This window comes from Actinomadura sp. NBRC 104412, assembly GCF_030269515.1.
Classification (GTDB): Bacteria; Actinomycetota; Actinomycetes; order Streptosporangiales; family Streptosporangiaceae; genus Spirillospora.
In genome coordinates, this window is the sequence record NZ_BSTM01000020.1 from 1 (window position 1) to 113,744 (window position 113,744).

Annotated in this window: 100 protein-coding genes, 1 tRNA gene and 4 pseudogenes (1 of these 105 running past the window's edge); 47 read left to right on the top strand and 58 right to left on the bottom strand. The window is 70.8% G+C overall.

What is annotated here, in order from left to right; translation table 11 throughout:
- Positions 1 to 145: 145 nt before the first annotated feature.
- On the top strand, positions 146 to 439 hold the full coding sequence (locus QSK21_RS23260) for a hypothetical protein (RefSeq protein ID WP_285698887.1): 294 nt from the start codon (positions 146 to 148) through the stop codon (positions 437 to 439).
- 856 nt (positions 440 to 1,295) lie between these two features.
- Here QSK21_RS23260 and QSK21_RS23265 read toward each other — a convergent pair.
- Together QSK21_RS23265 and QSK21_RS23270 are read right to left on the bottom strand one after the other, a co-directional pair.
- A complete protein-coding gene (locus QSK21_RS23265) occupies positions 1,296 to 1,574 on the bottom strand; it encodes a hypothetical protein (RefSeq protein WP_285698889.1) in 279 nt (92 codons plus the stop codon).
- Positions 1,575 to 1,835: 261 nt separating this feature from the next.
- A complete protein-coding gene (locus QSK21_RS23270; RefSeq protein ID WP_285698890.1) occupies positions 1,836 to 3,689 on the bottom strand; it encodes a MinD/ParA family ATP-binding protein in 1,854 nt (617 codons plus the stop codon).
- Between the two features lie 209 nt (positions 3,690 to 3,898).
- Between QSK21_RS23270 and QSK21_RS23275 the strand changes: the two genes are divergently transcribed.
- The gene (locus QSK21_RS23275) at positions 3,899 to 4,855 is read left to right on the top strand and encodes an NAD(P)H-quinone oxidoreductase (protein ID WP_285698891.1); all 957 of its coding nucleotides are present in this window, start codon (positions 3,899 to 3,901) and stop codon (positions 4,853 to 4,855) included.
- A 19-nt stretch (positions 4,856 to 4,874) separates the two neighbouring features.
- Positions 4,875 to 5,450: a bacterial proteasome activator family protein gene (locus QSK21_RS23280; RefSeq protein ID WP_285698893.1), complete on the top strand. Its 576-nt coding sequence runs from the start codon at positions 4,875 to 4,877 to the stop codon at positions 5,448 to 5,450.
- 18 nt (positions 5,451 to 5,468) lie between these two features.
- Here the strand turns inward: QSK21_RS23280 and QSK21_RS23285 are convergent, their stop codons facing one another.
- The 6 genes from QSK21_RS23285 to QSK21_RS23310 all read right to left on the bottom strand — a co-directional run bounded on the left by QSK21_RS23285 (position 5,469) and on the right by QSK21_RS23310 (position 11,433).
- Positions 5,469 to 6,296: an HAD family hydrolase gene (locus tag QSK21_RS23285; protein WP_285698894.1), complete on the bottom strand. Its 828-nt coding sequence runs from the start codon at positions 6,294 to 6,296 to the stop codon at positions 5,469 to 5,471.
- 135 nt (positions 6,297 to 6,431) lie between these two features.
- Entirely contained in the window at positions 6,432 to 7,691 is a 1,260-nt protein-coding gene (serS, locus tag QSK21_RS23290; protein WP_285698895.1) for a serine--tRNA ligase, read from the bottom strand.
- A gap of 64 nt (positions 7,692 to 7,755) precedes the next feature.
- Positions 7,756 to 8,559, bottom strand: a complete 804-nt coding sequence (locus QSK21_RS23295; protein WP_285698896.1) for a class I SAM-dependent methyltransferase — start codon at positions 8,557 to 8,559, stop codon at positions 7,756 to 7,758.
- Positions 8,556 to 9,518 (bottom strand): prephenate dehydratase, encoded by a 963-nt coding sequence (pheA, locus tag QSK21_RS23300; RefSeq protein WP_285698897.1) that lies wholly within the window; start codon positions 9,516 to 9,518, stop codon positions 8,556 to 8,558. Before pheA ends, QSK21_RS23295 begins: the two co-directional genes overlap by 4 nt.
- Before the next feature lie 125 nt (positions 9,519 to 9,643).
- Entirely contained in the window at positions 9,644 to 10,096 is a 453-nt protein-coding gene (locus QSK21_RS23305; protein WP_285699048.1) for a DUF4446 family protein, read from the bottom strand.
- Positions 10,096 to 11,433, bottom strand: a complete 1,338-nt coding sequence (locus tag QSK21_RS23310) for a glycosyltransferase 87 family protein (RefSeq protein WP_285698898.1) — start codon at positions 11,431 to 11,433, stop codon at positions 10,096 to 10,098. Before QSK21_RS23310 ends, QSK21_RS23305 begins: the two co-directional genes overlap by 1 nt.
- Before the next feature lie 109 nt (positions 11,434 to 11,542).
- Between QSK21_RS23310 and QSK21_RS23315 the strand changes: the two genes are divergently transcribed.
- On the top strand, positions 11,543 to 13,795 hold the full coding sequence (locus QSK21_RS23315) for a hypothetical protein (RefSeq protein WP_285698899.1): 2,253 nt from the start codon (positions 11,543 to 11,545) through the stop codon (positions 13,793 to 13,795).
- A 565-nt stretch (positions 13,796 to 14,360) separates the two neighbouring features.
- Here the strand turns inward: QSK21_RS23315 and mptB are convergent.
- The 3 genes and pseudogenes from mptB to QSK21_RS23330 form a co-directional block, all read right to left on the bottom strand.
- Positions 14,361 to 15,101 (bottom strand): annotated as a pseudogene (mptB, locus tag QSK21_RS23320) (polyprenol phosphomannose-dependent alpha 1,6 mannosyltransferase MptB); the annotation flags it as partial.
- Positions 15,102 to 15,301: 200 nt separating this feature from the next.
- A complete protein-coding gene (locus QSK21_RS23325) occupies positions 15,302 to 16,033 on the bottom strand; it encodes a glycosyltransferase family 2 protein (RefSeq protein WP_285698900.1) in 732 nt (243 codons plus the stop codon).
- Between the two features lie 73 nt (positions 16,034 to 16,106).
- On the bottom strand, positions 16,107 to 16,442 hold the full coding sequence (locus QSK21_RS23330) for an STAS domain-containing protein (RefSeq protein ID WP_285698901.1): 336 nt from the start codon (positions 16,440 to 16,442) through the stop codon (positions 16,107 to 16,109).
- Positions 16,443 to 16,740: 298 nt separating this feature from the next.
- Between QSK21_RS23330 and QSK21_RS23335 the strand changes: the two genes are divergently transcribed.
- Both QSK21_RS23335 and QSK21_RS23340 read left to right on the top strand, forming a co-directional pair.
- The gene (locus QSK21_RS23335; protein ID WP_285698902.1) at positions 16,741 to 17,124 is read left to right on the top strand and encodes a hypothetical protein; all 384 of its coding nucleotides are present in this window, start codon (positions 16,741 to 16,743) and stop codon (positions 17,122 to 17,124) included.
- Between the two features lie 99 nt (positions 17,125 to 17,223).
- A complete protein-coding gene (locus QSK21_RS23340; protein ID WP_285698903.1) occupies positions 17,224 to 17,661 on the top strand; it encodes a hypothetical protein in 438 nt (145 codons plus the stop codon).
- On the opposite strand, the gene QSK21_RS23345 is transcribed toward QSK21_RS23340, so the two are convergent.
- Both QSK21_RS23345 and QSK21_RS23350 read right to left on the bottom strand, forming a co-directional pair.
- Complete coding sequence (locus tag QSK21_RS23345) at positions 17,627 to 18,766, bottom strand: sensor histidine kinase (protein WP_285698904.1); 1,140 nt, start codon at positions 18,764 to 18,766, stop codon at positions 17,627 to 17,629. The two genes, QSK21_RS23340 and QSK21_RS23345, sit on opposite strands and share 35 nt — an antisense overlap.
- Positions 18,766 to 19,488, bottom strand: a complete 723-nt coding sequence (locus QSK21_RS23350; RefSeq protein WP_285698905.1) for a response regulator — start codon at positions 19,486 to 19,488, stop codon at positions 18,766 to 18,768. Before QSK21_RS23350 ends, QSK21_RS23345 begins: the two co-directional genes overlap by 1 nt.
- 174 nt (positions 19,489 to 19,662) lie before the next feature.
- Here QSK21_RS23350 and QSK21_RS23355 point away from each other — a divergent pair, with 174 nt between their 5' ends.
- The 3 genes from QSK21_RS23355 to QSK21_RS23365 all read left to right on the top strand — a co-directional run bounded on the left by QSK21_RS23355 (position 19,663) and on the right by QSK21_RS23365 (position 22,209).
- The gene (locus QSK21_RS23355; RefSeq protein WP_285698906.1) at positions 19,663 to 20,271 is read left to right on the top strand and encodes a hypothetical protein; all 609 of its coding nucleotides are present in this window, start codon (positions 19,663 to 19,665) and stop codon (positions 20,269 to 20,271) included.
- Positions 20,272 to 20,376: 105 nt separating this feature from the next.
- Complete coding sequence (locus QSK21_RS23360) at positions 20,377 to 20,556, top strand: hypothetical protein (RefSeq protein ID WP_285698907.1); 180 nt, start codon at positions 20,377 to 20,379, stop codon at positions 20,554 to 20,556.
- Between the two features lie 87 nt (positions 20,557 to 20,643).
- Positions 20,644 to 22,209 carry a long-chain-fatty-acid--CoA ligase gene (locus tag QSK21_RS23365; protein ID WP_285698909.1) on the top strand — a complete coding sequence of 522 codons (1,566 nt, stop codon included), beginning with the start codon at positions 20,644 to 20,646 and terminating at the stop codon, positions 22,207 to 22,209.
- A gap of 63 nt (positions 22,210 to 22,272) precedes the next feature.
- On the opposite strand, the gene QSK21_RS23370 is transcribed toward QSK21_RS23365, so the two are convergent.
- From QSK21_RS23370 to QSK21_RS23385, 4 genes and pseudogenes are all read right to left on the bottom strand, one after another.
- Entirely contained in the window at positions 22,273 to 23,184 is a 912-nt protein-coding gene (locus QSK21_RS23370; protein WP_285698911.1) for an endonuclease/exonuclease/phosphatase family protein, read from the bottom strand.
- Between the two features lie 164 nt (positions 23,185 to 23,348).
- Positions 23,349 to 24,281, bottom strand: a pseudogene (locus tag QSK21_RS23375) (elongation factor Tu); the annotation flags it as partial.
- Positions 24,282 to 24,627: 346 nt separating this feature from the next.
- Positions 24,628 to 24,777 (bottom strand): hypothetical protein, encoded by a 150-nt coding sequence (locus QSK21_RS23380; protein ID WP_285698913.1) that lies wholly within the window; start codon positions 24,775 to 24,777, stop codon positions 24,628 to 24,630.
- 47 nt (positions 24,778 to 24,824) lie between these two features.
- The gene (locus QSK21_RS23385) at positions 24,825 to 25,037 is read right to left on the bottom strand and encodes a hypothetical protein (protein ID WP_285698915.1); all 213 of its coding nucleotides are present in this window, start codon (positions 25,035 to 25,037) and stop codon (positions 24,825 to 24,827) included.
- Between the two features lie 90 nt (positions 25,038 to 25,127).
- Here QSK21_RS23385 and QSK21_RS23390 point away from each other — a divergent pair, with 90 nt between their 5' ends.
- On the top strand, positions 25,128 to 25,370 hold the full coding sequence (locus QSK21_RS23390) for a winged helix-turn-helix domain-containing protein (protein ID WP_285698917.1): 243 nt from the start codon (positions 25,128 to 25,130) through the stop codon (positions 25,368 to 25,370).
- A gap of 91 nt (positions 25,371 to 25,461) precedes the next feature.
- Here the strand turns inward: QSK21_RS23390 and QSK21_RS23395 are convergent, their stop codons facing one another.
- The 3 genes and pseudogenes from QSK21_RS23395 to QSK21_RS23405 all read right to left on the bottom strand — a co-directional run bounded on the left by QSK21_RS23395 (position 25,462) and on the right by QSK21_RS23405 (position 26,649).
- On the bottom strand, positions 25,462 to 26,064 hold the full coding sequence (locus tag QSK21_RS23395) for a recombinase family protein (RefSeq protein WP_285699049.1): 603 nt from the start codon (positions 26,062 to 26,064) through the stop codon (positions 25,462 to 25,464).
- Positions 26,065 to 26,143: 79 nt separating this feature from the next.
- A pseudogene (locus tag QSK21_RS23400) lies at positions 26,144 to 26,407 on the bottom strand (GTP-binding protein); the annotation flags it as partial.
- Positions 26,408 to 26,523: 116 nt separating this feature from the next.
- Positions 26,524 to 26,649, bottom strand: coding sequence for a hypothetical protein (locus tag QSK21_RS23405; RefSeq protein WP_285698919.1), 126 nt, complete (start codon positions 26,647 to 26,649; stop codon positions 26,524 to 26,526).
- A gap of 95 nt (positions 26,650 to 26,744) precedes the next feature.
- On the opposite strand from QSK21_RS23405, the gene QSK21_RS23410 reads away from it, so the two are divergent.
- Entirely contained in the window at positions 26,745 to 27,551 is an 807-nt protein-coding gene (locus QSK21_RS23410; RefSeq protein WP_285698921.1) for a hypothetical protein, read from the top strand.
- Here the strand turns inward: QSK21_RS23410 and QSK21_RS23415 are convergent.
- Entirely contained in the window at positions 27,529 to 28,758 is a 1,230-nt protein-coding gene (locus QSK21_RS23415; protein WP_285698922.1) for an MFS transporter, read from the bottom strand. The genes QSK21_RS23410 and QSK21_RS23415 overlap by 23 nt on opposite strands.
- 65 nt (positions 28,759 to 28,823) lie before the next feature.
- On the opposite strand from QSK21_RS23415, the gene QSK21_RS23420 reads away from it, so the two are divergent.
- Positions 28,824 to 30,023: an arginine deiminase gene (locus QSK21_RS23420; protein WP_285698924.1), complete on the top strand. Its 1,200-nt coding sequence runs from the start codon at positions 28,824 to 28,826 to the stop codon at positions 30,021 to 30,023.
- Positions 30,024 to 30,750: 727 nt separating this feature from the next.
- Here QSK21_RS23420 and QSK21_RS23425 read toward each other — a convergent pair.
- The 4 genes from QSK21_RS23425 to QSK21_RS23440 form a co-directional block, all read right to left on the bottom strand.
- The gene (locus QSK21_RS23425) at positions 30,751 to 31,302 is read right to left on the bottom strand and encodes an ATP-binding protein (protein WP_285698925.1); all 552 of its coding nucleotides are present in this window, start codon (positions 31,300 to 31,302) and stop codon (positions 30,751 to 30,753) included.
- A gap of 310 nt (positions 31,303 to 31,612) precedes the next feature.
- Complete coding sequence (locus QSK21_RS23430; protein WP_285698927.1) at positions 31,613 to 33,499, bottom strand: sensor histidine kinase; 1,887 nt, start codon at positions 33,497 to 33,499, stop codon at positions 31,613 to 31,615.
- A gap of 154 nt (positions 33,500 to 33,653) precedes the next feature.
- The gene (locus QSK21_RS23435; RefSeq protein WP_285698928.1) at positions 33,654 to 35,033 is read right to left on the bottom strand and encodes a purine-cytosine permease family protein; all 1,380 of its coding nucleotides are present in this window, start codon (positions 35,031 to 35,033) and stop codon (positions 33,654 to 33,656) included.
- A gap of 191 nt (positions 35,034 to 35,224) precedes the next feature.
- Positions 35,225 to 35,560: a rhodanese-like domain-containing protein gene (locus tag QSK21_RS23440; RefSeq protein WP_285698930.1), complete on the bottom strand. Its 336-nt coding sequence runs from the start codon at positions 35,558 to 35,560 to the stop codon at positions 35,225 to 35,227.
- A gap of 46 nt (positions 35,561 to 35,606) precedes the next feature.
- Here QSK21_RS23440 and QSK21_RS23445 point away from each other — a divergent pair, with 46 nt between their 5' ends.
- Entirely contained in the window at positions 35,607 to 36,077 is a 471-nt protein-coding gene (locus QSK21_RS23445) for an SSI family serine proteinase inhibitor (protein WP_285698931.1), read from the top strand.
- 1,026 nt (positions 36,078 to 37,103) lie between these two features.
- Here the strand turns inward: QSK21_RS23445 and QSK21_RS23455 are convergent.
- Entirely contained in the window at positions 37,104 to 37,967 is an 864-nt protein-coding gene (locus QSK21_RS23455) for an Fpg/Nei family DNA glycosylase (RefSeq protein WP_285698933.1), read from the bottom strand.
- A 319-nt stretch (positions 37,968 to 38,286) separates the two neighbouring features.
- Between QSK21_RS23455 and QSK21_RS23460 the strand changes: the two genes are divergently transcribed.
- The 3 genes from QSK21_RS23460 to QSK21_RS23470 are packed head-to-tail and all read left to right on the top strand — an operon-like array spanning position 38,287 to position 41,758.
- Positions 38,287 to 38,493: a heavy-metal-associated domain-containing protein gene (locus QSK21_RS23460; protein WP_285698935.1), complete on the top strand. Its 207-nt coding sequence runs from the start codon at positions 38,287 to 38,289 to the stop codon at positions 38,491 to 38,493.
- Between the two features lies 1 nt (position 38,494).
- A complete protein-coding gene (locus QSK21_RS23465; protein ID WP_285698936.1) occupies positions 38,495 to 39,457 on the top strand; it encodes a DUF8832 domain-containing protein in 963 nt (320 codons plus the stop codon).
- Positions 39,458 to 39,487: 30 nt separating this feature from the next.
- Positions 39,488 to 41,758, top strand: a complete 2,271-nt coding sequence (locus QSK21_RS23470) for a heavy metal translocating P-type ATPase (RefSeq protein WP_285698937.1) — start codon at positions 39,488 to 39,490, stop codon at positions 41,756 to 41,758.
- A 424-nt stretch (positions 41,759 to 42,182) separates the two neighbouring features.
- On the opposite strand, the gene QSK21_RS23475 is transcribed toward QSK21_RS23470, so the two are convergent.
- Entirely contained in the window at positions 42,183 to 42,791 is a 609-nt protein-coding gene (locus tag QSK21_RS23475; RefSeq protein WP_285698938.1) for a TenA family protein, read from the bottom strand.
- A 264-nt stretch (positions 42,792 to 43,055) separates the two neighbouring features.
- Positions 43,056 to 43,514 (bottom strand): carboxymuconolactone decarboxylase family protein, encoded by a 459-nt coding sequence (locus QSK21_RS23480; RefSeq protein ID WP_285698939.1) that lies wholly within the window; start codon positions 43,512 to 43,514, stop codon positions 43,056 to 43,058.
- 169 nt (positions 43,515 to 43,683) lie between these two features.
- On the opposite strand from QSK21_RS23480, the gene QSK21_RS23485 reads away from it, so the two are divergent.
- Positions 43,684 to 44,664, top strand: coding sequence for an NUDIX domain-containing protein (locus QSK21_RS23485; protein ID WP_285698940.1), 981 nt, complete (start codon positions 43,684 to 43,686; stop codon positions 44,662 to 44,664).
- A 43-nt stretch (positions 44,665 to 44,707) separates the two neighbouring features.
- Here QSK21_RS23485 and QSK21_RS23490 read toward each other — a convergent pair whose 3' ends face one another.
- The gene (locus tag QSK21_RS23490; RefSeq protein WP_285698941.1) at positions 44,708 to 45,067 is read right to left on the bottom strand and encodes an antibiotic biosynthesis monooxygenase; all 360 of its coding nucleotides are present in this window, start codon (positions 45,065 to 45,067) and stop codon (positions 44,708 to 44,710) included.
- Positions 45,068 to 45,348: 281 nt separating this feature from the next.
- On the opposite strand from QSK21_RS23490, the gene QSK21_RS23495 reads away from it, so the two are divergent.
- The 3 genes from QSK21_RS23495 to QSK21_RS23505 all read left to right on the top strand — a co-directional run bounded on the left by QSK21_RS23495 (position 45,349) and on the right by QSK21_RS23505 (position 47,979).
- Positions 45,349 to 45,786 carry a hypothetical protein gene (locus QSK21_RS23495; protein ID WP_285698942.1) on the top strand — a complete coding sequence of 146 codons (438 nt, stop codon included), beginning with the start codon at positions 45,349 to 45,351 and terminating at the stop codon, positions 45,784 to 45,786.
- A 67-nt stretch (positions 45,787 to 45,853) separates the two neighbouring features.
- A complete protein-coding gene (locus QSK21_RS23500; RefSeq protein WP_285698944.1) occupies positions 45,854 to 46,426 on the top strand; it encodes an NADPH-dependent FMN reductase in 573 nt (190 codons plus the stop codon).
- A complete protein-coding gene (locus tag QSK21_RS23505; RefSeq protein WP_285698946.1) occupies positions 46,423 to 47,979 on the top strand; it encodes a DHA2 family efflux MFS transporter permease subunit in 1,557 nt (518 codons plus the stop codon). Before QSK21_RS23500 ends, QSK21_RS23505 begins: the two co-directional genes overlap by 4 nt.
- Here QSK21_RS23505 and QSK21_RS23510 read toward each other — a convergent pair.
- The gene (locus QSK21_RS23510; protein ID WP_352231313.1) at positions 47,895 to 48,317 is read right to left on the bottom strand and encodes a winged helix-turn-helix transcriptional regulator; all 423 of its coding nucleotides are present in this window, start codon (positions 48,315 to 48,317) and stop codon (positions 47,895 to 47,897) included. The two genes, QSK21_RS23505 and QSK21_RS23510, sit on opposite strands and share 85 nt — an antisense overlap.
- A 121-nt stretch (positions 48,318 to 48,438) precedes the next feature.
- On the opposite strand from QSK21_RS23510, the gene QSK21_RS23515 reads away from it, so the two are divergent.
- From QSK21_RS23515 to QSK21_RS23535, 5 genes are all read left to right on the top strand, one after another.
- The gene (locus QSK21_RS23515; protein WP_285698948.1) at positions 48,439 to 49,848 is read left to right on the top strand and encodes an MFS transporter; all 1,410 of its coding nucleotides are present in this window, start codon (positions 48,439 to 48,441) and stop codon (positions 49,846 to 49,848) included.
- Between the two features lie 95 nt (positions 49,849 to 49,943).
- Complete coding sequence (locus QSK21_RS23520; protein ID WP_285698950.1) at positions 49,944 to 50,885, top strand: ABC transporter ATP-binding protein; 942 nt, start codon at positions 49,944 to 49,946, stop codon at positions 50,883 to 50,885.
- Between the two features lies 1 nt (position 50,886).
- Positions 50,887 to 51,627: an ABC transporter permease gene (locus QSK21_RS23525; protein ID WP_285698951.1), complete on the top strand. Its 741-nt coding sequence runs from the start codon at positions 50,887 to 50,889 to the stop codon at positions 51,625 to 51,627.
- Between the two features lie 14 nt (positions 51,628 to 51,641).
- Positions 51,642 to 52,820 carry a sensor histidine kinase gene (locus QSK21_RS23530; protein ID WP_285698953.1) on the top strand — a complete coding sequence of 393 codons (1,179 nt, stop codon included), beginning with the start codon at positions 51,642 to 51,644 and terminating at the stop codon, positions 52,818 to 52,820.
- Complete coding sequence (locus QSK21_RS23535; protein WP_285698955.1) at positions 52,813 to 53,439, top strand: response regulator; 627 nt, start codon at positions 52,813 to 52,815, stop codon at positions 53,437 to 53,439. Before QSK21_RS23530 ends, QSK21_RS23535 begins: the two co-directional genes overlap by 8 nt.
- 12 nt (positions 53,440 to 53,451) lie before the next feature.
- Here QSK21_RS23535 and QSK21_RS36180 read toward each other — a convergent pair whose 3' ends face one another.
- The gene (locus tag QSK21_RS36180) at positions 53,452 to 53,859 is read right to left on the bottom strand and encodes a sensor histidine kinase (protein ID WP_352231314.1); all 408 of its coding nucleotides are present in this window, start codon (positions 53,857 to 53,859) and stop codon (positions 53,452 to 53,454) included.
- Positions 53,853 to 54,356 (bottom strand): annotated as a pseudogene (locus QSK21_RS36185) (D-alanyl-D-alanine carboxypeptidase family protein); the annotation flags it as partial. The pseudogene QSK21_RS36185 and the gene QSK21_RS36180, both read right to left, overlap by 7 nt.
- Before the next feature lie 146 nt (positions 54,357 to 54,502).
- Here QSK21_RS36185 and QSK21_RS23545 point away from each other — a divergent pair.
- Positions 54,503 to 55,216, top strand: a complete 714-nt coding sequence (locus QSK21_RS23545; protein ID WP_285698957.1) for a class I SAM-dependent methyltransferase — start codon at positions 54,503 to 54,505, stop codon at positions 55,214 to 55,216.
- Positions 55,217 to 55,274: 58 nt separating this feature from the next.
- Here the strand turns inward: QSK21_RS23545 and QSK21_RS23550 are convergent, their stop codons facing one another.
- The 7 genes from QSK21_RS23550 to QSK21_RS23580 form a co-directional block, all read right to left on the bottom strand.
- Positions 55,275 to 57,371, bottom strand: coding sequence for a DEAD/DEAH box helicase (locus QSK21_RS23550; protein ID WP_285698958.1), 2,097 nt, complete (start codon positions 57,369 to 57,371; stop codon positions 55,275 to 55,277).
- On the bottom strand, positions 57,371 to 58,684 hold the full coding sequence (gene brxD / locus QSK21_RS23555) for a BREX system ATP-binding protein BrxD (RefSeq protein ID WP_285698959.1): 1,314 nt from the start codon (positions 58,682 to 58,684) through the stop codon (positions 57,371 to 57,373). Before brxD ends, QSK21_RS23550 begins: the two co-directional genes overlap by 1 nt.
- Positions 58,685 to 58,708: 24 nt before the next feature.
- Complete coding sequence (gene pglZ / locus QSK21_RS23560) at positions 58,709 to 61,669, bottom strand: BREX-2 system phosphatase PglZ (protein WP_285698960.1); 2,961 nt, start codon at positions 61,667 to 61,669, stop codon at positions 58,709 to 58,711.
- Entirely contained in the window at positions 61,669 to 65,565 is a 3,897-nt protein-coding gene (gene pglY, locus QSK21_RS23565) for a BREX-2 system ATPase PglY (protein ID WP_285698961.1), read from the bottom strand. The genes pglZ and pglY overlap by 1 nt, the downstream gene beginning before the upstream one ends.
- 29 nt (positions 65,566 to 65,594) lie before the next feature.
- Positions 65,595 to 69,185 (bottom strand): BREX-2 system adenine-specific DNA-methyltransferase PglX, encoded by a 3,591-nt coding sequence (gene pglX, locus QSK21_RS23570; RefSeq protein WP_285698962.1) that lies wholly within the window; start codon positions 69,183 to 69,185, stop codon positions 65,595 to 65,597.
- A 92-nt stretch (positions 69,186 to 69,277) separates the two neighbouring features.
- Positions 69,278 to 69,478, bottom strand: coding sequence for a hypothetical protein (locus QSK21_RS23575; RefSeq protein WP_285698964.1), 201 nt, complete (start codon positions 69,476 to 69,478; stop codon positions 69,278 to 69,280).
- A gap of 346 nt (positions 69,479 to 69,824) precedes the next feature.
- On the bottom strand, positions 69,825 to 70,061 hold the full coding sequence (locus QSK21_RS23580) for a hypothetical protein (protein ID WP_285698966.1): 237 nt from the start codon (positions 70,059 to 70,061) through the stop codon (positions 69,825 to 69,827).
- A gap of 97 nt (positions 70,062 to 70,158) precedes the next feature.
- Here QSK21_RS23580 and QSK21_RS23585 point away from each other — a divergent pair, with 97 nt between their 5' ends.
- Both QSK21_RS23585 and QSK21_RS23590 read left to right on the top strand, forming a co-directional pair.
- Positions 70,159 to 70,965 carry a helix-turn-helix domain-containing protein gene (locus QSK21_RS23585; RefSeq protein WP_285698967.1) on the top strand — a complete coding sequence of 269 codons (807 nt, stop codon included), beginning with the start codon at positions 70,159 to 70,161 and terminating at the stop codon, positions 70,963 to 70,965.
- The gene (locus QSK21_RS23590; RefSeq protein WP_285698968.1) at positions 70,965 to 71,162 is read left to right on the top strand and encodes a DUF397 domain-containing protein; all 198 of its coding nucleotides are present in this window, start codon (positions 70,965 to 70,967) and stop codon (positions 71,160 to 71,162) included. Before QSK21_RS23585 ends, QSK21_RS23590 begins: the two co-directional genes overlap by 1 nt.
- Positions 71,163 to 71,267: 105 nt before the next feature.
- On the opposite strand, the gene pglW is transcribed toward QSK21_RS23590, so the two are convergent.
- Positions 71,268 to 75,851 (bottom strand): BREX system serine/threonine kinase PglW, encoded by a 4,584-nt coding sequence (pglW, locus tag QSK21_RS23595; RefSeq protein WP_285698969.1) that lies wholly within the window; start codon positions 75,849 to 75,851, stop codon positions 71,268 to 71,270.
- A gap of 1,859 nt (positions 75,852 to 77,710) precedes the next feature.
- Between pglW and QSK21_RS23600 the strand changes: the two genes are divergently transcribed.
- On the top strand, positions 77,711 to 78,064 hold the full coding sequence (locus tag QSK21_RS23600; protein WP_285698970.1) for a hypothetical protein: 354 nt from the start codon (positions 77,711 to 77,713) through the stop codon (positions 78,062 to 78,064).
- A gap of 344 nt (positions 78,065 to 78,408) precedes the next feature.
- Here QSK21_RS23600 and QSK21_RS23605 read toward each other — a convergent pair.
- Positions 78,409 to 78,491: transfer RNA gene (locus tag QSK21_RS23605), tRNA-Leu, on the bottom strand.
- A gap of 128 nt (positions 78,492 to 78,619) precedes the next feature.
- Here QSK21_RS23605 and QSK21_RS23610 point away from each other — a divergent pair.
- The 7 genes from QSK21_RS23610 to pknB are packed head-to-tail and all read left to right on the top strand — an operon-like array spanning position 78,620 to position 88,037.
- Positions 78,620 to 79,372: an FHA domain-containing protein gene (locus QSK21_RS23610; protein WP_285698971.1), complete on the top strand. Its 753-nt coding sequence runs from the start codon at positions 78,620 to 78,622 to the stop codon at positions 79,370 to 79,372.
- A gap of 11 nt (positions 79,373 to 79,383) precedes the next feature.
- Positions 79,384 to 79,860, top strand: a complete 477-nt coding sequence (locus tag QSK21_RS23615) for an FHA domain-containing protein FhaB/FipA (protein WP_285698972.1) — start codon at positions 79,384 to 79,386, stop codon at positions 79,858 to 79,860.
- Positions 79,857 to 81,449 carry a Stp1/IreP family PP2C-type Ser/Thr phosphatase gene (locus tag QSK21_RS23620; RefSeq protein WP_285698973.1) on the top strand — a complete coding sequence of 531 codons (1,593 nt, stop codon included), beginning with the start codon at positions 79,857 to 79,859 and terminating at the stop codon, positions 81,447 to 81,449. Before QSK21_RS23615 ends, QSK21_RS23620 begins: the two co-directional genes overlap by 4 nt.
- Positions 81,450 to 83,033 carry an FtsW/RodA/SpoVE family cell cycle protein gene (locus tag QSK21_RS23625; protein ID WP_395105181.1) on the top strand — a complete coding sequence of 528 codons (1,584 nt, stop codon included), beginning with the start codon at positions 81,450 to 81,452 and terminating at the stop codon, positions 83,031 to 83,033.
- Between the two features lie 57 nt (positions 83,034 to 83,090).
- The gene (locus QSK21_RS23630; protein WP_285698974.1) at positions 83,091 to 84,569 is read left to right on the top strand and encodes a peptidoglycan D,D-transpeptidase FtsI family protein; all 1,479 of its coding nucleotides are present in this window, start codon (positions 83,091 to 83,093) and stop codon (positions 84,567 to 84,569) included.
- Positions 84,566 to 86,206 (top strand): protein kinase domain-containing protein, encoded by a 1,641-nt coding sequence (locus QSK21_RS23635; RefSeq protein ID WP_285698976.1) that lies wholly within the window; start codon positions 84,566 to 84,568, stop codon positions 86,204 to 86,206. Before QSK21_RS23630 ends, QSK21_RS23635 begins: the two co-directional genes overlap by 4 nt.
- 22 nt (positions 86,207 to 86,228) lie before the next feature.
- On the top strand, positions 86,229 to 88,037 hold the full coding sequence (gene pknB, locus QSK21_RS23640; RefSeq protein WP_285698979.1) for a Stk1 family PASTA domain-containing Ser/Thr kinase: 1,809 nt from the start codon (positions 86,229 to 86,231) through the stop codon (positions 88,035 to 88,037).
- Between the two features lie 129 nt (positions 88,038 to 88,166).
- Here pknB and QSK21_RS23645 read toward each other — a convergent pair whose 3' ends face one another.
- A complete protein-coding gene (locus tag QSK21_RS23645) occupies positions 88,167 to 88,382 on the bottom strand; it encodes a hypothetical protein (RefSeq protein WP_285698980.1) in 216 nt (71 codons plus the stop codon).
- 78 nt (positions 88,383 to 88,460) lie between these two features.
- Positions 88,461 to 89,099, bottom strand: a complete 639-nt coding sequence (locus QSK21_RS23650) for a class E sortase (protein ID WP_285698982.1) — start codon at positions 89,097 to 89,099, stop codon at positions 88,461 to 88,463.
- A gap of 215 nt (positions 89,100 to 89,314) precedes the next feature.
- Between QSK21_RS23650 and QSK21_RS23655 the strand changes: the two genes are divergently transcribed.
- Positions 89,315 to 89,572: a cell division protein CrgA gene (locus QSK21_RS23655; RefSeq protein ID WP_285698984.1), complete on the top strand. Its 258-nt coding sequence runs from the start codon at positions 89,315 to 89,317 to the stop codon at positions 89,570 to 89,572.
- Between the two features lie 216 nt (positions 89,573 to 89,788).
- Here QSK21_RS23655 and QSK21_RS23660 read toward each other — a convergent pair whose 3' ends face one another.
- A complete protein-coding gene (locus QSK21_RS23660) occupies positions 89,789 to 90,688 on the bottom strand; it encodes a rhomboid family intramembrane serine protease (protein ID WP_285698985.1) in 900 nt (299 codons plus the stop codon).
- Positions 90,689 to 90,745: 57 nt separating this feature from the next.
- Positions 90,746 to 91,276: a peptidylprolyl isomerase gene (locus tag QSK21_RS23665; protein WP_285698986.1), complete on the bottom strand. Its 531-nt coding sequence runs from the start codon at positions 91,274 to 91,276 to the stop codon at positions 90,746 to 90,748.
- A 208-nt stretch (positions 91,277 to 91,484) separates the two neighbouring features.
- Between QSK21_RS23665 and QSK21_RS23670 the strand changes: the two genes are divergently transcribed.
- Both QSK21_RS23670 and QSK21_RS23675 read left to right on the top strand, forming a co-directional pair.
- Positions 91,485 to 91,862, top strand: a complete 378-nt coding sequence (locus tag QSK21_RS23670; protein WP_285698987.1) for a hypothetical protein — start codon at positions 91,485 to 91,487, stop codon at positions 91,860 to 91,862.
- Positions 91,863 to 91,948: 86 nt separating this feature from the next.
- Positions 91,949 to 92,737, top strand: a complete 789-nt coding sequence (locus QSK21_RS23675; protein WP_285698988.1) for an acyltransferase — start codon at positions 91,949 to 91,951, stop codon at positions 92,735 to 92,737.
- Between the two features lie 70 nt (positions 92,738 to 92,807).
- Here the strand turns inward: QSK21_RS23675 and QSK21_RS23680 are convergent, their stop codons facing one another.
- Together QSK21_RS23680 and QSK21_RS23685 are read right to left on the bottom strand one after the other, a co-directional pair.
- The gene (locus tag QSK21_RS23680; RefSeq protein ID WP_502871592.1) at positions 92,808 to 94,292 is read right to left on the bottom strand and encodes a DEAD/DEAH box helicase; all 1,485 of its coding nucleotides are present in this window, start codon (positions 94,290 to 94,292) and stop codon (positions 92,808 to 92,810) included.
- Positions 94,293 to 94,648: 356 nt separating this feature from the next.
- Positions 94,649 to 95,110, bottom strand: a complete 462-nt coding sequence (locus QSK21_RS23685) for a rhodanese-like domain-containing protein (RefSeq protein ID WP_285698990.1) — start codon at positions 95,108 to 95,110, stop codon at positions 94,649 to 94,651.
- Between the two features lie 72 nt (positions 95,111 to 95,182).
- Here QSK21_RS23685 and QSK21_RS23690 point away from each other — a divergent pair, with 72 nt between their 5' ends.
- Both QSK21_RS23690 and QSK21_RS23695 read left to right on the top strand, forming a co-directional pair.
- Complete coding sequence (locus QSK21_RS23690) at positions 95,183 to 96,172, top strand: helix-turn-helix domain-containing protein (RefSeq protein WP_285698991.1); 990 nt, start codon at positions 95,183 to 95,185, stop codon at positions 96,170 to 96,172.
- Positions 96,173 to 96,280: 108 nt separating this feature from the next.
- Positions 96,281 to 96,940 (top strand): hypothetical protein, encoded by a 660-nt coding sequence (locus QSK21_RS23695; protein WP_285698992.1) that lies wholly within the window; start codon positions 96,281 to 96,283, stop codon positions 96,938 to 96,940.
- 16 nt (positions 96,941 to 96,956) lie between these two features.
- Here the strand turns inward: QSK21_RS23695 and QSK21_RS23700 are convergent, their stop codons facing one another.
- The 5 genes from QSK21_RS23700 to QSK21_RS23720 form a co-directional block, all read right to left on the bottom strand.
- Positions 96,957 to 98,330: an APC family permease gene (locus tag QSK21_RS23700; RefSeq protein ID WP_285698994.1), complete on the bottom strand. Its 1,374-nt coding sequence runs from the start codon at positions 98,328 to 98,330 to the stop codon at positions 96,957 to 96,959.
- Between the two features lie 76 nt (positions 98,331 to 98,406).
- Positions 98,407 to 99,270, bottom strand: coding sequence for a polysaccharide deacetylase family protein (locus tag QSK21_RS23705; RefSeq protein WP_285698995.1), 864 nt, complete (start codon positions 99,268 to 99,270; stop codon positions 98,407 to 98,409).
- Positions 99,267 to 100,241, bottom strand: a complete 975-nt coding sequence (gene speB, locus QSK21_RS23710; protein WP_285698996.1) for an agmatinase — start codon at positions 100,239 to 100,241, stop codon at positions 99,267 to 99,269. Before speB ends, QSK21_RS23705 begins: the two co-directional genes overlap by 4 nt.
- A gap of 42 nt (positions 100,242 to 100,283) precedes the next feature.
- Positions 100,284 to 101,033: an SDR family NAD(P)-dependent oxidoreductase gene (locus QSK21_RS23715; protein ID WP_285698997.1), complete on the bottom strand. Its 750-nt coding sequence runs from the start codon at positions 101,031 to 101,033 to the stop codon at positions 100,284 to 100,286.
- A complete protein-coding gene (locus tag QSK21_RS23720; protein WP_285698998.1) occupies positions 101,033 to 101,728 on the bottom strand; it encodes an SDR family NAD(P)-dependent oxidoreductase in 696 nt (231 codons plus the stop codon). Before QSK21_RS23720 ends, QSK21_RS23715 begins: the two co-directional genes overlap by 1 nt.
- 173 nt (positions 101,729 to 101,901) lie before the next feature.
- Between QSK21_RS23720 and QSK21_RS23725 the strand changes: the two genes are divergently transcribed.
- The 4 genes from QSK21_RS23725 to QSK21_RS23740 all read left to right on the top strand — a co-directional run bounded on the left by QSK21_RS23725 (position 101,902) and on the right by QSK21_RS23740 (position 106,425).
- Positions 101,902 to 102,984 (top strand): PucR family transcriptional regulator, encoded by a 1,083-nt coding sequence (locus QSK21_RS23725; RefSeq protein ID WP_285698999.1) that lies wholly within the window; start codon positions 101,902 to 101,904, stop codon positions 102,982 to 102,984.
- Positions 102,985 to 103,298: 314 nt separating this feature from the next.
- Positions 103,299 to 104,324, top strand: coding sequence for a sigma-70 family RNA polymerase sigma factor (locus tag QSK21_RS23730; protein ID WP_285699000.1), 1,026 nt, complete (start codon positions 103,299 to 103,301; stop codon positions 104,322 to 104,324).
- Positions 104,321 to 104,917 (top strand): TIGR03086 family metal-binding protein, encoded by a 597-nt coding sequence (locus tag QSK21_RS23735; protein WP_285699002.1) that lies wholly within the window; start codon positions 104,321 to 104,323, stop codon positions 104,915 to 104,917. The genes QSK21_RS23730 and QSK21_RS23735 overlap by 4 nt, the downstream gene beginning before the upstream one ends.
- A 68-nt stretch (positions 104,918 to 104,985) precedes the next feature.
- A complete protein-coding gene (locus tag QSK21_RS23740) occupies positions 104,986 to 106,425 on the top strand; it encodes an MFS transporter (RefSeq protein ID WP_285699004.1) in 1,440 nt (479 codons plus the stop codon).
- Between the two features lie 197 nt (positions 106,426 to 106,622).
- Here the strand turns inward: QSK21_RS23740 and QSK21_RS23745 are convergent, their stop codons facing one another.
- The 6 genes from QSK21_RS23745 to QSK21_RS23770 all read right to left on the bottom strand — a co-directional run bounded on the left by QSK21_RS23745 (position 106,623) and on the right by QSK21_RS23770 (position 112,784).
- Positions 106,623 to 107,306, bottom strand: coding sequence for a maleylpyruvate isomerase family mycothiol-dependent enzyme (locus QSK21_RS23745; protein ID WP_285699006.1), 684 nt, complete (start codon positions 107,304 to 107,306; stop codon positions 106,623 to 106,625).
- 95 nt (positions 107,307 to 107,401) lie between these two features.
- Positions 107,402 to 108,784 carry a sensor histidine kinase gene (locus tag QSK21_RS23750; protein WP_285699008.1) on the bottom strand — a complete coding sequence of 461 codons (1,383 nt, stop codon included), beginning with the start codon at positions 108,782 to 108,784 and terminating at the stop codon, positions 107,402 to 107,404.
- On the bottom strand, positions 108,781 to 109,479 hold the full coding sequence (locus QSK21_RS23755) for a response regulator transcription factor (protein ID WP_285699009.1): 699 nt from the start codon (positions 109,477 to 109,479) through the stop codon (positions 108,781 to 108,783). Before QSK21_RS23755 ends, QSK21_RS23750 begins: the two co-directional genes overlap by 4 nt.
- Positions 109,480 to 109,532: 53 nt before the next feature.
- Positions 109,533 to 110,030, bottom strand: coding sequence for a hypothetical protein (locus tag QSK21_RS23760; protein WP_285699011.1), 498 nt, complete (start codon positions 110,028 to 110,030; stop codon positions 109,533 to 109,535).
- Between the two features lie 70 nt (positions 110,031 to 110,100).
- Positions 110,101 to 112,089, bottom strand: coding sequence for a DNA helicase RecQ (gene recQ, locus QSK21_RS23765; protein WP_285699012.1), 1,989 nt, complete (start codon positions 112,087 to 112,089; stop codon positions 110,101 to 110,103).
- 38 nt (positions 112,090 to 112,127) lie between these two features.
- Positions 112,128 to 112,784: an HAD family hydrolase gene (locus QSK21_RS23770; RefSeq protein WP_285699014.1), complete on the bottom strand. Its 657-nt coding sequence runs from the start codon at positions 112,782 to 112,784 to the stop codon at positions 112,128 to 112,130.
- A 200-nt stretch (positions 112,785 to 112,984) separates the two neighbouring features.
- On the opposite strand from QSK21_RS23770, the gene QSK21_RS23775 reads away from it, so the two are divergent.
- Together QSK21_RS23775 and QSK21_RS23780 are read left to right on the top strand one after the other, a co-directional pair.
- Entirely contained in the window at positions 112,985 to 113,470 is a 486-nt protein-coding gene (locus QSK21_RS23775; RefSeq protein ID WP_285699015.1) for a hypothetical protein, read from the top strand.
- 116 nt (positions 113,471 to 113,586) lie between these two features.
- Positions 113,587 to 113,744: the 5' portion of a phage holin family protein gene (locus QSK21_RS23780; protein ID WP_285699016.1), read on the top strand. The gene runs 214 nt beyond the window's last position; 158 of the gene's 372 nt are visible here — the first part of the coding sequence; its start codon is at positions 113,587 to 113,589; its stop codon lies off the right edge, out of view.

Below are 113,744 nucleotides of genomic sequence, written 5' to 3' on the forward strand. Positions count from 1 at the left end.
ACAATCCATACAGGCGGCATTCCAGTATCGGGATGCACAGCCCCGTCACGTTCGAAGGGCTCAACCTGCCCTCAGACACCACCGAGTGACCTCACCGCAGGTGTCCGTGCTACGGGGGGAACCTCAGGCCATCCGCCTGGCGCAAGTGGATGACGAACAGGCCGCGCTGGAGCCGGCGCGCGAGGCCGTGGACATCTACCGCCGACTGTCCGAGGCCGAACCCGCCGCCTACCTGCCCGACCTCGCGTTGTCGCTCTTGACTACTGCTGGCATCCAGAACGCCTTTGGCGTGGAACTCACCGAAGCAGCCACGGTCGTAGAGGAAGTCATCATGATCTACCGGGCGTTGGCTGAGCAGATCCCTGAAGCGTTCAACGGGTACCTTGCTGCAGCAGAACAGGTCAAGATCGAAATACTCGAGCAACTCAGTGCCCCATGATCGCCGATAGTTCGGGACGAAGAGGCATTCTGGTCGAGCGCGGAGCAAGGGCCTCGCGGCCCCCAACCCCGTGCGGGCCGGAGGGCACGCCCGCGTGAAGCTGTCTGTCACACCGTCTCGCCGTTCGCGCGGGCGCACCCTCCGGAGCGGTGCGGATGCTAACGCCAGTGCGAAGCACCCGAATGCCGCAGCTCACGGTGAGGCCAGTGCCCAAGCTTGGCCAGCTTGGAGAAGGCGTATGAGGAGTTGGCAGGGCCCATCGGCGGCGTAGGACGCGCCAGCGCCCGGTCAGTACGGCCATGGTGCGTTCGCCGATGCCGCGTTGCAGCAGGTTGTAGGCCTGGTTGTCGAAGCTGAAGCACTCCCGGGGAACGGTGTGCGGCGGCTTGATCGGAAGGCGGATCCTGGCGTCGGCTCCGTCGTATCCGGCATCGGCCAACGCCATCAGGTCCTGGCCGGTGGCGGAGCGCAGTTGCGGTAGGACGTGGCGCCGGGCGGCGGTGATGTCGGCGACCGATCTCGGCTCAGCGCGGCACCAGGATCGCCTGCCGGCGGCAGCTCAGCGCCCGGGTACTGCGGCAGGTTCGGCGGCGCCGCCGTTCCTGATCCAGCAGCCGGACGAGGCGGTGAACGGATGTTCGGAGACGTCGAGGATGGCACGATAGACGATCACGTGGAGCCATTCGGTGGGACGGGGAAGATTCGACACCTCGCCTTCTACCGGAGGCTCCACGTCTGTTTCAGGCGAAGATTCCTATCTCCCCGCCCATCCCGTTCACGACAGCCGACGACACTCTTTCCAGTTCAAGTCGCTGAGATCACCTCACTGATCACTCAGAGCCTTGTGTGCGTCGCGTTATGTGACGTCGAATATGACGTCCCCGACGTCTTCGATGCTGATGACCGTGATCGTGATGGCGCCGACGCGTGTGGTGGATTGGTCGGGGAGTATGACCGTGGGGGATCCGTCTACCTGGATGAACAGACCGTCGCTGTGGTACTTGATCACCGTGAGCCGGTGGTTCTTCACTTCGATGGTCTCACCGGGTTTGGAGACGACCACACGGCAGGTTCCATCCCGGCACACCGAGTAGCTCGATCGTAAGCTATCGCACCCGCCGAGCAGCAGCGTCATGGCCATGGTGAGGATGGCCAGGATGGGAACGGAACGGGACACGGGAGCCCCTCCCCGTAGGGCCGGCACTTATGACGGAGACGTGCGACGGCACTCATCAGTTGACCGCGCAGCACGAAGGAGTTGTGGGGCGGTCGTTTGAGGGTTGGGATTTTTCTGGCTGGAGGGGCGGGGCGGGCTTCATCAGCGGTTGATGGGCGGCCCGCTTGGGCGGGAGAAGGACGGGCTGCCATCGGACGCGGAGGGAGCGGGTTCGTCCGGTCAGGTGGGGCGGGAGTAGCCCAGGCCGTCGCCGATGACCGCGGCGAGGTTGAGGTACGCCTCGCGGGTGGACGTGGCCAGTGCCTCCAGTTCGATCTCGGCGCCTTCTTCGAGGTGGTCGTCGTACGGGATGCGGACGACGGCACGGCAGCGGCTCTCGAAGTGGGCTTGGAGTTTGTCGAGGTCGACCTGGCTGCGCGTGCGGTGCCGGACCATCGACAGCACGACGACGCCGTTGCGGACGAGGTGGCCGTGGTTGTGGGCCTCCAGCCAGTCGAGGGTGGCGCTGGCGGAGCGGGCGCCGTCCACCGAGGGCGAGCTGACCAGGACGAGCTGGTCGGCCAGCGCCAGGACGCCGGCCATCGCGGAATGCAGCAGGCCGGTGCCGCAGTCGGTGATGCAGATCGAGTAGTACTGCTCCAGGATCACGGCGACCGCGGAGTAGTCCTCGGCGCTGAACGCCTCGCTGACGGCGGGGTCGCGGTCGGAGGCGAGCACTTCCAGGCGGGCGCTGTTCTGGGACGTGAAGGCCCGCAGGTCCGCGTACCGGTGGATCTTGTCGCGGTTGTTGAGCAGGTCTCGTACGGTGGCGGCGGTCTCCAGCTTCACCTTGTCGGAGAGGGTGCCGCGGTCGGGGTTGGCGTCCACGGCGATGACCCGGTCGCCGCGCAGGGAGGCCAGCATGGAGCCGAGGCCGGTCGTGGTGGTGGTCTTGCCGACGCCTCCCTTCAGCGACATGACCGCGACCCGGTGGTGCCCGTTGACCACCGGCTGGCGGACGCGGGCGATCAGGTCCTTGCGGCGCAGCTCGGCCTGTGACTCGCCGGGGTGGACGCTGCCGCCCGTGGCCTTGTAGACGGCGCGGCGCCAGCCGGAGGAGGGAGCGATGCGGCGTTCGCCGAGGAGGTTCTCGGAGCTGAGGCTTTCGGAGGACTCCGGCGGCGGGGGCTGCTGCTGCGGGTAGCCCTGCGGAGGCGCGCCCTGCGCGGGCATTCCCTGGTAGGGGCCTTGCTGGTACGCGGCAGGGCCCGCGTAGCCAGGGGGTGGTGGCCCGTAGCCAGGGTGAGGCTGGGGGTTGTACTGGGGTGCCCCACCGGCGTACGGGTACTGCGGGGCGCCGCCTTCAGGTGGGCCGAACTGCCCGGGCGGGTACGGCGGCAGTTGTTCCAGCGGCGGCGCGGGCTGGCCGTTGGCGGGCTGCTGCGCCTCCCCCTGGTTCGGCGCGGGTCCGGCTTCCTGCTGTGGGTAGCCGGTGGCGTACGGAGGCGGCAGCATGCCGCCCTCGGAAGGCTGCTGGAGGGGGATGGGCCCGGTGTCGTGGGGCGCCTGCGGAGCCGGGGGGTCGGCGTCGAACGACGGCAGCGGGGTGTAGGGCGGCGGGGTGTTGACGTTGTTGTAGGCCGGGGGGAAGCCCGGGGGTGGTGGCAGCGGCCCCTGGGCGGCCGGGTCGTCCACGGGCGGAGGGGTCTGCTCTGCCTGAGGAGTCGGCGGGACCGGTGGTGGAGGAGGCGGGGGTGGGGCCGCGAAGCTGCCCGGTGGGGGGCCGAAGCTTTGCGGTGGCGGGCCGAACCCCTCGCCGGACGGGGGGTTCTGGAAGGGTGGGGGCGCCAGCCAGGGGTTGTCCGCAGGCTCGGGACGGCTCTCGGGCTCGGCCTGAGCGGGCTCCTTTTCGGCGTCGGGCCGGCCGACGATGGTGGCGTCCTCGTCCGGTCCCGGGCGGTCGTCCGAGGACGGGGCGGGTTCGGCGGCGGGCGCGGGCGGGGCAGCGGAGGGCTTGGTGGCCTCGCTGTTCATCGCGTCCAGTGACGCCAGGCGCTCCTCCAGGGAACGTCCGTCGTGATCGTTCCTCGCCACCGTCTCTCCCCTCGTGCCACGCCTTCAAGGATCGGTACAAGGCGGGTACGTATTGGCCCATCGGCAGGATACCGGTGCGTCGAATCGGCGCGTCCATCACGAAGATCCGGAACGCCGTCCGGAATATCCCTATGGTCGCCGGTGGTCCCTTCTCTTCCAAGCCCGTTCCAAGGCGGTGGCGGCGCGGGCCGCCCGGTAGCGTGATGAGTATGCGTGCGATCGTCATTCGTGAACCGGGCGACCCCGACGTCCTGGAGTGGAAGGAGGTGGCCGATCCGGAGCCGGCGCCGGGCGAGGTCGTGATCGAGGTCGTGGCGAGCGCGGTCAACCGGGCGGACGTCATGCAGCGGAGGGGCTTGTATCCCCCGCCGCCGGGTGCTCCCCCGTACCCGGGCCTTGAGGTGTCCGGACGTGTCGTGGCGCTCGGCGACGGCGTGACGGGGTGGAGCGCCGGTGACGAGGTGTGCGCGCTGCTGGGCGGGGGCGGCTACGCCGAGCGGGTCGCGGTGCCCGCGGGCCAGGTGCTCCCCGTGCCGCGCGGGGTGAGCCTCGCCGAGGCGGCCGGGCTTCCCGAGGTCGTTTGCACGGTGTGGTCGAACGTCTTCATGTTGGCGCGGCTCGAAGAGGGGGAGACCTTCCTCGTACACGGCGGCGGCAGTGGCATCGGCACCGCGGCCATCCAGTTGGCCAAGGCGCGGGGGGCGCGGGTGGTGTGCACGGTCGGCAGCGCGGAGAAGGCGGAGCGCTGCCGCGCGCTCGGAGCGGACGTGGCGATCAACTACCGCGAAGAGGACTTCACCGAGAGCGGACCGTACGACGTCATCCTTGACAACATGGGCGCCAAGTATCTGGAGCGCAACGTCCGTTCCCTGGCGGCCGGCGGGCGCCTGGTGGTGATCGGCTTGCAGGGCGGGACGCGTGCCGAGCTCGACCTGGGGCTGCTGCTGGGCAAGAGGGCGGCGGTGCACGCCACGTCGCTGCGCGCGCGTCCGCTGGAAGAGAAGGCGGCGATCGTGGCGTCGGTGCGCGAGAACGTGTGGCCGCTGGTCGAGTCGGGCGCCGTGCGCCCCGTCGTCGACCGGACGATCCCCATGGCCGAGGCCGCCAAGGCGCACCGGGTGCTTGAGGACAGCGTCCATATCGGGAAGATTCTGCTGAGCGTGTAGGACAGGAGACCGGGAGATCATGAACCAGCCTTCGCGAAACGATCCGACCAATCCGGAGGCCAAGCCGGAGTCGGAGCAGGAGCCGCAGGTCCTGGTGGTCGGTCCGAACGGGATCGCGGTGGAGGCGAGCGGGGAGAGCGCCACCGGGGAGAAGTCGGTCACCGAGATGGTGGAGCAGCCGGCCAAGGTGATGCGGATCGGCGGCATGATCCGCCAGCTTCTGGACGAGGTGAAGGCCGCCCCGCTGGACGAGGCGAGCCGGGCCCGGTTGAAGGAGATCCACCAGTCGTCCATCAAGGAACTGGAGGACGGTCTGGCGCCGGAGCTGGTCGAGGAGCTGGAGCGGCTGTCGCTGCCGTTCGTCGAGGGCCAGGTGCCGAGCGAGGCGGAGCTGCGGGTCGCCCAGGCCCAGCTCGTCGGATGGCTTGAGGGGTTGTTCCACGGCATCCAGACCACGCTGTTCGCCCAGCAGATGGCGGCGCGTGCCCAGCTTGAGCAGATGCGGCGTGCGCTTCCGGCCGGGATGGTCCCGCCCGGCGGTCAGGGCGGCGAGGACGAGGGCCCGGGGCGCCGCTCCTCCGGCCCCTACCTGTAGGCGCCCCAGGAAGGGCCCCTAGGAGGGGGCCTCGTCCTGGGCCGCGGGGTAGAGGCGTTCGAGGACTTGGGCGACGCCGTCCTCGTCGTTGCCGGCCGTCGTGTGGGTGACGGTGGCGAGCACGTCCGGGTGCGCGTTCGCCACCGCGTACGACGTGCCGGCCCACGTCAGCATCGGCAGGTCGTTGGGCATGTCCCCGAAGGCGACGACCTCCTCGGGGGAGATGCCGTGCTCGGCGCAGAACTCGGCCAGCGCGCTGGCCTTGGTGATGCCGGGCGCGCTCATCTCCAGCGGACCGGACGAGTGAGTGACCGTGACCAGGTCGCCCACCGCCTTGATCGCCCGTTCGGCCAGCGAGTCGGTGTCGGTGCCGGGGTGGAAGGCCAGCAGCTTGGTGCCGCCCCGGCTGACCAACGTCTCGCCGTCGACCGGGCGCCCGCCGAGGGCGTCGGCGTCCCAGGTGCCGAGGTTGTAGCTGGCCTCGAAGACGAACCCGGTCGGGTACTCCACGGCGAACCGCAGGTCGGGAACGGCCTCGCGCAGCCGCTCCACGACCTGCGCGATCACCTCCGGCTCGATCATGTGCGAGCGGAGCACGCGCTCGGTGTGCAGGTCGTACAGCACCGCGCCGTTCGCGCAGATGGCGACGCCCCGGTGACCGACCGCCGCGGCGACCTCCGCCATCCAGCGGGGCGGCCGCCCGGTGACCATGACGAGCGTGGCCCCGGCGCGTTCCACCCGGCCGAGTGCCGCCACCGTACGGGCGGACACCGTGCCGTCGGAGCGCACGATCGTCCCGTCCAGATCGGTGGCGATCAGCCGAGGCCGACCGGCGGAGTCCGACATGTCACCTTCCTGTTCCGCCGCATCAGGGCTTTCCCGGCCGCGCGAGCGGCAGGGGGAGGGGGCGGCTGGAACACACCATAAGCGATCTGCCAGGACGGACCACCCGCACCCCCGAGCCGGAGGCCGCGAGGGCGATCAGCGCTTGACCGGTTCGAGGACCTCCAGGCCCAGGTGCTTCTGGAGGGCCTTGGGGACCCGGACCGAGCCGTCCGCCTGCTGGTGGTTCTCCAGGATGGCGACGATCCAGCGGGTGGTGGCCAGGGTGCCGTTGAGGGTGGCGACCGGCTGGTTCCTGCCGTTGTCGTCGCGGTAGCGGACGGCGAGCCTGCGCGACTGGAACTCGGTGCAGTTCGAGGTGGAGGTGACCTCGCGGTAGGTGTTCTGCGTGGGCACCCACGCCTCGCAGTCGTACTTGCGGGCCGCGCTGGCGCCCAGGTCGCCCGCCGCCACGTCGATGATCCGGTACGGCAGCTCGACCTTGGCCAGCATCTCCTTCTCCCACTCCAGCAGCCGCAGGTGCTCGGCGTGGGAGTCGGCGGGGTCGCAGTAGGAGAACATCTCGACCTTGTCGAACTGGTGCACCCGGATGATGCCGCGGGTGTCCTTGCCGTACGAGCCGGCCTCCCGCCGGAAGCAGGACGACCAGGCGACGTACCGGCGCGGCAGGTCGGGAAGGATCTCGTTCATGTGGTACGCGGCCAGCGGCACCTCGGACGTCCCCACCAGGTAGAGGTCGTCGGCGGGCAGGTTGTAGACCTCGGCGGCGTGCGCGCCGAGGAACCCGGTGCCCTCCATGGCGTCCGGCTTCACCAGGACCGGCGGGTACATCGGCGTGAACCCGGCCTCGATCGCCTGCTCCATGGCCAGGTTGAGCAGGGCGAGCTGGAGCCGCGCCCCGATGCCGGTGAGGTAGAAGAACCGGGCGCCGGACACCTTTGCGCCGCGCTCCATGTCGATCGCGCCGAGGGCCTCACCCAGCTCCAGGTGGTCCTTGGGCTCGAAGTCGAAGGCGGGCGGCTCGCCGACGTGCTCCAGGACGACGTAGTCCTGCTCGCCGCCGGGCGGGGTGTCGTCCTCGATGAGGTTGGGGACGGTCCTGAGCAGCGCGTCGAGCTCGGCGCCCAGCCGGTCGGCCTCGGCCTCGGCGTCCTTGACCTGCTGGGCCAGCTCCTTCGCGCGGGCCAGCAGCGCCTGCCGCTCCTCGCCCGACGCCCTGGACACCGACTTGCCGAAACTCTTCTGCTCCGACCGCAGCCGCTCGAACGACGACAGCGCGGAACGGCGCCGCTCGTCCAGGTCCAGCAGGGTGCCGACGACGGACTCGTCCTCGCCGCGGGCGCGCTGGGACGCGCGCAGCCGCTCGGGATCCTCTCGAAGAGCTCGCAGGTCAATCACAGACCCGAGGCTACCGCTGCCGGACCCGCCCCGCGTCCGAGTATCGCGCGCCGCCCGCCCGGGCTCAGCGGGTCGCGTGGGTCAGCAGGGCGTGGGCCGGGAGGGAGACCCGGCCGCCGTCCACCGCGTACCCCGCCATGATCCGGTCGTAGGCGGCCTTGATGCGGGCGACCGTGGCCTCGTCCTGCCGGGACACGATCACGCCGTTGCTGCCGACCTTGGCCAGCGCGCCGGTCCGCCACCACTCCTCGGGGTCGGTGACGTGCCGCCAGGACACGGGTTCGGTGACGGCGTCGGGAAAGCCGGACTCGCGGACCAGCCGCTCGAACGCGTCGCGGCGGCCGTACTCCATGAAGGGGCTCACCGGGATGTCGTCCGGCCACGGGACGCCGACCTGGTCGACCGCGTCCCGGACGACGGACAGGGCGCCGCTGCCGGGCATCTCCCAGCAGGTCAGCGCCAGCCGCCCGCCGGGACGCAGCACCCGCCGCAGCTCCGCCAGCGCGCGGGCGGGCTCCCCCACATGGTTGATCACGAAGTTGCCCACGACCGCGTCGAAGCCCTCGTCCGCGAACGGGAGGACGGGCAGCACGGCGACCCGCACGTCCAGCCCGGGGACGTTGCGCGCCGCCGTCTCGGCCATCCCGGGGTCGGCGTCCACCGCGGTCACCTCGGCGCCACGGCGCACCGCCTCGCCCGCCACCACGCCGGGACCCGTGCCCACGTCCAGCACCTTGGTCCCGCCGCCCACCTTCGCCGCGTCGAGCAGGGGCTTGACGGTGTACGCGGTCAACTGCATGAACCCGCGCTCATACGCGGGGGCGCGTCCCGCCCACAGCTCGCGCTCGTATTCGTCGAAGGACGTCACGGAACGGAGCGTACGCGCGCCTCCGGCGGTGCGTCAGGGGTGCGGCCGGTGCGGACGGACTCCAGCCAGGCGGCGGCCTCGGTGAAGTCGTTGTCGTGGGTGCCTCGCCGGACCTCGGGGCGCACCCGGTCCGCCCGCGCGTACGAGCCCAGGAAGCGGACGTCGGCGCAGACCCGGCGCAGGCCCATCAGCGCCTCGCCGACCCTGGCGTCGGCGACATGGCCCTCGAAGTCCATCCAGAACAGGTACGAGCCGAGGCCCGCGCCCGTGGGGCGGGACTGGATCAGCGTCAGGTTGATGCCGCGGATCGCGAACTCGTTCAGGATCTCCAGCAGCGCGCCAGGGTGGTCCTCGCCGATGAACGCGACGACGGTCGTCCGGTCCATGCCGGTCGGCTCCGGGGGCGGGCAGGGGCGGCGGAGGGTGACGAAACGGGTGACCGCGTCGGCCACGTCGTGGATGTCCTCGGCCAGGACCGACAGGCCGTAGCGGGCGGCGGCGAAGGAGCCGGCCAGGGCGGCGTCGTAGTGCCCGTCGGCCACGTGCTGGGCCGCCTCGGCGTTGGAGGTCGCCGCGCGCCACTCGGCGTCCGGGACGTGCTCGGCCAGCCAGCGGCGGCACTGCGGCTGCGCGTGCGGATGGGACGCGACGGTCTTGATGTCCGCGAAGTCGGTTCCGGGGCGGACCAGCAGCGCGAACGAGACCGGCAGATGCACCTCGCCGACGATCTGGAGCGGCTCTCCCAGGGCCAGCTCGTCCAGCGTGGTCGGAACGGACCCCTCCACGGAGTTCTCCAGCGCCACGACGGCCGCGTCGACGTCACCGCGCCGCAGCGCGTCCAGCGCCGCAGGGACGGTGGCGAACGGGATCCGCTCCGCGCCGTGCGAGTCCGGGACCGAGTTCAGCGCGGCCTCCGTGAACGTGCCCTGCGGCCCGAGATACGCGTATCGCTGAGACATGTACGTCTACTCCTCCGTCCGCGCGCCAGGCACGCAGGCGGGTGTGAGGCAGGAATGGAGATGAGAGGTTCGAGTTTACGGGGCGTGCGCACGTTGAACGGACCCGGCACCCCCCGAGCCCGAGCCTAGGGGGCCGCGGGGGCGGTGCGGTCGCCGAAGTCGGGGAGGGGGTCGTCCATGGTGACCACGGGTCCCTTGCCGAGCCTCGCGGCGCGCAGGGCCTGGTTCTCCTCCGGGGAGAGGGAGTCGACGGCGTACCCCCGCCGCACGGCCTTGGCGTAGGTGCGGGTCTCGGTACGGCCGTTGATCGAACTGACCACGACCCCGTCGCCGTGGGCGTTCAGCACGGCGAGCGAGAAGGACCGGTGGCCCGACATCTCCTTGAGCGCGTCGTAGTGCACGATGGCGAGGTCGCGCAGCGCCTGGGTGTCGGCCGTCCCACCGGCCAGTTGCAGTTGGCGGCGGAGCGTCTCCGAGCACTCCGCGACGACCTGGTTCACCCGATTGTGCGCGACCACCGCGATGGACAGACCGGCCACCCCGGCGACGAACCCGGCGACGGCCACCGCGACAAACATCACACGCTGAGGGTATCGACACCGGCGGAGCGCCGCGAAGCATCCGCCCGATCGGCGGCCTTGCTGACCAGCCGGTCGACCAGCCAGCCGCCGAGGAGGGCGACCATGCCGACGGCGGCGAGCCCGAACGCGTCCTGGACGATCTTGCCGGGGATCTTGGTGACCAGACCCTGCTGGAGGCTGATCAGCTTGGCCCCCCACCACGGGAGCGGGAACAGGAACGCCACCCACACGCCGAGCGCGATCCGCCTCCTCGCGGCGTCCGTTCCGTCGCCCATCAAGGCGCCGAGGACCGGGACCATCCACACCAGGTGGTGGATCCAGCCGACGGGAGAGAGCAGCACCGACAGCAGGCCCACGATCGCGATGGCGGTCAGGCGGAGCGTGTAGGCGTCGCCCAGGCGATCGTCCGGCCGGGCCGTGGCGGGGCGGGACCGGACCAGCTCGTCGCCGAGCAGGGTGGCGCGCCGGGCCAGCCGGAACCCTGCATAGGCCATGATCGCCGCGAGGACCAGCCACAGCAGCGTGCCGGCCGGGTCGGGGAGGTACAGCCGCGAGACCATCCCGTTGATCGCCTGGTTGGTCGTCCCGTTCACCGCGCCGGTGCGGTCGCCGCCCTCCAGCAGCGCGCCGAACCAGAAGTCCACCGAGTCGTACGGCAGCATCGCGAACCCGGCCAGCGTGGCCGCGCCCGCGGTCAGGACGGCGTTGCCGAGCGCGTCCCGGCGCCCGGTGATCAGGAAGTGGACCAGGAACACCCCGGGCACCAGCTTGATCGCGACGGCCAGCCCGACCAGCATCCCGCGCGGCCAGTAGGTGCGCTCGGGGACGCAGTCGGCCAGGCACATGGCCATCAGGAACACCCCGACCTGCCCGAACCTGGCCTGGTCGAACACGGGCATCAGCCAGGCCGCGGCCCCGATCAGCGTGGCCGTCATGACCGGCGCCCACCGCCCGGCCCGCCGGATCAGCGGACGGAACGCGTACCAGACCGCCACGGCCAGCGAGACGTACAGCAACGCCATCCACAGCCACTGCGCCGCCCTCCACGAAATCACCGTGAACGGCACCGCGAGCAGCGACGCGAAGGGCGGGTAGGTGAAGGGGAGCAGCTGGGGCGGCTGGGTGAGCACCTCGTACAGGGGGGCGCCGCGCAGGATGGCCCGGCCACCGTCCCGGTACACCTCCAGGTCGACCATCCGCTGGTCCGGCGGGTTGGTCAGCCACCACACCAGGATCGGCGTCAGCGTCGCCGCCAGGATGGCGACCGCCGCCACCCAGGCCACCGGCTCAACCCTCCGGCCGGGCGAAGCGGCGCCTTCCTTGCCTGCACGCATGACCCCATCCTGGCGCAAAGGGACGCCCCCTACGGCCGTCCGGCCCACCCGTGGACGCTGATCGGGAACGCTGGGCGAGGCGCTGTGGGCTCCTTGTAGCCTGGACGCCATGGTGAGGGGGCTCGCGGTGGGTATGCTCTTCGCCACACTGGTCTCGCTGATGACGAGGTTGTACGTGGCGGCGCCGCCGCCTCCCACCACCGGATCCGTGGCCCCCGCGGCGGCGGCCCCCACCGCGCGCGTGGTGATCATCGGGGTGCCCGGCCTGATGTGGCGGGACGTGGACGAGCGCACCACCCCCGCGCTGTGGCGGCTGGCGGGGCAGGGCGCGGCCGGGGCCCTCAGCGTCCGGACCACCAAGGTCAACACCTGTCCCACCGACGGCTGGCTGACCGTGTCGGCGGGCCAGCGCGCCCGGCTCCCCCACGGCGACTGCGTGCTTCCCGCGTCCCCCGTCCTGCCCGGCTCGGCTCCCGGGGCGGGGCCGGGCGACGCGCCGCCGCCCGCTGAGGGCGCGACCGCCCCCGGCTGGACGGAGATCAGGAACGACAACGCGCGCGGCCAGTACCACGCCCAGACCGGGCTGCTCGGCGACGCCGTCCGCGCCGCCGGAGGCTGCACCCTGGCGGTCGGGCCCGGCGCGGTGTTCGGGCTGGCCGACCGCTGGGGACGGGTCGACCGCTACGTCCCGTCCATCGACAAGGTGACACCGCGGGACTGGACGCGCTGCCCGGTGGCGGCCGTGGACGTGGACGACGTCTTCCGCGTCTTCGTGAACGCCGGGGTGGACGCCCGGGGCGAGCAGGTGCCGGTGACACCGACGGACCGCCGGGCCGCCGTGAGCGCGGCCGACCGCCGCGTCGCCCAGGTCGTGAACGCGGTGCCGGACGGGACGACGGTGCTGGTGGCGGGGCTGTCCGACATCGGCGTGACCCCTCACCTGCGGCTCGCGGCGGCGCGGACCGTGGGCGGCGATGGCCTGGGGCCGGGTCTCCTGACCTCCGCCGCGACCCGGCAGCCCGGGATGGTCACGCTGACCGATGTGACCGCGACCGCGTTCAAGGCCATCGGCGTTCGGCAGCCGGAGCACGCGATCGGGTCGCCGTGGCGGGCGCGGCCGACCCGGATGGACACCCTCGAACGGGTCGAGTCGCTGGAGGACGCCGACGTCGCCGCGCAGGCGATCCGCGGGATCCAGGGCGTGTTCTTCTGGGTGCTCGGCGGGGCGCAACTGCTCCTGTACGGGCTGGCGGCGCTCGCGCTGCGCAGGCGCCGGTGGAACACCCCGCGCAGCCGCGCCAGGATCCTGGCGGGCACGCGGATCGTCGCGCTGGTCGGCGGGGCGGCGCCGGTCGCCTCGATCCTGGCCGGGCTGCTGCCCTGGTGGCGGTCCGCGCATCCGGTGCCCACCCTGGTCTGCGCGGTCGTCGGCTTCGCCGGGCTGGTCGCGGGCGTGGCGGTGGCCGGTCCGTGGCGGCGCTCGGTGACCACGCCCGGACTGGTGATCACCGGGGTGACGGCGCTGGTGCTCGCGGTGGACGTGATGACCGGCTCGGGACTCCAGCTCAACGCGCTGATGGGCTACTCGGCGCTGGTCGCGGGCCGCTTCTACGGGTTCGGCAACCAGGCGTTCTCGCTGTTCGCGGTCGCCGCCATCCTGACCGCGGCGTGGCTCGCCGAGTACCCGCTGCGCGCCGGGCGCAAGAGGGCCGCGGTCGGCATCGTCGCGGCGATCGGCGTCGTGGCGGTGGCGGTGGACGGCCTGCCCGCCTGGGGCAGCGACTTCGGCGGCGTCCTGGCGATGGTCCCCGCGTTCGCCGTGCTCGGGCTGATGGTGGCGGGCAAGCGGGTCTCGGTGGTGCGGCTGGCGCTGTTCTGCGTGGCCGGGGTCGTGCTGGTGCTGCTGATCTCGTACGTGAACGCGCGCAGCGCCAACCCCACGCACCTGGGGCGCTTCTGGCTGGACCTGGAGAGCGGCGACGCCTGGGACACCGTCACCCGCAAGTTCCAGGCCATGCTGCGCAGCCTCGGGTACTGGCCGTTCATCATCCCGCTGGCCGGCGCGGTCGGGTTCCTGTTCTTCGCGCTGATCCGCCCGATCAAGGCGCGCACGCCGCTGCTGGAACGGGCGTACGAGCGCAGCGCCACCATGCGACCCGCGCTGCTGTCCGCGCTGACCATGGGGGTCGCGGGGACGCTGGTGAACGACTCGGGCGTGGTGATCCTGTCGGTGGCGCTCAGCCTGGCGACCCCGCTGATGCTCGCCGCGAGCGTGCGGGCGCTGGAGCGCGACCGTCCGCCCGACCCGGACGGCACGCCTTCACCAGCGCGATCAGAATCGCCGTCGTCAGCACCGGGATGATCCACGGCCGCAGCACGGTGACCAGCCATTCCAGGGTGTCCGGAAGGCCGATCAGCTTGGGGTCGCGGGCGGGCAGGTAGGCCAGGCTGAGCGCGCCGGTGTGGGCCAGCAGCAGCCGGTCGAACCGCGACCACGGCAGCAGCGCCAGCGCCGCCCACGCGAACCCGTCGTACCAGGGCAGCACGTACGGCGCGGAGAACAGCCAGGCCAGCACGAGCGCCGCCGCGATCCGGCGGCTCTCCTCGCGCTCGTCCCCGGCGGTGTCGCGGGCGGTGTCCCTGGGCAGGGCGCGGGCCAGCAGCCACAGCAGGACGAGCAGCAGCACCAGCGCGCCGATCTTGATGACGGTGCGGTGGCCGCCGCGCCCGGTCAGCATGTCGAACAGATGCCAGGGCGTGGCCAGCGACACCGAGTTCGACGCCCTGCCGAGCTGGTCGAAGGCGTGCGGGCCCGCCAGCGCGAACAGCGTGGCCGCGGCCAGCCCCGCCCCGGTGAGGAGCGCGGCCGGGCGCCACAGCGCGAAACCGCCCCTGGACGTGCGCAGGCGGCGCAGGAGCGCCCAGGCCGGGCCGCCGCCGACCAGCGCCGCAGGAAGCTTGATCGCCATCGCCGCCCCGGCCAGCGCGCCCGACGCCAGCGCCCTGGGCGCGCTGCTCCCGCCGCGTCCCGTGAAGATCGCCAGCGCGGCGACCATCGGGGCGATGGCGAGGGTGTCGTTGTGCGCGCCCGCCACCAGGTGGAAGAGCAGGAGCGGGTTGCAGGTCCACATCAGCGCCGTGCGCAGCCGCCGCTCGGGCGTGCGGGACGTCCGGTACAGGACGGCCGCGGTCAGCGCGAACGCCAGCGTGTTGATCAGCGACATCACGAAGACCGTGAGCCGCACCGACTCGCCGCCGATCCGGGACGCCAGCGCCTCCTGCGCCGTGGCCAGCGGCCCGTACACCGAGGGGGCCCGCCGCCACTCCTCCACCGCGCCGACCACCGGGTCGCCGGACAGGTCGGCGGCGCTGGTCGCGTACGGGTCGTGGCCCAGCACCGCCATCCGCCCGTACGCGGCGTAGTTGAGATGGTCGCTGGAGCCGATCGGGGGCAGGAACGCGAACGCGGCGGCGGCCAGGAGCCCGGCGGCCACCAGCGGCGTCGCGCGGCACCGCCAGCCCCGTCCCACCGCGGTGAAGCACAGCGCGAGCCCGCCGGTGCCCGTGAGGATCCCGACGACGACCAGGCCGATGACCAGGTAGGGGGAGGCGCCGGCGTCGAGCGCGTACGGGGGCTGCCCCGGCTCGCCGCGCAGCGCGGGCGACATGGCCGACGTGCCCAGGAGAGCGGTCAGCAGGAAGCAGCCGAGACTGACCCCGATCGACCAGAGCCCGGCGGTGCCCGCCCTCCCCGCGTCGAGCCCGGCCCACCATCGTCCCGCTCCGGTACGGCGAAGGCCGCAGCGTGGGGAAGGGTGAGGCTCCGCGTTCTCCGGGATGACGCGCTCCTGGTCTGGGCGGGCCGTCGTCACGGCCGGCGGGTCCGGAAGCGGGACAGCCCCGCGGCCAAGGCGGGCTCGCGTACGGCCAGCGCCCGCGCCACGTCCCGGAACTGCTTGGCGCGGTGCACCTGCGCGCGCCAGTCGGTGCCGGTGGCCCGGTGCGCCAGCGGCACCTCCACCTCCGTCACCCGGAAGCCCTTCAGCAGCAGGTCGATGGTGAGCGCGGTCTCCACGCCGAACCCCGGGGCGAGGGGGAGCGCCGCCTCGAACGCGGCGCGGGTCAGGCAGCGCTGCCCGTTCAGCGGCTGGGTGGCCTCCCAGCCGGTCGCCCTCCGGATGCCCTCCCGGGACAGCCGGACGACGAAGCCGTGCCCGCCGAGCTTGACCGTACTGGCGAACGTGGCGATGGTCATGTCCGCGGCGCCCGCGCGGACCGGTTCGATCAGCGGCGCCGCCTCGCGCGCGGTCTCGCCCAGGTCGGCGTCGAGGAACAGCAGGTGGAACGGGGTGTCACGGCCGGCGTCGAGCAGCCGCACCGCCTCCGCCCCGCTCTCCATCGCGGCCCCCTTGCCGCGGTTGCGGGTGTGGCGGACGACCCTGGCCCCGGCCTCGGCGGCCACCCGCCGGGTGCCGTCGGCGGACCCGTCGTCCACCACCACGACCAGCCCGGCCCCGGGCAGCGCCAGCGCCGCCCTGACGGTCGCCGCGATGCGGTCGGCCTCGTCCTTGGCCGGGATGATCACCGCTACATCCTGCATAGGGGCGATCGTAGTGGCCCGCCGGGACCCGTCCAGGCGAAACGAGCGGGCGGGGCCGACGCCGGGCGCGTCGTCAGCCGGCGTCCAGCGCGGGCGCCACGTCCACCACGGTGAAGACCGTGTCGAGGCCGGTGACCTGCAAGACGCGCCGCACGGCGGGTCGCGGCGCGGCCAGCTCCAGTGTGCCGTTCCGCTCCTTGATCCGCTTCATCGCGGCCAGCAGGACGTTCACGCCGGTCGAGTCGCAGAATTCGATCCCGCTCATGTCGACGACGATGCGGTCGGCCTGGTCGCGCAGGAGCGTCGCCAGCGCCGACTGCAACTTCGGCGCGGTGTACAGGTCCAGCTCACCGGTCGCCGTGACGACGGCGTGACCTCCCTGAGACGCGGTCGAGACATTGAGCTCCACGTCGGCACACTATCGGTCGAACGGCGCGGGGGCCAGAGAGCGGCCGGAGTCCCGTGTGGCGCGGACGCCATCCGCCGGGCGAGTCGTTGTGCGATACCCGGTACGTCCGATTTCCGGCGCGTCCGCGGCGGTGCCACGTCCCGGGCCGCGGGTGGCCGATCTGCGCGAACGCCCCTCGTGCCGGCCCCGACTGAGGGAGGCTGAGCAGGGAGATGAGCAGGGAGTTGAGCAGGGCAGACGGCGGTGCGACCCGGTCAGGGTCCGGCCCGGTTGGTCATGCATGGGGGGATGGCCGGACATGGAAACCGATCCGACTACCGATCCTTACGCCGAGTCGCCTGAGGCGCGGCTGCGGGAACGGCTGGAGGAGATCCGGGCACGCTCGGTGAAGTCCACCTCGTGGCGGGAGACCACGCAGTACCTGTCGCGGCTGGTGAACCGTGCCGGGTACGTCCCGGTCCACACCCGGCTGTCGCGTGAGGACCTGGCGTTCCTGGCGGGCGCCAGGGACGAGGTGGCCGCGCTCGCCGACCTCGGGATCCGGCTGCTCGACCTGCACCGTCCCCAGGAGTCGGGCGGCCTCAGCAGCGACCCCGCCTACCGGATCCGCCGCTGCCGCACCTGCATGGGCCGCTGGCCCTGCCCCACCCTGCGCGTCATCAGCGAGACCCTGACCCGCTGACCCGCTGACCGGCGCCGGCGGACAGGCCACTCTCAAGAGCGAGGCCACTCCCTCGAAGGAGCGATGCGTCGCGACCTCGATCTTGCTTGGGTCGGTGCCATGAGAACAACGGGTACCGAGAGGGCCGTCCGCGCCACGCTCGTGATCCTCGGGGTCGTCACCGCGACCCCCGCGATGGTGCTCGTCCGGCCCGAGACGCTCAGCACCTACGCGGGACTGGACGTCCCGTCGGATCCCATGGTCCTGGCGCTGCTCCAGCACCGCGGCATCCTCCAGGCCGCTCTGGGAGCCGCCCTGGTCTGGGCCGCCTTCCACCCGTCCCTGCGGATCCCGGCCGCCGTCACCGCCATCGCGACCAAGTCGACGTTCCTGTTCCTCATGGCCACACTTCCAGGACCGTCGCGCCTGGGCGACGTCACCGGCGTCCCGATCGACATCGCGGCGATCGCCATCCTGCTCATCATCGCCACCCGCACCTACCGGCAGAGCCACAGCCCCACCCCTACGGCGACGGCCGGCCCGCCGGGGTCAAGGTGAGGGGGAGGCGGACGGTGAAGCGGCAGCCTTGATCGGCGTTGGTCACGCCTATCTGACCGGCGTGGGCCTCGACGATGCCGCGGGCGATCGCCAGGCCGAGACCGGCGCCGCCGCCGGGGGTGCGGGCGGTCTCGCCACGGAAGGCGACGTCGAAGACGCGGGGCAGGTCCTCCTCGGGGATGCCCCCGCAGGCGTCGGCGACCGTCACCCGGGCCTCGCCGCCGCGGACCTCGCCGGTGATCTCGACGGTTCCGTCGCTCGGCGTGTGCCGGATCGCGTTCACCACCAGGTTGCGCAGGGCGCGGCCCAGCTCCGCGGAGTCGACCTGTACGGGGAGGCCGTCGCTGACATCACCGTGGAGCCGGACGCCCTTGGCGCGGGCCAGGGCCTCCGTGCCGGCGACCGCGTCGGCGACCAGGTCGCCCAGGCCGACGCGCCGCCGTGACAGCCGCAGCGCCCCCGCGTGGATGCGGGACAGCTCGAAGAGGTCGTCCACCATCTCGGCGAGCCGGTCCACCTCGGCGCGGATACGGCCGTGGTAGCGGCGGACGGTCCCGGCGTCGGCCACCACCTCGTCCTCCAGGGCCTCGGCCATGGCGCGCAGCCCCGCCAGCGGTGTACGGAGATCGTGGCTGACCCAGGCGACCAGCTCCCGGCGGCTGGCCTCCAGCGCCTGCTCGCGCCGGTGCGCCTCCGCCAGGCGCTCGTACGCGGCCTCCAGCTCCCGTGACAGCTCGGCCAGCTCGGCGGGCAGCCGGGTGGGCGGGACGCGGAAACGGTCCGCGCGCACGGCGTCCACGAGGGTGCGGTTCGCCGCCACCAGCCGGCGGCCCAGCAGCACCGACACCGCCATGGCCACCAGTCCCGAGGCGGTGACGACCGCCTGCACCACCGCGCGGTCGTGGTCGTTCAGCACCATCATCGCGGAGATCACCGCGATTCCGGACGTGGTGGCCAGCACGGTGGCGGCGCCCACGATCGCGAGCTGGACCGCGACGGAACGCCCGCGCAGCGCGTGGAGCAGCCCAAGCCCGCCCGCCGCGACGACCAGCGCGGCCAGCGCCGCGTAGAAGGCCACGTAGAGCAGGTCCTGGAAGGGCAGCATCACGCCTCCTCACCGCCGTCCGCCGGCTCGTACCGGTAGCCGACGCCCCACACGGTGACCAGGCGGCGCGGCGCGGCCGGGTCCCGCTCGATCTTCTCGCGGAGGCGCCGCACATGGACGGTGACCGTCGAGGAGTCGCCGAACGACCAGCCCCACACGCGGTCCAGCAGCTCGTCGCGGGTGAACGCCTGGCGCGGGTGGCGCAGCAGGAAGACCAGCAGGTCGAACTCCCGCGCGGTCAGCGCCAGCGGCTCGCCGCCGACCGTCGCCTCGTGCGCCTGGACGTCCACCAGCAGGTCCCCGTCCCGCAGTGGACGGGCGGGCGGCGCGGGCACCAGGGAGCCGCGGGCCCGGCGCAGGACCGAGCGGACGCGCAACGCGAGCTCCCGCGGGCTGAACGGCTTGGTCACGTAGTCGTCCGCGCCGGTCTCCAGCCCGACCAGCCGGTCGGTCTCCGCGCCCAGGGCGGTCAGCATCACGACCGGGACGGCCGAGGACTCGCGGAGCCTGCGGCACACCTCCAGCCCGTCCATTCCGGGCAGCATGAGGTCCAGGACGACGAGGTCGGGCGGGTGCGCCCGGGCGCTGCGCAGCGCCTCCAGGCCGTCGGCGACGCACCGCACCTCGTGGCCGTCCCGCACCAGGTACCGGGCGACGACCTCGGCCACCGTGGGATCGTCATCGACCACCAGGACGCGTCCGGTAGGAGGGGCTGGGTTCACCTTCCTCAAGCTACGCGCGGCGCACCGTATCCCGGACGTTACGTCACCTTCTCGTAAGACCTGCCCTCATTAGACCTGACGGGTTTCTGTGCCCGGCGCCCCGGGATGCCCTTTAATAGCCGGATGACACAGCCGCGCTCCTCTTCGACCGGAATGGCGGCCATCGCCTCAGTCATGGTCGGTGCCATCGCGGCGACCATCGTCGACGCCGTGCTCACCATCGGGAGCTCCTACCTGTTCCAGTGGGTGGGGTACGGCCTCGTCGTGGCCCGCGTGATCGCGGTGGTGATGGCGGTGATCATCGGTGCGGTCACCGGCGGCGCCACGCTGTTCGCCCGCCCTTCCGGGCCGCTGATCCCGGTGCTCGCGGCGGTGCTGGCCGTCCCCGCGTCCTTCGTCGGCGACCTCATCGGCATCGTCGTGGAAGGGACGCTGCACGGCGGACTGCCCATCAGCCGCCGGGTCGAGTTCTACATCGAGAGCTACACGCACGTCAGCGTCTTCGGCCTGTTCACCCTGCTGCTCTACGCCGCCGTGGCGTTCGGCACGTCCGCCATCCGGCATCTTCGGCGGGTGGGCGGTCCCCAGAACGCCGGGGCGCCCTGGGGGAGTCCGTACGGAGGGCAATACCCGGGCCAGTATCCGCCCCAGCCCCAGCAGCCGATCCAGCCTCCGCCGCCCGGATACCAGCAACCCGGCCAACAGCAACCCGGCCAACAGCAACCCGGATACCCGCAGCCACCCTACGGGCAGTCGCCTCCGCCGCCCCCGCCTCCCTCATGACGTCCCGTCCTCCGGTCCCTCAGGGTGCGGGTTCAGGGGATCTCAGGGTTCAGAGTCCTCCCGTGGGGTGATGACGGCCGTCCCGCCGGCCCGTACCGTGGAGCCATGGGTAAGACAATCCTGACGATCGCCGGGGTGGTGCTCGCCATCTGGCTGCTCTTCACCGTGATCGGCGCCATCCTGTCCATGCTGAAGTTCTTCTTCTTCATCGGCTTCGTCGCGGTCATCGTGTACATGGCGGTGATGCTGGTGTCCAAGGCCCCCAAGAGTTCCAAGCACAGGTAGAACGGCGCGGTCGCCCCTCTTGCCACGGCCTGCTCGTGAACAGATGATTCCTCCACGAACAGGCGGTCACCGGAGAAAGGGGCCACCGTGCCGAGCCTGACCGAGGTGCTGCGCGACCGAGCGCAGCGGCATCCGGATCGCATCGCGTTCCACAGCGGGGACGTGTCCATCACCTATCGAGACTTCGACCGGCGGGTCGACCGGGCCGCGGCGGCGCTGGCCGCGGCCGGTGTCGGCCACGGGGACCGGGTCGCGGTGCTGGACAAGAATTCGCTCGAATACGCCGAGCAGTTGTTCGGCGCCGCACGGATCGGGGCGGTGCAGGTCCCGATCAATTACCGGCTGGCCCCCGACGAGGTCGCCTATATCGTCAACAACGCGAAGGCGAAGGTCTTCATCGTCGGGCCCGAATTCGTCCCGGTGCTGGACGCGATCGCCGGCAAGCTCGAACACGTGGAGCGGCAGGTCGTCATCGGCGGCGAGCCCGGCCACGCCTACCTCGACTACGAGACCTGGATGGCCGAGCACGAGCCCGGCGAGCCGGTCGACGCCGTCGACACCGGCGACGTGTTCGTCCAGTTGTACTCCTCGGGCACCACCGGGCTGCCCAAGGGCGTGATGCTCACCCACGACAACTTCATGGCGGTACTGCCGCTCACCCACGACGTGTGGGAGATCGGCGACGACGACGTCATGATGGTCGCGATGCCGATGTACCACGTGGCCGGCAACGCGCTGACCATCTGTGTGATCTTCGACGGCATCACCGGGGTCATCGCGCGCGAGCCCGACCCGGTGGCGATCGCCCGCGCGATCGACAGGCACAAGGTCACGCACATCTTCCTCGTGCCGGTGCTGTTGCAGTTCATGCAACTGATGCCGGAGGTCTCCGAGGCCGACCTGTCCAGCCTCAAGCTGCTCCTGTACGGGGCGTCCCCGATCAGCGAAGACGTGCTGCGCGGCGCGATGAGGATGCTGCCCACCACCAAGTTCATGCAGGTGTACGGGCTGACCGAGACCACCGGGGCGATCACCTACCTGCCCCCGGAGGACCACGACCCGGACGGCCCCAACCCCGGCAGGCTGCGCAGCGCGGGCGTGCCCAACCCGTCCTGCGAGCTGAAGATCGTGGACCCGGCCACGCTGAAGGAGGTGCCGACCGGGCAGGTCGGCGAGATCCTGTGCCGGACCCCGCAGAACATGAAGGGCTACTGGGGGATGGCGGAGGCCACCGCGGCGGCGCTGCTCCCGGACGGCTTCTTCCGCACGGGCGACGTCGGCTACCTGGACGAGGACGGCTACCTCTACATCCACGACCGGGTCAAGGACATGATCATTTCGGGCGGGGAGAACATCTACCCGGCCGAGGTGGAGAACGTTTTGATGAGCCATCCGCAGGTCGCCGACTGCGCGGTGATCGGCGTGCCGGACAAGAAGTGGGGCGAGACCCCCAAGGGCATCGTGGTCATGACCGAGGGCGCCGACGTCTCCGACGCCGAGCTGATCGACTTCTGCCGGGAGCGCCTGGCCCACTTCAAGTGCCCCACGTCGATCGAGCGGCGGGACGCGATCCCCCGCAACCCCACCGGCAAGATCCTCAAGCGCGAGCTGCGCGCCCCGTACTGGAAGGACCAGGACCGCGCCGTCCACTGACGGGCGCACCCCCGCCGGGCCGCGTCCCGCTCACCACGCGGGACGGCCCGGTGGTGACGGGGATCAGCGGAACCGGATGGCCGCCGCCAGCGGGTGATGGTCGGACGTGCGCACCGGAGCCGGGGACACCCCGCACGAGACCCCGGCCGACTTGCTGATGAACAGGTAGTCGGTCTTGGCGACGGGCGTGCCGCGCTGGTCCAGCAGGGTCATCGCGCCGGTACGGGACTCGCCCGGACCCTGGTCGCACTCGGCGAGGCTCCGGTACAGCGGGTCGAGGACGGGCGACTCGGGACGCTCGGCGAGATCACCTCCGACGATCACGCGCCGGCCGGCGGCACGCTCGGTGATCGCGGCGATCTGCTTGGCGCGCCACCGGCCGCGCGGGTCGTCGTCCCACCCTCCGGAGCTGACCTGGACGCTGCACAGCCGCGCCCGCCACGCGCCGACCGTGCCGCACACCATGGACCGGCCGTGCGCATCCGGCGACGGCAACCGCACCCGCTCGACGTCCGACAACGCAGAGTCGGTGCCGATGGCGACACCGAGCGTCCCCCGGCCGTTGCCGCATTCCCGGTCGCCTCCCCCTCTGGCACGTTCCGGGGCGAAGGCCCAGCTCCACGACCGCAGACCCGTGACGGCCCGCAGCGCGTCCAGGTGACCGGAGCAGACCTCCTGGAGGAGCACCGCGTTCAGCCTGACCTGGCGTCCGCCGACCTCGCTCGCCGCCACCCGCTGCGCGACCTGCGCGGCGGCCCCGGCGGGGTCCGCCGGCGACGGGCAGCCGAGGTCGCCGCACACGTTCCAGGTCATGGCGTTGATCGCCGTGAACGGGGCGTTCTCGCCGGCGTCGGCCAGGGTGGGAGCCGCCGCGGACGGGCCTTCCTCGATGGCGGCACGGGCACCGGCGGTGACGACGACCGCGGCGGCTCCGGCGACCGCGAACAGGGGGATCAGGGCGCGGGGGGCTCGCACTCATGCTCCATGATGATCAGCGGGGGTCTTCCCCCGGAATCTCACCACAACAAGATCCATTCGCGCTGCCGAAACCGGGAACCGCCGGATATCTCCGTGCATGGGAAGGGCCCGGCGGATCTCACCGCCGGGCCCTCACCCGGTGCCGTGGTGTCGTCCCGGCCCTAGTCGAGAAGGTCGGTGACGGTGCCGGCGCCGATGGTGCGGCCACCCTCGCGGATGGCGAAGCCGAGGCCCACGTCCATCGCCACCGGCTTGCCGAGCTCCACGGCCATCTCGACCGAGTCGCCCGGCAGCGCCATGGCGGACGCGCCGCCCAGGTCCACCGCCCCGGACACGTCCGTCGTCCGGAAGTGGAACTGCGGCCGGTAGCCGTGGAAGAACGGCTTGCTGCGGCCGCCCTCGTCCGCCGTCAGCACCCGGACCCGCGCCCGGAACCGCAGGTGCGGCCGGATCGTGCCGGGCGCGCTGACCACCTGGCCACGCTGGACCTGGTCCCGCTTGACGCCGCGCAGCAGCATCGCGGTGTTGTCCCCGGCCTCCGCGTGGTCCATGGTCTGCCCGAAGGTCTCCAGCCCGGTCGCGACCGAGCCGAAGGTGTCCCCGAACCCGACGACCTCGACGGCGTCGCCGACCCGGATCGAACCCCGCTCCACCACCCCGGTCACGACGGTGCCGCGGCCGGTGATGGTGAACACGCCCTCCACCGGCATCAGGAACGGGCGGTCCAGGATGCGCGGCGGGATCGGCACGTACCCGTCGATGGCGTCCAGCAGGTCGCCGATGCGGGCCACCCAGTACGGGTCGCCCTCCAGCGCCTTCAGCCCGGACACCCGGACCACCGGGATCTCCTCGCCGGGGAACCCGTACTCCGACAGCAGCTCGCGGACCTCCAGCTCGACCAGGTCGAGCAGCTCGGGGTCATCGACGGCGTCGGCCTTGTTGAGCGCCACCACGATGTGCCGGACGCCCACCTGGCGGGCGAGCACGACGTGCTCCCGCGTCTGCGGCATCGCGCCGTCCTGCGCGGACACGACCAGCACCGCGCCGTCGATCAGGGCCGCGCCCGTGATCATATTTTTCACGTAATCGCAGTGCGCACGTGAGCATGCAAGCACCACGGGCGTATGCGCAGGTCACGCGGCATGCAAAAGCCCCGCCCGCGCTGCCCTTCAGCAGTGCGGACGGGGCACTAGGACCCACGCGGACACGGGCTCAACTCGCGGGGGTAGGGCGAGAACCACGCGCGCCCGCGCGGGAGTCAGCCGGACGGCGGACACGTCCCGCTGTTCCAACCGCCACGCCCCGGTTTGAACCCGTCCGGCGGGCGGAACCTCCCCACCCCCCACACGTCCCCGTGAGCGCGTGGGGTGTTCGGCGTGTCCTGAGCTTCACGGCCGTCCCCACCGTCCTCCCGCGCGCGGTTCCGGTCCGGCGGGGCGCTCATGGCGTGTCCGGCTGGACGGCCGAAGCGTCGGCGAACTCCTGATCCAGGACGAACGCGATCCGCGCTTCGGCGTCCGCTCGTATCGCCGCGATCGTCCCCGGAAGCATGCCGCGTTCCGTCATGACCTCCGCGAACGCTGACGCCACCAGCTCAGTAGCGCGCGCAAGCTGGGCCGGACGGTTGTCTGAGGCCATCACGCGTCCGCCCTGTCCGTCCACGACACGCCCGCCTCTGAGTGCAGACGGGCCGCGTTGTAGCGGTCGCAGGAGAACGCCAGTGCCCACATGTCCGGCGCGTCCACCGTCGCGCCCGTCTCGCGGTGCGTCGCACGCCATCCCGTACCGTGCGGTTCCAATCTCCAGTCACGGAAGATCCGGACCGCTGTGTCTTCGTCGTAGGTGCTCATAACCCCAGCTTGGCAGGGTTGCGCAGACTTCGGAAGAGAAGCGAACAGAAACGAACGGAAGCATTGCGTACAGCGCCGTAGCGTTGCGATATGGGAAGCTTGGACGGAATCGAACCGCTGAGAGACCAGCTTGTGACGGTCATCCGCGAGCGGATCGGAAGCGGGGAATATCCGCCCGGATCCAAACTGCCTACGGCGCGGGAGCTTGGCGAAGAATTCGGCATCTCCGCGAGGACCGTCACAGACGCTCTTGCGATACTCCGCGAGTCGGGCGACGTGATCGGCGTTCGCGGGCGTGGCGTGTTCGTGAAGCCTGCCGACGCGGACGAGTAGCCCGCGTGTTGTGCAGCGCTGCACAAGCCCCCGGACACGGAAAAAGGGCCGGACGACGCGGGAACCTCCCACGTCATCCGGCCCCATGGCCCTACTCGGCGTCCGCCACAATCACGCGACGGAACCGGACTCCCCGCGATGCGAGGAATTCCAGCGGGTCACGCGAGTGTTTCCCGCCCGGTCCCCGATTGCACGCGGCACACGTACCCACTCGCGTCCCGTACGGGGCCGCGCCGACGTACGCGCCAGCGTCCCGCATCCGGTCCTTCGTCGCACGCACGTTGTGTGACAGGCGGTCGCTGTATTCCTTCGCGTCCTCAGCCCTCCACAAAATCATCCGAAGGTCGCGGGGGTCGGCAGAGTCGAGCCGTTCCCAATCGAATACGAACCGGCCGCCGTTCGCCAGAATGCCCGCGACCGCGATAGCGCCTCGACGTGACAGGCGGTCCAGTGCCGCACTCCACAGCGTGCCGAACTCGCCCCGCTCCATCGCGGATAGCGCGCGCTCCATCTCAGGGCGACGAACGTCCTTGTAGCCGGAGACGTTTTCTCGGTACACCGCGACGACTTCCAGGCCCTCGTTTGCGGCCCAAGCGCGTCCCTTGACCTCCTGAGCCTCGATCGAGAGAGCGTCCGTGCCTTCTTCCACAACCTTCGACTTGCGCAGTAGAAGCGCGACCTTGCCCGTGCTCACCGGCTGAACCTCCCGAGTGTGGGTCAGGGTACGCCCCCTGACCTGGTGGCCCGCCCCCATCACTAGGGGCGCACTCGGCATAGTCGGCGTGACCGGGCATGTCGACATGGGCGTAGTGCCTGGTCGCGGTCTCGTAGTGGACGTGCGCGACGTTGATGGTGATACCGCGGTCGCGCTCCTCGGGGGCACGGTCGATGCCCTCGAACGGCACGGCGGAGGCCAGCCCGCGCTCGGCGAGCACCTTGGTGATCGCCGCGGTCAGGGTGGTCTTGCCGTGGTCGACGTGGCCCATCGTGCCGATGTTGAGGTGTGGCTTGCCGCGTTCGTAGAGTCGCTTGGCCATGATGTTCCGTCCTCACTCGGTCCGCACTGGAACGTGAGAACCCCCCACGGGTATTTCCGCGGGTCTCTTGGGCCACCCCCCTCCGCTGGTTCTCCGGAGGGTGGGACGGAGAGGGGTCAGCGTCGCAGGCCGTCGATGACGGTTGCGTCCGCTGCCGCTGCGGCCGCCAGGAAGGAGGCAGCCGGCACCGCGCTCAGCAGAGCGGACTCTGCGAGCATGCTGGTGCCGGCTGCGAGGACCATGGTCCGGATGGTACGTGGCGGCTCGTCCTGGAGCGACCGAATTATTCGTGGGCTCCGCCCGGAACCCGCCCCTGTGCCGTCCCCGTCAAAGATCCATGCGAGCCAAGTCGCTGCGCGTGGTCATCTCGGCCTGCCTTGCCGTTTTCGTCCTTGCCGGCCTGCTGGGCGTCGGCTACATCGCGTGGAACCCCGAACCGCCCCGCGACCCGGCTGCCGTGGTGCTGCGCTTCCGCTTGGTCGGCAGCCTCCGGGAACCGTCGGTCCTGCCCCGCGAGGTACCCGAGCTCACCGTGTACGGGGACGGGCGGATCATCGTGGTGAGGACCACGTGGGGTACGGTCGCCTACCGTCGGATCTTGGACGGCCGGCTGACGGTCGATGCCTACCGCAAGCTCTACAAGGACGGACTCCTGGCCGGGCTGGGCACGTCCCGGGCCCACCGCGCCGGCGGGCGGGTCCTCGACGCCGGATCGACCCATGTCGAGTTCCTGTCCGGCGGACGCCGGCACACGACCATCATCCAACAGGGCGCCTCCGGCCCGCGCAAACGGCTCATCGAACGGCTGGTGAAACGGCTCACGGCCCTGCGGGACGACGACCTCATCCGCGCCCCCATCACCTACCGTCCCGAGCGTACGGCCATGGTGGCGTGGCGACCGGACAGGGCATCCTTCGGGAAGGCCGAACGCGAGGAGCGGTGGCCGCTGCGTACCCTGCCCGAAGGCGACCCCGCGGGCTGCACCGTCCTCACCCCGACGGAGGCGCAGGAAACCCAACGGGTCATCAGCTCAGCGGGATCGGTGAACTGGCGCAGCGGCGGGCACCTCTACAACGTCCTGCTCCGCCCGCTGCTGCCCGACGAGAAGGACTGCACCGCCCTCAACTGGCCCAGCGGCGGCTAGCGGCCCGCCGCACCGGCCGCCCCACCAGCAGGACCCCGCCCGCCAGCGCGCCCGCGACCTGGCACGCGGCGATGGCCAGGATCAGCCCGGTCGGCCCCATCGAATCGGCGAAGACACCGGTCAGCGCGGCACCGACCGCCGAGGCACCGATCTTCAGGCTGCCGCCCGTGGTGTTGACCTGGCCCAGCCGCTCCGGCGGCGACTCCCGCTGGCGCAGCATCAACGTCGCGGCGAACACCGGTCCCTCGACCAGCCCCACCAGTAGGAAGCACAGCAGCGCCCACGCCAGCGTCCCCGCCAGCGCCACGGACGCGAGCGCGGCACCGAACACCACCAGCCCGACCATCACGACCCACTCGGCGAAGCCCGCCTTGAGCCAGCGGGTGGACGCCAGCGACCCCAGCAGCGCCCCTAACGCGAACGCCATCAGCAGAAGGCCCCCCGCCTCCGCGTCCGCCCCCGAACGCTGGGCGATGAGAACAGCGGCGATGGGCACCCCGCCGTACCCCAGAAAAGCGATGCTCGTCGCCAGCGTCAGCGACCGCAGCACACGGTTGGCGACCAGCACGGCCAGGCCCCCGACCACCACGCCCAACCACGGCCGCCCACGCCCGTCCGGCTCCTGCGGCGGACGGCCCGGCGGCGTGACGCGACCCCGCAGCGGCAGCAGGCTCAGCGCGGCCGCGCCGACCGCCCCCGCCCCCACGATGGCCAAACCCGAACGCGACCCGCCCGCGACGGTCGCGATCGCGGCGGCCAAGCCGGGACCGGCGACCGCCGCCATGCTGTAACTGGACGCCTCCAGCCCGTACGCCCGCGGCAACCGGCTCTCCGGAACGAAACGCGGCAACAGGCTCGTCAACCCCACGACGATCGGCTCCGTGCACCCCACCACGGCGGCGACCGTGACCGCCAGGACCAGCGGAGACCGCCCCGCCATCAACAGCAGCAGGCCCGCCGACGCCGCGTACACCACCGCCAGCGCCACCGCCACGGCACGCGGACGGGACGCCCGGTCCAGCGCGTGCCCGATCACCGGGCCGCTCACCACGTACGGAAACGTCAGCGCCGCCTGCAAGAACCCGGCGTCGGCCGCCCGTCCCGTACGGGCCTGCACGGTCAGCACGAGCGCGGTCGCGACACCCTCCGCGGAGATCCGCAGGAACGTCGCGGACGTGAGGTGCAACGGCAGCGCCGGGCGAGGCATCTGCAAATGGTGACATACCGCGTGGCCAGCGGATTCCCGAGATCACCGGCACCTAGACTCGCAGTGTGACGCAGATCGGATCCTACGAGCACCGGGTGACCAGCGAGGTGGGACGGCTGCGCACCGTCCTGCTGCACCGTCCCGGCGCGGAACTGAAACGGCTCACCCCGCGCAACAGCGACAAGCTGCTCTTCGACGCGATCCCATGGGTGGGACGGGCGCAGGAAGAACACGACGCGTTCGCCCAAGCCCTGCGCGACCGCGGCGTCGAAGTCCTCTACCTGAGCGAACTGCTCCAAGACGCGCTCGAATACCAGGCTTGCCGTGACGAGGCCATCACCTGCGTGACCGACGACCCCCGCTGGGGAGACCAGCTCCGCCGCGTCGTCCGGGACTACCTGTGCGACCTCGACCCGGAAATCCTCGCGCACGTCCTCATCGCCGGACTCGCCCACGAAGAACTCAAGATCGCGCACGGCCTGGTGTACCGGCTCATGAACCGGCTCGACTTCATCATCGACCCGCTGCCCGGCCTCCTGTTCACCCGCGACAACAGCGCCTGGATCGGCGACCGCGTCGCCATCACCAGCCTCGCCATGCCTGCCCGCAGGCCCGAATCCGCACTGACCGGCCTGATCTACAAACACCACCCGCGCTTCGCCGGCGTAGAACCCATCTACGACCGGTCACTCGAACACGTCGAAGGCGGCGACATCCTGCTCCTCTCCCCAGGCGTCATCGCCGTCGGAACAGGCGAACGCACCACACCCGCAGGAGTGGAACGCCTCGCACGCAGAGTCCTCGGCGCCGGACTCGCCCACACCGTCCTGGCCGTCCCCATCGCCCAGGAACGCGCCACCATGCACCTCGACACGGTCTGCACCATGGTCGACACCGACACGGTCGTGATGTACCCGCCCATGGCCCACTCCCTGACCGCGTACGCCGTCACCGCCTCCAACGGCGACCTCGAAGTCACCGGCCCCCGCCCCTTCCTCGACGCCGCCGCCGAAGCGATGGGCCTGGACAGGCTCAAAGTCATCGACACCGGCCTCGACCCGGTCACCGCCGAACGCGAACAATGGGACGACGGCAACAACACCCTCGCCCTCGCCCCCCGCGTAGCCGTCGCCTACGAACGCAACATCGAAACCAACGCCCAACTCGAAGCGGCAGGCATCGAAGTCATCCGAATCAGCGGCAGCGAACTCGGCACCGGCCGAGGCGGCCCCCGCTGCATGTCCTGCCCGATGCTGCGTCTTTGACAAGCGCAAGCTGCGCTCCTCGCCTTGGCGGCTCGTCGCGCTGTGTTTATTGGCGGTGCCTGCGGCGTCGGGCGCTGGGCGCCCTCCTTCTCCGGCACCGCGTGCGATCGCTGCATCGCTTCGACTCGCCTAGAGGCTCGCTTCGCGATCAGGTTCCTCGCAAGCTCGGAACCTGCCTTCGGTCGCGATCGCAGCGCTTGGGCGCCGTTCGGGGCTGGGGTTGGGGGCTGGGGTGGGTGCTGTGTTTATTGGCGGTGCCTGCGGCGTCGGGCGCTGGGCGCCCTCCTTCTCCGGCACCGCGTGCGATCGCTGCATCGCTTCGACTCGCCCAGGGGCTCGCTTCGCGATCAGGTTCCTCGCAAGCTCGGAACCTGCCTTCGGTCGCGATCGCAACGCCTGGGCGACCGTTCGGGGCTGGGGTGACGGGCTGAGGTCGTTGCGAGAGGTGTTTCTTGCATGCGCTCTTCGCCTTGGCGGCTCATCGCTTGTTGCGCTTGCGGCGATCGCTGCATCGCTTCGGCTCGCCCGGAGGGCTCGCTTTGTGATCAGTGGTTGGTGTGTGCGGTCCTATCGCTTGGGGGTGCTGGACACGGTTAGGGGGACGCGACTCGACCTTGAGCTTTATGGGGATCGGTGGGGTGGCGGTGGGTCTGTGAAGTGGTGCTCGTACGGCGCTAGGGGCTTGTTTGCGGGGGCGCGCGACCGTCGGGAGTGGGGGGTGGGTGTTTCAGGCGGGGTATGCCTGGCGGGAGGAGGCGCCTCGGGTGTCGTCTTGGTGGTAGGCGGGTTCGTTTTCGCGTTCGTCGGTCAGTTCGCCGAACTCGTCGAAGTCGAAGCCCTCGAAGCTGGGGAGTGAGGCCGGGTGCGAGGAGTCCCGGTCGGCGGTCTTGGGGGCTCGCAGGACGGCCCAGACCGTGGTGGTTCCCTGGTCGTGCCGTACGCCCCAGCCTTCGGCGAGGGCCTCGACGATTCCCAGGCCCCGGCCGCCCAGGGAGGAGAGTGTCCCAGGGCCGCGTCTGGGTTCGGTGTTGGCGCCGCCATCGCTCACCGACAGTTCGATCATGTCGTCCTTGCGGGACCAGGACAGGCGGACCTGGCCGGAGGGAAGGGGACGTGCGTGGCGGAGGGCGTTGCTGAGGAGTTCGCTGATGATGACGCTGGCGTCGTCCACCACCGACTCGTAGACGCCCGACGCGAGCAACTCGGAGCTGAGGCGTCTACGGGCGACAGCGACGCTGGACGGCGCGTAGGGCAGCATGACCACGCTCGACGCCCTCACCTCCCGTGACCCTGCGCGTTCGACGGCCGTTACGGCCCGGCCCTTTCCGGTACGTCCGAAATGCCCGAAAGGCTGGATGTGGAAACCTGGTGGCAACACCCTGCTTGCGGGCACAACGAGTGAGCGACCGTCCGGTCACGGCCCTCACCCCCGTCCGCGGTGTGAACCCCGTCGCATTTCCACTAGGGATCTTTCCAGCGGACGGCGGATTACTCCTCACGCGCGCGTTTCGTCCGTCACAGCGGCGTGTGACCTCACGGCGGCGGCCGTCCGGTGTCCGTAACATTCGGGTAACGGGCGGCCGAGGTGATCACTGAGCGTCGTCGGCCACCGCGAGTCTCAGGCACATGCGGGTGCCGGTGCGGCCGTCCTCGGCAGGCGACGCCGGATGCGCGGAGATCTGGCCGCCCTGCGCCTCGGTGAGGCGCTTGACGATATACAGGCCCAGCCCGACGCCCCCGAACCTGCGGCGGTCGCCCGCCTCGCCCTGGACGAACCGCTCGAAGATGCGCTCATGGTCGCCCGGGGCGATGCCGATGCCCTCGTCCACCACGCCGACCACCAGCTCGCCGCCCTCGCGGTGCGCGGTGACCAGGACGCGGCCGCCGTCCGGCGAGTACTTGAAGGCGTTCTCCAGGAGCTGCCCCACGACGATGTCGGTGGCGAGCGCGTCCCCGCGGGCCGGCGGGAGGTCGTCGGCGATCTCCAGCTCGACCCGGTGCAGGTCCGACAGCGAGCGGAACCCGGCCACCACGCCCTCCAGCACCTTGGCCAGGTCGAACGTCTCGATCGTCACCGCCAGCTCGTCGGCTCCCGCGCGGGCGCCGCGCAGCAGGTGCTCCACCAGGCGGCCGAGGGACTGGGCGCGGTCGGCGATGGTGGCGACCGCCGCTCGCCGGTCGGCGTCGGCCAGCTCGTCCCACCGGTGGGTGAGCGTGCTGGCGTACCCCTGGACGACCGTGACGGGAGTGCGCAGCTCGTGGCTGGTGGTGGCGAGGAAGAGGTCCTTGGCCTCCTCCAGCGCCTTGGCCTCGGTGACGTCGCGGAAGTCGACCACCAGCTCGCCGGTCTCCTCGATCTCCGCGGCGAGCACGTTCAGCCACACGCCCGACTCCAGCGGCAGCGTCAGCATCTCCCCGACCTTGGGCAGCTCGAACGGCAGCCGCCGGCCGACCGCCTCCTCGGGCGGGATGCCGGTGAGCGCGTGCGCGGCCGGGTTCCACTGGCGGACCAGCCCGTCGCGGTCGAGCACCGCGATCCCGTCCGCGCTGGAGTCGATCACGGCGCGCTCGTGCGCGCGCTGCCGCACCACCTCGGCGTACGCGACGGCGTTGCCGACCGCCACCCCGGCGTGCCCGGCCAGCAGCTCCAGCAGTTCCAGCTCGGTGTGCCCCACTTTGCGCCCGGAGAACAGCGCGTACAGCGCCCCGTACGGCTTGTTCTGCAGGAACGACAGGCCGAGCGCGACCGTGTGCAGCCCCTCCAGCTCCGACCAGATCAGGTCGCCCAGCCGCTGCTCACCGGTGGCCAGCCGGACCGTCCGGCCCGACCGCAGCAGCTCGCCGACGAGGCTGGAGCGCAGGTCGGCGGTGGTGCCGCGCATCCGTTCCGGCAGTCCCGACATGCTGACCAGGCGCAGCCGATCGCCCTCGATCCGGACGAAGCCGCCGGCGTCGGCGCCGGTCAGCTCGATCAGCGCGCCGGTGATCCGGTCCAGCACCGTGCCGAGATCGAGCTCGGCGTTGAGGTCGGCGACGATGTCGTTGAGGCGGCGCACCAGCCGGGCGCGCTCCGCGGTGTGGTGCTGGGCGGCCTCGTCGTCCTCCACCGGGTGGTAGACGCCGACCCAGCCCAGCAGGCCGCCGTCCCGGTCCTTCAGCAGGCTGGTGTCGATCAGGACGTCGATCAGCCGCCCGTCCCGGTGGAAGCGGCGGGTGGCGATGGAGATCTGCCCGCCGTCGCCCTCGCGGCGGGTCAGCAGCCGCTCCTGGACGGCGTTGTGCTCGGCCATCAGCTCGTCTGGGACGATCGGCGAAAGGCGCCCCAGGACCTCCTGCGCCGTCCAGCCGAACATCCGCTCGGCCGCCGGGTTCCAGACGGTCACGCGGGATCGCTCGTCCACCGCCACGATCGCGTCGGCCGCGCACTCGATGACGGCGCGGGCGATGGGGTCGTGAACGGACTGCACGCCTGTCATCGTGCCATCGCGACCCTGCGCGCCGCCGGGCAACCGCCGGTGAAAAGTTCTTGCTCTTGGTCCCCGGTCTACGGAAAAACGCCACGTCAGCCCGGTAGCAGACGGAAGTGACATCGCCGTCGCCCATCTGCGCGCTTATCGGAAGGCGAAGAATTCACCCGCGGCCGCGGGTGATCCGTCCGGCGGCGAGCGCGGCGAGACCGGCGAACAGGAACGACAGCAGCGACGCGCTCATCCAGGATCGCGGCGTGAACCCGATCGCGCCTTGGACGTCCTGCCAGAAGCCCGCCCACCAGCTCACCCCGCCCGGGTAGATCAACTGGTAGACCACGAACCCGGCCGCCCAGGCCGCGATCATGCCCCATCGGGACGGGGCGTCGCGCTCCATGTTCCAGCCGAGCTCGGCCACGGGGGCCTTGCCCAGCGCGGCGCGGCGGCGTCCCCTGCCCAGGAAGAAGTCGGCGGCCAGCACGCCCAGCATCGGCACGAACACCGAGCCGATGAGGGACAGGAACGCCGCGTAGTCCCCGATGTCCAGCAGCAGCGCGAGACCGGTGATCACAGCGCCCAGCGCGATCGTCAGCACCCTGCGGTCGGCGCGCGGGACGAGGTTCTGGATGGACACCGCGGTGGAGTACACGTTGGCGAACGACTGGTCGGCCTCGCGCAGCACGAACACCGCGAAGAACAGCGTGCCCAGCGCGACGCCCAGGAACGGGTCGAACACCTTCGACGAGTCGCCCGCCACCAGCGCCAGCGCCAGCAGGCCCAGCACGTACGCGAAGATCTGCGTGGCCGAGTAGCCCACCGCGGCGGCGCCGAACGCGCCCCGCGCCGAACGGGCGTGCCGGGTGTAGTCGGCGGCCAGCGGGACCCAGGAGATCGACACCGCCAGCGCCGCGTCCGCGCCGATCCAGAACCCGCCCCACGACCCCTCGGTCAGGTCCGGCAGCGGCTCGCGCAGAAGCTGGACGTAGAAGTACACCAGCGCGATCATCACGGCCGCGGTGACATAGCGGCGCAGCAGGCGTACCGAGCCCAGCGGCCAGATCGTCAGCGCGGTCGTGAGGAGGCCGGCCGCGATCACATAGCCCCAGCGCGGTACCCCGTCCCACAGCGTGCGGGCCGCGTCCGCGATCACGATCAGCTCGAAGGTGCCCCAGCCGATCAGCTGCGCGATGTTCAGGACGGTCGGCAGGTACGAGAGCCGGGCCCCGAAGAGCCCGCGTAGCAGCACCATCGCGGGCTGCCCCGTCCGCGCGCCCGGCGCCGCCGCCAGGCCCAGCATGAGCCCGCCCAGCGCCGTACCGACGACCATCGCGACGATCCCCGCGGCGATCGACAGGGTGGGACGGCCGTTGTCGTCCGGCGCCAGCACGGTGTACGCACCGGAGAACGCGAAGAGGCTCACGCCCAGGTTGGCCCAGAACGCGCCCTGATCCCAGAAGCCCAGCGCCCGCGGCGCCGGCTCCTCAAGGGTGAAGGGGACCTCGTCGCGCGGACGCCGTTCGGCGGTGACGCTCGTGTCGGACACCGGAGACACGCTCCCTACGCCGGCATTACCCGGACAGGTTCAGGCGGTCGGCGGCGCCATGCGAGCCGTCATCGGCTCCGGCCGCCCTCTCAGCCCGGTTGGCCCGAGCTCCCGCGAAAATCGGTCGATGGGATCGTACCTATGCAAGGCGCACAAAACCACCCGGCGGCCGTCACCACGGAGCGAGGAGGTCAGGCGACGTAGGGCGGGGCGCCTGTGTCGGTCTCCATCGGCCGGCCCACCTCGACCCACCGCTTCATGCCGCCGTCCACGTTCCTCGCCAGCCAGCCCGCCTGGTTCAGCGCGACCGTCACCTGGGCCGAGCGCGCCCCCGACCGGCAGATCACGTAGATCTCCTGGTCACGCGGGACCTCGGCGGCGCGATCGCGCAGCCGCCCCATCGGGATGTGCACGGCCTGGGGCGCGTGACCCGCGTCCCACTCGTCCTGTTCACGCACATCCAGCAGGTACGCGTCCTGCGGAACGTCCTGTGCGTCCACCGCCGGGACATCGTCCCCGAAATTCATCACACCTCCATGGAACCGCGTGGACCCCTGTCACGTCGAATCACGCATGCGGTATCGGACGCTCCTTTTCACCGCGCCCGGCCTGGCCATGATCCTGGCATCGGCCGGCTGCGGCTCCGAACAGGCATCGAACCAACCCGCCAACGACCCCGCCGACCGTTCTCCCGCCACCTCGTCCGTCAGCCCGTCCGCCCAGGGCGACACGCTGACCATCCAGGTCAAGGCGTCCCCGCAGGCACCGGCCAGGACCTGGACGCTGCGCTGCGACCCGGTGGGCGGCGACCATCCCAAGGCCGAGCAGGCATGCGCCAAGCTCGCCGCGACCCAGGACCCGTTCAAACCCACACCGGCCGGCCAGATGTGCACCAAGATCTACGGTGGCCCCGAGGTGGCCACGGTCCAGGGCACCTGGCGCGACCAGCCCGTCAACGCCAGGTTCACCCGCGGCGACGGCTGCGAGCTCAACCGCTGGAGCAAGATCGCCCCCCTCTTCGGCAACGTCCCCAAGGTCCGCTGACCACCCGCCCCAGCGGAAACGCCCACCAGCCTGAGCAGGTCCCTGTAGCGGAACCCCGGCCACCTTCGACGGCCCGCCACCCCGGTCGTACGGCTCGCTCATGGCGCCCGACCCCTGCCGCGATGCTCATGCCACTCGCCTCGTCGCTCCTGACCGGCCTGCGCTCGTCGTGCGGCTTCCCGGGCACCGTGCCGCCGTCGGCCGTCCGTAGACGCGAGGTCCCGTAGAGGCCGACAGCCGGAGCAGCAGCCCCCGTTCCTGCTCGGAGAGCAGCCTGGGCAGGGCGGTGCGATCACCCGCATTCAGCAGCCGGAACCGGTCGGCCAGGCGGTGCGCGATCTGGTCGGCCGACAGCACCCGCACCCTGGCGCCACCAGCTTCAGGGCCAGCGGCACCCCGTCCAGTGTCCGCCCGATCCCCTCGATCGCGCCGCCGCCGCTGAAGCCGGGCGGTGTCCAAGGCGGTTGGCCTTCTGCCGTGCTGCATGTGATGTTCGGCTTGCCGTTTGTAGTCGGCCGTGGCGCGTTCATGGTCGGCTTCCGCCCGTTGTGCGCATGATGCGGTTCAGGGCCTGGCCGGATGGCGCGCCGCGTGAATAACGCGCGTCGGTCCTGTGTGCCGGCACGCACGTGCACTCGATTCCGGTCGCCGCGTGGCGGGCCAGCCGCCAGCCGAACCCTGGTCTGGCTGTGGCCTGTGGTGCTTGGGGGGAGGCGGGACAGGTGGCGGTCGGCCCGGCGGGTGCTGTCGGTGGAGCAGATCGCGCACCGCTTGGCCGACTGGTTTCGGCTGCTGAACGTGGGTGACGGCACCGCCCTGCTCGGGCGGCGGGCGTTGCGCGCGGCCATCGACTGGAGCCATGAGCTGCTTTCCGAGGAGGAACGGGGACTGCCGTGCCGACTGTCGGGCTTAACGGGGTCTCGCGTCTACGGGCGGCTGGCGGCGTGGCATGGTGGCCGGGAAGTCGCACGGCGGGCGGAGGGTCGGTCGAGCCCTGGTCTGGCTGTTGTGGTGCTTGGGGGTGTGTCACTTGAGGAGGCGGGACAGGCGGCGGTCGGCCAGGGGTTTGCCGCCGGTTTGGCAGGTGGGGCAGTACTGGAGGGAGGAGTCGGCGAACGAGACCTCGCGGATCGTGTCGCCGCATACCGGGCACTTCTGGCCGGTGCGGGCGTGGACGCGGAGGCCGGTCTTCTTCTCGCCCTTGAGGTCGTGGGCGGCCAGGCCGCGGGAGCGTTCGACGGCGTCGCCGAGGGTGTCGACGATGGCGCGGTGCAGGGTCTCGACGTCCTCGTCGGTCAGGGACGAGGCGATCTTGAAGGGGGACATCTTGGCCGCGTGCAGTACCTCGTCGGAGTAGGCGTTGCCGATGCCCGCGATGATCTTCTGGTCGCGGAGGAGGCCCTTGATCTGGGTGCGCTTGCCCTGGACGATGTCGCGCAGCGTGTCGGCGGTGAACGTCTCGTCCAGGGGGTCGGGCCCCAGCGAGGCCACGCCGGGGACCTCCTGGGGGTCGCGGACGACGTACACCGCCAGGCCCTTCTTCGTCCCGGCCTCGGTCAGGTCGAAGCCCGAGCCGTCGTCGAGGTGGACGCGCAGGGCCAGCGGGTTCCTGCCGCCGGGGCGTGCGGGTTTGGTGGGCGGCTCCTCGCGCCAGCGCAGCCAGCCCGCGCGGGCCAGGTGGACGACCAGGTGGAGCCCGTCGACGTCGAGGTCGAGGAACTTGCCGTGCCTGGTGACCCCGGTCACGGTCAGCCCGCCCAGCGCGGCGACCGGCGGGTCGTAGGTCTTCAGCGCCGAGATGGCGAGAACATCGACGCGGGCGACGGCATGGCCGGTCGCGCGTTCGCGCAGGAAGCCGGCCAGGGCCTCGACCTCGGGTAGTTCAGGCATGGTGTCCAGTATCGGTGACGGCGGAGGGTGTCCACAGCCCTGTGGAAACCTGTGGACAAACCTGTGGGTGGACGGGCGGGAGCCCGAGTGTTCGATGCTTTCGCAGGATAGAGCCCTGCAAACGCGGACAAAATTCCCTGCCCTCGGATCGTCGGCCGTGTGTCCGGGGTGTGGATAACTTCACGGGGCGCCGGAGTGTGAGCGGGATCGCGAAATCACCCATGGGGGGTAGGGGTTGCCATCCCATGGACGCTGTGGCAGCATGAGGACCACGAGATACCCCCTAGGGGTAATGAGACAACCGGAGAGGGAGCGCCGAATGACCACCGCCACCTACACCGTGACCGGAATGACCTGCTCGCACTGCGTGAACGCGGTCCGGGAAGAGGTCGGGCAGATCGCCGGCGTGCACGCCGTGGCCGTCGACCTGGACTCCGGACGAGTGACCGTGACCAGTGACTCCCCTCTCGACGACGCCCAGGTCCGGGAGGCCGTCGAGGAGGCCGGATACGAGTTGAAGGCATGACATGAACGTAGCGACCAAGCTGGGTGCCTACGCCCTGGGCCTGGCCGCCGTCTTCGGAGGCGCCCTCGGGGTCGGCGCGCTGACCGGCCCCGTGGGCGCCGACTCCGGCACGTCCCAGACCACCGGGCACGTGGAGGGCGGGCACGGTGGCGGAGGCTCCTCACACGGCGGCGGCAATACCCCTACCCCCCTACCCGGAGGGCTCCAGGTGTCCCAGGACGGCTACACCCTCAACCCTCGGACCACCACGATCCCGGCGGGCAGGCGCACCGACTTCCGCTTCACCGTGACCGGCCCCGACGGCAAGCCCGTCACCCGCTACACGCCGCTCCACGGCAAGAGGCTTCACCTGATCATCGCCCGCCGTGACCTGTCGGGCTTCCAGCACCTCCACCCCACGGAGGCCGGCGGCGGTGTCTGGACGATCCCGCTCACGCTGCCCGACCCGGGGGCCTACCGGTTCTTCACCGACGTTCGGCCCGAGGGCGCGCCGAAGCAGCTCACGCTGGGCACCGACATCACCGCCCCGGGCGACTACGAGCCCACGCCGCTCCCCTCGCCCGCGCAGGTCGCCGAGGTGGACGGGTACGAGGTCCGGCTGGACGGGGCGCTGGTCCCGGGACGATCGAGCAGGATCACCCTGACCGTGAGCAAGGACGGCCGCCCGGTCACCGACCTGGAGCCGTACCTGGAGGCGTACGGCCACCTCGTGGCCCTGCGCGACCGTGACCTCGCCTACCTGCACGTCCACCCGGACGGCGAGCCGGGCGACGGCAGGACCAGGCCCGGGCCGTCCATCACCTTCTACGCCGAGGTTCCCAGCACCGGGACGTACCGGCTCTACCTGGACTTCCAGCACAAGGGGAAGGTCCGGACCGCGGAGTTCACCGCCACCGCCGGTGCGGGGCAGGCGGTCCCGCCGCAGGACGACCATGGTGGTGGCGACCACCGGCACGCCGACTAGCACGAGATCCGACGAACGGGAGGGGCGGAGATGAGCACGGAAGTGACCCGCGGCCGGGTCGAGCTGACGATCGGCGGCATGACGTGCGCCTCGTGCGCCGCCCGCGTCGAGAAGCGGCTGAACAAGATCGAGGGCGTGACCGCCAGCGTCAACTACGCCACGGAGAAGGCCAGGGTCGACTACCCCGACGGCGTGACCGTGGACGATCTGATCGCGCAGGTGGAGAAGGCCGGGTACACGGCCGAGCCGCCACCGCCGCCCAAGCCCGCCGTCCCCGCCGGGTCCGGGGACGACTCCGCGGAGGAGGACGACGGCCTGCGCCCGCTGCGGCAACGGCTGGTGACGGCGATCGTGCTGTCGGTCCCGGTGGTCGCGATGGCGATGGTGCCGGCCTGGCAGTTCGACAACTGGCAGTGGCTGTCGCTGACCCTGGCCGCGCCGGTGGTGGTGTACGCGGGATGGCCGTTCCACAAGGCCGCCTGGACGAACCTGCGGCACGGCACCGCGACCATGGACACGCTGGTGTCCCTGGGCACGCTGGCGGCGTTCGGCTGGTCGCTGTGGGCGCTGTTCTGGGGCATGGCGGGCGAGCCGGGGATGAAGCACGAGTTCGAGTTCTCGGTGACCCGCACCGACGGGTCGATGAACATCTACCTGGAGACCGCCTCCGCGGTGATCGCGTTCATCCTCGCCGGACGGTACTTCGAGGCCCGCGCCAAGCGGCGCGCCGGGTCGGCGCTGCGCGCGCTGATGGAACTGGGCGCCAAGGACGTCGCCGTCCTGCGCGACGGCGGACGCGAGGAGCGGATCCCCGTCGAGCGACTGGCGGTCGGCGACGTGTTCGTCGTCCGTCCCGGCGAGAAGATCGCCACGGACGGCGAGGTGGTCGAGGGATCGTCCGCCGTGGACGCCTCCCTGCTGACCGGCGAGTCGGTCCCGGTCGAGGTCGGTCCCGGGGACACCGTGACGGGCGCCACCGTCAACGCCGGCGGGCGGCTGCTGGTGCGCGCCACCCGGGTCGGGTCCGACACGCGGCTGGCGCAGATGGCGCGGCTGGTGGAGGAGGCGCAGGGCGGCAAGGCGAAGGTGCAGCGCCTGGCCGACCGGATCTCCGGGGTGTTCGTGCCGATCGTGATCGCGCTGGCCGTGGGCACGCTGGGGTTCTGGCTGGGCACCGGCGGCGGCGCGGCGGCCGCGTTCACCGCCGCGGTGGCCGTGCTGATCATCGCCTGCCCGTGCGCGCTGGGCCTGGCCACCCCGACCGCGCTCATGGTCGGGACGGGACGGGGCGCCCAGTTCGGCATCCTGATCAAGGGGCCGGAGGTGCTGGAGTCCACCCGCGCGATCGACACGGTCGTCCTGGACAAGACCGGCACCGTCACCACCGGCCAGATGTCCTTGGTGGATGTCATCACCGCCGAGGGCGTGGACGAGAACACGGTGCTGCGCCTGGCCGGAGCCTTGGAGAACGCCTCCGAACACCCCATCGCGCAGGCCATCGCCACCGGCGCCGCAGGTCGCGCCGGAGAGCTCGGCAAGGTGGAGGACTTCGCCAACGTCGAGGGCATGGGCGTCCAGGGGATCGTGGACGGTCACGGCGTCCTGGTGGGACGGCCGCAACTGCTGGCCGAGTGGTCGCAGCACCTGCCGCCCGAGCTGGAGAAGGCGATGCGGGAGGCGCGGGAACTCGGCCACACCGCGGTGGCGGTCGGCATCGACGGCGCCGCCCAGGCCGTGATCACGGTCGCGGACCAGGTGAAGCCGGGCTCGGCCGAGGCCGTCGAGCGGCTGCGCGCGCTGGGGCTCCGTCCCGTCCTGCTCACCGGGGACGCCGAGGCCGTGGCCCGCACGGTCGCGGGCACCGTCGGCATCGACGAGGTCGTCGCCGAGGTGCTGCCCGAGGGCAAGGTCGACGTGATCAATCGGCTGAAGGGCGAGGGCCGCACGGTCGCGATGGTCGGGGACGGTGTGAACGACGCCGCCGCGCTCGCCGAGGCCGACCTGGGCCTGGCCATGGGCACCGGCACGGACGTGGCCATCGAGGCGTCCGACCTGACCTTGGTCAGCGGTGACCTGCGGGTCGCCGCCGACGCGATCAGGCTGGCCCGCCGCACCCTCGCGACGATCAAGGGCAATCTGTTCTGGGCCTTCGGCTACAACGTCGCGGCCCTGCCGCTGGCCGCCGCGGGCCTGCTCAACCCGATGATCGCGGGCGCGGCGATGGCGTTCTCGTCGGTCTTCGTGGTCAGCAACAGCCTGAGGCTGCGCCGCTTCAAGCCGCTGCACACCGGCACCGGCTGATCGGGACGGGATCCGCTCGGCGTCCTTCGAGCCCTTCCCCAGTTCTGGGGGAGGGCTGAGGACGCCGAGCGACGCCGCCGCATCCAAGGAGCCTGCCCGCCCACCGCCGCCAGGTGATTCCGCATCGGATCGCCGTACGGTCGTCCGCGGGCGAGGCGTCCCGGCGCTCCACCGCCCGTCCGGTGCCCGCCTCGGGATCAGATCCGCCGAGCGCCTTGCGAACGGCCTCGGGGCCGCCGCCCGTCCCGGCCGGCAGGAGGATCGCGGTGAGGAGCACCGGCCGCAGCACCTTACGCGCGCCGAACGAACGGTCGGCGGGTGGCGAACGGCGGAAGCCCAACCGCACGGTCGGACCCTACCTCGCCCTCCGCATCTGGACCCTTACTCAGGTCCTCAATGCCATGGCGGACGCTCGCGCGGTGGTTCAGAGCGGGACGTCCCAGAACGCGACCTCATGGCGCATGCCCTCCAGGAATGCGCGCTCGGCCACCGCCCGATCGGGGGCCGCCTCGTCGATCATCTGCGCGATGCGGCGGGTCAGCTCGGCGAAGCCCGGATCGGCGTACGTGTCGACCCAGCGCCGGTAGCGGGGCTCGGTAGGCGGATCCGCGGCCAGCCGCCCGCCCAGCGTGGAGTAACCCCACATGCAGGGGTAGAGCGCGGCCAGCCCTTCCCCGTACGAGGCGGCGCTGTCCAGCAGGAACGCGGTGTACGCGGCGCACGCCGGGCCCTTCTGTGCCCCGTCCAGATCGGCTCCGAACTCCCCCGACAGCGAGCGGTGCAGCGACAGCTCCTCGTGGAGCGTCGAGTGCGCGAGGTCGACGAGATCCCCGAGATGGGCGTCCGGGGCCTGCCAGGCCAGCCGGGAGAAGACCCGCACGTAGTCGAGCAGGAACAGATAGTCCTGCTCCAGCCAGGAACGGAAGACGGCCTCGTCCAGGTCGCCGTGCGCGATGCCCGCCACGGTCGGATGCTTCAGCTGTTCCTCGACCAGCGGCCGGCCGAGCTCCTCGAGATGCGCGGCGAGACTCATGCCGCCAAGTCTGCCAGCGGCACCCATCCCGGAAGAAACGACCAGGCCCCGCCAGGTCGTGGACCTGGCGGGGCCGTCAGTCAGTGACCGGTGTGCGGGTCGCCTCTCGGCGAACGGCACAACGCGGCTCCAGCCGAACGGTATTCCGCGAAGGCAAAAGGTGAGGCCCGGGGACACCAGGCACACCGGCCACCATGTATAACCACCGGCCCCCGCCCCATGTTCCCGCTCCCGCATTCTTTGCCAGCCGTCTTCGGCCGCCGGTCAGGCCCAGCGGGCTTCGGCGGGCTCCCTGACGGTGGTGTTGATGCGGTTGAAGAAGTTGGTGATCGCGATCATCAGGATGATGGCGGACAGCCCGCGCTCGTCGAAGTGCTTGGCCGCCGCGTCCCAGATCGCGTCCGTGACCGCGGCGGGCGTGTCGGCCAGCCGGGTCGCCGCCTCGGTCATCTCCAGGGCGGCCCGTTCCGCGTCGCTGTAGCAACTCGCCTCCCGCCACGCGGGTAGCTGGAGCAGCCGCTCGGTCGACTCCCCGGACGTGGCGGCCTGGCGCGTCCCGATGTTGATGCACGCGGCGCACCCGTTGATCTGGCTGGCCCGCATATGCACCAGCTCCAGGGTCGCCTGCGGGACCCCGCCCGAGCGGATCGCCTTCGTGAGCGTCTGGATCCCCGACATCACGTCCGGGAGGACCATCGCGGGGTTCTTCATCCGGGCTTCCATGTATCTCTCCTTCGGTCGTCCTCCCCCCGATGACGCATCCCCCAACCGCGATGTGACGCCCCACGAGTTCACGCCCCCGCCTCGGACGGGATGACATGCTCATGACCGGTACGAAAAAGCGGGAGGACCGGTGGTCGAAGGCGTCAACGCACTCGTGATCTTTACGGATATGCGCGGCTTCAGCAGGTGGTCGGAGGCCAACGAGGTCTTCGTCAACCTGCGCGGCTTCATCGACGGCTTCATGACGATCCTGCGCACCCGGTTCAAGGCGCCGACGTTCGAGATCAGGTCCCGCGGCGACGGCGCGCTGATCTACCGGCGGATCGAGGCGGAGATGAGCCGCGCCGAGGTGACCCGCCTGCTCGCCAGGACCCTGACCGCCGTCCGGCAGGTCGAAGCCGACTTCCGGCGGCACTGCCGGGAGTTCGGCCGCCGCGTCGGTCACGGCGCCGACCTCAGCCTGGGCTGGGGCATCGTCCGCGGCCGCGTCATCGCCGTGGACGACGACCTCGCCGGCCACAACGTCAACAAATGCGCCCGGCTGTGCAACCAGGCCCGCCCGTACGGGATCATCCTCGACCGCGACGACTTCCCCGACCTCCCCCGCGACGCGCGCGGATTCGTCCAGCAGGACCGGATCCTGGACGGCATGGACGTGGCCCGCGTCTGGGTGACCAGCGAGATCGCCTCCCAGTTCGTCCCGCGAGAGCGTTTGCGCGAGACCCCTGAGGTACACGTCGCGGGCACCTGCCTCGCCCAGGGCCCCGGCGGGACCATCACGCTCCTGGTGGCGCGCCGCTCACCCCACCGAAGGCTGTTCCCGGGCCTCCTGGAAGGCTGCGGCGGCCAGCTACGGCGCTCAGAGACCTTCGCCGACGGAGTACGCCGGCACTTCCGCACCGAACTCGGCCTGGACGTAGAAGTCCTGGAGGATCTGCACGTCTTCTACGCCATCAGGGAACCGGGAGAGCCGGTCATCCCAGGCATCCGCTTCCTGTGCCGCCGCATCGGAACGAACGAACCGGTCTCCTCGAACCACTCAGAACTCCGCTGGGTCACCGTCCAGGAATTCGCCAACCTGCCGGGCGAGGACTTCGTCGGCAACCTGAAACAAGAGGTCATCGACCTCCTTCAGCGCTACCACGCATGAGAAACGCGGCGCCGGCGTCCCGTTGTGATGATCCTTGCCGCCGTCAGCCGGTCCGCCGGGGTCCGGGGCCGACTTCGCGGACGACGACGTATCGCGGATCGCCGCTCATCCGCGGTTCGGCCTTGCCCGTCAGACCGTCCAGAGCCGCCCTGATCGCGGCCATCCGCCCCTCGGTGTCGGAGGTCGCCTCGAAGTGGCGATAGTCGGCCTCGGTGGCCCAGTGAACGATGTTGTAGACCCGCGTACCGTCGACGCTCACGTGGAACCGCGCCGACCTGTATCCCGGGTAGAACCTGACCCACCGCTCCTGTATCTCCGCGAAGGTCTCCACCAGCTCCCGCTGCGTCCGCGGTCCATCCACCGTGTAGTCGATGATCGAGTAGAAGCCCTCGTCCGTCCCCATGCCCGAGCCTCCGTGTGCACGATAACGATCAACAGCCCGGATCCTGCAACCCCAAGCACACTCGAGGTCAACCCGGACGGGCTGCATGTCGAAGAGGACTCGCTGGCCGCCAGCGTGCCGAGGGGAGCGGGAGTCCTCAAAGAAGGACTCGGCGTCTACGGTGCGAGGAATGCTCAAAAGATGATCGCCGAAGCGTTCGCCAAATGGAGGCTCAGCGCCCGACCACGGCCCATCGCTGCGGCCATCGGGGCCTTTATCGACAAGCATTTCAAGGGGAAGTAGTGGTCACGATCGTCCCGCCTGCGAAGATCTGCGGTGCCTGCACGCGCCTCAGGACCGTTCCGGATCCTGACGCCGACCGCTATGACTACAGCCGTCCCTACGCAGGGACGACCCTCACGGCGGCGCGGGGGCGGGCGACCGCGTTGGTGTGGGCGGCCGTTCGGGTCCGGGCGGGTGAGCTGAGCATGGACGGGCTGGTGGAGGTGTTCCGGCGGTCTGTTGTCTACTGCGAGGCCGCTGAGGGGCCTGGGTTTGTTGTTCGGGCGGGTGTGGTCCCAGTTTTCAGTTCGCTGCTTGCTGTCGCGCAGGTGCTTGGGGGCGTCTCGTGGTTCGGGGCGTCGGGGCGGGACGTGCTCGGGCAACTGCCGGGTGGGTATCGGGTGAGGCTCGATCCGGGGACGCCGCATGAGGTGTCGATCCCGGCCGTAGGGGCTTGACATCAAGATTGGTTGAGGTTTCAGGCTGGTCCGGCGAGGACGGACGACCGGCTTGGATCGGAGACCAATGGACGAGCACGCCCTCCGAGTGGCGATCATCATCGGGAGCACCCGCAGCGGCAGGTTCGCGCCGACCGTGGGGCGGTGGTTCACCCGGCTGGCCGAGGAGCATGAGGGGCTGCGGCCCGACGTCATCGACCTCGGGAGCCTGGAGGTGCCCTCGGTACTGGGTCTGCCGGACGCCCGTGAGCGGCTTTCCGCGGCCACGGCGGTCCTCGACAGGGCGGACGGGTTCGTCGTCCTCACCCCGGAGTACAACCACAGCTTCCCCGGCACGCTGAAGAACTTCATCGACCTGCACGACTCGCAATGGCGGGCCAAGCCGGTCGGGTTCGTCTCCTACGGCGGCAGGGCCGGAGGGCAGCGCGCGGTGGAGCATCTGCGGCTGGTGTTCGCCGAGCTGCACGCGGTGACGATCCGCGAAACGGTCAGCATCCACAACCCCTGGGGGCGGTTCGGCGCCGACGGCTCCCCTGACGACCCGGGGGCGTCCGGCGCCGCCAAGGCCATGCTCGACCAGCTCGTGTGGTGGGGCCGCGCGCTGCGGGACGCCCGCGCCGTCCGGCCGTACGGCACGTGAACGAGAAGAGGGGCATCGACGTGAAGAACGAGGAGACCGCACCCGGCAGAGGGGCGATGGCGATCGCGCTCGTCCTGGTCCTGGGGATGACGGTCACGACGCTGGACATGACCGTGGTGAACGTCGCGATCGCCCACCTGTCGGAAGGCTTCGCGGCGCCGCTGGCCACGGTCCAGTGGGTCGCGACCGGCTACTCGCTGGCGCTGGGCGCGATGATCCCCGTGTCGGCCTGGCTGGTGGGACGGTTCGGGGCCAAGCGCCTGTACCTGACCGCGATCACGACGTTCGCGGCGGGCTCGCTTCTGGCGGGGAGCGCCTGGAACGTCGAGTCGCTGATCGTGTTCCGGGTGGTGCAGGGGTTCGCGGGCGGCCTGGTGATGCCGGTCGGCATGACGATCCTGATCAAGGCGGCCGACCGCGAGCGCCTCGGCCGGCTGATGAGCACGCTGGGCCTGGCGATCCTGATCGGCCCGCTGGCGGGGCCGGTGATCGGCGGCTGGCTGATCGACGAGGTGTCATGGCGGTGGATGTTCTTCATCAACCTGCCGATCGGCGCGCTGGTGGTGACGCTGGCGTCGCGGATCTTCCCGGCGGACGGCCCCCGCGACCCGCGTCCGCTGGACGTGCCCGGCCTGCTGATGCTGTCGCCGGGCCTGGCCCTGCTGATCTACGGGCTGACGACGGGCGGGGAGCGCGGCGACTTCGCCGATCCCGCGGCGCTGGCGCCGTTGCTGGGCGGCGTGGCGCTGGTCGCGGCGTTCGTGGTCCGGGCGTCGTGGGTCCGCCATCCGCTGCTGGACCTGAGCCCGTTCCGTGACCGGGCGTTCGCCGCGGGCGGTGTCACGATGCTGCTGTTCGTGATCGGGTACTTCGGCTCGATGCTGCTGCTCCCGCTCTACTACCAGGTGGTCAGGGGCGAGAGCGCGACGATGGCGGGCCTGCTCGGCATCCCGTGGGCGCTGGCGTCCGGGACGGTGATGCAGTTCGCGGGCCGGATGGCGGACAAGGTGAACCCGGCGCGCACCGTCCCGCTGACCATCGCGCTCGCCGCGGCAGGGTTCGGGCTGTTCGCCTACCAGCTCAGCGCGGACGCCTCGTACTGGGGCCTGGGCGTCGCGCTGCTGATGATAGGCGCGGGCGGCGGGTCCTCGATGATGCCGCTCATGACGGCGGCGACCCGGCGGATGCCGCAGGACCGGGCGGCGGCCGCCAGCACCACGATCAACCTGATCAACAACACCTCCGGCGCGATCGGCATGGCGGTGACGTCGGTGCTGCTCTCGTCCGCGATGGCCGCGCGCGTGCCGGTGGCACGGGAGGGCGGCCTCCAGGCGGTGCAGGGACTAAGTGAGAGCGCCCGTGCGGAGCTCGCGCCCGCCCTGGCGGACGCCTTCCAGTTCACCGCGGTGTTCTCGGTGGCGATGATCGTGCTGTCCCTCGTCCCGGCGCTGCTGCTGCCGCGCCGCGATCAGCGTCCGATCGGGGCCGCCTCCGCCCCGCCGGCCCCCGCGTCCGCGGACGAGGTCTCCGCCGAGGCGGCACGGGCGTCGTAGGCGTCGCGCGCGGCGATGATCTCGGCTTGGTGCCGTTCGGTCCAGTCGACCAGGGCCTTGATCGTCGAGTGCAGGCTCGCGCCGAGCGGGGTGAGCGCGTAGTCCACCCGGGGCGGCACCACCGGGTGGACGGTGCGTTCCACGAGCCCGTCCCGTTCGAGGTGGCGCAGCGTGCGGGCGAGCATGCGCTGGGAGATCCCGTCGACCTCCCGGCGCAGCTCGGTGAAGCGCATGCTGCGCTCGTCCAGCAGCGCGATGATCAACAGTGACCACTTGTCGGCGATCCGGTCGAGGATCTGCCGGACCTCACAGTCCTCGCGGACGTCCCAATTGCGCACGTCGAATCCGGTATCACGGCAGTCACTCGGGGTCCGGAATGTTCCGTCTTCCATAACCGGTCATGGTTCCGCATGATGGGGCCGGTTACAAGAAGGAACCGACCGGCTCGGAAGGAACCCGATGTCCACACCGTCCTCCCCTACGGGTCCGCGCGCCTGGGGGATGCTCCTCGTCCTCTGCGGCGCGATCTTCCTGGAGGGAGCCGACATCGCCATGATGAACGTGGCGCTCCCGTCCATCCGCGCCGACCTGGACCTGTCCACCGCGACGCTGAGCGGTGTGGTGAGCGCGTACGTGCTCGGCTACGGCGGTTTCATGCTGCTCGGCGGGCGCGCCGCCGACCTGCTGGGACGCCGCAGGATGTTCCTGTTCTGGCTGGTGGTGTTCCTGGTCTTCTCCGGGCTGGGCGGGCTGGCCACCGACGGCCGGACGCTGCTGGTCGCCCGCTTCGTGACCGGGGTGTCCGCGGCCTTCCTGACCCCCGCGGGGCTGTCCCTGATCACCACGGGCTTCTCGGGGGAACGGCGCGAACGCGCCCTGCTCATCTACGCCGGGACGGCCGCGGGCGGCTTCTCGCTCGGCTCGGTCGCCGGCGGCCTGCTCACCGGGATCGGCTGGCGCTGGGTGTTCTTCGCTCCCGTGGCGCTGTCCCTGGTGATACTCCTGGCCGCGATCCCGCTGGTCAAGGACCGTGCCCCCGCCGACCGGCCCGCGCTCCGCCGGCTCGACCCGGCGGGCGCCGTCAGCGTCACCCTCGCGATGCTCCTCCTGGTGTACGGGGTGGTGCACCTGGAACACCCCAGCCTCACCACGGCCGGCATGTTCGCCGCGGGGCTCGCCGTCCTGGCCGCGTTCGTCATGATCGAACGGAGGTCGCCCGCGCCCCTGGTGCGGCTGGGCATCCTGCGCTCGGCGCAGCTCGTACGGGCCAACCTCGGTGCCGGGCTGCTGACCGGGGGCTTCTTCGGCTTCCAGTTCCTGGCCACCCTCTATCTGCAGGAACTGCGCGGCTGGTCGGCCCTGGAGACGGGCCTGGCCCTGCTCGTCGTCAGCATCGACGCGGTCCTCGCGCCGACCCTCACCCCGCGCCTGGTCCGGCGGTACGGGCACACCCGCGTGATCTTCGTCGGGTTCCTGCTGGCGCTCGCGGCCTACGCGCTGTTCCTCCAGGTGGGGCCGGACACCGTGTACGCGGCGATGCTGCCGACCATGGTCCTGATCGGCCTGGCCTTCGCGCTCGCCTACGGCCCCATCACCATCGCCGCGACCGAGGACATCGACGAGCGGGAGCAGGGCCTGGCGAGCGGCCTGCTCAACACCGCCTTCCAGTTCGGCGCCGCCTTCGGCGTCTCCGCCGTGACGGCCGTCCACGCCGCCGCGGGCTCCGGGTACGCCGCGATCCGCACCGCGCTGCTCCTCCCGATCGCCGCCGCCGCGCTCGGGGCCGTCACCATCGCGACCGGCGTCCGCTCCCGCCGTACGGCCGCCGCACCCGCCGCCGATGTCCAGGAGCCGACCACCGTCCCGTAAGGGCCGGTCGTAGCCCGGCATCCGCCGATCGGCGGATGCCGGGTCGAGCGTCCCGGCGGATACCGGCCGGGCCCGTACCGGGCGACCCTGGACGCATGCCGATCATCGAAGTCACGGACCTGCGCAAGGTCTACGGGGGCCGCCCGGTCGTCGACGGCGTCGGATTCGCCGTCGAGGAGGGCGAGATCTTCGGGATCCTCGGCACGAACGGCGCGGGCAAGACCACGACCGTCGAGTGCATCGAGGGGCTGCGCGTCCCCGACTCCGGGACCGTCCGGGTGGACGGCCTCGACCCCATCGCCGACCGGGAGCGGATCACCCGAATCCTCGGCGTCCAGCTCCAGGAGAGCCGGCTACAGAACAAGATCACCGTACGGGAGGCGCTGGAGCTCCACAGCGCCATCTACGCCGCGCCCCCACGGAACGGGCGGAAGGCGGCGGGCTGGGAGCCGCTGGCCGAACGGCTCGGGCTCACCGGCAAGCTGTCCACGCAGTTCGCCGACCTGTCCGGCGGGCAGAAACAACGGCTGTTCATCGCGCTCGCCCTGATCGGCGACCCCCGGATCGTGGTGCTGGACGAGCTCACCACCGGCTTGGACCCGCGCGCCCGCCGCGACACCTGGCGGCTGATCGAGGACGTCAGGGACGCGGGCGTCACCGTCCTGCTCGTCACCCACCTGATGGAGGAGGCGCAGCGCCTCTGTGACCGGGTCGCCGTCATCGACTCGGGCCGGCTGGTCGCCCTCGACACCCCGGACGGGCTGATCAGCGGCACGGCGCGCAACACCGAGATCGCGTTCACCCCGTCCCGTCCGGTGGACGAGGCGGAGCTGGCGGCGCTGCCGGAGATCGGGACCGTGCGCCGGCAGGGCGACCGGATCACCATCCACGGCAGCGACACCACCGTCAACGCCGTCATCACCCTGCTGGCCCGGCACCGGATCACCGCGCACCGGCTGCGGGTCACCGACGCCACCCTCGACGACGCCTTCCTCAACCTCACCGACAAGAGCGCCACCGAGAAGCGGGGGTCCTGACGTGTCCGCCTCCACCGCCGTCCTGAAGGCCGAGTCCCGGCTGTTCCTGCGCGAGCCGTTCACCTTGTTCTGGATCGTCGGCTTCCCCGCCCTGCTGGTCGCGATCCTCGGGCTGATCCCCTCGTTCCGCGAGGTCTCCGAGGGCCTGGGCGGGCGTCGCGTCATCGACCTGTACGTCCCCATCGGCGTGCTGCTCGCCATGATCGTCGCGGGGATCCAGGGGCTGCCGCCCGTGCTGTCCGGCTACCGCGAGAACGGCATCCTGCGCCGCATGTCCACCACCCCGGTACGGGCCGGGTCCCTGCTCGCCGCGCAGATCGTCCTGCACGCGGCGTGTGCGGTCGGCTCGGCCGCGCTGGTCATCGCCGTGGGCAGGGCGGCGTTCGGCGTGCCCTTCCCCGAGCACGTCCCCGGCTATCTGGCCGCGCTGCTGCTGGCCGTGCTGAGCGCCATCGCCACCGGAGCCGCCGTCGCCGCGGTGTCGCCCAACACCAAGGTCACCGCCGTCGTCGGCTCGATCGTGTTCTTCCCCTCGATGTTCACCGCGGGGGTGTGGGCGCCGGTGCAGGTCCTGCCGCCCCTGCTCCAGGACATCGTCGAGTTCAGCCCGTTCGGCGCCGCGTCCCAGGCCCTCGACCAGGCGTCGCGCGGAGCCTGGCCGGACTGGTCGCTGCTCGCGGTCATCGCCCTGTGGACGGTCGCACTCGTCGTGGCCGCCGTGCGGTGGTTCCGGTGGGAATGACGGACACTGTCATCGTGAGGCCACCGGACGAGGACGTATGGGCGCGGTTCTTCCGCTGGGGGCCGTACGGCCTGCTCGCCCTGTCGACGTGCCTGGCCTACCTCAGCTTCGACGTCATGTCCGCGGGCGGGCAGGAGCTCATGGCCCCGGTGCTCGCGGTCACCATCACGCTGCAGATCCTGCGTACCGTCGGCCGGGTTCCCGGCCCGGTGTACTTCTGGGCGCGGACGGTCCTGGCCTTCGTGCTCACCTGGCTGAACCCGTTCTTCGGCATCTTCGCCGTCATCGCCTACTTCGACGCCCCCCGGCTGCTGAAGCGGGGCAGGCCGGTGATGGCCGGTGTCATGGTCAACGCGGTCACCATGGCCGGTTCCCAGTCCGGCGGCCTGCCCCCCGCGAACGCCGTCGTCTGGGCGCTGTTCGGCGGGCTGCTGGTCCTGCACGTCACGCTCCTCCTGGTGATGACCACGCTCACCGCCCGCGAGGAACGGCAGACCGCCGCCAAGATCGCCATGATCGAGGAGCTGGAGCGCACCAACGCCCGGCTCGAACAGGCCCTCCGCGAGAACGCAGCCCTTCACGAGCAGCTCCTCGTCCAGGCCAGGGAGGCGGGCGTGAACGACGAGCGCCGCCGCCTCGCCGCCGAGATCCACGACACTATCGCGCAGGGCCTGGCCGGCATCGTCACCCAGCTCCAGGCGGCGGGCGACACCCCCGACGCGTCCCGCGAGCACATCGAGCGGGCCGCCGCGCTCGCCCGCGAGAGCCTGCGGGAGGCCCGGCGCGCCGTCCACAACCTGGCGCCCGCGCCGCTGGAGCACGACACCCTCCCCGAGGCCCTCAAAAAGATCGTCAACACCTGCCCGGAAGCCCACCTCACCGTCACCGGCCTCGTGGAACCCCTGCACGAGGAGATCGAGGCCACCCTCCTGCGCATCGCCCAGGAAGCGCTGGCCAACGCCCGCCGCCACGCCCACGCGAGCCGCATCGGTGTCACCCTTTCCTACATGGACGACGAGGTCACTTTGGACGTCCGCGACGACGGCCGCGGATTCTCCGAGCCCGGCGGCGGTTTCGGGCTCAACGGCATGCGCGAGCGGGCCGAACGCGTCCTCGGCATGCTGGAGGTCGAGTCCGAGCCCGGTCAGGGCACCGCCATATCGGCCCGCCTGCCCCTGGTCCGCCATGCCTGACATCACCCTGCTCATCGTCGACGACCACCCCGTCGTCCGGGACGGCCTGCGCGGCATGTTCGACAACGCGCCCGGCTTCTCCGTCTTGGGCGAGGCCGCGGACGGACGGGAGGCCATCGCGCTCGCGACCGACCTGCGTCCCGACGTCGTCCTGATGGACCTGCGCATGCCGGGCCTGGGCGGCGTCGAGGCCATCACCGAGCTCGCCGCGAGGGGCGTCCCCTCGAAGATCCTGGTGCTGACCACCTACGACACCGACTCCGACACCATTCCCGCCATCGAGGCCGGCGCCACCGGCTACCTGCTGAAGGACGCCCCGCGCGACGACCTGTTCACCGCCGTCCGCGCCGCCGCCGAGGGACGCACCGTCCTGTCGCCGGCCATCGCGTCCCGCCTGGTGAACCGCGTACGCGCGCCGCAGGCCACCACGCTCAGCGCGCGCGAGCTCGAGGTGCTGCGCCTGGTCGCCAGGGGCACCGGCAACCGGGAGATAGCCGCCGAGCTGTTCATCAGCCAGGCCACGGTCAAGACGCACCTGTCGCACATCTACGAGAAGCTGGGTGTCAAGGACCGGGCGGCCGCGGTCGCCGCCGCCTACGACAGAGGCATCCTGGGCTGACGGCCGGCCTGCCTACACGTACGCCCCGTTCAAGGACGGCGTTCGCGATGTGGAGGGCAGCCGGACCGTGACCGAGAGGCCGCCGCCGGGGCGGGGGGCGAGGTGAAGGCTCCCATCGTGTGCGCGGACGATGCTCTGCACGATGGCCAGTCCAAGGCCAACGCCGGCGTGCTCGTTGGTGCGGGTGCGGCGCGTTCCCCGTTGGAAGGGTTCGGTGAGGGTGGGGACCAGCTCGGGCGGGACATGCGGGCCGGTGTTGTCCACTTGCAGCACGCCCGCCCCATGCTGGGGCTCGGTGTGGACCGTGATGGTGCCGCCGATGGGCAGATTAACACGGCGTCGGCACGCTCGATGACCCCCAGCGCCCCCGCCACGGAACCGATCGCCCCGGACCCGAGCACCTCCTCCCCCCGCCTCCACGTCCCGTCGCGGCCGATGGTCACCTCCTCGACATCGAACCCGCCGGAACGCAGCGCCTCCGCGACCGCCGCGGCGGTGGCCAGGGAGACGTCGTGCTCGGCGTTCTCTCCCCCGCCTATCACCACGATGCGCCGTGTCATGCGCAGCCAAGCCGCGGCCTTACGCGGGCCGATGTCGACCGCCTCACCCGTCACATGGGCGGACGTCTCCGGCGTCGCCACCCACCGCGCGGCCTCTTCCCGCGACCCGTACTTGACGATGGCGTCCCGCCACAACCGCCGCTGATACGCGGGCGACCGCCAACCACTGTTGACCCGAAGCCGGACACCGTCCCGCTCCGCGTCCACCGCCGCGCGCCGCAACGCGCCAAGAAGACCCGGCTGAAGCCTGCCCACCGCCGGTACCCGATCGTCGAAAACCGAGACCGCCACCGGAACGACCCCGTCCCTCTGATCAACCGAACGGCCCCGAGCCCCCAGTGATGCACCGTGATCCATACCGCCACTGAAGACTCGACCGCGTTGCAGCGACGTATGCGTTTTCCGATACACCCGCGATACACGAGGCTCCGGATTCGGCGCTACGTCCAGACCGACTGGCCGGTTCGTGGCAAAGTGGTGGGGTGCCTGGCGCGCGGTATGGGATGGATGCGCCTTACGGGTTCGGCTTCATGGGCCTGGTCGTGCTGGGGTTCTGGGTGACCGGTGTGGTGATGGCGGTCACCGCCGATCTGGGCGCCGCGCTGCCCGCGCTGGTCTCCGGCACCCTGCTGGCGGGATGCCTGGCCCTGAGCCTGCACACCACGCTGCGCGGCAAGTTCCTGGTCTGGCGGGACGTGCTGGACGAGCTGGACCTACGTGGCGACGAACGGCTGCTCGACCTGGGCTGCGGACGCGGCGCCGTCCTGCTGGCCGCCGCCCGGCACCTCCCGCACGGCCGGGCGGTCGGCGTGGACCTGTGGCGCGGACGGGACCAGTTCGGCAACACCCCGGCGGCCACCCTGCGCAACGCCCGAGCCGAGGGCGTCGCCGACCGCGTCCATGTGCAAGCGGGTGACCTGCGCAGACTCCCGTACGCGGAGGCAAGCTTCGACCTGGTGGTGTCCAGCCTGACGGTGCACACCATCTTCGGCGCGGACGCCCGCGCCCAAGCGATCGCCGAGGCGTACCGGGTGCTGCGACCGGGCGGCCGGCTGCTGATCGCCGACCTGGCGCGGACCCCCCGCCAGTACGCCGCGGTGCTGTCCCGGCTGAACGCCCAGGACATCACCGTACGCAACCTAGGCTGGCGCGCCTGGTGGGGCAGTCCCTGGGTCCCCACCCGCCTACTCACCGCCCGCAAACCAGCCACGACATAGCATCAGAGACGAATGAACCGCCGCGGCGCTCTTGGCTGGTTCGGCCTGCGTTCCCCGATCAGTCCCGGTCAACGACGGTGAAGCGAGTGGTTTCGCCGAGCACCTGTTCGGCGCTGTCGAGGTCGGCGAGGCGGGCCGCCACGGTCGCGGCCGCGAGGTGGGCGGGCAGAGCAACCGAGAACTTCAGGCCCCGGACGGCGCGCGGATCGACTTCAGGCAGTACAAGTGGTGCCTCAGCGTGCGCCGCCTTCCACATGTCAGGCGTCAGATCCTCGCGGAGCCTTACGTACAGGTCCGTTGGGCGCTGAACCTGGTCGGTCACGGATGAGAGTGTTGCGGTCAATGTGGCGTTCGCGCGGTACCCCGCCCACGTCCACCATCGGACGTCGGTGCCTGCGCGAGTGATGAGCGGACCGGCCGGGTGGACTGACGTGGGTGCCTCGTCGACCCGCAGGTGCTCCAGCCGTGTGCTCGCTCTCCGTGTGAGCGTGACGGGCGGGTCGGTGCCGAGCAGGATGTCGCGCATGGCTCGGGTGAGGGCGAACGACAGGCCCGCGATGCCGCCCGCCGTCCATTTGGCGATCCCTCCGCCTTCGGCGGGTTCGACGAAGCAGCGGCGCCTCTTCCAGTCGATGTAGGTGACCTGCCATGTCCGTCCGGCGAGGAGGAGGCGGCGGGGGCCGGGGCGGTGTTCGGTGAGCACGAACGGGTCGGTGCGGCCGATCTCCGCGCGTCCCGACAGGACGGTGAACTGTGGTGGGGCCGTGAACGATGCGGTGAGGTCCATGAAGTGGCGGTGGCCGAACCGCTTTTCCGCTTCGGGACCGATGAACAGCATGCCGTCGTCCTCGTCGAGGAAGCCCTCCGCGACCAGGTGGCGCAGGATCGGTTCGCCGGATCGGTCGAACGGCGGCAGGCCATTCCACTGCTCCGCCCACAGCCTGTTCCCGAGCCGATGTTCCTGGAGCGCGACGGCCAGGATCTGCTGGGCGACCAGGTGACGGGGAATCGGTGGCGCGGCAACATCCTCGACCCACCCTCGTCCCCACAGCAGTAGGAGTCCCGCCGCTTGGAGAAGCGCGCGTTCCTTGGTGGCGAGGAACAGGCAGGATCGTTCGGCTCCGGGGCGGCGGCCAGTGCGTCCCAGGCGTTGCAGGAAGGAGGCCACGCTGGCTGGGGAGTCGATCTGGATCACGCGGTCGAGGTCACCGACGTCGATGCCGAGTTCCAGGGTGGACGTTGAGACGATCACACAGTCACGGGCTTCGGTGAACGCCTGTTCGGAGCGGCGGCGTTCGTCGGCCGACAGTGAGGCGTGGGACAGGAAGGTTGTGACGTCGCGGGCGCGCAGGGCCGCGCCGAGTTGCTCGACCTGGCTTCGCGAGTCGCAGAAGACGAGGCGTTTCTCTCCGAGGTGCAGTGACGCGATGACCTTGGCGGCGTTCTCGATGGAGCCGACGTAGTCAAGTTCGATCCGGGCGGCGGGAGCCGCCGCGAAAGCGGTCGCCTCCGGGGCGACGACCTGGGCGGGCCGGGTCCCGGCACCCGTGCCTTGAAGCCAGGTCAGCAGTTGGCGAGGGTTGCCGACGGTCGCGGACAGGCCGATCCGCTGGATGGGGCTCCCGGTGACGCGGGTGAGGCGTTCCAGGACGGCGAGCAGGTGCCAGCCGCGGTCGTCTCCGGCGAAAGCGTGAACCTCGTCGACGATCACTGCACGAACCTTGCCGAGCACTTCGGCATGGTCGGTCTTGTAGCTGATGAGCATGGACTCCAGCGACTCTGGCGTGGTCAGCAGGATGTCCGGCATGTCCAGGCGGACGCGCCGCCGCTCGGATTCACGGGTGTCGCCGTGCCAGAGTGCGGCTCTGCGGCCAAGCCATTGCGCGTACTGGTCGACGCGGGGGGCGAGGTTGTTGAGCAGCGCCTTGAGGGGGCACAGGTAGAGCACCGAGATGCCGGTCCACTCTTGCTCGGCCATGGCGGTGAGAATCGGGAAGATCGCGGCCTCGGTCTTGCCACCCGCGGTCGGAGCCAGCAAGAGCGCGTCGTCGCCGTCGAGGATGGGGCCGACCGCCTTGTGTTGCAGTGGGCGCAGACCTGGCCATTCGAGCGTGTTGACGATGTGGTGCAGGACGACCGGGTGCAGCCGTTCCATCACACGTCCAGGTCGATGTCGTCCGCTGTGAGGTTCCGTTCGACGTCGGTGAGTTCGGTGCCGGAGACGGTGAGTTCGTAGTGCTCGCGGGGGTCGAAGTCGGGGAACTGGTCGATGCGGTCGAGGACGTCGCCGACGAGTTTCTTCAGGAACAGCCGCGGCGCGACCCCGACCTTGCCGCCGAGAGCGCCGCCGACGGCGCGGGCGAGGTCGGCGATGTAGGCGTCGTCGGCGAGCGCCTTGATCCGCTCGGGGGCGTCGGCTCCCGCCGCGTACAGGTCGCGGATGGTGATGCCGAGCCCTGTCAGCGACTCCAGGGTGAAGCCGGGCAGCCGGACCTGGACGGCCCGCGGGTTGTCGAAGCGCGGGTCGGTGGTGAAGTCGGTCGCCAGCCGCTGGGCGAGCGGCGCGAGCCGCTGCACGCCCTGCCGCCCGTCGTAGAACGCGGGCGTCCCGGTGATCACCAGGTAGAGGCCGGGGAACCGGCCCGAGTGGACCTCGTCGATGAGCTGGCGCAGCGCGTTGAGCGCCTTGTCGCGGACATCGGAGCGGACCCGCTGCAGCGTCTCGACCTCGTCGAGCACCACCAGCAGGCCGGGGTGCCCGCAGTCGCGCAGCACGGTCAGCAGCCCCTGGAGGAAGCCGAGGGCACCGAAGTGGTCGAGATCTCCGCGCACCCCGGCGCCGTGCCGGGCGGCGGCGGCGACGTGCGGCTGCCCGCCGAGCCAGGCCAGGACGGCGGCGGCGGTGGTCTCGTCGCCGGCGGTGAGCGCCGTCCGGTAGCCGCGCAACGCGGTCGCGAACATCGACGCCTTCCGCGACACCTCCGCGAGTCGCGCCGTCAGCAGCCGGTCGACCTCGTCCGCGAGGTCCTCTTCGGACGCACCGGCCGCAAGGGCGTCCTCCTCCAGCGCGTAGAACCAGGCGTCCACCACCGGCCGCAGCGCGCTCGGCGGGAAGCTGGCGGTGGTGAGCCGTTCGGTAAGCCGCCGGTAGACGGTCTCCAGCCTGTGCAGGGGCGTCTCGGTCTCGGAGATCTGGATCTCGGCGACGGCGAAGTTGCGGCGTTTCGCGCGCTCACCTAGCCACCGTGTGAAGAACGTTTTGCCGGACCCGTACTCGCCGCGGACGGCCTTGAACACCGATCCGCCGGACGCGGCCGCGTCCAGTTCCGCGTCGAGCGCGACCTCGAACCGGTCGAGACCGGTGGCCAGCAGGTCCAGTCCGCTCTCGGGCACCGCGCCGCGGCGCAGCGCGTCGATGACGCCGCGCCGCCGGGCGGCGCTGATCTGGCTGGATCGTGCGGTGCTCACGCCCACCAGTGTTCCATCCACCCGTCAGCACACATCGAACTGCTCGCGCAGCAGGGCGGTGTTGAGCCGCAGTGTGCGTCCGTCGGGCAGGGTCTCCAGGACCTGGACGCCGTCGTAGTTGAGCACCTGGCCGAGCACGGCCGCGAAGCCGTCGGCCCGGGTGATCGGGTATTCGACGCGCTGCGCCAGGGCGGTGACGGGCAGGGTCCCGGACTCCAGCAGTGCCCGCACCGCCGCCTCGATCTTGCCGAGGGGCGGTTTGCGTGACACCAGGTCCAGCTGCTGCCGGAAGGTCTCCGATGCCAGCAGCGCGGTCGCGACGTCGCCCGGCGCCGACGCGGGTTCGGGGACCGGCGCGGCCACCGGCTCCGGGATGTCGCGCCGTCCGGTCTCCAGCTCGAACAGTGCGTCGGACGACTTCCCCTCCCGCACGATGACCGGCTTCCTCTCGGCAGGCTTCCTCGGGGCCGGGGGGGCCTGCATCGCGACCGGCTCGGCCGACGCCTGCGCCATCGGGCTGAGGGGCTCGGTCCGTGTCGGCTCGGTCGCCGACCGCCACCAGAGGGGACGCTGGTCGCCCAGTTCCCGCCACCCCTTCGGGGGCGGGGCGTTGAACGGCAGGAACGCAAGGACGGGGATCGCGAACTCGGCGAGCGACGCACCCCCGTGGTGGCCGGCACGCTGCGCCGAGTACCGCAGGTCGCGGTCCCACAGCGCCACGATCTCGCCCCCCGGCGCGTCCAGCACGACGCGGGGGCCCGACAGCGCGACCTCGCCTTCGGTGAGCGGCCCGCCGGGCAGGCGGTGCCGCGCCGAGACGGCGCCGGCGCCGTCGATTTTGACTCCGCGGCGGTCCACGACATGCCCGTGGTCGCTAGTGAGGAGCACCGCCATGCCGCGTTCGGCGGCCTCCCGCAGCAATTCCCTGAGTTCGCCGATGTTCTCCGGACGCCAGGTGGCGTCGCCGAGCATCTGCTCCTTGGCGAGACGGTCGTCGATGGTGTTCAGCACGACCGCGATGTGGGCGGTTTCGTCGTCGAGGGCGTCGGTCAGCGCCTCACTGAACGCAGACCCGGGGGTCGCGCCGCGAAGGTCGTCCTTATGGAACACGGCGGCATTTCCGCCGCCCCAGAACCGGTGCCGGGGGAACAACCGCTTCTCATCGGCCTGCCCGCCCTTCATCAGCTCGGCGGCGAACAGCGACGTCCGTGAAACCGCCGTCACGGTGGGCAGGGCCGCCGCCATGGCGCGCCGCCGGGGCGGGGTGCCGGACGCGTCGGGCACCGGGTCGTACTCGGCCCAGTCGCGGCGCAGTTCCTCGGCGAGTTCGGCCGCGATGCCGGCGCTCATGCCGTCCAGCACCAGCAGCAGCACGCGGCGCGGCGACCGGCCCGTCACCACCGGCTTGACGATCCGCGGCAGGAACGTCTCCACGGTCAGCATCGACCCCGGGTCGGTGCCCGCTGCCGTCCACTTCTCCAGCGCCTTGGCGAACGAGCGGTCGATCTCCTTGCGAGCCGCGCGCACCCGCTCGCAGATCAGGTCGTAGGCGGACTTCAGCGCCGGGTCGGGATCGCCTCCGGCCTCGATGTGGTCAAGGGCTTGGTCGACCCAACCGGTGTCGGCCACGTGCCGGTCGATGCCCGCCGCGACCGACGGCACGTCCCCGGCCGGGCCGGCGGCGGGGTCGGTGGTGAGCCAGTGGACGAGCCGGGCCGCCATCCGAGCCCGGCCGAGCCGCACCCGCGCGTCGTGGCCGGCGGCCAGCTCGTGCCTCTCCACGGCGGCCAAGGCGGCCAGGACCGCGTCGAGGTCGGTTTCCCGCAGGGCGTGGCCGAGGGAGGTGAAGCGCTCGTTCAGCCCTTCGGGCAGGACGGTGCTGTACCGCGTCTGCGGCTCGATACCGAACTGCCGGGACAGTTCGGAGGCCCGCCCGAGGACCCGTTCGGTGGTGCGCCGGGCCGTGCGCCCAGCCTCGCCGTTGTCGGCACCGCCGACCGTGATCAGGGAGGTGATGTACTCCCGGCAGGCCCGGCCGAACGTGCTGAGGAGGGTGTCCAGGGCCTCCCCGGTCGCGGGTAGCGGGTCCCCCAGCCAGCGTTCGACCCGACCGCGCGCCCGGTAGGTGTCGGCGTCGGCGGGGGCGTCCAACCACAGCGCCGCGCAGAGCAGGCCGAACGGCACCGCGTCGGGCCCGTGGTCGGCTTCGACGAGCGCGAACAGGGCCCGCCCGGCGAGTCCGGCCTGTTCCGGCTCGCTCAGGAAGGAGATCAGCCCGTCGCGTTCGGGGGCGCGCAGCGACCGCAGCCGGTCCGGCCCGCCGGGGTCGAGCGACCAGCGCAGCAGCAGCCGGGTGTCGAGGTCGTCGGCGGGCGGCCCGGTGCCGGAGTCGGTGCCGCCGGTGGTTTCGGCGGCGTAGCGGCCGAGCCGCAGCCGCCGCAGCGCCAGCAGCGACAGCGCGGTGTGCCGGTCCAGGATGCCGCCTCTCAGCCGGGGCCAGCCGCCGGGCGGGGCGGCGTCCAGGAGCGCTTCAGCCGCCCAGCCCTCGGCGCGCAGCCGAGGGTCGCGCTGCTCCGCGCCGAACGCCTCCAGGACGAGGTTCCAACTGTCGACGATCTCGACGCGCTGCCGGTACACGCGGGCGAGGATCGCGGGGTCGAGTTCGCCTTCCTCCCGGTCGGTCAGCACCACGAGCACCTCGGGCCCGGACGCGCCCGGCGCGAGGTGCTCCAGCACCAGTTCGTGGATCGCGAGCGGCGAGGGCGCAGGAACGATCCGGGCGCGCTGCCCGGTGCCCCAGGAAAGCTCCTGCGCGCCGTCCCACGCGGGGACGGCGCGCAGCAGCACGACCCGCCGCTTGGGGTCGTCGTTCAGGGTCTTGCGGCCCGCCAGGTACTGGGTGACGGTCGCGGCGGTGAGCCGCATCGCACCGTTCCCGGTGGCGCTGCCGCCGGTACGGTCGTCACCGGTGGTGGTGATGGACATCAGTCCACGACCCGCCAGGTGATCTCGACGGTCGCGTCGGCCGGCAGCTTCGCGAGTTCGTCGCGCAGCTCGGCCGCCGCGCGGGACGCCGATGTCCGCCGCGTGCCCGTGCGAGGCGCGGCGGACCCGCCGGGCCGCCCCTGCGTGCCGTCGTCGCCCGTGACGGCGGGATGGCTGGAGCCGCCTCCCAGGTCGACGTCGTCGGGCTTGTCCGGGCCGGGCTTCGGCTCGGGTCCGGGCTCCGGCGGACGGACCGGAGGCCGGTTGCTCTTGAAGAGCTCGGTGACCCTCCTGCGGGCCTCCTGGAGAGCGGCGATGAGGTCGGCGGTCCGCTGGTCGACGCGGGCGACGCGGCGCAGCGACTCCAGCAGTGCCTCGCCGTCGGCGCCCTGCCCCTCTGCGAGGCGGATGACGTCCCAGGCCGCCCCGGCGAGCGCCTCGGCGACATCGCCGGCGCGTTTGACGGACGTCCCATACCGGTCGGCGCCGACGTCACCCAGGTCGAAACGGGCGAGCGCCTCGACGGTCCTCTTGGCGCCCGAGCCGCCCTGCCCGGCCGACCGCAGGGTCGTGAGCAGCTCTACCGAGCGACGCGCGATCTGGAGCCGTCCGGTGTCGTCGGTGTCGTCCAGGCGGAGGAAACCGGCGTGCTCTTCCAGTTGCCGGACCAGGTTCTCGGCCGCGGGGTGGTGCCGGTCGGCCTCCTCGGCGATCTGCCGGGCGAACTGGTTCACCATCCGCCCGCGCCGCAGCGTCGGCGCGACCTTGCCGAAGATCAGCTGGAAGCGTTCGGCGGCGGTCGTCCAGTCCTGCTCGCCCGGCAGCGGCTGGGTGCGCAGGGCATCGCCGTCCTTGATCTGGTTCAGCTCCGGCGGCGGGGTGAGCGGGACACCGCCGCGCACCCAGACCCGGTCGTTCATCTCGGCGAACGAGGCGACGATCAGGTGCGCCAGGAACGTGTCCAGCCCGCGCGGCTGCGGCTGGTCGATCCAGTCCAGCAGCTTGACCAGGCTGAGGTCGCCGGTGACGCCTTCGTTCTTCGCCTTCAGCATGAAATGGTCGGACCATTCGTGGGACAGCCGGAAGTAGGCTTCCCGCTGCGTGCCGAGGCGCAGCGGTTCGACCAGCCGCGCCATCAGTTTGCGGTCCTTGGCGGGGACCTCGGCCTGGTGGTCGCGCGCTTCGGCGGCGGCCCGCACATACCCGAAGACGGTCCTGGCCTCGGACGGTTTCACCGGGGTGCCGGTGCCGTTCGGGTCCAGGTCGGGGTGGCCGGGGAACTGCGCCTCCAGGAGCCTGCCTGCGATGTGCCGGATCGCGCCGTGCATCGTCTGCCCGAACTGCACCTTCAGGTCGGGCAGGTCGTCGGGGAGCGGCTGGAGATGCTGGTCGAACTCCACCTGGACGTGGGCGGGGTCCTTGGGCTTCAACCCGTACGCCTGCTTGAAGGCGTCCGTGATCTGCTTGGTCAGCGCGTCGCGCTGGTCTTCCAGCAGCCGCTTGGCGCGTTCGCGGCTGTCGGCGTTGAGGTGGCCGGCGTACTGGGTTTCGAACCGCTGGTCGTCGGCGAGGGCCCGGTCGATGACGACCAGGCGCTGGAAATCCTCGTAGCGCTGCGCGGACAGGTGCGTGGGCAGCCATGCGATGGTCCGGGGCGCTTCGCCCGGCTTCTCCCGCAGCTTCTGGAGGCGGTTGACGCCCTCGATCGGTCCGTAATTGCTCTCGTCGAACGGCAGGTCGATCACGATCCGCCAGCGGCCGTCGATCTGCGGCACCAGGTCGTGGTCGGGCAGCTGGTCCTCCTCGGCGACGTTGCCGAAGATGACTTCGAGGGTGCGCTGCGAGCCCTTCCAGACCAGGGTCAGCTCGTCGCCGCCGAACCGGCCGTCGGCGCGGTCGACGCCGAGTTCCTCGGTCAGCAGCCGGCGGGCCAGCGCGGCGCGGTTGCCCTGGTTGTTGTTGACGCGGGCGTTGGCGATGACGGAGTCGACGTCCACGCCCGTCAGTTCCAGCCGGACGCCCGGGTTGGCGTCGGTGCCGGTCTTCTTGATCTCGGGGAACCGGGCGGCCCACTCGTCGACCTTGCCCTGGATGATGCCGACCTCGCTGCCGGGGATCGGCGTGACGACCGAGCCGTGGTTGAGCGCGGCCAGCCGCCGAAACGTCAGGTCGTTGAGCGCGGGCACGCTCGGGGCAAGCGCCGAAAGCAGAAGCGTGCAGATCAGCCGGTTGTCGCCGACGAACAACGTGCACCGCTGGACCAGCTGCCGGTCGGTCATCTGCTCGGGGTCGCGCAGGTACTGCTGGACGTCCTCCTCGGTGATCTCGTGGGTGTTCAGCAGGAACGGACGCAGCTTCGTCGTGTAGAGCTTGTCGGCGGCGGCGAACACGACCTTCAGGTCGTCGACGAACGGCTTGTCGCCGCCCTTCGCGATCACCGGGTAGAGGTCACCGACCGCGATCAGGTCGCCGAGCCGCAGGTGGTCGCGGTTCTCGGCCAGCAGCTCGCCCATCAGCTTCAGGCCGGTCCGGGACCGCTGCAACGCGGAGGAGATGTGGACGAGCGTGTCCATGAAGGCCGGCGAGAACGGATACGTCAGCCGGAACGACTCCTCGTCGGCGCCCGTGGTGCTCTTGTCGGAGCCGAGCAGGGTGTCCCAGACGTTCGGGCCTAGCGCCTTGATCTTCTCGAACGCCTCGTCGATCCGCCGGGCGGCGGGCCCGTTCGGCCCGCCGACGGGGGTGAGCAGCCGCGCGTGCGCGATCTGCGGCAGGTTCCGGTCCTCCAGCGTGATCCTGTCGAACCGGCCGGACGCCAGGTTCAGGGTGTCCTGGATGGCGGCCTCGGCCGCCCCGGACACCTCCTCGCCGACCAGTTCTCGCAGGTCGCGCTGGCGTGCGATGAACGACACGACCGGGATGGCGCGCCGCGCGTCCCCGCCCTCCACGAAGTTGGTGATCTTCCCGGCTTCGCGGGCCACGAGCTTGCTGTCGTGGATGAGCGTCGCCAGCCACAGCACCAGCTCGTCCAGGAACAGGATCAGCCCGTCGTAGCCGAGCGCCTTGGCGTGCTCGGCGATCACCGACAGGCCGGCGTCGAGCGAGATGAAGCCGTGCTCGTCCTCGGCGGCCTTCCGGGCGAATCCGGGCAGCAGGTGGGTGGAGGCGTCCTGGACCAGCTTGGCGCGCAGCTCCGCCGGGGTCGAGGGGTTCAGCAGGTCGAGCGCGACCCCCTCCTCGTGCGACTCCTCCGCGGCCAGCGCCTGGTCGAGCAGTTCCGGCGTCCACTCGAACGACTCGCCCCAGTCGTCTTCGCCGTCCTCGCCGTCGTCGGACGCGCCGAGGCCCCTGATGACGGCGTCGTCCCCCATGGTGGCGCGCAGGCCACGGATGTCGTCGAACAGCGCGTCGGTCTTGTACACCTGCGGGACGGGCGCGTCGGGGTGCAGCTTCCTGACGTACTCGACGTAGCGGCCGAGCACCCGCTGCTCCAGCGACTGCGCGCCCAGCATGTGGTACGGCACCAGCAGGAACTTCTTGCCGTCGTTCTGGACCCACTCGTGCCGGGTCAGCACCTTGTCGAAGTCGCGGTTGCCCCACACCTTCGGGTGGCGCGACAGCAGCGCGTACAGCACCGCCATGAAGTGCGACTTACCGGAACCGAACGAGCCGTGCAGGTAGGCGGCCTTGGAGGTTTGCCCGTCCACCGCCGCTTTGATCAAGTCCAGGGCCTCGTTGAAGTTGTCCCGGAGACGGTCGGTGAGCACATAGCTCTCCAGGGCGCGTTCGGCCCCCTCGGGCGTGGTGGCCTCGGCAAGGCTCAGCACGTAGTCCGAAGTGGAGATCGACTCCTTGATCGGAATGAGGTCGCGGAGCAGCGGCGGCTGCTGTGCCATCTGTCCTCCCTACGCTTTCCGCCGTCCCGTCACTTCTTGGCCTTGCGTCCTCGCGTCGAGGGTGCCGGACGCCAGGTCCGCACGTCCTCGTCGGTCAGACCATGCTCACCCTGGATCTGCTTCCGGTAGCCATCGAAGAACGCGGCGGGGGAACCCCCGTATTGCGGATGGAACTCATCGTGCCACTGGTTCAGCCATGGTTGGAGCTCCAGCAGGCCGGCGAGGAACGGCACGATCTCCTCCCGCGTCAGGGAGTTGCCGGTGAAGTAGGTCGCGAGAGCCTGCGCCTGCTCCCGGTGGTCCCACCCGGCCCAGCCGAAGAGCTGCGGCTGGACGCCGAGCGCCGTCGGGTAGGAGATGAACCGCTCCTTCGGCACGTCGAGCTTGCCGCGCGCCCGCCAGTACGACGGCTTGAGGAAATCGGCCGAGGTGTACTTGGGCGGGGTGGGGATGGTGTCCCGGATCTTCCGCTTGGCGATCTCGTCAGGCGCGGCGTCCTCCTGCCGCTGAAGGTCCCAGACGTGTTCCCAGTCGGCCCGCTTCCTGAGCCCGGACGGCTTGTAGCGGAGCGGGGCGAGGAAGGGGACGTGCTCGTCGGCCATGAGGTCGGCGACGACCTTGGAGAGCTCCTCGCGGGGACGGTAGATGCCCGCCACGGACACGAAGTCCTCGTCCTGGGCGAGGATGCTGATCAGCCGCGAGAGCGAGACCAGGACCGGCATGTCGTTCGCGTCGAACCAGTGCTCCCGCTTCTCGATCCTGTCGAGCAACCAGGACCGCAGCGCCTTCTCCTGGAGAGCGTCCCACCCCTCGGTGGCCCACCGCCGCTTGTACTCGGGGCGCTCGATCATCCCGATGGCACGGGACGTTTCGATCGCGTCGATCCGCTTCTGCACGACCTGCTTGTAGGACTCCGGCCAGTGCGACGGGATCTCAGTGATCGGGGTGGACCCGTGCCGCTTGAACCACTCGTCGGACGCCTCGCCCTTGGCCACTCGACGGGCAAGCACAATCTCGAAGGCCCGCTCACCGAGAGCGAGCTCGGGGACATCCTCCTCAGGAGCGCGAAGATCCTCCGGGTGGAGGTCGTAAATCGAGTAGACCTGCCAGTCCAGCTCTTCCTGCAGAGCGATCATCTGTGCCCGGATTGAATCCCAACTCTTCCTTGCCTCCCGAAGAGCTGGAAGCGTGGGTGTGGCGGAAGCAGCAACTGCGGACGGCGTGACGGTGGAAAGCTGCTGTGCCAAACCATCTATCGCGGTCGCGAGCGCAGTTGGGTATATTCTGGGAAGCGGGAACTCTTGCAGCTTGGTCCCGGTGAACTCGAAATAACTCTCCCAAGCATATCTACCCGTGGAGCGCTCTCCTCCTCGATTTCCTTTATCCTGGCTCACCATTTTGAGCCAGAAGCAGGCAGTTGAACTGTTGAGTAGGCCCAGCAGGCGTAGGTAGTCTGCCTCAGTAGCGCCTTTGCAGAGCTTGATCACCGGAGCGGATTGTTTGAACAACTTTCCCGTCCGGTCAAGAACAAAATGATTGTGAGTAGCGACGAATGCGAATGAGATCGAATTTGAATCTTTGAGTTTCTTATTGTAATTTTCTAGATGGACATGCCAGGGCTGGCGATCAGTAACCTTATTACCAAAAATCATGCGACGCGAAAGTGTCGTTCGCCTCGGCCACAAAAAGCGACTGATAAGCGGATCGCTCTCACTCAAAGAGTGTTCGTTTGTGTTGTCTGTGTAGGGGTTTGCGATCTTTGTGTTACCGCGAATGGTGTAATCGCGAACATTTTCTCCAATGACTAGATCGCGGAATTTGGACGAAAGTTCGAGACGTAGGGTCGTTGCGAAGTCTGCGACCAAGTAGGCATCGTCTGCGCCACTGTTCGTCGTCCGCCCGATATCGCCAGATACGATGCCAAGGGTTTGGGTCGCATTGCCTTGTATGCGCTCGATAAGTTCAAGGCCGCCGTCGACCAAAATCCACGGCTGCTTAGAAAAGTAGCGATGTCGATCAAGGTCGCCACAGGAAACCCAATCACTCACCGATCCCGGTTTGTCAATCTGCTTGACAATTGCAGCCCAAACATAACCCACTGCGCCCTCGGCCGGCGTAGTGGGCTCTCCTCGAATGCTTCGGATGGTGCGGACCGTGGGCATGCGATCATCACCCGAACGAGCAGTACCAATAAGGATAACAGTTGGAGTGCCATGACCGGGAATGTGGGCCCCTGAGGTGTCGATAACCTCGGAAATCTCAACCTTGTGAGCGAAGAAATCATTGATAAGTTTGGCTCCGAAATCTCTCTTAACGAAAGAGTTGGCGGTAATCTGCCCCACGCGGCCATAGTCGCCGTTGCGACCACCTCGCTTTGCTAGCTCAAAAAAACGCTGCGCGAATGGGACCGAGAGTGCGTAGGTTCCACTACAAGCAGGGTAAAGTCCGCGGTATAGGTCATTAAGATTCTTATCTTTAACGGTGATGTATGGTGGGTTGCCGACTACCACATGATAGCGTCCTGGCTTCAGGATTTCTGAATACTTGTGCACGTCCTCGGTGGCGTAGGAGAACTCGACCAAGGGATCGCTTGTTTTCTCACTAATGAGGGTAATTTCTTGTTGACGGGCCTTAATTAGAGAGTCGCCGATGGCCAGGTTTATAGGCCACTCGTAGTTGGCAGCCTCAGCCAGAGTCCGGACGTTGGCGGCGGCCATTGCGGCGACCAGCAGGCGGAAGCGGGCGATGGCGATGGCGAACGGGTTGATGTCCACACCGTGGACGGAGTCGAGGGCCGCGCGGACGCGCTCGTGGAGGTCTCGGCCAGGCTGGCGGTCGTTCCAAAGGCGGACCAGGCGACGGAAAGCCCCGAGGACGAAGTGGCCCGAGCCGCAGGTCGGATCGATCATTTTGAGTTCTTCGTAGCCGAACTCACGAATCGCCGGGTCCATGGTGCGGTCGAGGATGAACTCCTCGACGAACTCGGGGGTCTGGAGGAGCGCGTACTTATCGCGCGCCGTCTCGGAGAGGTCCTGGTACAGATCGCCGAGGAAGCGGGTGTCCCAGCCCTCGGTGCCGTCATCGTTCAGAGGGTCCGTGAAGTTATGGACGAGGGTGCCCTCTTCGTCACGGGTCTTCCAGAAGTTGATGAGGGCGCCTGCGGCGTCGTGGCTGATCGGGATCTGGTACAGCGGATTGTGCGCCGGATCGAAGAGCAGCTTGCCGGCCTGGCCCTTGCCGAGTTCCGCGAAGGCACGTTGCAACCAGCCGCGATAAGTCGGGTCATCGTCCGCCTCGACGTATGCCTCGTAGCGGACGCGGGCAAGGTCGTGACGGTCGGGCTCCGGCGCGGCCAGGTAGGGCTCGGCAATCAGGCGGTTGTCCTCACAGAAGCGGACAAAGACCGTGCCGAGTACCCAAGCCACCGCGACCTGGGTGATGCGCTCGTCCAGCCAGGAGTTCCACGTGGCTGCTGTCCGGCGGACCTTGAAGGCTTGGTCGTACTCGGCCCGAAGATGGGCCTTGGTCTCGGGAAGCTCCTCGACCTGGTGCGCCAGGTCCTTCTCAAGCGCCTGAACTTGCTTCTTCAGGTCGGTCAGCAGGGCCTTGCGGTCGATCACGTTGGCCGTCCGATCAGCTGTGAACTCCGGGGATTACCAGAGCACAGGGTAGCGGCGGCCAGTGTCAGAACCGTGTGAGAGCAGTGAGGGCGTCAGTCCTGAAGAGGCCAGGTGGTGTCGTCAACCTGCTCCAGCTCGGTCCACAGTTCCTCGACCTTGCGGCGAGCCGTGTGCTGGATCTCCTCGACGGTGCTCTTGAAGAAGCGGCCGTCGAGGGTCTCGCGGATCGCCTCCTCCACGAGGCCGCCGCAAAGATCGAGGGAGACCCAGCGGGTCACCGGCTTGTCGCCCACGATCCCTCTTCCGGTCTCCGCGCGGCCCGCGCGACCTGCGTGAACAGGGTGTTCGGCGTGGCGGCCTCCAGCAAGCGGTCGCCTTGCGGGACCGGGACGTAGGCCCACCAACGGTGAGTGTGGAGCCCCCACCAGCAGCGGACACCGGGGAAGCACTCTTCGATGTGGGCAGTGGTGGTCTGGCGCGTCTGCTCTGGCGGGGACTGAGGCGGACGGTAGAGCGGCGCGGACTGTGTGCCCGAGGGGTGACTCGCCAGCCGCGCCGCTCTCACCTCCCCCCATGGGACCGCGTTGGGGGACGCGGTCCCTTCTGGTGACCGGCCCGCGTTGTGTTGCGGCTGTTGCATCACCAGAGCCTCCTGCGCGCGGCGGCCCGTTCGGCTTCGCTGCGCAAGGCGGCGCGGAGGTCTTCAGGGGTCGAGCAGATCACCGTTGGGTCGATTCCGGCGCTGGAGTCGTGAAGGCTGGCCACCCAGTCGCCCAGCTGGCCGTCCCAGCGCATCGCCCGCCAGATCCGGTGTCCCGTGAAGTCACGGCGCAGCTGGGCGAGGTCACGGTCTTCAGAGGAAGTCTGAGTGTCCAATTCGGTCCTCCGGGTTGCTCGTTCGTGAGACGAGCATCCACGCTTCGGGTTACCTTTGGAAGGTTCGTACAGCAGATACAACAACGAGGAGTCACCAGTGAGCGCCAGAGAGTCGCTCAACCCCGAAGGGTCGCTCTGGGATCTCATAGCTGTTCAACTGCGCAGACACCGAGAAGAGCGCAAGATGTCCGGCAGCGCCCTGGGGCTACTACTTGATCTTGATCGATCGAGTGTTTCGCGGCTTGAGTCTGGCCAGGTAAAGCTCCTGGAGAAGCACGCACGGGTTCTGGACCGAGAGTGGGACACGGCGGGCCTCTTCCGGGTCCTGGTGCTCTTCGCCAAGGCGGGCCACGACCCGGAGTGGTTCAAGGCGCACTTCGAGATGGAGGTTCGTTCCTCTGAGCTACGCATCTGGGAGCTCGCCTGGATCCCCGGACTGTTCCAGACCGAGGCGTACACACGGGAGGCCGTGATCGCTGGCGGATTCCGGGACGTCGACGGCCATGTGGCGGTTCGGATGAAACGTCAGGAGAGCCTGCTCCGGGAGCCGCCACCGAATCTCTGGGTCATGCTCGATGAGGGAGTCATCAGACAACCTGTCGGAAACCCCGAGGTCATGCGCGACCAGCTTGCCCGGCTGCTGGAGCTGGGAGCGCAACCGAACATCTCCGTACGGATCGTCCCCCAGAGCGCCGGTGCTCACGTTGGACGCGACGGCTCGTTCAAGATCATGACCGTGGATGGCAGTGACATGGTGTACGTTCAGGCGAGCTTCGGCGGGCGACTTGCCGTAGATGTCACGGATGTACGCTCATATAGAGCCAACTTCGATCGCATTAGTGATCGAGCACTCCCGGTGGATGCGTCCGCGGAGTTGATCAAGCAAGTGATGGAAGGCTTCTGATGACCCCCGTCTGGCGCAAGTCCAGCTACAGCGGAACCGACGCCAAAACGAGTGACTGTGTGGAGGTTGCGCACCTCTCCGGAGAGATCGGCGTGCGCGACTCCAAGGCCCCCGAGGCCCCTCACCTGGTGTTCGGCGCCGCCGACTGGCATGCGTTCGCCCGGCGTGTGAAGCGCGGCGAGCACGACCTGCCTTGACCCGTCCCCCCGGTGTTGCGAGCCCTCGGCCCCGTGCGGGGTCGGGGGCTCGTCGCTCGGTGAGCGGGCCGCGTGGGTCAGGCCGCGTGGGTCAGGCCGCGTGGGTCAGGCCGCGCGGTGCAGGTTGGTGACCCAGGAGTCGGGCAGTTTGATCCATTCACCGAGTGCGTCTTGATAGGGGACCGCGGTGGTGGCGAGGCGGGGTTCGCGGAACGGGTCGGCCTGCGGGCACAGCAGCCACAGGCCGCGTCCGCCCCTGCGGGCCGTCGCCGCCAGTGAGGTGAGGACGCCCATGGCCTGGTAGCGGGCGAACACCGTGGTCTCGGTCAGCAGCAGCGGGCCGGCGCCCGGCGCCATTCGCTCGCGGATCATCGGCTCCACGCGGCCCCACGCGGTGCGCGTGTACTCGCCGAACTTCCGCGCCGCCTTGCTGCCAGGTTCGGCGACGTCGGCGCGCAGGATCGTCTCCCACGTCGGCTTGGTGCCGGGCGGGACGAGTTCGTGCAGAACGCGCAGGAACAGGGCCGTCACCGACAGCGGCTCGGCGCCGAACCGGACGCCCGCCAGCTCCGCCACCGCCTGCTCGGTCAGGCGCGTGCGGACGGTCAGCACCCGGAAGCCGTCGCGGTGCACGGACGACTCCAGCCGCTCCTCCGCTTCGGCGGCGGCGGCCAGCAACGGGTCGCCGGCGTAGCGCGTCACGCCGCCCTTGCGGGTGCTGCGGCGGCCGACCCGCGGGGTGATGTAGCTGGAGACGATGTCCAGCTTGGTCGGCAGGTACCGCAGGGTGCGGGTGTCCTTGCGTTCGGACAGGGTGAGGTCGAAACCGGCCTCGCGCAGGGCACCGGTCAGCGCGCCGCCGGTGGGCAGCCGGTCGCCGGTGTCGTTGAAGCGTGGGAACCGGGTCAGCACCCGCTCGTGGACCTCCTCGGTGGTCAAGCCGGGCTGGTTCTCCTCCGGGACGCCGGGGATCAGCCGGACCAGGCCCGCCTGGGTGAGCCGCAGCGCCCGAACCAGGGGCAGGTCGCGCGGGTAGATCTCCAGTCGGGGGGTGACGGCGGCGTTCTTCGCGGCGGCGACCGCCAGCTCGACCGTGCGGCGCTCGTCCCAGTCGATCGTGCCGGGCGGCGGGCCGATCGCGCCGAGCTCGTCGAGGACCGTCGCGGCCGTCGGCAGCGTGTCCAGCTGCGCGAGCCGGTCGGCGACCCTCCCGAGGCGTATGGCGTAGTCGTGCAGGCCGGGCGCCGAAGGGGTGTCGGGGCCATCGTCCTCGCCGACCTCCAGGGCCAGCAGACCGCCGCCCGCCGCGTCGCCGCCGCCGTCACGGTTCGGGGTGTGGCGGAACGCGCTTTCCTCCGGGACGTACTGCTCGGCCTCCACCACGGCGCGGACCGCGGCGAGCCCCATCGCGCGCCGCAGCTCGGGATGCCGGAACGCGGTGCCGCGGCGGACGGTGAGCACCTCGGCGATCTCCGCCGCGGACGCGATCCGGCCGAACTCGGCCAGCAGCTCCACTATCTCCTCGCGCAGCTCCTTCACCGCCGCCAGCCGCCGCCAGCGTTTGCGCTGCTCCTTCAGCACCTGCGGGACGCGGCCCCGGGTGATGCCCAGCGGCTCGGCCACCTTCGCCTGCGTCGGCCACACCGGAACGTCGGGCAGCGCGCCGGTCTCGTCGGGCAGCCGCAGCAGCAGCCGCACGATCTCGACCTCGTTGCGGTTGGATCCGTCCGGCTTCAGCTTCGGCACAAGCAGCGTCGCCAGCGCGTCGAGACTGGCGGCGCGCAGCACGCGCCCCGCGAGCATCCCGGCCTGCTCGCTCGTCGCCGCGGAATCGACCAGCGAAGCCTCGGCCGCGCTGAGATTTTTCAGTTCCCCCGCCGCGACCTTGCGTCCCTCGGGCGTCAGCGGGGACCGCGGCGCACGGCCGAGGCGTTCGGCCCACTCCCGCTGCCGCCCCTGGATCTCCGTGCGGGTCTTGGGCCCCAGGCCGGGGCCGTTGACCAGATTGCGGCGGCTGTACTCCAGCAGCTCGCCCACGGTCGTGACACCGAGGCCGTACAGGAAGGACTGGGCGGCGGGCGTGAGCCCGGCGGCCGACAGGTGCGTCTCCCGGGTGGCCTGCGCGGCGGCTCGGTCGCGCTGCTGCTGCGCCGTCTCCGGCTCCGCGTTGGCGATGCCGCCCTCCCCCGCCCCGGCGCCGGCGACGGAGGCGGGATGACGGCTCCCCGGGCCGGTGGACGGGGCCGCGTCGGCCAGATCGAGAAAGATCTTCTTCCAGGCGTCCCGCATCGGCTTGAGCTCGGGGAACCGCTGGTCGGCGTCCCGGTGCAGGGCCTTGCGGAAGAACACGACCAGGGCGTCGCGGATCGCCGGGTCGAACGCGTCGGCCGCGATGGTCGGATAGGGCCACTCCTGCGGGTCGAGCTGCCGCGGCGACACCTTGCCGTCGCCCCACTTGGGCAGCTCACCGGACGCCATCTGGTGCAGGGTGACGGCGACCGCGTACCGCTCGGCGTGCGCGTCGTACACCGAACGGGTCAGGCCGCCGATGAACGGGTCCAGGAAGCCGTCGGTGCCCGCGTCGGTCTCCTGCACGGGGTAGCCGGCCAGCGAGAAGTCGATCAGCACGAGTTCGCGGGTGCGGTTGGGGCGGATTCGGATCGCAATGTTGTCGGGCTTGATGTCGCGGTGCCAGACGCCCTCGCCCTCCAGGAAGTCGACCGCGCCGAACAGGTAGTCGCCATAGGCTTCCAGCTGGTCGATCTGGAGGCGTCCGCGTTCGCGCAGCTCGCGGGCGACGGTCTCATGACGGTGCCGGGTCGTGTTCGTGCCGGGTTGGTCGTCGGTGAAGCGTTCGTCGCCGACGTACTCCAAGGCCAGCACGGTCCGCCCGCCGATGACCAGCGGCTCGGGCTCGACCAGGCGGATCACCCGGGAGTCGGCGCGCAGCCGCCGCATGACCTCGGCCTCGCGGACCAGGACCGCGGCGCGCGCGTCCGACAAGGCGACCTTGAGCACGGCCGGCCTCCGGCCGCCGTTCCCCGCCGGGTCGGCGCGCAGGTCGCGCACCAGGAAGGCGCGGCTCGTCGAGCCGGTGCCCAGCCGCCGCCGCACTTCCCATCGGCCCGCCAGCACGTCACCGGGGACGGCCTCCAGCGGGTCCTTCTCCTCCTGCTCCGGAGCGGGCGCCGGGCCGGGATCGGTGGCGGCCGGGGCGGTCAGCGTGTCCTCGACGCATTCCAGCATCTCGAGGAACTCATCGACCGTCGCGAGCCGCCGCTCCGGCTGGAAGGCGGTGGCCGCCTGAACCAGCTCGTCGATGTCCGCCGACAGGCCGTCGACGTCCGCACTCGGGCGCAGCCCCCCGCCCTCCTCCAGCCGCACCAGCACCTCGGTCTGCGACGTGCCGGGAGGCTTGCCGGTCGCCAGCAGGAACGTCAGGACGCCGAGCCCATACACGTCGAGGGCGACCGGGTCGGGATTCACCGCCGTGAGTTCCGGCGCAAGATAGGCGTCGGAACCGTCCGAAAGATGGATCGCCGACAGCCGGGTCGGGGCGAAGCGGGTCGCGCCCGCCGAACCGGCCCGCTGGATCGCGATCTGCCAGTCGGAGATCTGCAGCGACGGCGACAGCCAGCGGGCGTCCCCGTCGGCGGACGGGTCAGCGCCGCGGCGGCGCGGGCGGGGAACCACATGGATTGAGCGCGCGGCCAGAGCACGGTGGTGAATACGGCTGGAGTGCGCGGAGCGGACGGTCTCGGCGAGCTGCCGGACCAGGGCCATACGGTCGAGAATGCCAAGCTTGTCGCCGTAGCGAATCAGGTACTCGTCGAGCCGCAGGGTGTCGGGGTCGTAGTCGAACACCAGGGCGGGGCCGGCGGAGTGGCCGGACGGGTCGTACTGCTTCAGCTGGACCACGCCCGGATGACGGAACCGCTGCAGGACGGCGGCCTCACGCCGGGCGGCGCCTTCCACCGACCGGCGTATGGAGGCGTCGGCGCCGCGCTCGCTCAGATAGATCCGGACCCGCGCCGGCTCGTGCAGCTCACTGTGCCGGGCCAGGTAGTCGGCCCAGGTCGGGCCGGTGTCGAACGCATTGCGCTCCAGCAGGTACGGGCCCACCTTGAACTCCGCCTCGCTGCGGCGAATGCCGACCCGGTCCAGCGCGGCCTTGATCGCCCGGGACCGAGGACCGGTGATCCGCCGTCGCTCGTCATTCGGGGGACGGCGGAGCATCTGCAGGAGCCCATCGATGGTGTGCACACTGTGCTGCTCACCCACCGGCAGCCGGACCCGCAGCGAGGAGTCGGTGAAGCACACACCGGCACCGACCCACACGCGTTCGCCCTGCTGGGCCAGCAGCCCGGCGAGCTCTTTGGCCTTCTGGTTGACCAGATGCAGCGGGTTGCCGTGCGGGACGCGGCGCCCCGTAGGCGTTGTCTGTACCCAGGTACCGTTCTCGGTGGTCAGCCGGCCATGCCAGTTCTTCAGCTCGATCATGTGGACGCCACCGGGGGTGATGACCAGCAGGTCCACCTCCCGGACGTGGCCGGTGTTGGCGGTGAACGTGAAGTTCGACCATGCGCGCCAAGGATCGGCGTCCGGCAGCTGCTCCCGTATCGCCTCCAGGCCGCGCCGCTCATGCTCGAACTGGGACTCCGTGACCGTCGTCCATCGACCTTCGAGCATGCCCAACCTCCTCCAGCGACACGTACCTCACCAGCCGCCCGCCTGACCACCGGTGGTCAGATGCTATAGCCGACCGCGGACATTGGGCCGCTCCACGAGGAGCTCTCGACTTCTCATCAGGGAAGAGATCCATAGAAGCGTCCGCGACCGACCTATAGGAAGCACTGGCTTCGTACCCCCGCAAGAAGACCGAAGTAATGGCGGCGCGACATGGCGAAGCGGAAGTCCACAAGGGCGGTCAGAATCATCCGGGTCTCGGCTCGGTGAGCTCCGACCGGATACTGTCGGCGTTGTCGCCTGGCATCAACGTGCTGACCATCCACCCGAGGCAAGAGCACTTGCTGCGGCCTACGGGCGGTCTGTCGAAATGACCCCTCGGGGAGATGCCGACGGCCGACAAGATACCTGGGAGCATTTCGCGCCAAAATGTCGTCGCCTTCGTCGATGCAGCCTGCCTATGCCGACTTTGCGCTGCCGATAATTTGATCTTCCCCTCCTTCGAAATTTGTTCCTGCACGCCGGACACGGCGACGAGCCTAAAGCTCGCCGGGGAACACTCGGCTTCGGTCTTGTCAGAGTTCACAGGCAGTCGGAATCGAGCCAGATGAGTTCCGCCAGCTCGCCTTCTATCGCGAGCTGAGCGGTGCAACGTACAAGCCACGGGAGGACTTGGCCGTCGTCGCTCGTCGCTGGCGGCTCTACGAGGCCACGCGAGTACTCTTCCTTCGCATTCAACCGTCTCTTTGGCTGGGTGACCCGCACGGGGTGGGGAAAGTCGGTGTGGTGCACAGCCCGCCCCGGCACCTACCGCTCGGGGCTGCGGCAACTGCGGGAGGCCGTGGTCGGCCCCGACTGCCCCACAGGCAAGCCCGTCAAGCTCTCGGCCTCGACAGCGTCCAAGCCCTACACCAAGGATGAGAACCAAAGAGCTGTGGTACCGAAAACGGCGTCGAGGTGGTTGTATGCGGAGAGCGGGAGCGGCGGGTGCCGTGCCGACGCCCCTGGGAAAAGGTGCTGGCGAACGAGGCCGCCCGTTTCGACGGCCAGGTCGCCTACCTATTCCGTCCCAGGCTGACCAGACCGGACAAGAACGCTGTTACCAATTTTCTGGCGCGCGCTCATGACGCTCCCCGAACGCCACCACTGAAGTGGCGCGGCTGCGGATCACGTGGCTGCTCGATCTGATCGACACCTATGTGCCCGTGGACAGCCTCCTTGAGGCCAGCGGGGTGCAAACCCTGCATGACCTGTCACGCGTGATGCCCGTATGCGCGTGGCACCGACCCTGCACAGGCACGGGAAATGCTGCGAGGCGACCCGTGGTGACCCACGCCCAACCCGCCCCCGATTCGGGCTCGAGGAACGCCCCAACAACATGCGCGGCTTCGAAGCCAGGCTACCGAGTCGTACTCCGGCTGTTCCACGACATCTTGGCCAGCTGCCCATGCCACCGACCAGATCCTGGGGGCATCTCTCGCCCCCATCCGCCAGCGGCGCACCTGGGCACGTGGCACCTAGAGGAAAAGCGGAGTCACCGCCACCGACCCCGCCTGGTACACCTGCGACGGGGACCACCGCGATGCAGAGCTTCTCCCCGAAGCGACTGCCGGTTCCAAGAAGGGCGGTAAGGAGCGCAAAGCCAGGAAGGAACCCGGCCGGCTCCTGTTCGGGTACGACGCCACGCTCGCGGTGGCCCGTAACCCGCACCACGACTCTCAGCCTCGCCCCGACGGCAGCGCAGACCCTCAGGCTCTCCCCGCGACAACTGGCAGCTGCCCCTGCGTGCCCTGGGCTACCGCCCCGTCTACGACTACCGATCCGACCAGTACGGAATCCAGGCCACCGCACACGGCGCGATCATGGTCGAGGGAACCTGGTACTGCCCATCCATGCCGAACGGTCTGATCAACGCCACCGCGGACTTGATCGCTCCCAAAGACAGCCCGGACAAGATCGAGCGTGAGACCTGGACCAAGCGGATCGCTGCCCGCGAGCACTACCGGCTGCTGGCCAAAGGCAAGCCCGACGACGAAGGGAAGCTTCGACCTGGTCGTGTTCAGCCTGACGGTGTACACCATCTTCGGCGCGGACCCCCGCCAGTACGCTGCGGTGCTGGCCCGGTTGAACGCCCAGGACATCAGCGTACGCAACCTAGGCTGACGCGCATGGTGGGGGCAGTCCATGGGTCACCCACCGGCACCACGGTCACCTGACGCCCGACGTCTCAACCGGGTGCAGGCCCGGACAAGATCGACGCCGACGCGGCCACAGCCGGGGGGCAAGGGGGCGAAGCCCCCAAGCAGCGCCACAAGCCAACCCCCATGACCGGCATGGGTGGCCAGCCCACCCCCCAACAAGCGATGATGACCCCAAAGCAACAACATCAACCACGAGCCACCCGGGGGGGCAAGGGGGGCGAAGCCCCCCAATCCGGGGGGTGCGGGGGGCGGAGCCCCCCGCATCGGGGGTTCCAGGGGGTCGCCCCCCTGGGCAAACATGACGAAGGAGGACCCGGGGAAGCGGCGACAGCCGCGACCAGGGTCCTCCACCTCCGAAGTGGGCGAGGAGGGATTTGAACCCTCACGTCCTTGCGGACACACGGACCTGAACCGTGCGCGTCTGCCGTTCCGCCACCCGCCCGGGTGCGCGGCCCCTTCGCGGGGCGCTCGAAAAGGCTAGCACGGACGAGGGAGTGGTTAGGTAGCCAGATACTCCGAGCGAACCTTCGCACCGATACGATCGTCTACCAGTGGGGAAGGGAGGTGCCCGTGGGCGTCATTCAGCGCTTCGAGCGACGGCTCGAGGGCATGGTCGAAGGAGCCTTCGCCCGGGCCTTCAAGTCGGAGCTGCAGCCGGTCGAGGTGGCCAGTGCTGTGCAGCGCGAGATGGATGACCGGGCCGCGATCGTCGCGCAGGGCCGGACTCTGGTGCCGAACGATTTCGTCGTCGAGATCTCCCAGCAGGACGGGGAGCGGCTTCAGGTGTACGCCGACAGCCTGAGCCAGGAGCTGGCGAATCTGGCGCGGGAGTACGCGAAGGAGCAGGGGTACTCCTTTGTCGGGCCGGTACGCGTGCGTTTCGAGAATGCCGGGGATCTGGCCACGGGCATGTTCCGAATCCGGTCCGGCGTGATCCGGGGCTCGACGGTGGAGGGCGGGGAGATCCGTCGTCCGGTGAGCGATGTTCCGCAGAGCCGGGGCGGGGTGTTCGGGGGCAATCCGCGCCTTCTGGTGACGACGGCGGTGGAGGGCGGTGACGCCACCCAGCGCACTTATGAGATCAATACCCCGGTGACGTTGCTGGGCCGCGGGACGGACTGCGACCTGCGGCTTGTCGATCCAGGCGTATCGCGGCATCATGCCGAGATCCGCGTAGAAGGTCCCGAAATCGCTCTGGTCGATCTAGGGTCGACCAACGGCTCTTTCGTGAACGGCCAACCGATCCGCCGGGTTACCCTCGTCGACGGTTCGCGCGTCACGATGGGCCGGACGACACTGGTGTTCCGCCGCGATAGGGAGTAGCCCCGACTCCGATGTCCCCATTCACCCTCACGCTGATCAAGCTGGCGTTCCTCGCGGTGCTCTGGCTCTTCGTCATCGCGGCCGTCGGCGTGATCCGGGCCGACATGTTCGGTTCGAGGGCCGCCGGCCGGGCGGCCCAGCCTCGCCCCCCGAAGGCGGGCCGGCAGCCCAAGGCGCAGCGTTCGCCGCAGCGCAGCGTCCCGACCAAGCTGGTGGTGGTCCAGGGCGAACGCGCGGGCACCGTCATCGACCTCACCGGGGCCCCGATCACCGTGGGTCGGGCGAATGACTCCACGCTCGTGGTGACCGACGACTACGCTTCCAGCCGGCATGCCCGACTTTTCGCGCAGGACGGTCAGTGGATCGTGGAAGATCTCGGTTCGACCAACGGGACGTATCTGGGCCGCACGAAGGTGTCGAGGCCCATGCCGGTGCCGCCGGGGGTGCCGGTCCGTATCGGTAAGACCGTGATCGAGTTGCGCAAATGACTCTGGGAATCCGCTACGCGGCGCGCTCCGACGTCGGAATGCTGCGCGAGGGCAACGAGGACTCGGCGTACGCGGGGGCGCATCTGCTCGCGGTGGCCGACGGGATGGGCGGCCATGTGGGCGGCGAGATCGCCAGCGCCGCGGCGATCTCGGAGCTGCGCAAGCTGGACAAGGACCTGCCCGCGCCGGAGCTGCTGGCGGCGCTGGAGCACACGGTCAAGGCGGCGAACGAGAACCTGCACCGGATCGTGGAGTCGGATCCGGCGTTGCAGGGCATGGGCACGACGCTGACGGCGATGCTGTGGGCGGGCAACCAGGTCGCGCTGGTGCACATCGGGGACTCGCGCGCGTATCTGCTGCGCGACGGCAGTCTTTTCCAGATCACTCACGATCATACGCTGGTCCAGTCGCTGGTGGACGAGGGGCGTATCAGCCCGGACGAGGCGGCGTCCCATCCGCAGCGTTCGCTGCTGCTGCGGGCGCTGGACGGGCGCGGCGAGGTGGATCCCGACCTGTCGCTGCGCGAGGCGCAGATCGGCGACCGGTACCTGCTGTGCTCGGACGGGCTGTCCAGCGTGATCACCGCCGAGACGATCTTCCAGGTGCTGACGGATGTGGACGACCCGGAGCAGGCGGTCAGGCAGCTGATCGACCTGGCGAACCGGGGCGGCGGCCCGGACAACATCACGTGTGTGGTGGCGGACGTGGTGGAGCTGGGGCCGCATCCTCAGCAGCCGGTGCCGGGCACGGCGGTGGGGGCGGCGGCGAACACGCGGCCGCCGGAGCTGCCGGGCGTGCCGGGCGGCCCGGGCGGTCCGGGGCAGGGCGCCGCGGACACTCCCGCGTCGCGGGCGGCGCAGTTGCGCGACACCCGGCCGCAGCCTCCGGTGGCGGTGGACGAGATGCCGCCGCAGCAGGCCCCGATGCCGATGCCGATGCAGGACCCGCGGACGAGCCCGCCTCCGGCCGGTGCGATGGCGCAGCCGATGCCGCGCCGCGGCGGGGCGATGCGCCGGTGGGCGTGGCTGATGGGCGCGGCCGGCCTGGTGGTGGTCGGTGTCGTGGTGGTCGGCGTGGTGGTGGTGCAGAACCTGCGCAGCGGCTACTACGTGGGGCAGGAGGGCGGCCAGGTCGTCCTCTACCGGGGCACCCCGCAGGAGGTGCCGGTGATCAGCCTGAACAGCAAGGCCGCGGCCAAGGACCAGCCGAACCCGCCGATCATGGTGGCGGACCTGCCGGAGACGCAGCAGCAGGCGGTGCGGGACACCTACGCGGTGGACGGCCCGGCCGACCTGGAGCGGCTGCGCAGCCAGGTGTGCAGGCACGTGCTGGCGGAGGAACGGGGCAAGGTCGTCGTCCTGAAGGGCAAGGGCCAGCGGAACTGCCCGCAGACGAAGGTGAAGGAGAGCGGCATCCCGATCGCCGAGCTGCCCGACAGCGACCGTGCCGCGATCCAGCGTGGGCAGCGGTCGTTCGAGGGGCTCAAGGCGGCCGACGCCGAACTCAGCAGGCTCGACGGGCGTCGTAACGAGTGCAAGTCGAACCGCCCGTCGATAGCGGACTGCCCGGGCGGCGGGGGGCGATCGTAAGTGAACTCCATCGGGGACCGGATCAGGGCGCAGATGCCCTACCAGCGCCGCAACGCGGCCTCGCTGGTGCTGCTGATCTTCGCGATGATCCTGACGCTGTCGGCGTTCGCCGAGGTCGGCCTGGCCCGCGACGGCAGCATCCCCGGCGGGCTGTTCGGGTACGGGGGCGCGCTGGCGGTGCTGGCGCTGGCCGCGTATTTCGTGCAGGCGAAGTTCGCGCCGTTCGCCGATCCGCTGCTGCTGCCCTTGGCGGTGGCGCTGAACGGCATCGGGCTGGCGATGATCTACCGGCTCGACCTGGACACCAGCGCGGACAAGCGGACCGCGCTGCTGGAGGGCACCGCGGCCAAGGACGCGGCGGACGCCCCGTCCCAGTTGATGTGGACGTTCGTGGGCATCGCGATGTTCGTGGCGGCGGTGCTCATCATGCGGGACACCGAGAAGAGCGACGCGCCGCTGTCGTTCACGCCGAAGACCGCGCAGCGCTACACCTACCTGATCGGGCTGGGCGCGATCCTCCTGCTGCTGCTGCCGATCGTGCCGGGCATCGGGCAGACCATCAACGGCGCCCGCGTGTGGATCAACGTGGCCGGGTTCTCGGTGCAGCCGGGCGAGTTCGCCAAGCTCATGCTGGTGGTGTTCTTCGCCGGCTATCTGGTGAACAAGCGCCAGGCGATGTCGCTGATCGGCAAGAAGATCGGGCCGCTGAGCCTGCCGCGCGCCCGTGACCTCGGCCCGATCGTGGTCATCTGGATCTTCTGCCTGGGCGTCCTGTTCGTCCAGAAGGACCTGGGAACGGCGCTGCTGTACTTTGGCCTGTTCGTGTCGATGCTGTACATCGCCACGCAGCGGGTCTCGTGGGTGCTGATCGGCGTGGGGCTGCTGGCGATCGGCATCTTCATCGCCACGCTGCTGCCGTTCATGGGGCACGTGAACCAGCGGATCGACATCTGGCAGAACCCCAAGCCGTACTTCGACGGCGGCTGCCTGATGGAGGACGGCCGGGTCATCCCGGTCAACCCCGACACCGACATCTACAAGCAGGAGCAGGCCCAGGGCAGCGGGGCGCCGGGCCTTTCCGCGTGCGCGAAGCTGGGCGGGGAGTACTCCGACAGCGCGCAGCTCATGAAGGGTCTGTACGCGCTCGGCCAGGGAGGGGTGCTCGGCACCGGCCTCGGCCAGGGCGAGCCGTGGAAGACGCCGCTGTCGTTCAGTGACTTCATCTTCGACTCGCTGGGCGAGGAGCTGGGGCTCACCGGGCTGATGGCGCTGCTGCTGGTCTACGCGTTGATCGTGCAGCGCGGCATGAAGACGGCGCTGGCGGCGCGGGACCCGTTCCTGAAGTTGTTCGCCGGTGGTGTGTCGTTCGTGCTGGCGCTCCAGGTGTTCGTCATCGTCGGAGGTGTCACCAAGCTGATCCCCCTCACCGGTCTGACGACGCCGTTCCTGTCCCAGGGCGGTTCCTCTCTCATGGCCAACTGGATCCTGATCGCGATCCTGGTGCGGATGAGCCACGACGCGCGCAAGCCGGCGCCGCAGGCCATCCAGGATGAGGGCATGACCCAGATCGTGAGCGTGAGGTGACCTTGTCGTGAACCGCGCCTTCCTGTACTCGTCCTACGCCGAGGGGGGCGAGGCGTCATGAACATGGACAAGCCGCTGCGGCGGGTCGCGATCTTCGGGTTGCTGCTGTTCTTCGGGTTGATGGCGCAGATCAACTATGTGCAGGGCAGCCAGGCCGAGGCCCTGCGCACCGACGACAAGAACGCCCGGCAGTACGCGGACGTGTTCAACAACCCGCGCGGGCAGATCATCGCGGGCGGCCAGGTGCTGGTGACGTCCAAGCCGACCGGTAAGGACAACCCGAAGTACGGGCGCGAGTACACGCAGGGGCCGATCTTCTCCCCGGCGACCGGGTTCTTCAACGGCGGCGCGTCCAAGGTCGAGATGGCCTACAACTCGCTGCTGGGCGGCAAGGACAAGCGGATCACGCAGCAGCGCTGGTTCGACACGTTCATCGGCAAGCCGGCCGAGGGCGCGAACGTGGAGCTGACGATCATTCCTGAGGCGCAGCGGGTGGCCTACAACCGGCTGAAGAACAGCACGACCCGCCGGGCGGGCGCCGCGGTGATCGACATCAAGACGGGCGCGATCGTGGTGCTGGCGTCGTACCCCTCGTTCGACCCGAACGAGGTGGCGCCGCAGACCGGGCTGAAGGGCGGCCGGCGGCTGGAGCAGCTCGAGAACAACCCGGGCGTGATCAAGCCGCTGATCGACAACGCGATGAGCCAGACGTTCCCGCCGGGGTCGTCGTTCAAGACGGTGACGGCGGCGCTGGCGATGGAGCAGATGGGACTGAGCGCCTCCAGCACCGTCCCGACCGGCCAGCTGATCCTGCCGGAGTCGGGGCGGCCGCTGCCGAACTCCCACGACACCGGTAACTGCGCGGGCAGCGCGCCGCTGCGGGGCGCGTACGCCGAGTCCTGCAACACCACCTTCGGCAAGCTGGCGCTGGACATGGGCATCCAGCGGCTGAACCAGGGGGCCAGCAAGTTCGGGTTCAACCGGGATGTGGAGATCGAGCCGGACCTGTTCGCGGCGCAGAGCGACGTGCCGGTGTCGATCCGCAACCCGGAGACCGGCGAGACCATCCCGACGGGCAAGGACGGGACGGCCCGTTCGGGCATCGGGCAGGAGAACGTGCGGGCCACGCCGCTGCAGATGGCGATGGTGGCGTCCGCGGTCGCCAACGGGGGCACGATCATGAAGCCGTACCTGGTGGAGCGTGTGCGCGCCAAGGACCAGAGCGAGCTGTACAAGGTCGACCCCAAGGAGTACAGCACTCCGATCAAGGAGGACACGGCCGAGCAGCTTCAGGACATGATGCGCGCCGTGGTCTCCGAGGGCACCGGACGCAACCTTCAGGGGTTCAACATCGCGGGCAAGACCGGCACCGCCGAGCAGGACGGCCCCAACCCGAACTCGCGCTGGTTCGTGGGGTTCGCGCCGAGCGACGAGCCGCGGTACGCGTTCGCCGTCGTCACCGAGGGTGAGGGCGACGGTGGTCCCAACGCGGGCCCGGTGGCCGGGGCGATCATGAATGCGGTGTTGCGCAAGTGAGTCCTGGCCTCGTCCTTGACGACCGGTACCGGCTGGTGGAGCGGCTGGCCATCGGGGGGATGGGCGAGGTCTGGAGGGCCGCCGACGACGCGCTGGACCGGGATGTCGCGGTGAAGCTGCTGCGCAGGGACCTGATGTCGGACGAGGTGGCGCGGCGGCGGTTCCGGTCGGAGGCGCTGTTCGCCGCGTCGCTGCGGCATCCGGGGATCGCGCAGGTGTACGACGCGGGGGTGGGGCACGGCCGGGCGTACCTGGTGATGGAGCTGGTGGCGGGGGAGCCGCTGGCCGAGATCATCGACCGGGAGGGCGCGCTGCCCGCGGACGCGGTGCTGGACCTGGTCGAGCAGTCGGCGCGGGCGCTGGGGGTGGCGCACGACGCCGGGATCGTGCATCGGGACGTCAAGCCCGCCAACCTGATGGTGACGGGTGAGGGCGCCGTCAAGGTCACCGACTTCGGGATCGCGCGCCGGGTGGCGGGGGCCTCGCAGACGCAGACCGGCATGGTGATGGGGACGGCGTACTACCTGTCGCCCGAGCAGGCGTCGGGGCAGGATGTCACCACGGCGTCGGACCTGTACTCCCTCGGGGTGGTGGCGTACGAGTGCCTGACGGGCCGTGTCCCGTTCGACGCTGACACGGCGTTCGCGGTGGCGCTGATGCACGTCCGGGACCTTCCGCCGGAGCTGCCGGGGCGGATCCCGGGGCCGGTGCGCGACCTGGTGAAAGATCTGCTGGCGAAGGATCCCGCGTGGCGTCCGGCGGACGCGGGCGAGACCGCCGACCGTGCCCTGGCCATCCGTGGCTCCCGGGGCGTGACGGGTCCGGGGCTGCGGCGCTGGGCGCGTAAACCGGGGCACGGCGGGACGGCTCGGAGGCCGGCGGGACCGGCGGTGGCGCCGCCCGCGGCGGGCCGGTCTCCGGGGGGCCTCCCGGTGCGGCGGGGTCCGGCCCGGTCTCACGGCCTGGACGATCCGTGGCCTGTGCGTGCCGGACGCCCGGGGATGGGTAGGGCCGTGCCCTCCACGGCGGCCGTGCCCTCCGCGGCGGCCGTGCCCTCCACGACGGCGGGGGTTTCCGCGTACCGTCCGGGCAGGTGGGGACGGGCCGGACGGGACACCGGCGATTTGTACGGATTTGACGAGGACCGTGAAGCGGATAGCCTCACCAGCGCGGAGACGACGGGGCGGCGGCGCACGGCGCTGACCTATGCCTCGGTCGCGGCGGGTGCACTGTTGCTCGGCGTCGTCGTGGTCGGCACAATGTGGCGTGGTCTCGGTGACTCCGAGCCCGACCGGGAGAACCGGGAGCGGCTCCCGGCCGTACAACCGGGTGAGGGAGACCCGGTGCGGCGGAGCCCCGCCGGCCCGGCGACCCGGTCGCATGAACGTCGTGGACGGGAGGCCCCGCCCGTGCCGGACCGCCCGCTCCGTCCGACAACGCCCCGCCGTCTTCGCGCGTCCCCTTCACACAAGCCAACCAGCAAACCGCCAAGGGCGACTCCCAGCGCCCCTGATCCGACACCGGCAGCGCCGGGGGGCAGCACGACCCCGGCGCCCCCGGGCCCAGGCCCCGCACCTTCCCAAAGCGGGCCCGCTTTTTCCGAAGGCGGGACCTGGGTTTCCGGGGACAAGGTGTAGAGGTACGAGGGAAAGTAACCATATGAGCCAACCTCGGCTGCTCGGCGGCCGCTACGAGCTCGATTCCGTCATCGGGCGCGGCGGCATGGCCGAGGTCTACCGTGCCAGAGACCTGCGCCTCGACCGCGTGGTCGCCGTCAAGACCCTGCGCTCGGACCTGGCCCGTGACCCCACGTTCCAGGCCCGGTTCCGGCGGGAGGCGCAGTCGGCGGCCTCGCTCAACCATCCCTCGGTCATCGCCGTGTACGACACCGGCGAGGACGCCATCGGCGACACCCAGATCCCCTACATCGTGATGGAGTACGTCGACGGCAGCACGCTGCGCGACCTGCTCCGGGAGAACCGGGCGCTGCTGCCGGAGAAGGCGCTGGAGATCACCGACGGGATCCTGCGGGCGCTGGACTACAGCCATCGCGGCGGCATCGTGCACCGCGACATCAAGCCGGCCAACGTGATGCTGACCCGTAACCACGAGGTCAAGGTCATGGACTTCGGCATCGCCCGTGCCATGGCCGACTCGGCGGCGACGATGACACAGACCGCGCAGGTGATCGGGACCGCGCAGTACCTGTCGCCCGAGCAGGCCAGGGGCGAGCGGGTCGACACCCGCAGCGACATCTACTCCACCGGCTGCGTGCTGTACGAGCTGCTGACCGGGCGACCGCCGTTCACCGGCGACTCGCCGGTGGCGATCGCCTACCAGCACGTCCGGGAGGAGCCGGTGCCGCCGTCCCAGGTGGACCCGGAGATCCCGCAGTGGGCGGACGCGATCGTCCTGAAGGCGATGGCGAAGAACGCCGACCACCGGTACCAGACCGCGATGGAGTTCCGGCAGGAGATCCAGCGGGCGCTCCAGGGCCAGCCGGTGTCGTCCACCGCGGCCTCGACGATGGTGATGGGTGGCGCCCCGGCGGCGCAGGGCACCCGCGTGATGGGGGCCTATCCGGGCGGCGGCCCGCCCGGCGCCACGCGCGTGCAGCGGCCACCGGGCACCGACTACGGCCTGCCGCCCGTCCAGTACGACGACCGGCGGCCGCAGGGGGACGGCGCCGGCCGCAAGGCCGCGCTGTGGGTGGCCCTCGCCGTACTGATCATCGGCGGTGCCGGGCTGATCGGCTGGGCGGTCAGCCGCGGGTCCGGCTCCGGTGACGTCACCGTGCCCGCCTCGATCGTGAACGCCTCGCAGTCCGACGCCCGTACCGAGCTGGCCAAACTGGGCCTTGAGGTGGGCAAGGTCAGCGAGACCTGGAACGACGAGGTCAAGGAGGACCACGTCATCAGCACCGACCCCGCTCCCGGCGCCACCGTCGAGAAGGGGACGGCCATCAACCTGGTGATCTCGAAGGGCAAGAAGCCGCCGCCGCAGGTGGAGGTGCCCGACGTGGCCGGCAAGCCCTATGTCGAGGCCAAGTCGGAGCTGGAGGCCAGGGGCTTCGAGGTCAGGCGGGAGACCGAGACCAACGACACGGTCCCGCGCAACACCGTCATCCGGTCCGATCCCGGGGCGGGTCAGAAGGTGGCGAAGAACTCCAAGGTCACCCTGTACGTGTCGGCGGGGCCGAGCAACATCAAGGTGCCCAACCTGTTCAACACCAGCCGGCGGTCGGCGTGCAGCCAGTTGGAGAACCTCGGGTTGCGCTGCCGTGTGGTGACCGAGCCCGCGCCGCCGGACAAGCAGGTCGCTCCGGGGCAGGTGTTCCAGCACGAGCCGGGACCGGACGCGACCGTCGCGCCGGGCGACACGATCACCATTCATGTGGCCACGCGTCCGTCGCCGACGCCGACGCAGCCGGGCCCGACCTTCCCGTTCCCCACGCCGGGCAACGGCTGAGGCCGTACCGGACCCCGGACAGCCGAGAGGGCTTCCGCCACTCGGGGGCAATGGCGGAAGCCCTCATCATGGACTTCGGATCATGGGCCGAAGGTGTTACGTGTTCCACCGGAAATTTTTCCGGCGGGGTCAGCCACCGGGAATCGTGGGGCGCTGCCCTGGGCTTTGGGCCGGGGAGCTTGGCGTGCCGTTCTGGACGACGCCGTGGTCGAACCTGATCCGCTCCTCCAGCCAGGGGAAGAACGCGTACCACAGGACGAGGAACGCCACCAGGATCAGGCCGGCCGCGAGCGCGGTCTTGGCGGGCCGGCGGCCTGGTAGGCGGCGCCAGATCCAGGCGTACATCGCGCTCTCCTCTCCGTGCCTATCGGCATGTCTACCAGCATGTCCACCAGCGGGTTCGGCTGTGGGTCTCCCGGCTGCTCAGCGTCCGGTGGCGGGGGTGGCGACGCGGGGCAGCTCGGCGACCTGACGACCGAAGATGATCATTCTCCGGGCGGCGGAGTACTTGGGATGGCAGGTGGTCAGGGTGATCAGCTTCTGGGTGGGGCGGGCGCCGGGACGCATCGGCACGGGCGCGGTGACCTCGACCGCGGAGGGCCGGACGATCCGGCGGTCGGTGACCTCGTAGACGTACTGCCTGGAGCGCGTGTCGATCAGGATCCTGTCGCCCTTGCGCAGCTCGCCGGCGCGGTTGAAGGGCGCCGAGTAGGTCGTGCGGTGGCCGGAGACGACGAAGTTGCCGACCTGGCCGGGCAGCGCGCTGCCGGGGTAGTGGCCGGGTCCCTTGCGCAGGTCGTCCTGATCGACGCCCTCGACGATGACGAAGCGCCAGCCGGAGCCGAAGCGGGGGATGCGGATCATCGCCAGGCCCTTGCCGAGCCGCACCCGCTCGTGCGTGACCTGGGTGGCCTTCCACGAGTCGAGGAGGTCGCGGCCGAGCCGGTCCTGCTGCTCCCGGGTGTAGCGGCCGGTGCCCCAGAGTTCGTACGTGGCGAACAGCAGGACGATGATCCCGGCGGTGATGCACAGTTCGCCGAGGCCACGGATGATCAGCCGCAACGCGCGTCCCTCACTTCGCCACCCTCGCTGTCCGGCCTTCCGGGTCCGGCTTCCCGCGTCCCTTCCCGTGTCCGCTTTCAGCGCGCCCACGGGCTGGGAGGATGCTTCGCCGCGCCGGACACCGTACGCTGCTCACCAGCGACTACGCTAACCGACAAAGCACCCATGTGCGGGCCGTACGTCCGTGCCGTCCGCCCGAGGAGATCGAACCCACCGTGGCCAAGTCCAAAGTGCGCAAGAAGGCCGTCTACACGCCTCCGCAGAAGTCCCAGGCCCCCCAGGTCAGCCCGCGGTGGCTGGTCCCGACGATGATCGCCCTGTGGCTGGTCGGGCTGGCCTGGATCGCCACGTTCTACGTGACGGCCAGCACCGGCACCGACGTGCCGTTCATGTCGGACCTGGGGAACTGGAACCTGGGGATCGGCTTCGCCGCCATCATCCTGGGCGTCATCCTGTCGACACGCTGGCGTTGACGGCCGGCGGAGATTTTCCGCCGTCCCGGTCTCCGGGAAGCTCATCCACCAGTGTTATCCACAGGCTGGGGATGACCGGGGGCCTCATCCCCATCTTGTCCCCAGCTTTTCCACAGGCGAGGCGGCTCCGCGTCCGTAGGGCGCACCACAGGGCGCACCACGCGGTGCCGGGCGCCGCGCCTGGAGCGGCGCGTGCCCGGCCGTCCGCGTTCCGGGTCAGACCGTTCCGGACGTCAGCTCGGCCGTCTTGATCAGTACCAGGGCGGCCAGCAGGACCAGCGTCGCCGCGGACGCGGCGACGTGCACGACCTGCTGCCGGGCCTGCGGCGCGTACGCGAACGCGACCGCCAGCAGCGCGCCGACCGCCAGGCCGCCGATATGTCCCTCCCAGGAGATGCTGGGCACCGCGAAGGTGATCACCAGGTTGATCCCGAGCAGGAACACGATCGGGCCGACCTGGCCGCCCAGCCGCCGTCCGATGACGAAGAACGCGCCGAACAGGCCGAAGATGGCGCCGGACGCGCCGACGGCGGCGTCCAGCGGGTCCACCAGGTAGAGCAGGACCGAGCCGCCCAGGCCCGACAGCAGGTACAGCGCCAGGTAGCGCCACCGCCCCAGCACCTGCTCCAGGGACGGGCCGATCGCCCACAGCGCCCACATGTTGAACAGGATGTGGGTGACGCTGAAGGACCCGCCCGTCGGCGGCTGGTGCAGGAACATCGACGTGAACAGCCGATACCACTGGCCCTCGGCCACGCCGACCAGCCGCCCGCCCGAGGCCCCCAGCCCGAGCATCGCGAACTCGCGGACGACGTCGGTGGAGGCCAGCTCGGCGATGTAGGCCAGGACGCACAGGCCGATCAGGGTGTAGGTGACCACCGGCGTCGCGGATCCCGAGGCGCGGGCACCGAGCGCCGTGCGGGGCTGCCGGACGTTCCTGTTCCCTTCGGAGACGCACTCGACGCACTGGTGCCCCACGGCCGCGTCCCGCATGCACTCCGGGCAGATATAGCGGTCGCATCGGGTGCAGCGGACATAGGTCTCCCGTCCCCGGTGCCGGTAGCAGGTCGGCACCTGGGCCTCGTGTTCGGGGGCGGGTCTGGGGTCTGTGCTCATCTACGGCTCCGAAGACCGGCGGTACGGGGCGGCCCCCCTGGCGTGTCTCACTCTGTACTACGACTGGCGGCGCTCGATCGTCACCGACTCGATGACCACATCGTTGTCCGGGCGGTCGTCCCGGCCGGTCGGCACCGCCGAGATCGCGTCGACCACGTTCGTCCCCTCGATCACCTTCCCGAAGATGGTGTGCCTGCCGGTGAGGTGCCGGGTGTTCTGCACGTTCGTGGTGATGAAGAACTGCGAGCCGTTGGTGCCGGGCCCGGCGTTGGCCATGGCCAGCAGGTACGGCCGGTCGAACTTCAGGCTCGGGTGGAACTCGTCCTGGAACTCGTAGCCGGGGCCGCCGTAGCCCTTCCCGAGCGGGTCGCCGCCCTGGATCATGAAGTTCGGGATCACCCGGTGGAAGATGGTGCCGTTGTAGAGCGGCTCCTGCTTCTTCTCGCCGGTGGCCGGGTGGGTCCAGGTCCGGGTGCCTTCGGCGAGGGACACGAAGTTGTCCACGGTCACCGGGGCCTGGTCCGGGTAGAGCTGCGCGACGATCCTCCCGTGGTTGGTGTGGAGCGTCGCGAAGATCTGTTCAGCCACTGTGGGCCGCCTCCTCCTTGTAGTGCGTATGCGTCGCGATACGTGATCGTACGGTCACGCCCGCGGTGTTTACCTTCCGCTTCGCGGGAAGGCTGCCGTGCAGGACCTCGCAATCAGGGAGGTTAGCGTGTCCCTAATGATGAGTATCCGCCGCAAGCCGCGTGGGGTGTCCCTTTCGCGGTTCGGCCGCATGCGGATGGCGTGCCGTATGGGCGCGTCGAGTGCGGCGGAGCGGATGGGTCCGGCCGCCCGCGGCGCACGCGAGGCCGCCGCCAAGGGCGTGCTCGCCGCACGCGGGCGGAGCGCACCCTGGCTGCGGAGGGCCGGTGCGTATGTGGCGGCGGATCTGGGGCCCCGCGTCGGAAGGATGCTGTCGGACGCGGCCCAACGCATGGAGCCGCAGCATCAGCCCGTACGCAGGCGGCGCACAGCCGCGATGGCGATGGTGGGCGTGGCCTCGGCGGTGGGTCTGGCGGGCGCGTTGATGACGAGGCGGGCCAACACCGCTTCGATGCAGCAGATGATGACGGGGCCGGGCACCCAGTCGGTGCCGTCCGACGTCGACGGTCAGGTCCGCTCCGCCTGACGGTCCAGGGGTACGAGGGTGAGGGCCCGGCCATCGCGGCCGGGCCCCTCGTTTCGCGGTTGGCTACCAGCCGGTACGGTGACGCCATGCCCCCGAAGACCTCGATCAAGCATCGGCTGGCGGTCCCGGTGCGCCGCGGACTGCACCGCGCCGTGCACCGGGGCTGGGAGTGGATCCAGCGGCACGGGGAGATCACGCCGGAGACGCCGGGCCGCCGCAGGTTCGCGCACCTCGGCGAGGGCGTGTGCATCGGCTTCCCGGTCGGCGCCGTCTACGGCGAGCCGTGGATCTCCATCGGGGCGCACACCCTGGTCGGCACGCACTGCACGATCTCGGCCGGGTTCGTCCCCGGCCTCGACCTCGGCCCGGACCTGGTGGTCCGGATCGGCCGCGGCTGCTCGCTCGGGCGCGGGACGCACATCGTGGGCCACCAGTCGATCGAGATCGGCGACGACGTCTTCACCGGGCCGAACGTCTACATCACCGACCAGAACCACAGCTACTCCGATCCGGAGACGCCGATCGGGCGGCAGTGGCCGGAGAACAACCCGGTGGTCATCGGCGACGGCTGCTGGATCGGCACCGGCGCGGTGATCCTGCCGGGGACCCGGCTGGGACGCAATGTCGCGGTCGCGGGCGGCGCGGTGGTGCGGGGCGAGTTCCCCGACCACTCGGTCGTCGGCGGCGTCCCCGCCAAGGTGCTGCGCAGCTATGACGCGGAGCGGGGCTGGCAGCCGCCCCTGCGCAACGACCTGCCGGCCGATCTGAAGGCGCTGGCCGGGCTCGCGGCCGAGGACGGCCTGAACGGCGTCCAGCGGCTCCAGGACGGGCTCGGCGAGGCGATCCCTGACGGCCTTCGGGAGGAGGCGGGCTGAGCCCGCCGCGCCTCACTGAGAGACGTGAAGGGCCGGAAGCGTCGTACGCTTCCGGCCCTTCGTTCACCGCTCAGTTGGAACGGGCGGCACGGCGGTCGTTGCCGTCGCGGCGCTTGCCGCCGTTGTACTGGGCGTTGCGCCGCCCGCCGTGCGGGGTCCCGCGCCGCTCACCGTACGAGCCGCGCTCACCGTAGGACGGACCGCGCTTGGCGTCGTGGTGACCGGAGAAGGCGCCTTCGTGGCGCCCGTTGTGGTCACCGTCCTCGCGGCGGCGCGTTCCCCCGTCCTGACGGTCGAAGGAGCGCGGGCCGCGCCCGCCGAAGCGACGGCCGCCGCCTCGCCTGCCGCCTCCGGGACGCCCGCCGCGGCCGTTCTCGCGGCGCGGGCGCTCCGGGATGATCGGGCCCTCGATCGGGATGCCGGACGGGGGCCGCGCGCCGGTCAGCCGGATCAGCTCCTCGTCGCCGAGCGCGACGCGGGTGCGGGGCGCGTGGATCCCGGCCCTGCGGGTCATCGCGGTGGTCGAGCGGACCTGGTGCGGCAGGACGAGCGTCACCACGGTGCCGCTCTCCCCGGCCCGCGCGGTACGGCCCGCGCGGTGCATGTAGTCCTTGTGGTCGGCGGGCGGGTCGACGTGCATGACCAGGCTGACGTCGTCCACGTGGATGCCGCGGGCGGCGACGTCGGTGGCGACCAGCACGCTGATCGTCCCCTCCCTGAACTCGGCGAGGGTGCGGGTGCGCAGGCCCTGGCTCTTGCCGCCGTGCAGGCCCGCGGCGCGGACGCCCACCTGCACGAGCTGCTTGGCCAGCCGGTCGACGCCGTGCTTGGTACGGGCGAACAGGATGGTCCGGCCCTCACGGTTGGCGATCTCGGCCGTGATGGCGGTCTTCTCCTTGGGCGCCACCAGCAGCAGGTGGTGCTCCATGGTGTCGACCGACTCGTCCACCGGGCCGATGGCGTGCGTCACCGGGTCGCTGAGGTAGCGCTTGACCAGGACGTCCACGTCCCGGTCCAGGGTGGCGGAGAACAGCAGCCGCTGCCCGCCGGGCTTGGCCTGGTCGAGGATGTCGGTGACGTCGGGCAGGAAGCCCATGTCGGCCATGTGGTCGGCCTCGTCCAGCACGACGACCTCGACGTCGCCGAGGTCGCAGGCGCCCTGGCGCATCAGGTCCTTGAGCCGGCCGGGGGTGGCGACCACGATCTCCACGCCACGGCGCAGCGCGTCGATCTGCTTGAACATCGAGGTCTGGCCGATGACGGTCTTGAAGTGCAGGCCCATGGAGCGGCCGAGCGGCTCCAGGTTGGTCTGGACCTGCTGGGCCAGCTCGCGGGTCGGGACGAGGATCAGGCCGAGGGGACGCCTGGGCGCGGCGCGGCGGCCGGACAGCCGGGCCAGCATCGGCAGCCCGAAGGCCAGCGTCTTGCCGGATCCGGTCTTGCCGCGGCCGAGGACGTCGCGGCCGGCCATGACGTCCGGGATCGCGGCGGCCTGGATGGGGAACGGGGCCGAGATGCCCTGCCTGGCGAGCGCCGAGACCAGGGCGTCGGGCAGGCCGAGCTCGGTGAAGGTCGGGACGGTCTCCGGGGTCTCCGGGGCCGCCGACGGCTCCGAGGTGACGGGCTCCTGCGCGAGGTCGGTCGCGGGCAGGGCATTACGAGCGGGCACAGATGACACGCATTACCTTCCGAGAGGGGGGCACGTCTCGGGAGGCGTCACGTGGCAGCGCGGTGCTGCGGAATGTGGCCTGCAAGGACGAGCCGGGGACGCCGTCGGTGGCGCCATGAGAACGATGCGGTAAGTGTAACGTCGCCGACGCACCTGCTTATGCCCCGGTCGCCTCATGTAAACCTGGCGTGCGCGCGTCCCCTGGCTCGTGGAGGCCACGGCGGGCGGCCTCTGTCCCTCGTTCAGCAGGCGCAGGAGAGGTCGGAGACGGGCGCCGTGAGCGGATCGGGGGAACGCCGTACGACCTGGCCGGCACCGGTCTCGACCGGGAACCCCTCGCGTGCCCAGTACTCGAAGCCGCCGATCATCTCCTTCACGGGGTGGCCCAGCCGGGCGAACGCGAGCGCGGCCTTGGTGGCGCCGTTGCATCCCGGTCCCCAGCAGTAGACGATCACGGTGGCGCCCGCCGGGACCAGGCCGGCGGCGCGCCGCGGGATCTCCACCCTGGGCAGGTGGACGGCCCCCGCGACATGACCTTGCCGCCAGGCGTCGGCGTTCCGGGTGTCCACGACGACGATGCCGGGTGCGCCGCGTTCCAGGTCGGCGGCGACGTCCGACACGTCGGTCTCGAACGCGAGCCGGGCGGAGAAATGGGCGATGGCCGCGGCCGCGGGCGCGGCGGGGATCCGCAGGGTCTCAGACATGTCCGTGATCGTCCCATTGTCGCGTTGTCCGCCGGAAGTGGCGCTAACGCCGTTCAGGGTTAAGATCTCGCCATGCTCCTTGATCCTCCCGCGCGGCGGCACACGGTCTCGGTCGTCGCGTTCGACGGCATGTCCCCGTTCGAGCTGAGCTCGGTGGTGGAGGTGTTCGGCCTGCCGCGTCCCGAGCTCGACGTCCCCTGGTACGACCTGCGCGTCTGCTCGCCGCAACGCGGGCCGCTGCGGTTCGTGGGCGGCTTCACCGTCACCGCCGAGCACGGCATGGATGTCTTCGCGACCGCCGACACGGTCGTGGTGCCGCAGGTGCCGAGCATCCACGGCGACGTCCCCGGGGCCGTCGTGGACGCCCTCAAGTACGCGCACGCGCGCGGCGCGCGGATCGTGTCGATCTGCTCGGGCGCGTTCGCGCTGGCCGCGGCGGGCCTCTTGGACGGCCGCGAGGCCACCACGCACTGGCGGTTCGCCGACACCCTGCGCCGCCGCTTCCCGCGCGTGCGGGTGACGCCGGACGTGCTGTACGTGGACGGCGACGACGTTCTCACCGGGGCGGGCAGCGCCGCGGGGCTCGACCTGTGCCTGCACCTGGTGCGCAAGGACCACGGGGCCAAGGTCGCCAACTCGGTGGCGCGGCGGCTGGTGATCCCGCCGCATCGCGAGGGCGGTCAGGCGCAGTTCGTGGAGGCCGCCGTCCCGTCCGGCCCGGACCCGGCGGACGACCCGGTGGCCCGCGCGATGGCCTGGGCGCTGGACCATCTCGCCGAGCCGATCACCGTGGCGGCGCTGGCGGGCCAGGCGCGGCTGGCGCCCCGCACGTTCCTCCGGCACTTCCAGCGGACGACCGGCACCAGCCCGCTGCGGTGGGTGATCCATCAGCGGATCATGGCCAGCCTGCCGCTGCTGGAGGACGGCGCGCTGCCCATCGAGCGGATCGGCGCGATGGTGGGCTTCGAGTCCCCCGCCACGTTCCGGCACCATTTCGCCCGTGCGATGAAGACCTCGCCGTCCGCGTACAGGCAGATGTTCCGCACGTCCCTGGCGTCGTGACCGCCGCCGCCGACGGTGGTGCCCCCGCTGACCGCGGATCCTGGCGGTTCGTGGCGATATGGGGTGAACGGCGGGATGTCCGATCGCGGAGGCGGCACAATCGGTGGAATGTTCGCATCGGGCGGAGGCGGCGACCGTGCAGGGAACCAGGGCGGGCGCACGCCGCCGCCGGAGCTGGAGGCGCTGGCCGCGCGGCAGCCGGGCGGCTGGCTGTACGAGATCGACACCGCCTGGGTGGACGACCCGGACGGCTACGTCCCGCCCGAGGCGATCCGCGGGGCCTGGAAGGTGTCCGACGAGGGGCGGCTGACCGGCGAGTATTGGGAGAACCACCGGCACGGCCCGCCCCGGCACGACTTCTCCGCGCTCACCGAGCCCGACCACTGGCTGGACTGGCTGGGGGACGACCCCGGCGAGGCGGTGCTCACCGAGGTCGTCCGCATCCTCTGCCGGCAGATCGAGGGCACGGTCGTGGAGTGGATGAAGGTCGTGGAGACCCCGCGCTTCCTGACCGGCGGGCGGCCCAGCCCCGACGACCCGGGCCGGGTGGTGGTCACCCGGACCGGGCTGGCCCTGCCGTTCGCCCTGATGGCCCGTCCCCCACAGGGGCCGCGATCGGTGGTGACGGGCGTGCTGAGCTGGGTCGCCGTGGGGCTGGACCGTCCCGGCGAACGGCGCGACCGCGTGTGGTTCGACATCGGCGCCGGCCTCGACCGGGCCGAGGAGGAGCTGCGCTCCCGGATCTACGAGCTCGACCGGCCGGGATAGCCCCGGTCCGTCCCGTTCAGGTGACGCGGTCGGCGTAGCGGGGCATGATGCGGCGCCGCGCGTAGGCCAGGTACAGGACGGCTCCCGCCACGGCCACCACGCTGAACGTCATGACCATGCTCCAGTCGACGTACCAGGGCTCCTCGGTGTTGCGCGGCCACACGATGTTGACCGTCTGGACGGCCAGCCACACCGCCGCGACGTAGGTGACGGGCGCGCTGAACCGGCCCAGGTTGAACGTCCCCGGCCGCCATGTGCCGCGCAGGTGCTGGAGCGCCGAGCCCCACACCGGCAGGCCGAACGCGACGTAGAAGCCGATCGTGGTGAAGTTGACCAGCACCGAGTAGAGCGCCGAGCCGGACAGCAGCACGAACACGGTGGCGCCCACGGCGGTGAGCAGGATCGCGTTCACCGGCATCCGCTCGGCGAGCGCCAGCCGCCCCAGCACGCCCGAGCCGGGCAGCGCCTTGTCGCGCGCCGACGCCCAGATCACCCGGGACACCGCCGCCTGCACGGCCAGGAAGCTCGCGACGAACCCGATCACGAAGACGACCAGCAGCGGGCGCCCGATCCCCGAGCCGAAGTGGTGGACCAGCGTGTCGGAGACCGGATCGCCGTCCGCGGCGGCCTCCAGGTCCGGGATGGCCAGGATCAGGCCGGCCGCCGAGTACATCACGAGCGCGCCGACCGCGGCCAGCGCGACGATCAGCGCCTTGGGGACGTCCCGCTCGGGCCGCTCCACCTCCTCGGCGATCGAGCCGGCCGCCTCGAACCCGACGAACGACCAGCCGACATAGGCGGTCGCCGCCAGCAGCGGCGCGCCCAGCAGCGGGGCGCCGCCGATGCCGTCGAACAGGACGCTCACCGGGTTCTCGCGGTAGAAGGCGAGCAGCACGGTCCCCAGCACCACCGAGGCCAGGACCTCGCAGAAGAGGCTCGCGATCACGAGCACCTTCAGCGTGCCGCGTCCCACGATGTTGGCGACGCTCCCGAAAGCGAGGATGCCCAGCGCGGTGGCCATCGTGGCAAGGTTGCCCGGCTCGTCCACGCCGAGCGCCTGCAACAGGAAACCCGCGGCGCCGTAGGACAGTGCGGACAGGGCGATGGTGAGGCCCCACATATAGGCCCACGCGGAGAACCACCCCGCTCCCGGGCCGTGCACGTGCCGCGCCCATTGGTAGACGCTGCCCTCGTACGGCCAGCGTGAGGCCAGCTCACCGAAGACGCACGCCACCAGTAGCTGGCCCGCGAGCACGATGGGAAACGCCCACCAGAACCCCGGCCCGGCGGCGAGGAGACCCAGCGTGAAGATGGCGTAGAGAGCCACGATCGGGGACACGTCCGCGAAGGCCAGCGCGGTGGCCGAGCGCAGATTGAACCCCTTGCGCAAGACCTGGCTTCCATCGGTGGTTCCTGTTGTGGGCATCATGGGCGTTCCTGCTCTTTCCTGAGTGAGACGCTCGGCCTTACGGCCGTGGGAGGTGCCGGGGTCTCAGTCCGAGCCCCCGAATGTGCCGGGCGATGTCGCCCAGGGGTGCGAGCCACACGTCAGGCAGGCTCGCCACGTACTCGACGAACTCCTCCAGGGCCGCCGCCCGTCCGGGACGTCCCGAGAGGAAGGGATGCGAGGTCAGCACAAAACAGCCACCGTCCTTTCGCAGGGCCTCGAACTCGGCGCGCCAGAGTTCGACCGCCTTGGCCGGGCTCTCGATCAGTCCCGACCCGGAGATCCCCGGGAGGAAGCAGTACTGCTCCCAGTCGTCCAGTCCCCAGTGGACGGGGATCTCCACGATCGACGCCGCGTCCTCGGCGTCCCCGGCCGCGAGCTCGTAGGGGACGTCGGCGTCCATCAGGCTGGAGTCGTACAGGAAGCCGCGGTCGGCCAGCAGCCGCGGCGACGCGTAGGTCAGCTCCCACATCGGCGCCCGGTAGCCGGCGGGCCGCACCCCCGCGACCGTCTCCAGGGCCTCCAGGCCCCGGTCCAGGATCTCCGCCTCCGCCCGCGGGTCCACGTCGATCAGCGGCTCGTGCAGGTAGCCGTGGTGGGCGATCTCGTGTCCCGCGTCCACGATGGAGCGGATCGCGTCCGGATGGCGGTGCGCGGTGTACCCGGGGACGAAGAACGTCGACCGCACCCCGTGCCGCTCCAGGATCCGCAGCAGCCGCGGCAGCCCGGTCAGCGGCCCGTACGCCTGGTGGCTCATCACGCTCATCCGGGACGCCGCGGCCGGGAGCTCCGCGAGCACCACCGACTCCGCGTCCACGTCGAACGAGAACGACGCCGCCGAGGTCGCCTCGCCAGGCCACGCCACCGGATCCGCCGGCCTCATGAGGCCCTGCCCTTGGCCAGCAGGCTGATCAGCTCGTACGTGACGGTCGCGGCGGCGATCGAGGTGATCTCGGCGTGGTCGTAGGCGGGCGCCACCTCCACCACGTCGGCGCCGACGATGTTCAGCCCGTCGAAACCGCGCAGTATGCCCAGCAGCTCCCGGCTGGTCATGCCGCCGCTCTCCGGCGTGCCGGTCCCGGGCGCGTACGCGGGGTCCAGCACGTCGATGTCGATCGACAGGTAGACCGGCGCGTCCCGCACCCGTTCCCGCACCCGCTCGACGACGCCGCGCACGCCCAGGTCGTCGATCTCCGCGCAGTGCACGATCGTGAAGCCGAACCTGGCGTCGTCCACCAGGTCGCGCGGGTCGTACAGCGGGCCGCGGATGCCGACGTGCGCGCTCGCGTCCCGCAGCAGCAGCCCCTCCTCGGCGGCGCGCCGGAACGGGGTGCCGTGCGTGTACGGCTCGCCGAAGTAGGTGTCCCAGGTGTCCAGGTGCGCGTCGAAATGCACGAGCGCGACCGGCCCGTGCAGCGCGTGCGCCGCCCGCAGCGCCGGCAGCGCCACCGTGTGGTCGCCGCCGATCGTGACCGCCAGGCGGCCGTCCCCCGTCAGCTCCCGCAACCCCTCCTCGACCTGCCGCATCGCCTCCCCGATGTCGAACGGGTTGAGACCGAGGTCGCCCGCGTCCACCACCTGGCACGCCGCGAACGGAAGCACGTCCAGGGCCGGGTTGTACGGCTTGAGCAGCCGCGACCCCTGCCGGATCGCGGCCGGCCCGAACCGCGCGCCCGGACGGTACGAGACGCCGCCGTCGAACGGCGCCCCGATCACCGCCACGTCGAAGTCCGGGACGTCGACGCTGCGCGGCAACCGGGCGAACGTCGTCAGCCCGGCGAAGCGCGGGAACTCCAGGGCGTTGGAAGGCCCGACGGTGGGGCGCGAGGGGCGCGGGGGCTCTTGGGAGCTCATTCTTTCCTCTCCGAGGGGTCGTTCACCGGGGGTAGGACATCGCTAGATGCGGGTTCGGGTGGTGCCGCCGTTGATGTGGAGGACCTGGCCGACGAGCGTGGGCAACCGGTCGTCGGCCAGGAACGACACGGCCGCCGCGATCTCGTCGGGGGTCGCGATCCGGCCCAGCGGCACCCGCGCCGCGTACCGGGCGCGGATCTCCTCGACCGGGACGCCGGCGTCGCGGGCGTCCACCTCGAGCTGCGGCGTGTCGATCACGCTGGGCGCGACCGCGTTCACCGCGATGTGCAGCGGGCCCAGCTCGCGGCCCAGGGACTTGGTCAGCGCGATCAGCCCCGCCTTGGACGCGGCGTAGGCGGTGGCGTTCGGCCAGCCGATCACCCCCCACTCCGACGCGATCAGCACCATCCGGCCGCCGCCGCGTTCCGACATCCCGGGCAGCACCGCCTGCACGCAGGCGAACGCGCCGCCGAGGTTGGTGTCCACGACCCGCCACCAGTCGTCCAGGTCGTGCTCGGCCAGCGGCGCCATCGTCATGTACGCCGCGCCCGCGACCAGGATCCCGACCGGCTCCCCCGCCTCCTCCTGGACCGCCGACACCATCCGCTCCACCGACTCCGGGTCGGCGACGTCGGCGGGCTCGCTGATGCCGCCCAGCTCCTCGGCCAGCTCGTCGATCGGGGGGCCGCCCGGCCTGTCGGTCAGCGCCACCAGATGCCCGTCGGAGGCCAGCCGGCGCGCCACCGCCCGTCCGAGCCCGCCGCCCGCCCCGGTCACCAGCGCCACCGCCATCAGATCACCGCCCCCGCGTTCGGCGAGATGATCTCCCCCACGCAGAACGTGCCCTCGTCCACCAGGTACGCGGCGGCGAGCGCGATCTCCTCCGGCCGGCTCAGGCGGCCGGCCGGCAGCGTCTGGAGGTACGCGGGCCTGCGCCACGGCGACTCGGGAGGAAGCAGCGGCGTGTCGGTCGGGCCGGGCGCCACCGCGTTCACCCGTACGCCCAGCGGGGCCAGCTCGACCGCCAGCGCCCGGACCAGCCCGATCACCGCGCCCTTCGCGGCCGCGTAGTGCGCCTCGCCGTCACCGCCGCCGATCGCCAGCTCCGAGGACACCCCCACGATCGCCCCGCGCCCGCGCTCCGCCATCGCCGGGGCCACCGCGCGGCACACGTTCAGCAACCCGCCCAGATGGACCCGCAGCATCCGCCGCCACTCCGTCCACGGGATGTCGGCCACCGGGGTGATGGCGTAGTGGCCCGCCGCGCACACCGCCGCCTCCACCTGCCCCAGCTCACGCTCGATCCGCGCGATCGCCGCGTTCACCTGGGTGGGGTCCGCCACGTCGACGCTCACACTGTGCTCGACGTCCGTCGAGTGACGCAGGTCCAGCCCGGCGGTGCGCCAGCCGCGCCGCGCCAGCTCGGCCACCACCGCCGCACCGATCCCGCTGGCCGCCCCGGTGACGAGAGCGACTCGTTCCGCCATACCCTTCCTCCTGATCGTGAGGAAGCAAGGCAAACCCGATAACGGGGCAGGTAGCAAGGGTTTTGCGCGAAACTTGGCCAACCGCACCTCGAATGCGCCCGGCGCTCGTGGAGTTGTCCAACACCTGGTCATGCGTGTGTTACACGGCCGACTCATCGTGCGACGCTGAGAGGGTGAGCAGTGACCAGGCGGACCGGCTGCGCCTCACCGTCGGACAGCTCCTTGAGGTGCCGCACTTCCATCTGCGACTGGTCGCCGGGGCGGCGGGTCTCGACCGGCCGGTCCGCTGGGCGCATTCCACCGAACTGCTCGACCCCGGCCCCTACCTCCGGGGCAACGAGGTCGTCCTGACCGTCGGCGCGTCCTTGACCGACCCGTCGCGCTGCGAGACGTTTGCCCGTTCCGTCCACGCCAGCAAGGCCAGCGCGATCGGGTTCGGCACCGGTGACGTCATGGACGAACCCCCGGAGGCCCTGTGCGAAGCGTGCGACGAGCTCGACCTGCCCCTGCTCGAAGTACCGCCGGAGGTCCCGTTCCTGAGCTTCACCGAGTGGTTCGCCGACCGGCTGGCCTCGTCCCGGGACAAGCAACGCGAACGCGAGGAGACCGGGCGCATCCTCGACATGGTGCGCAACGGGCTGGCCTCACCCGAGGTGTTGCGCGACAGGCTGGAGGCGGCAAGGCTGTCCACCGACACCGTGATCGTGCTGGCCGTGCCCGCGGAGAACATCCCCGAGCGGGTGGACGCCTCCATCGGCGCCGTGCTCGCCGTAGAGGGTGACGTCGGGCGTGTCCTGGTCAACACCGAACGGCACGCGGAGGAACTCGCCGTGGCATGGGGCGGAGTCGGGGGGATGAGCACGCCCGCGCCCCTGGAGAGCCTCGGGCAGGGCCTCTCGGAGAGCGTGCTGGCCCTGGAGGCGGCCCAGCGCGGCGGCCGCGGCATCGTCCGCGCCGCCGACCTGGCCACCTTCCAGGGCCTGCTGGGACGTCTGGAACGCCACCAGATCGCCCCGTTCATGGAGCAGATCGCCCGTCCCCTGGAGGAGTACGACGCCGCGCACGGCACGAAGCTGGTCGACACCCTTCGCGCCTTCCTCAAGACCGGCGGCGCCGTCAGTGAGACGTCCCGGGAGCTGTACCTGCACCCGAACACCCTGCGGCACCGCCTGTCCAGGATCGAGGCGCTGACGGGACGCAACCCGCTCGACTTCGAGGACCGCGTGGCGCTCGCCGTGGCCATGTGGGTGTCCTGAACCGTCGGTGGCGGCGGCTAGCGTCGCCTCGTGGCCGGCATCCGCTACATCACGGGGGACGCGACCTCGGGCATGGTACCGCGACCGTGCCCGCATCGGTTGCGGCCTGGCCGGAGGAAAGTGGCCTCGGGTAGAGCCCTTGATCGCGAAGGGGGTGCACGTCACGGTCTACGACGCCGATCTACCGTGAAACCCGGGAGTGGTGCGGTGATGAGTTCCCGTCCCGCGCGGGGTCTAGTCCTGTGAGAGCGCCGGTGCGCATTCCGGTGGACGGGGCCGGAGCGTGCGCTCGCGGACGGAGGCCGGCCGGAACGATGGTGGATCAGACGGAGTTCGCCCGCCTGGCGAACCCCTACAGGGGCGAGCTGCTCGCGCATTGCTATCGCATGGTCGGCTCCGTTCATGACGCCGAGGACCTCGTCCAGGAGACGTATCTCCGGGCGTGGCGGTCCTTCGACGGGTTCGAGGGGCGGACGTCGCTGCGCCGGTGGCTGTACCGGATCGCCACCAACCGGTGCCTGACCGCGCTGGAACGGGCCGCCCGCCGCCCGCTGCCCTCGGGGCTGTCACGTCCCGCCGAGGACGCGGACGTCCCGCCGGCGCCCGGGGAGCCCGGGATGCCGTGGCTGGAGCCCGTACCGGACGCGCTGCTGCGTCCCGGCGGATCGCGGGCCGTCGGTGCCCGGGTGCCGTCCGGGCCGGACGATCCGGCGGCGATCGTCACCGGGCGCGGCAGCGTCCGGCTGGCGCTGGTCGCGGCGATGCAGCATCTGCCGGCGCGGCAGCGCGCGGTGCTGATCCTCCGGGACGTCCTGGACTGGCGTGCCGCCGAGGTCGCCGACCTGCTCGGCATGACCACCGCCGCGGTGAACAGCCTCCTGCGACGCGCCCGCGCCCGCATCGAGGAGGCGGCGGTCGGCGAGGACGAGGTCTCCGAGCCGGACGACCCGGCCCGCCGCGCGGTGCTCGACCGGTACGTCGCGGCCTTCCACGACGCGGACATGGACGGGCTGTCCCGGCTGCTGAGGGACGACGCGATCCTGGAGATGCCCCCGTCCCCGACCTGGTTCCGGGGCCGCGAGGCGGTCATGCGGTTCCTTTCGTCCCAGTGCGCGGACGGGTTCGGTGGCAAACGCCTCATCCCCACGGCCGCCAACGGCCAACCGGCGGCAGCGGTCTACATCCGCGGTGCCGGCGGGGCCTACCGCGCGCACTCCATCCAGGTGCTCACACCGAGCACGCGCGAGCAGGACGGGACGTACGAGATCGCGCGGATCGTCGCCTTCCTCGACACACGTCTCTTCGCGCTTTTCGGTCTGCCGGCTGAGGCCGTGCCATGAGCGGTGGGCTGGCGGAGGGGGTGGAGCTGCTCGAACGGGCGGTCGGTTACACCCTCGGGGCGTTGAGCAGGGTCACCAAGGCGTCGTTGTGCTGGCCGACGCCGTGCACGGGCTGGAACCTGAGGGCGTTGCTGCGGCATTTGGACGACTCGCTCGACGTCCTGTCCGAGGGGGCCGATACCGGTGGCGTGTGTCCCGTCCGGGGCGCGCCGGTGCCCGCAGAGGACGTGGTGGCCTCCGTGCGGGCGAGGGCGGGCGCGGTGCTCGGCGCCTGGGCGGGGACCATCGACGCCGCGGAAGGTGACGATCACGCTCTGGCCGTGGGCGACCTGCCGCTGATGGCGAGTTGCGCGGCGGGCGTCGGCGCGCTCGAGATCGCCGTTCACGGCTGGGACATCTCCCGCACGCTGGGCCTGCGCCGCCCGATGCCGCCCGAGCTCGCCACCGACCTGCTGGAGATCGCCCGGCTGACGGTGGGCGACACCGGCCGCCACCCGCTGTTCGCCGCCGCGGTCCCCGTGCCGCCGCACACCCGTGAGGACGACCGGCTGGCCGCCTACCTGGGCCGCGACCCGTCCCGCTGTGGCCCGTGACGAGTGGGCGCCCCCGCCGGGGTCTCGTCTGACAGAACGCTTTTCGTCGGAGCCGTAAGGAGAGCGGAATGTCGGAGCGAGCGGGGACGGCGCGGCGCCGTCCCCCGCATGTCGCCTGGACCCTGGTGCTGGCGCCGATCGGGGTCTTCCTGACCGCCCTGGACGTGGTCGTGGTGTCCACCGCGCTGCCCGCGATCCAGCGGGAGCTCGGCGCCGGACTGGCCGATCTGGAATGGACGCTCAACGCCTACAACCTGGCGTTCGCGTGCCTGATGCTGACGGGGGCCGCGCTGGGCGACCGGTTCGGGCGGCGCCGGATGTTCGTCTCCGGCGTGCTGGTCTTCAGCCTCGCCTCGGCGGCGGCCGCCCTGTCGGGGTCGGCCGCCGAGCTGATCGTCGCGCGGGTGGTCCAGGGCGCGGGGGCGGCCGTGATCATGCCGCTGACCCTCACGCTGATCGTGGACGCCTTCCCGGCGTCCCGCCGGGGCACGGCGCTGGGCATCTGGGGCGGCGTGACGGGGCTCGGGGTGGCCGCGGGTCCGGTCGTCGGCGGCGCGATCACTGAGGGCGTCTCCTGGCAGTGGATCTTCTGGGTGAACGTCCCGGTCGGCCTGGCGCTGGCGGCGCTGTCCGCCGTGCGGCTGCGCGAGAGCCACGGACCGCGGTCGCGGCTCGACCCCCTGGGGCTCGTCCTGATCGCGGCCGGTCTGTTCGCGCTGACCTGGGCCCCGGTACGGGCGCCGGCGATCGGCTGGGGGACTTTCGAGGTGATCGGGGCCGCGCTGTCCGGCGCGCTGCTGGTCGGCGCCTTCGTCGCCTGGGAGCGCAGGGCCAGGTACCCGATGATGCCGCTGGCCCTGTTCCGCCTGCGCGGCTTCGTCACCGCGAACGCCATCGGCTTCCTCCAGCAGATGTCGATCATCGGTTCGCTGTTCATGCTGTCGCAGATGTTCCAGGTGGGGCTCGGCTACTCGCCGTGGGAGGCGGGCCTGCGGATCCTCGTCTGGAACGGGACGGTGATGGTGGTCGCCCCGATCGCGGGGGCGCTGGCCGACCGGTTCGGCGACCGTCCCGTCCTGATCGCGGGCATGGCCCTCCAAGGGACCGGGCTCGGCTGGGTGGCCACGGTCGCCCAGGTGGACGTCGGCTACGGCGCCCTCGTCGTCCCCCTGCTCGTCGCGGGTGTGGGCATCGCGATGTGCCTGCCGCCCGTGGCCAATCTCGTCACGATCTCCGTGCCGTTCGAGGAGGCCGGGGTGGCCGCCGGGGTCAACAGCGCCATGCGCGAACTGGGCTCGGTCTTCGGCGTGGCGGTCGTGGCGCTGATCTTCGCGTCCTATGGCGGCTACACCACCTCGTCGACCTTCATGACCGGATTCCAGCCCGCCATGTGGACGGCCGCCGCGATCGCCCTCGCGGCCACCATCCCGGCCTTCCTGGCACCAAGAAAGGCGAACGTCCAACCACCCATGACCCCGGCTCCAGAGGCAGTGAAGAGCGCTTCGTGAACGGAGGGGACTCCCCGAAGGTCTCGTCAGGCGGCCTCACCTGTCGTGACCTTCGGGTCCTCCGGAACCTGGGCGGTCTGTTGGAGGCCCTTCACCACTACGCCAGTACCCTGCCGCTGGCGATCGGCGTACAGGACAGCAAGGCACGCTCGACGTGTAGGGCCTGGGCGGTCTGATGCGCCGCTTGGTTTTGTGGTTCAAGGGGTTATGGGGCGGTCGAGGACCTTGAGGGCTGCCTTTTGGTCGCCTTCCCATTCGATGGCTTCGGTTTGTGGGGAGACTCGCTTCCAGAGCATCAGGAAGAGGGTTGGGGCGGGGCCGTGGAGGGTGGCGACGGGGGTACCCGGCCCTAAGGTCCAGGTTTGGGGCATGTCGGTTGCGACTAGGCGGATTGCCTGGTCGGGGGCGGTGGCTCGGGAGAGTCTGACCTGGCGCGGGAACATGTCGTTGATGGCCTCGCTGACGCCGTCGGCGGCCAGGGCGGGGTCGAGAGGGGACGGGGCGCCGGTGGCGTGTTCGGCGTCCCAGCGGTGGACGGCGGTCTCCAGGGCGCGGCGGCGGCGCCAGAAGGCGACCGTGCGCGGCGGATAGAACGTCCAAGCCTCTGTGGACGGGTCGGTTTCGAGGGCGGTCAGCAGGGTTTCGCTGGTTTCGTTGAACCACCGCCTGAGTTCGGCCGGGTCGCGGGGCGCAGGGGCGCCCTTGTGTTTTCCGTGCTTTTCAGTGATCGCTACGGCGGACCAGAGGTTGCCGTTGCCCAGGTGGTCTGCCAGGTCGTACAGCGTCCAGTCGCCGCAGTGCTCGATCGGCGTGGTCAGGTCGCTCCTCAGGCACGCCTCGAAGGCGTCCAGGTCGCGGCGTAGGAAGGTGAGGAACTCCATGCCGTGACCGTACAGCCGGCTACCCGACGGGTGGTGGGCTGGGAATGACGCGGAGGGTGGTCCAGGGAAGGCCAAACCCGCGTGGCACGCTCCTTTCAGGCGGTGGTGTGGCCTGGGAGGGTCGTGGGGAGGGTGATGCGGACGGTCGTGCCCCGGCCCGGCGCGGAGAGCAGTTCGGCCTGGCCGCCGTGGGCCGCGGCGATGGCGGCGACGATCGGCAGGCCGAGCCCGGCGCCGCCCTCGTCCGAGGCGCTGTGGAAGCGTTCGAAGGCGCGGGCGGCGTCCTGGAGCGGCATGCCGGGACCCTTGTCGGCGACCTCGATGACGATCGTCCGCGGGGTGCGGGTCAGGCGGACGGTGGCGCCCGTCCCGGCCGGGGTGTGGGCGCGGACGTTCGCGAGCAGGTTGGCGAACACCTGGCGCATGCGCGACTCGTCCACCACGGTTTCGAGGGTGCTCGGCGCGTCCAGGACGAAGGGGCGGCCGGGATCGGCGGCCGAGGCGTCGGCGACGGCGTCCCTGGCGAGGGCGGCCAGATCGGCGGGACTGGGTTTGAGGGACGCCTCGCGGTCCAGCCGCGCCAGTTCCAGCAGGTCGGCGACGAGGCGGCTCATGCGGCGCGCCTCGTCCTCGATGCGGGCCATCGCGTCCGGCAGTTCGTCGGGTCCCAGCGCGCCCTGCCGGTACAGCTCCGCGTACCCCTGGATGGTGGTGAGCGGCGTGCGCAGCTCGTGGGACGCGTCCGCGGCGAACTCCCGGACCCGCGCCTCGGAACGGCTGCGAGCCCAGAACGCCTGCTCGATGCGGTCCAGCATCACGTTGATCGCGCCGGCCAGCCGGGACGTCTCCGAGCTGTGCCCCGGGTCGGGCATCCGCGCCCGCAGGTCGCCGCCGTTGGCGATGGCCTGCGCGGTCGCGGCCATGCGGTCCAGGGGGAGCAGGCCGCGGCCGATCAGCCACCGGCCCAGGACGAGGAGCGCGGCCATGAGGATCGCGGCCGTGGCGACCTCCGCCAGGACGAGGTTGCGCACCGCCAGGTCGATCTCGTCCAGCGGGGTCGCGACGACGACCGCCCCGCCGCCCCGGGTGGGACGGGCGACGGCGCGCATCCCGGGCAGCGAGAACGGTTCGAGGCTGTCCGCGTGCGCCGCCACCCTGGCCGGGCCGAGCTCACGGACCCGCGCGACCGCCTCGTCCGGCTCGGCGTACGCGCCGCTCAGCACGCGGATGCGCCCGTTCTGGGCGACGGTCAGCACGACGAACCGGGCGGGGGCCACGCCCTGGCTGGGCAGGCCGGGCCGGATCAGCCGGGACACGGCTCGGTCGCGGGCGCCGCGCAACTGCTCGTCCACCCGGTGCATGAGGTAGCCGCGCAGGACGACCGCGCTGACCAGCCCCATGATCAGCAGCCCGGAGAGGGTCACGGCGACCAGCCCGGCCAGCAACCGGTTGTTGAGGGTCGACAGCGGGTTCCTCATGGGCGCAGGGTGTAGCCGATGCCGCGCCGGGTGTGGATGAGCGGCGGGCCCAGCGGGTCCAGTTTGCGCCGCAGGTAGCTGATGTAGGTCTCCAGCACCTGGGCGTTGGCCTGGTGCGTCCAGCCCCACACGTTCTCCAGCAGTTGGGCGCGCGTGAGCACCTGGCCCGCGTTCCTCATGAGGTACGCCAGCAGCTTGAACTCGGTGGGCGAGAGTTCGAGCTCGACGCCCGCCCGCCGCACCAGCCAGCTCGACTCGTCGAGTTCGAGATCGGCGACGCGCAGCACCTCCTTCTCCTGCTCCTTCGGAGGCGGGGCGGCCAGGGCCGCGCGGCGCAGCACCGCGCGCACCCGGGCCACCAGCGCGTCGATCGAGAACGGCTTGGTGACGTAGTCGTCGCCGCCCAGGGTGAGGCCCGTGACGGTGTCGGACGGGGTGTCCCGCGCGGTCAGGAAGATCACCGGGACGTCGTCGCCCTCGTCCCGCAGCCGGCGGCAGACCTCGAACCCGTCGAAGTCCGGGAGCATCACGTCCAGCAGGATGATGTCGGGACGCTTCGTGCGCGCCTCCCGCAGCGCCTCCGCGCCCGTCGCGGCGGACGCGGTCACGAAGCCGTGGAAGCGCAGAGCCGTCCCGATCAGATCGCGGATGTTCGCCTCGTCCTCCACGACGAGGACCAGTTGCCTGTCACCCATCGGTCCGTCCCTGCCCCGGTCGGTCACCACACCCCGACGTTACGCGGTGGCGGCTACCGCTTCTTCGGGACGAACAGGAAGGCCGCGGTCCGGGCGGTGCCGGCGCGCTCCCCCCGGACGACCACCTGGTCACCGGACGCCAGGGCGCTCACCTTGGACTTCTCGCCGTTCTTGCGGACGCGGGTGTCGCCGTCGGTCGTCCACGCCCAGACCACGCCGTCGGCGCTGCGGACCGTCACGGTCGCGCCGGACACGCCGGTGATCTGGCCGCGCTGCCAGGTGGTCACATGGAACGAGCCGTCCCTGCGCCTGACGGTGGCCTCTCCGTGCACGCCCCGCGCGGCCCCGCGCATTTTGTGCCGCATGGGGGGACGCTGCTTGCCGTGCCGCCATTCCCCCTTGCGGGGGTGCTGGGACGCGGTCGGCTTCGGTGACGCGGAAGGCGACGGGTCATCGGCGAACGCCGGGACGGCCACGTACAACCCGACACCGAGAACGCCCGCAGCGGCGGCAGCGGCTGCCAACGACTTCCTGTTCACTTTCGCTCGCATGCAAGACACCTAACCGTGCGTTCCTGGCAGCAGTCCGCCGAAAAGGCTGGGAGAAGCCTGGGAATCGCCGTCAGCCGGGCTCGGCGAGGGTCTCCAGGATCTGCTCGCCGTATTTCGCGAGCTTGTTCTCGCCCACCCCGTTCACCTTGCTCAGCTCGGTCAGCGAGGACGGCACCGCGGTGGCGATCTCGCGCAGTGTGGCGTCGTGGAACACCACGTACGGGGGGACGCCCTGCTCGCGGGCCGTCGCGGTCCGCCAGGCGCGCAGCCGCTCGAAGACCGGCACCGCCTCGGGCGGGAGGTCGGCCGGGGCCTTGCGGTCCTTCGGCGCCCTCGACGCCCGGGCGGCCTTCGCCGCCTTTTCGGCGACCTCCGGCTGACGGCGCATCGTCACCGTGCGCTGCCCGCGCAGCACCTCGGCGCTCGACTCGGTGAGGACGAGAGCGCCGTAGTTGCTCTCCACCGCCATCAGGCCCTGGGCCAGCAGTTGCCGGACGACGCCGCGCCATTCCGTCTCGCGCAGCTCCGTGCCGATCCCGAACGTGCTGAGCGAGTCGTGGTCGAACTGGATGACCTTGGCGTTCTTCTTCCCGAGCAGGATGTCGATGATGTGGCCGGCGCCGAACTTCTGCCGGCGTTCGCGTTGCAGCCGCACGACCGTGGACAGCACCTTCTGCGCCGGGACCGTCGCGTCCCAGGTCTCGGGCGGTGACAGGCAGGTGTCGCAGTTTCCGCAGGGCTCGGCCTCCTGGCCGAAGTAGTTGAGCAGTTGCACGCGGCGGCAGCCCGCCGCCTCGCACAGGGCCAGCATCGCGTCCAGATGCAGGCTGAGCCTGCGGCGGTGCTGCTCGTCCCCCTCGGAGGAGTCGATCATCTTGCGGAGGTTGACGACGTCCTGGAGCCCGTAGGCGAGCCAGGCGGTGGACGGCAGCCCGTCACGTCCCGCGCGGCCCGTCTCCTGGTAGTAGCCCTCGACCGACTTGGGCAGGTCGAGGTGGGCGACGAACCGGACGTCCGGCTTGTCGATGCCCATCCCGAACGCGATCGTCGCCACGATGACCAGGCCGTCCTCGCGGAGGAAGCGCGCCTGGTTGGCGGCGCGCGTGGCGGCGTCCAGCCTCGCGTGGTACGGCAGCGCCTCGATGCCGTTCGCGGTGAGGAACTCGGCGGTCCGCTCGACCGAGTTGCGCGACAGGCAGTACACGATGCCCGCGTCGCCCGCGTGCTCGGTGGTCAGCAGCCGGAGCAACTGCCGCTTGGCGTCGGACTTGGGCTCGATCCTGTACTGGATGTTGGGACGGTCGAAGCTCGCCACGAAATGTCGCGCGTCCTTGAGGTCGAGGCGCATGGCGATCTCTTCGCGGGTGGCGGGCGTCGCGGTGGCGGTCAGCGCGATCCGCGGGACGTCCGGCCAGCGCTCGTGCAGCCCGGACAGCGTCAGGTAGTCGGGACGGAAGTCGTGCCCCCACTGGGCCACGCAGTGCGCCTCGTCGATCGCGAACAGCGCCACGGTGCCCCGGTCGAGCAGGTTGACCGTCGCCGGGACGCGCAGCCGCTCGGGCGCCAGGTAGAGGAGGTCCAGTTCGCCCGCGAGGAACTGCGCCTCCACCATGCGGCGCTCGTCCAGGTCCTGGGTGGAGTTGAGGAACCCGGCCCGCACGCCCAGCGCCCGCAGCGCGTCCACCTGGTCCTGCATCAGCGCGATCAGCGGCGAGATGACGACGCCGGTGCCCTTCCTGACCAGCGCGGGGATCTGGTAGCACAGCGACTTGCCGCCGCCGGTCGGCATCAGGACCAGGGCGTCGCCGCCGTTCACCACATGGTCGATGATCTCCTGCTGGCCGTCCCTGAACGCGTCGTAGCCGAAGACCCGGCGCAGCACCTCGGTCGCCGACGCCCCGCCGGTGCCCTCGGCGGGATGGAAGAGGGGCGCGAGCTCGCCCTCGGGCGCCGTGCCCGGATCGAAGGCCGGATCGAACCCGGGGTCGAACTCCGGGTCCGGTTCGTACTCGGGGTCGAAGTAGGGCTCGGGCGGGATCTCGCTCTCCGGGGAAGGCACCGATTCATCTTAGGGACCGGGGCCGACACCCAATGGCGCTACAGGGATTCGATCACGTCGCGGTCGATGGCGCGGAGGTCGTCGGTCTCGTACGCGGCGAGGGCCAGCGCGTCGGGCGCGGGCGGGTGCCGAGGGCGGGGGACGGCGATCACCCGCATCCCGGCGGCGTGGGCGGAGCGCAGCCCGTTGCCGGAGTCCTCGATCGCCACGCAGTTCTCCGGCGGCACGTCGAGCTGGGCGGCCACCATGAGGTAGCCGTCGGGCGCGGGCTTGCCCTGGTCCACCTCCTCGGTCGACACGGTGACCCTGAACAGGGAGTCCAGGCCGACCTCGGCGAGGAGCAGGTCGATGAGGGCGCGAGGGGAGGAGCTGTTCAGGCCGAGCGGGTAGGCGTCCGCGAGCCGCCGCACCGTCTCCACGGCGCCCGGCAGCAGCGGGACCTCCTCCGCGTACCGGATCCGCATCCGGTCGATCACCTCGTACGCGACCTCCTCCGGTGAGAGCCGCCCGTCCAGCAGGTCCTCGGCCAGATAGGACGCCCATTCCTCGGTGCTCATCCCCATCAGCCGGTCCTGGCTGTCGGGGAGCCAGCGCCCGCCGTGGTCGGCCACGTAGGAGCGGCGGACCTCCTCCCACACCGGCTCCGAGTCGATCAGAACACCGTCCAGATCGAACACGACCGCGCGTACGTCCATGGACCACTCCCGGCTCGAACCTCGGCTTACCCGCACCGGTCCATTACCCGCCGGATACCGGAGGAATCGCGAGCGAGCATTTCCGTAAAAGGCCTGTGAGCTGGATAAATAGGGCAATGCACACAAGATCCTATTAAGTCTGGCATGGTGGGTATCCCCGCGCCTCGCCTCCGGAGAGTGAGCTGGAGAGGAGATCCCCAATGGTGTTGCTCGGACTGCTCATGGCCGCGGCGGCCGTCACCGTGGCGGTGGGCGTCGTGGCGGCCAACGAAGGGACGGCCACCCTGACCGCCTTCGGCGAGACCGTCCCCTTCGTGAACAACCAATGGCAGGTCTTCCTCGCCGGCGCCGCCGTCGCGGTCCTCTTCGTGGTCGGCGTGACGCTTCTCTTCATGGGCGTCGGCCGCGGCCTCCGCAAGCGGCGCGACCTGCGTTACCTCCGCGAGGAGCACGAGGAGTCGCTGACCACCCTGGAGATGGAGAAGCGCCGCCTCCAGCGCGAGCTCGCCCGCGTCCGCGGCGGCGACCCCGGGTCGCCCTCGGTCCCCGGCGCTCCCGTGTCCTCGCCTTCCGGGCCTCCCGTGGACGGCCGTCCCGTCGCGGGCCCGGCCGCGCGGGCGGCCCACCGCACCGGCGGACCCATGGTGGGCTCCGCCGCCTCGTCCTTCTTCGACAGGACGGACTGACGCACCGGCGTCCGCCCGGAGACCGAGCCGGTGGTCCCCGGAGATGACCGGGACGGCACCGGAAATCCCCGCGCGGGCTGATGGTTCCCGCACCATCTCCGGGCAGGATCGTCGATGTGCGGATACTCCTCAAGGTAGTGATCACGGCCGTCGCGCTGTGGGTCGCGACCGTGCTGGTCGCCGGGGTGGACGTCGAGGGGGACACCCTCGGCCGCCGGGCGCTCACGCTGGTCGGGGTCGCGGTGATCTTCGGCCTGGTGAACGCGATCATCAA

Excerpts from the sequence above, each read along its gene's own strand:
- QSK21_RS23265 (WP_285698889.1), bottom strand. The coding sequence starts at position 1,574 with ATGACGCTGCTGCTCGGCGGGTGCGATAGCTTACGATCGAGCTACTCG.
- QSK21_RS23275 (WP_285698891.1), top strand. The coding sequence starts at position 3,899 with ATGCGTGCGATCGTCATTCGTGAACCGGGCGACCCCGACGTCCTGGAG.
- QSK21_RS23280 (WP_285698893.1), top strand. The coding sequence starts at position 4,875 with ATGAACCAGCCTTCGCGAAACGATCCGACCAATCCGGAGGCCAAGCCG.
- QSK21_RS23285 (WP_285698894.1), bottom strand. The coding sequence starts at position 6,296 with ATGTCGGACTCCGCCGGTCGGCCTCGGCTGATCGCCACCGATCTGGAC.
- pheA (WP_285698897.1), bottom strand. The coding sequence starts at position 9,518 with ATGTCTCAGCGATACGCGTATCTCGGGCCGCAGGGCACGTTCACGGAG.
- QSK21_RS23305 (WP_285699048.1), bottom strand. The coding sequence starts at position 10,096 with ATGTTTGTCGCGGTGGCCGTCGCCGGGTTCGTCGCCGGGGTGGCCGGT.
- QSK21_RS23310 (WP_285698898.1), bottom strand. The coding sequence starts at position 11,433 with ATGCGTGCAGGCAAGGAAGGCGCCGCTTCGCCCGGCCGGAGGGTTGAG.
- QSK21_RS23315 (WP_285698899.1), top strand. The coding sequence starts at position 11,543 with ATGGTGAGGGGGCTCGCGGTGGGTATGCTCTTCGCCACACTGGTCTCG.
- QSK21_RS23325 (WP_285698900.1), bottom strand. The coding sequence starts at position 16,033 with ATGCAGGATGTAGCGGTGATCATCCCGGCCAAGGACGAGGCCGACCGC.
- QSK21_RS23335 (WP_285698902.1), top strand. The coding sequence starts at position 16,741 with ATGGAAACCGATCCGACTACCGATCCTTACGCCGAGTCGCCTGAGGCG.
- QSK21_RS23340 (WP_285698903.1), top strand. The coding sequence starts at position 17,224 with ATGAGAACAACGGGTACCGAGAGGGCCGTCCGCGCCACGCTCGTGATC.
- QSK21_RS23345 (WP_285698904.1), bottom strand. The coding sequence starts at position 18,766 with ATGCTGCCCTTCCAGGACCTGCTCTACGTGGCCTTCTACGCGGCGCTG.
- QSK21_RS23355 (WP_285698906.1), top strand. The coding sequence starts at position 19,663 with ATGGTCGGTGCCATCGCGGCGACCATCGTCGACGCCGTGCTCACCATC.
- QSK21_RS23360 (WP_285698907.1), top strand. The coding sequence starts at position 20,377 with ATGGGTAAGACAATCCTGACGATCGCCGGGGTGGTGCTCGCCATCTGG.
- QSK21_RS23385 (WP_285698915.1), bottom strand. The coding sequence starts at position 25,037 with ATGAGCACCTACGACGAAGACACAGCGGTCCGGATCTTCCGTGACTGG.
- QSK21_RS23390 (WP_285698917.1), top strand. The coding sequence starts at position 25,128 with ATGGGAAGCTTGGACGGAATCGAACCGCTGAGAGACCAGCTTGTGACG.
- QSK21_RS23405 (WP_285698919.1), bottom strand. The coding sequence starts at position 26,649 with ATGGTCCTCGCAGCCGGCACCAGCATGCTCGCAGAGTCCGCTCTGCTG.
- QSK21_RS23410 (WP_285698921.1), top strand. The coding sequence starts at position 26,745 with ATGCGAGCCAAGTCGCTGCGCGTGGTCATCTCGGCCTGCCTTGCCGTT.
- QSK21_RS23415 (WP_285698922.1), bottom strand. The coding sequence starts at position 28,758 with ATGCCTCGCCCGGCGCTGCCGTTGCACCTCACGTCCGCGACGTTCCTG.
- QSK21_RS23430 (WP_285698927.1), bottom strand. The coding sequence starts at position 33,499 with ATGACAGGCGTGCAGTCCGTTCACGACCCCATCGCCCGCGCCGTCATC.
- QSK21_RS23440 (WP_285698930.1), bottom strand. The coding sequence starts at position 35,560 with ATGAATTTCGGGGACGATGTCCCGGCGGTGGACGCACAGGACGTTCCG.
- QSK21_RS23445 (WP_285698931.1), top strand. The coding sequence starts at position 35,607 with ATGCGGTATCGGACGCTCCTTTTCACCGCGCCCGGCCTGGCCATGATC.
- QSK21_RS23455 (WP_285698933.1), bottom strand. The coding sequence starts at position 37,967 with ATGCCTGAACTACCCGAGGTCGAGGCCCTGGCCGGCTTCCTGCGCGAA.
- QSK21_RS23460 (WP_285698935.1), top strand. The coding sequence starts at position 38,287 with ATGACCACCGCCACCTACACCGTGACCGGAATGACCTGCTCGCACTGC.
- QSK21_RS23465 (WP_285698936.1), top strand. The coding sequence starts at position 38,495 with ATGAACGTAGCGACCAAGCTGGGTGCCTACGCCCTGGGCCTGGCCGCC.
- QSK21_RS23470 (WP_285698937.1), top strand. The coding sequence starts at position 39,488 with ATGAGCACGGAAGTGACCCGCGGCCGGGTCGAGCTGACGATCGGCGGC.
- QSK21_RS23475 (WP_285698938.1), bottom strand. The coding sequence starts at position 42,791 with ATGAGTCTCGCCGCGCATCTCGAGGAGCTCGGCCGGCCGCTGGTCGAG.
- QSK21_RS23480 (WP_285698939.1), bottom strand. The coding sequence starts at position 43,514 with ATGGAAGCCCGGATGAAGAACCCCGCGATGGTCCTCCCGGACGTGATG.
- QSK21_RS23485 (WP_285698940.1), top strand. The coding sequence starts at position 43,684 with ATGCGCGGCTTCAGCAGGTGGTCGGAGGCCAACGAGGTCTTCGTCAAC.
- QSK21_RS23490 (WP_285698941.1), bottom strand. The coding sequence starts at position 45,067 with ATGGGGACGGACGAGGGCTTCTACTCGATCATCGACTACACGGTGGAT.
- QSK21_RS23500 (WP_285698944.1), top strand. The coding sequence starts at position 45,854 with ATGGACGAGCACGCCCTCCGAGTGGCGATCATCATCGGGAGCACCCGC.
- QSK21_RS23515 (WP_285698948.1), top strand. The coding sequence starts at position 48,439 with ATGTCCACACCGTCCTCCCCTACGGGTCCGCGCGCCTGGGGGATGCTC.
- QSK21_RS23520 (WP_285698950.1), top strand. The coding sequence starts at position 49,944 with ATGCCGATCATCGAAGTCACGGACCTGCGCAAGGTCTACGGGGGCCGC.
- QSK21_RS23535 (WP_285698955.1), top strand. The coding sequence starts at position 52,813 with ATGCCTGACATCACCCTGCTCATCGTCGACGACCACCCCGTCGTCCGG.
- QSK21_RS23545 (WP_285698957.1), top strand. The coding sequence starts at position 54,503 with ATGGATGCGCCTTACGGGTTCGGCTTCATGGGCCTGGTCGTGCTGGGG.
- QSK21_RS23550 (WP_285698958.1), bottom strand. The coding sequence starts at position 57,371 with ATGGAACGGCTGCACCCGGTCGTCCTGCACCACATCGTCAACACGCTC.
- pglZ (WP_285698960.1), bottom strand. The coding sequence starts at position 61,669 with ATGTCCATCACCACCACCGGTGACGACCGTACCGGCGGCAGCGCCACC.
- pglY (WP_285698961.1), bottom strand. The coding sequence starts at position 65,565 with ATGGCACAGCAGCCGCCGCTGCTCCGCGACCTCATTCCGATCAAGGAG.
- QSK21_RS23590 (WP_285698968.1), top strand. The coding sequence starts at position 70,965 with ATGACCCCCGTCTGGCGCAAGTCCAGCTACAGCGGAACCGACGCCAAA.
- pglW (WP_285698969.1), bottom strand. The coding sequence starts at position 75,851 with ATGCTCGAAGGTCGATGGACGACGGTCACGGAGTCCCAGTTCGAGCAT.
- QSK21_RS23600 (WP_285698970.1), top strand. The coding sequence starts at position 77,711 with ATGGTCGAGGGAACCTGGTACTGCCCATCCATGCCGAACGGTCTGATC.
- QSK21_RS23615 (WP_285698972.1), top strand. The coding sequence starts at position 79,384 with ATGTCCCCATTCACCCTCACGCTGATCAAGCTGGCGTTCCTCGCGGTG.
- QSK21_RS23620 (WP_285698973.1), top strand. The coding sequence starts at position 79,857 with ATGACTCTGGGAATCCGCTACGCGGCGCGCTCCGACGTCGGAATGCTG.
- QSK21_RS23630 (WP_285698974.1), top strand. The coding sequence starts at position 83,091 with ATGAACATGGACAAGCCGCTGCGGCGGGTCGCGATCTTCGGGTTGCTG.
- pknB (WP_285698979.1), top strand. The coding sequence starts at position 86,229 with ATGAGCCAACCTCGGCTGCTCGGCGGCCGCTACGAGCTCGATTCCGTC.
- QSK21_RS23645 (WP_285698980.1), bottom strand. The coding sequence starts at position 88,382 with ATGTACGCCTGGATCTGGCGCCGCCTACCAGGCCGCCGGCCCGCCAAG.
- QSK21_RS23660 (WP_285698985.1), bottom strand. The coding sequence starts at position 90,688 with ATGAGCACAGACCCCAGACCCGCCCCCGAACACGAGGCCCAGGTGCCG.
- QSK21_RS23670 (WP_285698987.1), top strand. The coding sequence starts at position 91,485 with ATGGGCGCGTCGAGTGCGGCGGAGCGGATGGGTCCGGCCGCCCGCGGC.
- QSK21_RS23675 (WP_285698988.1), top strand. The coding sequence starts at position 91,949 with ATGCCCCCGAAGACCTCGATCAAGCATCGGCTGGCGGTCCCGGTGCGC.
- QSK21_RS23685 (WP_285698990.1), bottom strand. The coding sequence starts at position 95,110 with ATGTCTGAGACCCTGCGGATCCCCGCCGCGCCCGCGGCCGCGGCCATC.
- QSK21_RS23690 (WP_285698991.1), top strand. The coding sequence starts at position 95,183 with ATGCTCCTTGATCCTCCCGCGCGGCGGCACACGGTCTCGGTCGTCGCG.
- QSK21_RS23695 (WP_285698992.1), top strand. The coding sequence starts at position 96,281 with ATGTTCGCATCGGGCGGAGGCGGCGACCGTGCAGGGAACCAGGGCGGG.
- QSK21_RS23705 (WP_285698995.1), bottom strand. The coding sequence starts at position 99,270 with ATGAGGCCGGCGGATCCGGTGGCGTGGCCTGGCGAGGCGACCTCGGCG.
- speB (WP_285698996.1), bottom strand. The coding sequence starts at position 100,241 with ATGAGCTCCCAAGAGCCCCCGCGCCCCTCGCGCCCCACCGTCGGGCCT.
- QSK21_RS23715 (WP_285698997.1), bottom strand. The coding sequence starts at position 101,033 with ATGGCGGTGGCGCTGGTGACCGGGGCGGGCGGCGGGCTCGGACGGGCG.
- QSK21_RS23720 (WP_285698998.1), bottom strand. The coding sequence starts at position 101,728 with ATGGCGGAACGAGTCGCTCTCGTCACCGGGGCGGCCAGCGGGATCGGT.
- QSK21_RS23730 (WP_285699000.1), top strand. The coding sequence starts at position 103,299 with ATGGTGGATCAGACGGAGTTCGCCCGCCTGGCGAACCCCTACAGGGGC.
- QSK21_RS23735 (WP_285699002.1), top strand. The coding sequence starts at position 104,321 with ATGAGCGGTGGGCTGGCGGAGGGGGTGGAGCTGCTCGAACGGGCGGTC.
- QSK21_RS23740 (WP_285699004.1), top strand. The coding sequence starts at position 104,986 with ATGTCGGAGCGAGCGGGGACGGCGCGGCGCCGTCCCCCGCATGTCGCC.
- QSK21_RS23745 (WP_285699006.1), bottom strand. The coding sequence starts at position 107,306 with ATGGAGTTCCTCACCTTCCTACGCCGCGACCTGGACGCCTTCGAGGCG.
- QSK21_RS23750 (WP_285699008.1), bottom strand. The coding sequence starts at position 108,784 with ATGAGGAACCCGCTGTCGACCCTCAACAACCGGTTGCTGGCCGGGCTG.
- QSK21_RS23755 (WP_285699009.1), bottom strand. The coding sequence starts at position 109,479 with ATGGGTGACAGGCAACTGGTCCTCGTCGTGGAGGACGAGGCGAACATC.
- QSK21_RS23760 (WP_285699011.1), bottom strand. The coding sequence starts at position 110,030 with ATGCGAGCGAAAGTGAACAGGAAGTCGTTGGCAGCCGCTGCCGCCGCT.
- QSK21_RS23770 (WP_285699014.1), bottom strand. The coding sequence starts at position 112,784 with ATGGACGTACGCGCGGTCGTGTTCGATCTGGACGGTGTTCTGATCGAC.
- QSK21_RS23775 (WP_285699015.1), top strand. The coding sequence starts at position 112,985 with ATGGTGTTGCTCGGACTGCTCATGGCCGCGGCGGCCGTCACCGTGGCG.